Source organism: Kosakonia sp. S57, from assembly GCF_016516575.1.
Classification (GTDB): Bacteria; Pseudomonadota; Gammaproteobacteria; order Enterobacterales; family Enterobacteriaceae; genus Kosakonia; species Kosakonia cowanii.
Map to the genome: position 1 here is coordinate 1 of NZ_JACVUL010000011.1, position 113,424 is coordinate 113,424.

The 113,424-nt window shown below is 55.6% G+C and carries 111 protein-coding genes, 1 tRNA gene, 1 other RNA gene and 4 pseudogenes (1 of these 117 only partly in view); 65 read left to right on the top strand and 52 right to left on the bottom strand.

Going from position 1 to position 113,424, the window contains the following annotated elements:
• Positions 1–248 precede the first annotated feature (248 nt).
• The 7 genes from IAE48_RS12240 (at position 249) to IAE48_RS12270 (ending at position 6,054) form a co-directional block, all read left to right on the top strand.
• Positions 249–325: transfer RNA gene (locus IAE48_RS12240), tRNA-Arg, on the top strand.
• Positions 326–646: 321 nt separating this feature from the next.
• On the top strand, positions 647–1,213 hold the full coding sequence (yqaB, locus tag IAE48_RS12245; protein ID WP_200134653.1) for a fructose-1-phosphate/6-phosphogluconate phosphatase: 567 nt from the start codon (positions 647–649) through the stop codon (positions 1,211–1,213).
• Positions 1,210–1,638 carry a YqaA family protein gene (locus tag IAE48_RS12250; protein WP_200134553.1) on the top strand — a complete coding sequence of 143 codons (429 nt, stop codon included), beginning with the start codon at positions 1,210–1,212 and terminating at the stop codon, positions 1,636–1,638. The genes yqaB and IAE48_RS12250 overlap by 4 nt, the downstream gene beginning before the upstream one ends.
• An 80-nt stretch (positions 1,639–1,718) precedes the next feature.
• On the top strand, positions 1,719–3,263 hold the full coding sequence (gene gshA, locus IAE48_RS12255; RefSeq protein ID WP_128482274.1) for a glutamate--cysteine ligase: 1,545 nt from the start codon (positions 1,719–1,721) through the stop codon (positions 3,261–3,263).
• A gap of 154 nt (positions 3,264–3,417) precedes the next feature.
• On the top strand, positions 3,418–3,933 hold the full coding sequence (luxS, locus tag IAE48_RS12260; RefSeq protein WP_023480587.1) for an S-ribosylhomocysteine lyase: 516 nt from the start codon (positions 3,418–3,420) through the stop codon (positions 3,931–3,933).
• A 277-nt stretch (positions 3,934–4,210) separates the two neighbouring features.
• The gene (locus IAE48_RS12265) at positions 4,211–4,582 is read left to right on the top strand and encodes a hypothetical protein (RefSeq protein WP_232045228.1); all 372 of its coding nucleotides are present in this window, start codon (positions 4,211–4,213) and stop codon (positions 4,580–4,582) included.
• Entirely contained in the window at positions 4,579–6,054 is a 1,476-nt protein-coding gene (locus IAE48_RS12270; RefSeq protein ID WP_200134554.1) for an FKBP-type peptidyl-prolyl cis-trans isomerase N-terminal domain-containing protein, read from the top strand. Before IAE48_RS12265 ends, IAE48_RS12270 begins: the two co-directional genes overlap by 4 nt.
• Before the next feature lie 36 nt (positions 6,055–6,090).
• Here IAE48_RS12270 and emrB read toward each other — a convergent pair whose 3' ends face one another.
• The 7 genes from emrB to proV form a co-directional block, all read right to left on the bottom strand.
• A complete protein-coding gene (emrB, locus tag IAE48_RS12275) occupies positions 6,091–7,623 on the bottom strand; it encodes a multidrug efflux MFS transporter permease subunit EmrB (protein WP_023480531.1) in 1,533 nt (510 codons plus the stop codon).
• Positions 7,624–7,638: 15 nt separating this feature from the next.
• Positions 7,639–8,811 (bottom strand): multidrug efflux MFS transporter periplasmic adaptor subunit EmrA, encoded by a 1,173-nt coding sequence (gene emrA / locus IAE48_RS12280; RefSeq protein ID WP_124967457.1) that lies wholly within the window; start codon positions 8,809–8,811, stop codon positions 7,639–7,641.
• Between the two features lie 117 nt (positions 8,812–8,928).
• The gene (gene mprA, locus IAE48_RS12285) at positions 8,929–9,459 is read right to left on the bottom strand and encodes a transcriptional repressor MprA (protein ID WP_023480518.1); all 531 of its coding nucleotides are present in this window, start codon (positions 9,457–9,459) and stop codon (positions 8,929–8,931) included.
• A 450-nt stretch (positions 9,460–9,909) separates the two neighbouring features.
• Positions 9,910–11,094 carry an MFS transporter gene (locus tag IAE48_RS12290; RefSeq protein WP_200134555.1) on the bottom strand — a complete coding sequence of 395 codons (1,185 nt, stop codon included), beginning with the start codon at positions 11,092–11,094 and terminating at the stop codon, positions 9,910–9,912.
• 153 nt (positions 11,095–11,247) lie between these two features.
• Positions 11,248–12,243 (bottom strand): glycine betaine/L-proline ABC transporter substrate-binding protein ProX, encoded by a 996-nt coding sequence (proX, locus tag IAE48_RS12295; RefSeq protein ID WP_200134556.1) that lies wholly within the window; start codon positions 12,241–12,243, stop codon positions 11,248–11,250.
• Positions 12,244–12,303: 60 nt separating this feature from the next.
• Positions 12,304–13,368: a glycine betaine/L-proline ABC transporter permease ProW gene (gene proW, locus IAE48_RS12300; protein ID WP_054803936.1), complete on the bottom strand. Its 1,065-nt coding sequence runs from the start codon at positions 13,366–13,368 to the stop codon at positions 12,304–12,306.
• On the bottom strand, positions 13,361–14,563 hold the full coding sequence (gene proV, locus IAE48_RS12305; protein WP_200134557.1) for a glycine betaine/L-proline ABC transporter ATP-binding protein ProV: 1,203 nt from the start codon (positions 14,561–14,563) through the stop codon (positions 13,361–13,363). The genes proW and proV overlap by 8 nt, the downstream gene beginning before the upstream one ends.
• A gap of 125 nt (positions 14,564–14,688) precedes the next feature.
• On the opposite strand from proV, the gene IAE48_RS12310 reads away from it, so the two are divergent.
• Positions 14,689–14,865, top strand: a complete 177-nt coding sequence (locus IAE48_RS12310; protein WP_200134558.1) for a hypothetical protein — start codon at positions 14,689–14,691, stop codon at positions 14,863–14,865.
• Between the two features lie 61 nt (positions 14,866–14,926).
• Here the strand turns inward: IAE48_RS12310 and nrdF are convergent, their stop codons facing one another.
• From nrdF to IAE48_RS12335, 5 genes are all read right to left on the bottom strand, one after another.
• Positions 14,927–15,889, bottom strand: a complete 963-nt coding sequence (gene nrdF, locus IAE48_RS12315) for a class 1b ribonucleoside-diphosphate reductase subunit beta (RefSeq protein WP_233631576.1) — start codon at positions 15,887–15,889, stop codon at positions 14,927–14,929.
• Positions 15,890–15,899: 10 nt separating this feature from the next.
• Positions 15,900–18,044, bottom strand: a complete 2,145-nt coding sequence (nrdE, locus tag IAE48_RS12320) for a class 1b ribonucleoside-diphosphate reductase subunit alpha (RefSeq protein WP_200134560.1) — start codon at positions 18,042–18,044, stop codon at positions 15,900–15,902.
• Complete coding sequence (nrdI, locus tag IAE48_RS12325; RefSeq protein ID WP_094421780.1) at positions 18,017–18,427, bottom strand: class Ib ribonucleoside-diphosphate reductase assembly flavoprotein NrdI; 411 nt, start codon at positions 18,425–18,427, stop codon at positions 18,017–18,019. The genes nrdE and nrdI overlap by 28 nt, the downstream gene beginning before the upstream one ends.
• Positions 18,424–18,654: a glutaredoxin-like protein NrdH gene (gene nrdH / locus IAE48_RS12330; RefSeq protein ID WP_042712550.1), complete on the bottom strand. Its 231-nt coding sequence runs from the start codon at positions 18,652–18,654 to the stop codon at positions 18,424–18,426. Before nrdH ends, nrdI begins: the two co-directional genes overlap by 4 nt.
• Positions 18,655–18,919: 265 nt before the next feature.
• On the bottom strand, positions 18,920–19,246 hold the full coding sequence (locus IAE48_RS12335; protein ID WP_200134561.1) for a DUF883 domain-containing protein: 327 nt from the start codon (positions 19,244–19,246) through the stop codon (positions 18,920–18,922).
• 161 nt (positions 19,247–19,407) lie between these two features.
• Between IAE48_RS12335 and IAE48_RS12340 the strand changes: the two genes are divergently transcribed.
• Positions 19,408–19,752, top strand: a complete 345-nt coding sequence (locus IAE48_RS12340) for a DUF2002 family protein (protein WP_042712548.1) — start codon at positions 19,408–19,410, stop codon at positions 19,750–19,752.
• Positions 19,753–19,765: 13 nt separating this feature from the next.
• On the opposite strand, the gene alaE is transcribed toward IAE48_RS12340, so the two are convergent.
• Together alaE and IAE48_RS12350 are read right to left on the bottom strand one after the other, a co-directional pair.
• A complete protein-coding gene (gene alaE, locus IAE48_RS12345; protein WP_054803941.1) occupies positions 19,766–20,215 on the bottom strand; it encodes an L-alanine exporter AlaE in 450 nt (149 codons plus the stop codon).
• A gap of 419 nt (positions 20,216–20,634) precedes the next feature.
• Positions 20,635–20,814 (bottom strand): hypothetical protein, encoded by a 180-nt coding sequence (locus tag IAE48_RS12350; RefSeq protein WP_200134562.1) that lies wholly within the window; start codon positions 20,812–20,814, stop codon positions 20,635–20,637.
• A gap of 179 nt (positions 20,815–20,993) precedes the next feature.
• Between IAE48_RS12350 and IAE48_RS12355 the strand changes: the two genes are divergently transcribed.
• Positions 20,994–21,152, top strand: a complete 159-nt coding sequence (locus IAE48_RS12355) for a YqaE/Pmp3 family membrane protein (protein WP_023480545.1) — start codon at positions 20,994–20,996, stop codon at positions 21,150–21,152.
• 120 nt (positions 21,153–21,272) lie between these two features.
• Positions 21,273–22,139, top strand: coding sequence for a hypothetical protein (locus tag IAE48_RS12360; RefSeq protein WP_200134563.1), 867 nt, complete (start codon positions 21,273–21,275; stop codon positions 22,137–22,139).
• On the opposite strand, the gene IAE48_RS12365 is transcribed toward IAE48_RS12360, so the two are convergent.
• Complete coding sequence (locus IAE48_RS12365) at positions 22,136–22,738, bottom strand: short chain dehydrogenase (RefSeq protein ID WP_200134564.1); 603 nt, start codon at positions 22,736–22,738, stop codon at positions 22,136–22,138. The two genes, IAE48_RS12360 and IAE48_RS12365, sit on opposite strands and share 4 nt — an antisense overlap.
• A 100-nt stretch (positions 22,739–22,838) precedes the next feature.
• Between IAE48_RS12365 and IAE48_RS12370 the strand changes: the two genes are divergently transcribed.
• Complete coding sequence (locus IAE48_RS12370) at positions 22,839–23,735, top strand: LysR family transcriptional regulator (protein ID WP_200134565.1); 897 nt, start codon at positions 22,839–22,841, stop codon at positions 23,733–23,735.
• A gap of 32 nt (positions 23,736–23,767) precedes the next feature.
• On the opposite strand, the gene IAE48_RS12375 is transcribed toward IAE48_RS12370, so the two are convergent.
• The 9 genes from IAE48_RS12375 to IAE48_RS12415 form a co-directional block, all read right to left on the bottom strand.
• Complete coding sequence (locus IAE48_RS12375) at positions 23,768–25,432, bottom strand: methyl-accepting chemotaxis protein (RefSeq protein WP_200134566.1); 1,665 nt, start codon at positions 25,430–25,432, stop codon at positions 23,768–23,770.
• A 113-nt stretch (positions 25,433–25,545) separates the two neighbouring features.
• On the bottom strand, positions 25,546–26,970 hold the full coding sequence (locus tag IAE48_RS12380) for a DNA cytosine methyltransferase (protein ID WP_233631569.1): 1,425 nt from the start codon (positions 26,968–26,970) through the stop codon (positions 25,546–25,548).
• Positions 26,971–27,036: 66 nt separating this feature from the next.
• Positions 27,037–27,561: a rhodanese family protein gene (locus tag IAE48_RS12385; protein ID WP_200134567.1), complete on the bottom strand. Its 525-nt coding sequence runs from the start codon at positions 27,559–27,561 to the stop codon at positions 27,037–27,039.
• Between the two features lie 2 nt (positions 27,562–27,563).
• The gene (locus tag IAE48_RS12390) at positions 27,564–27,875 is read right to left on the bottom strand and encodes a helix-turn-helix transcriptional regulator (RefSeq protein WP_094421765.1); all 312 of its coding nucleotides are present in this window, start codon (positions 27,873–27,875) and stop codon (positions 27,564–27,566) included.
• Between the two features lie 140 nt (positions 27,876–28,015).
• A complete protein-coding gene (locus IAE48_RS12395; RefSeq protein ID WP_023480517.1) occupies positions 28,016–29,023 on the bottom strand; it encodes a LacI family DNA-binding transcriptional regulator in 1,008 nt (335 codons plus the stop codon).
• 29 nt (positions 29,024–29,052) lie between these two features.
• Positions 29,053–30,462, bottom strand: coding sequence for a sucrose-6-phosphate hydrolase (locus tag IAE48_RS12400; protein ID WP_200134568.1), 1,410 nt, complete (start codon positions 30,460–30,462; stop codon positions 29,053–29,055).
• On the bottom strand, positions 30,462–31,832 hold the full coding sequence (locus IAE48_RS12405) for a sucrose-specific PTS transporter subunit IIBC (protein ID WP_200134569.1): 1,371 nt from the start codon (positions 31,830–31,832) through the stop codon (positions 30,462–30,464). The genes IAE48_RS12400 and IAE48_RS12405 overlap by 1 nt, the downstream gene beginning before the upstream one ends.
• 64 nt (positions 31,833–31,896) lie before the next feature.
• Positions 31,897–33,414: a carbohydrate porin gene (locus tag IAE48_RS12410; protein ID WP_139965879.1), complete on the bottom strand. Its 1,518-nt coding sequence runs from the start codon at positions 33,412–33,414 to the stop codon at positions 31,897–31,899.
• A gap of 164 nt (positions 33,415–33,578) precedes the next feature.
• Positions 33,579–34,505 carry an aminoimidazole riboside kinase gene (locus IAE48_RS12415; protein WP_200134570.1) on the bottom strand — a complete coding sequence of 309 codons (927 nt, stop codon included), beginning with the start codon at positions 34,503–34,505 and terminating at the stop codon, positions 33,579–33,581.
• A gap of 208 nt (positions 34,506–34,713) precedes the next feature.
• On the opposite strand from IAE48_RS12415, the gene IAE48_RS12420 reads away from it, so the two are divergent.
• The 5 genes from IAE48_RS12420 (at position 34,714) to IAE48_RS12440 (ending at position 39,762) form a co-directional block, all read left to right on the top strand.
• Positions 34,714–35,103, top strand: coding sequence for a DUF3592 domain-containing protein (locus IAE48_RS12420; RefSeq protein WP_200134571.1), 390 nt, complete (start codon positions 34,714–34,716; stop codon positions 35,101–35,103).
• Positions 35,104–35,144: 41 nt separating this feature from the next.
• On the top strand, positions 35,145–35,534 hold the full coding sequence (locus tag IAE48_RS12425; RefSeq protein ID WP_200134572.1) for a DUF3592 domain-containing protein: 390 nt from the start codon (positions 35,145–35,147) through the stop codon (positions 35,532–35,534).
• A gap of 231 nt (positions 35,535–35,765) precedes the next feature.
• Positions 35,766–36,854, top strand: coding sequence for an ABC transporter substrate-binding protein (locus tag IAE48_RS12430; protein ID WP_200134573.1), 1,089 nt, complete (start codon positions 35,766–35,768; stop codon positions 36,852–36,854).
• Between the two features lie 75 nt (positions 36,855–36,929).
• Positions 36,930–38,699 (top strand): iron ABC transporter permease, encoded by a 1,770-nt coding sequence (locus IAE48_RS12435; RefSeq protein WP_054803948.1) that lies wholly within the window; start codon positions 36,930–36,932, stop codon positions 38,697–38,699.
• Positions 38,692–39,762, top strand: a complete 1,071-nt coding sequence (locus IAE48_RS12440; RefSeq protein ID WP_200134574.1) for an ABC transporter ATP-binding protein — start codon at positions 38,692–38,694, stop codon at positions 39,760–39,762. Before IAE48_RS12435 ends, IAE48_RS12440 begins: the two co-directional genes overlap by 8 nt.
• Before the next feature lie 3 nt (positions 39,763–39,765).
• Here IAE48_RS12440 and IAE48_RS12445 read toward each other — a convergent pair whose 3' ends face one another.
• The 4 genes from IAE48_RS12445 to IAE48_RS12460 are packed head-to-tail and all read right to left on the bottom strand — an operon-like array spanning position 39,766 to position 42,745.
• Complete coding sequence (locus IAE48_RS12445) at positions 39,766–40,398, bottom strand: NrsF family protein (protein WP_200134575.1); 633 nt, start codon at positions 40,396–40,398, stop codon at positions 39,766–39,768.
• Complete coding sequence (locus IAE48_RS12450) at positions 40,385–40,936, bottom strand: sigma-70 family RNA polymerase sigma factor (protein ID WP_200134655.1); 552 nt, start codon at positions 40,934–40,936, stop codon at positions 40,385–40,387. The genes IAE48_RS12445 and IAE48_RS12450 overlap by 14 nt, the downstream gene beginning before the upstream one ends.
• 8 nt (positions 40,937–40,944) lie before the next feature.
• Positions 40,945–42,165: a protein-disulfide reductase DsbD gene (locus IAE48_RS12455; RefSeq protein WP_200134576.1), complete on the bottom strand. Its 1,221-nt coding sequence runs from the start codon at positions 42,163–42,165 to the stop codon at positions 40,945–40,947.
• A gap of 28 nt (positions 42,166–42,193) precedes the next feature.
• Entirely contained in the window at positions 42,194–42,745 is a 552-nt protein-coding gene (locus IAE48_RS12460; protein WP_042712503.1) for a peroxiredoxin, read from the bottom strand.
• A 216-nt stretch (positions 42,746–42,961) separates the two neighbouring features.
• On the opposite strand from IAE48_RS12460, the gene IAE48_RS24115 reads away from it, so the two are divergent.
• The 4 genes from IAE48_RS24115 to IAE48_RS12475 all read left to right on the top strand — a co-directional run bounded on the left by IAE48_RS24115 (position 42,962) and on the right by IAE48_RS12475 (position 45,897).
• Positions 42,962–43,144, top strand: coding sequence for an SgrR family transcriptional regulator (locus IAE48_RS24115; protein WP_233631571.1), 183 nt, complete (start codon positions 42,962–42,964; stop codon positions 43,142–43,144).
• Between the two features lie 45 nt (positions 43,145–43,189).
• Entirely contained in the window at positions 43,190–44,401 is a 1,212-nt protein-coding gene (locus IAE48_RS12465; protein WP_233631572.1) for an ABC transporter substrate-binding protein, read from the top strand.
• Between the two features lie 582 nt (positions 44,402–44,983).
• On the top strand, positions 44,984–45,565 hold the full coding sequence (locus IAE48_RS12470) for a glycoside hydrolase family 19 protein (RefSeq protein ID WP_200134577.1): 582 nt from the start codon (positions 44,984–44,986) through the stop codon (positions 45,563–45,565).
• Positions 45,562–45,897 (top strand): hypothetical protein, encoded by a 336-nt coding sequence (locus IAE48_RS12475; RefSeq protein WP_200134578.1) that lies wholly within the window; start codon positions 45,562–45,564, stop codon positions 45,895–45,897. The genes IAE48_RS12470 and IAE48_RS12475 overlap by 4 nt, the downstream gene beginning before the upstream one ends.
• A 560-nt stretch (positions 45,898–46,457) precedes the next feature.
• Here the strand turns inward: IAE48_RS12475 and IAE48_RS12480 are convergent.
• The 5 genes from IAE48_RS12480 to IAE48_RS12500 are packed head-to-tail and all read right to left on the bottom strand — an operon-like array spanning position 46,458 to position 50,170.
• Positions 46,458–48,791 carry a primase-helicase zinc-binding domain-containing protein gene (locus IAE48_RS12480; RefSeq protein ID WP_200134579.1) on the bottom strand — a complete coding sequence of 778 codons (2,334 nt, stop codon included), beginning with the start codon at positions 48,789–48,791 and terminating at the stop codon, positions 46,458–46,460.
• An 11-nt stretch (positions 48,792–48,802) separates the two neighbouring features.
• Entirely contained in the window at positions 48,803–49,123 is a 321-nt protein-coding gene (locus IAE48_RS12485; RefSeq protein ID WP_105685342.1) for a DUF5375 domain-containing protein, read from the bottom strand.
• Entirely contained in the window at positions 49,120–49,353 is a 234-nt protein-coding gene (locus IAE48_RS12490; RefSeq protein WP_187799805.1) for a hypothetical protein, read from the bottom strand. The genes IAE48_RS12485 and IAE48_RS12490 overlap by 4 nt, the downstream gene beginning before the upstream one ends.
• Positions 49,350–49,907: a host cell division inhibitor Icd-like protein gene (locus tag IAE48_RS12495; RefSeq protein WP_200134580.1), complete on the bottom strand. Its 558-nt coding sequence runs from the start codon at positions 49,905–49,907 to the stop codon at positions 49,350–49,352. The genes IAE48_RS12490 and IAE48_RS12495 overlap by 4 nt, the downstream gene beginning before the upstream one ends.
• A complete protein-coding gene (locus IAE48_RS12500; protein ID WP_200134581.1) occupies positions 49,904–50,170 on the bottom strand; it encodes an AlpA family transcriptional regulator in 267 nt (88 codons plus the stop codon). Before IAE48_RS12500 ends, IAE48_RS12495 begins: the two co-directional genes overlap by 4 nt.
• 548 nt (positions 50,171–50,718) lie before the next feature.
• On the opposite strand from IAE48_RS12500, the gene IAE48_RS12505 reads away from it, so the two are divergent.
• Genes IAE48_RS12505 through IAE48_RS12515 form a run of 3 tightly spaced genes read left to right on the top strand, consistent with a single transcriptional unit; the run spans position 50,719 to position 52,133 of the window.
• On the top strand, positions 50,719–51,516 hold the full coding sequence (locus IAE48_RS12505; RefSeq protein WP_200134582.1) for a capsid protein: 798 nt from the start codon (positions 50,719–50,721) through the stop codon (positions 51,514–51,516).
• Between the two features lie 3 nt (positions 51,517–51,519).
• Positions 51,520–51,726, top strand: coding sequence for an ogr/Delta-like zinc finger family protein (locus IAE48_RS12510; protein ID WP_200134583.1), 207 nt, complete (start codon positions 51,520–51,522; stop codon positions 51,724–51,726).
• Positions 51,723–52,133: a phage polarity suppression protein gene (locus tag IAE48_RS12515; protein WP_200134584.1), complete on the top strand. Its 411-nt coding sequence runs from the start codon at positions 51,723–51,725 to the stop codon at positions 52,131–52,133. Before IAE48_RS12510 ends, IAE48_RS12515 begins: the two co-directional genes overlap by 4 nt.
• A gap of 591 nt (positions 52,134–52,724) precedes the next feature.
• On the opposite strand, the gene IAE48_RS12520 is transcribed toward IAE48_RS12515, so the two are convergent.
• The 14 genes and pseudogenes from IAE48_RS12520 to IAE48_RS12585 all read right to left on the bottom strand — a co-directional run bounded on the left by IAE48_RS12520 (position 52,725) and on the right by IAE48_RS12585 (position 61,787).
• Positions 52,725–53,381, bottom strand: a complete 657-nt coding sequence (locus IAE48_RS12520; protein WP_233631573.1) for a hypothetical protein — start codon at positions 53,379–53,381, stop codon at positions 52,725–52,727.
• 4 nt (positions 53,382–53,385) lie between these two features.
• Positions 53,386–54,498, bottom strand: a complete 1,113-nt coding sequence (locus IAE48_RS12525) for a hypothetical protein (RefSeq protein ID WP_233631574.1) — start codon at positions 54,496–54,498, stop codon at positions 53,386–53,388.
• A gap of 55 nt (positions 54,499–54,553) precedes the next feature.
• The gene (locus IAE48_RS12530; RefSeq protein ID WP_200134585.1) at positions 54,554–55,765 is read right to left on the bottom strand and encodes an integrase domain-containing protein; all 1,212 of its coding nucleotides are present in this window, start codon (positions 55,763–55,765) and stop codon (positions 54,554–54,556) included.
• Between the two features lie 289 nt (positions 55,766–56,054).
• Positions 56,055–57,233, bottom strand: a complete 1,179-nt coding sequence (locus IAE48_RS12535) for a site-specific integrase (RefSeq protein WP_200134586.1) — start codon at positions 57,231–57,233, stop codon at positions 56,055–56,057.
• Positions 57,194–57,400: an excisionase gene (locus IAE48_RS12540; protein WP_139566938.1), complete on the bottom strand. Its 207-nt coding sequence runs from the start codon at positions 57,398–57,400 to the stop codon at positions 57,194–57,196. Before IAE48_RS12540 ends, IAE48_RS12535 begins: the two co-directional genes overlap by 40 nt.
• A 26-nt stretch (positions 57,401–57,426) precedes the next feature.
• Positions 57,427–57,696, bottom strand: a complete 270-nt coding sequence (locus IAE48_RS12545) for a hypothetical protein (protein WP_139569262.1) — start codon at positions 57,694–57,696, stop codon at positions 57,427–57,429.
• Positions 57,696–57,932 carry a hypothetical protein gene (locus tag IAE48_RS12550; protein ID WP_200134587.1) on the bottom strand — a complete coding sequence of 79 codons (237 nt, stop codon included), beginning with the start codon at positions 57,930–57,932 and terminating at the stop codon, positions 57,696–57,698. The genes IAE48_RS12545 and IAE48_RS12550 overlap by 1 nt, the downstream gene beginning before the upstream one ends.
• A gap of 16 nt (positions 57,933–57,948) precedes the next feature.
• Positions 57,949–58,242: pseudogene (locus IAE48_RS12555) on the bottom strand (dATP/dGTP pyrophosphohydrolase domain-containing protein); the annotation flags it as partial.
• Positions 58,243–58,518: pseudogene (locus IAE48_RS12560) on the bottom strand (hypothetical protein); the annotation flags it as partial.
• A gap of 242 nt (positions 58,519–58,760) precedes the next feature.
• Positions 58,761–59,072, bottom strand: coding sequence for a hypothetical protein (locus tag IAE48_RS12565; RefSeq protein ID WP_200134588.1), 312 nt, complete (start codon positions 59,070–59,072; stop codon positions 58,761–58,763).
• The gene (locus tag IAE48_RS12570) at positions 59,062–59,283 is read right to left on the bottom strand and encodes a TraR/DksA family transcriptional regulator (RefSeq protein WP_200134589.1); all 222 of its coding nucleotides are present in this window, start codon (positions 59,281–59,283) and stop codon (positions 59,062–59,064) included. Before IAE48_RS12570 ends, IAE48_RS12565 begins: the two co-directional genes overlap by 11 nt.
• Complete coding sequence (locus IAE48_RS12575) at positions 59,280–59,762, bottom strand: class I SAM-dependent methyltransferase (RefSeq protein WP_200134590.1); 483 nt, start codon at positions 59,760–59,762, stop codon at positions 59,280–59,282. Before IAE48_RS12575 ends, IAE48_RS12570 begins: the two co-directional genes overlap by 4 nt.
• On the bottom strand, positions 59,759–60,541 hold the full coding sequence (locus IAE48_RS12580) for a hypothetical protein (protein ID WP_200134661.1): 783 nt from the start codon (positions 60,539–60,541) through the stop codon (positions 59,759–59,761). The genes IAE48_RS12575 and IAE48_RS12580 overlap by 4 nt, the downstream gene beginning before the upstream one ends.
• 586 nt (positions 60,542–61,127) lie before the next feature.
• Positions 61,128–61,787, bottom strand: coding sequence for a LexA family transcriptional regulator (locus IAE48_RS12585; protein ID WP_200134591.1), 660 nt, complete (start codon positions 61,785–61,787; stop codon positions 61,128–61,130).
• Between the two features lie 91 nt (positions 61,788–61,878).
• On the opposite strand from IAE48_RS12585, the gene IAE48_RS12590 reads away from it, so the two are divergent.
• The 9 genes and pseudogenes from IAE48_RS12590 to IAE48_RS12630 all read left to right on the top strand — a co-directional run bounded on the left by IAE48_RS12590 (position 61,879) and on the right by IAE48_RS12630 (position 68,343).
• Positions 61,879–62,076: a Cro/CI family transcriptional regulator gene (locus IAE48_RS12590; RefSeq protein WP_200134592.1), complete on the top strand. Its 198-nt coding sequence runs from the start codon at positions 61,879–61,881 to the stop codon at positions 62,074–62,076.
• A 25-nt stretch (positions 62,077–62,101) separates the two neighbouring features.
• Positions 62,102–62,563, top strand: a complete 462-nt coding sequence (locus tag IAE48_RS12595) for a YmfL family putative regulatory protein (protein WP_200134593.1) — start codon at positions 62,102–62,104, stop codon at positions 62,561–62,563.
• Positions 62,564–62,804: 241 nt separating this feature from the next.
• The gene (locus IAE48_RS12600; protein WP_200134594.1) at positions 62,805–62,984 is read left to right on the top strand and encodes a DUF4222 domain-containing protein; all 180 of its coding nucleotides are present in this window, start codon (positions 62,805–62,807) and stop codon (positions 62,982–62,984) included.
• Positions 62,974–63,834 carry a conserved phage C-terminal domain-containing protein gene (locus IAE48_RS12605; RefSeq protein WP_200134595.1) on the top strand — a complete coding sequence of 287 codons (861 nt, stop codon included), beginning with the start codon at positions 62,974–62,976 and terminating at the stop codon, positions 63,832–63,834. The genes IAE48_RS12600 and IAE48_RS12605 overlap by 11 nt, the downstream gene beginning before the upstream one ends.
• The gene (locus IAE48_RS12610; protein ID WP_200134596.1) at positions 63,831–66,248 is read left to right on the top strand and encodes a Dam family site-specific DNA-(adenine-N6)-methyltransferase; all 2,418 of its coding nucleotides are present in this window, start codon (positions 63,831–63,833) and stop codon (positions 66,246–66,248) included. Before IAE48_RS12605 ends, IAE48_RS12610 begins: the two co-directional genes overlap by 4 nt.
• 9 nt (positions 66,249–66,257) lie before the next feature.
• Positions 66,258–66,584, top strand: coding sequence for a LexA family transcriptional regulator (locus IAE48_RS12615; RefSeq protein ID WP_200134597.1), 327 nt, complete (start codon positions 66,258–66,260; stop codon positions 66,582–66,584).
• On the top strand, positions 66,581–66,973 hold the full coding sequence (locus IAE48_RS12620; RefSeq protein ID WP_200134598.1) for a RusA family crossover junction endodeoxyribonuclease: 393 nt from the start codon (positions 66,581–66,583) through the stop codon (positions 66,971–66,973). The genes IAE48_RS12615 and IAE48_RS12620 overlap by 4 nt, the downstream gene beginning before the upstream one ends.
• A pseudogene (locus IAE48_RS12625) lies at positions 66,970–67,961 on the top strand (DUF968 domain-containing protein). The gene IAE48_RS12620 and the pseudogene IAE48_RS12625 overlap by 4 nt, the downstream one beginning before the upstream one ends.
• A 16-nt stretch (positions 67,962–67,977) precedes the next feature.
• Positions 67,978–68,343, top strand: a complete 366-nt coding sequence (locus IAE48_RS12630; protein WP_200134599.1) for an antiterminator Q family protein — start codon at positions 67,978–67,980, stop codon at positions 68,341–68,343.
• Between the two features lie 34 nt (positions 68,344–68,377).
• Here IAE48_RS12630 and IAE48_RS12635 read toward each other — a convergent pair whose 3' ends face one another.
• On the bottom strand, positions 68,378–69,709 hold the full coding sequence (locus IAE48_RS12635; RefSeq protein ID WP_200134600.1) for a P-loop NTPase fold protein: 1,332 nt from the start codon (positions 69,707–69,709) through the stop codon (positions 68,378–68,380).
• A gap of 234 nt (positions 69,710–69,943) precedes the next feature.
• Here IAE48_RS12635 and IAE48_RS12640 point away from each other — a divergent pair, with 234 nt between their 5' ends.
• From IAE48_RS12640 to IAE48_RS12770, 27 genes and pseudogenes are all read left to right on the top strand, one after another.
• Positions 69,944–70,183 (top strand): phage holin, encoded by a 240-nt coding sequence (locus IAE48_RS12640; RefSeq protein WP_200134601.1) that lies wholly within the window; start codon positions 69,944–69,946, stop codon positions 70,181–70,183.
• Positions 70,183–70,686 carry a lysozyme gene (locus tag IAE48_RS12645; RefSeq protein WP_200134602.1) on the top strand — a complete coding sequence of 168 codons (504 nt, stop codon included), beginning with the start codon at positions 70,183–70,185 and terminating at the stop codon, positions 70,684–70,686. The genes IAE48_RS12640 and IAE48_RS12645 overlap by 1 nt, the downstream gene beginning before the upstream one ends.
• Positions 70,676–71,137, top strand: a complete 462-nt coding sequence (locus tag IAE48_RS12650) for a lysis protein (protein ID WP_255564474.1) — start codon at positions 70,676–70,678, stop codon at positions 71,135–71,137. Before IAE48_RS12645 ends, IAE48_RS12650 begins: the two co-directional genes overlap by 11 nt.
• Positions 71,138–71,222: 85 nt before the next feature.
• Positions 71,223–71,918: a hypothetical protein gene (locus tag IAE48_RS12655; protein ID WP_200134603.1), complete on the top strand. Its 696-nt coding sequence runs from the start codon at positions 71,223–71,225 to the stop codon at positions 71,916–71,918.
• A gap of 95 nt (positions 71,919–72,013) precedes the next feature.
• The gene (locus tag IAE48_RS12660) at positions 72,014–73,474 is read left to right on the top strand and encodes a glycosyltransferase family 2 protein (RefSeq protein ID WP_200134604.1); all 1,461 of its coding nucleotides are present in this window, start codon (positions 72,014–72,016) and stop codon (positions 73,472–73,474) included.
• Positions 73,459–74,046, top strand: coding sequence for a hypothetical protein (locus IAE48_RS12665; protein WP_200134605.1), 588 nt, complete (start codon positions 73,459–73,461; stop codon positions 74,044–74,046). Before IAE48_RS12660 ends, IAE48_RS12665 begins: the two co-directional genes overlap by 16 nt.
• On the top strand, positions 74,046–74,396 hold the full coding sequence (locus IAE48_RS12670; protein ID WP_200134606.1) for an HNH endonuclease: 351 nt from the start codon (positions 74,046–74,048) through the stop codon (positions 74,394–74,396). The genes IAE48_RS12665 and IAE48_RS12670 overlap by 1 nt, the downstream gene beginning before the upstream one ends.
• 165 nt (positions 74,397–74,561) lie before the next feature.
• Positions 74,562–75,032 (top strand): phage terminase small subunit P27 family, encoded by a 471-nt coding sequence (locus IAE48_RS12675; RefSeq protein ID WP_200134607.1) that lies wholly within the window; start codon positions 74,562–74,564, stop codon positions 75,030–75,032.
• Positions 75,029–76,759 carry a terminase large subunit gene (locus IAE48_RS12680; RefSeq protein WP_200134608.1) on the top strand — a complete coding sequence of 577 codons (1,731 nt, stop codon included), beginning with the start codon at positions 75,029–75,031 and terminating at the stop codon, positions 76,757–76,759. The genes IAE48_RS12675 and IAE48_RS12680 overlap by 4 nt, the downstream gene beginning before the upstream one ends.
• Positions 76,759–78,063, top strand: coding sequence for a phage portal protein (locus IAE48_RS12685; RefSeq protein WP_200134609.1), 1,305 nt, complete (start codon positions 76,759–76,761; stop codon positions 78,061–78,063). The genes IAE48_RS12680 and IAE48_RS12685 overlap by 1 nt, the downstream gene beginning before the upstream one ends.
• Before the next feature lie 8 nt (positions 78,064–78,071).
• Positions 78,072–78,923, top strand: a complete 852-nt coding sequence (locus IAE48_RS12690) for a head maturation protease, ClpP-related (RefSeq protein ID WP_094421133.1) — start codon at positions 78,072–78,074, stop codon at positions 78,921–78,923.
• A gap of 9 nt (positions 78,924–78,932) precedes the next feature.
• On the top strand, positions 78,933–80,141 hold the full coding sequence (locus IAE48_RS12695) for a phage major capsid protein (protein ID WP_200134610.1): 1,209 nt from the start codon (positions 78,933–78,935) through the stop codon (positions 80,139–80,141).
• A gap of 42 nt (positions 80,142–80,183) precedes the next feature.
• Entirely contained in the window at positions 80,184–80,516 is a 333-nt protein-coding gene (locus tag IAE48_RS12700; protein ID WP_200134611.1) for a head-tail connector protein, read from the top strand.
• Between the two features lie 8 nt (positions 80,517–80,524).
• On the top strand, positions 80,525–80,863 hold the full coding sequence (locus tag IAE48_RS12705; protein ID WP_200134612.1) for a phage head closure protein: 339 nt from the start codon (positions 80,525–80,527) through the stop codon (positions 80,861–80,863).
• Positions 80,860–81,306: an HK97-gp10 family putative phage morphogenesis protein gene (locus IAE48_RS12710; protein WP_200134613.1), complete on the top strand. Its 447-nt coding sequence runs from the start codon at positions 80,860–80,862 to the stop codon at positions 81,304–81,306. The genes IAE48_RS12705 and IAE48_RS12710 overlap by 4 nt, the downstream gene beginning before the upstream one ends.
• Positions 81,303–81,650, top strand: coding sequence for a DUF3168 domain-containing protein (locus IAE48_RS12715; RefSeq protein ID WP_200134614.1), 348 nt, complete (start codon positions 81,303–81,305; stop codon positions 81,648–81,650). The genes IAE48_RS12710 and IAE48_RS12715 overlap by 4 nt, the downstream gene beginning before the upstream one ends.
• 60 nt (positions 81,651–81,710) lie before the next feature.
• A pseudogene (locus tag IAE48_RS12720) lies at positions 81,711–82,130 on the top strand (hypothetical protein); the annotation flags it as partial.
• A 32-nt stretch (positions 82,131–82,162) separates the two neighbouring features.
• Positions 82,163–82,552, top strand: coding sequence for a phage tail assembly chaperone (locus tag IAE48_RS12725; protein ID WP_200134616.1), 390 nt, complete (start codon positions 82,163–82,165; stop codon positions 82,550–82,552).
• Positions 82,552–82,827, top strand: a complete 276-nt coding sequence (locus IAE48_RS12730; protein WP_200134617.1) for a DUF4035 domain-containing protein — start codon at positions 82,552–82,554, stop codon at positions 82,825–82,827. Before IAE48_RS12725 ends, IAE48_RS12730 begins: the two co-directional genes overlap by 1 nt.
• 53 nt (positions 82,828–82,880) lie before the next feature.
• Entirely contained in the window at positions 82,881–83,222 is a 342-nt protein-coding gene (locus IAE48_RS12735; RefSeq protein ID WP_200134618.1) for a hypothetical protein, read from the top strand.
• A 39-nt stretch (positions 83,223–83,261) separates the two neighbouring features.
• Positions 83,262–86,753: a phage tail tape measure protein gene (locus tag IAE48_RS12740; protein WP_200134619.1), complete on the top strand. Its 3,492-nt coding sequence runs from the start codon at positions 83,262–83,264 to the stop codon at positions 86,751–86,753.
• 1 nt (position 86,754) lies between these two features.
• A complete protein-coding gene (locus IAE48_RS12745; RefSeq protein WP_200134620.1) occupies positions 86,755–87,093 on the top strand; it encodes a phage tail protein in 339 nt (112 codons plus the stop codon).
• A complete protein-coding gene (locus IAE48_RS12750) occupies positions 87,090–87,848 on the top strand; it encodes a phage minor tail protein L (protein WP_200134621.1) in 759 nt (252 codons plus the stop codon). Before IAE48_RS12745 ends, IAE48_RS12750 begins: the two co-directional genes overlap by 4 nt.
• A 1-nt stretch (position 87,849) precedes the next feature.
• A complete protein-coding gene (locus IAE48_RS12755; protein WP_200134622.1) occupies positions 87,850–88,560 on the top strand; it encodes a C40 family peptidase in 711 nt (236 codons plus the stop codon).
• Complete coding sequence (locus tag IAE48_RS12760) at positions 88,560–89,159, top strand: tail assembly protein (protein WP_200134623.1); 600 nt, start codon at positions 88,560–88,562, stop codon at positions 89,157–89,159. Before IAE48_RS12755 ends, IAE48_RS12760 begins: the two co-directional genes overlap by 1 nt.
• 55 nt (positions 89,160–89,214) lie before the next feature.
• Positions 89,215–92,976 (top strand): phage tail protein, encoded by a 3,762-nt coding sequence (locus IAE48_RS12765; protein ID WP_200134624.1) that lies wholly within the window; start codon positions 89,215–89,217, stop codon positions 92,974–92,976.
• Positions 92,976–93,929: a hypothetical protein gene (locus IAE48_RS12770; RefSeq protein WP_200134625.1), complete on the top strand. Its 954-nt coding sequence runs from the start codon at positions 92,976–92,978 to the stop codon at positions 93,927–93,929. Before IAE48_RS12765 ends, IAE48_RS12770 begins: the two co-directional genes overlap by 1 nt.
• A 5-nt stretch (positions 93,930–93,934) precedes the next feature.
• On the opposite strand, the gene IAE48_RS12775 is transcribed toward IAE48_RS12770, so the two are convergent.
• A complete protein-coding gene (locus tag IAE48_RS12775) occupies positions 93,935–94,186 on the bottom strand; it encodes a hypothetical protein (protein WP_200133725.1) in 252 nt (83 codons plus the stop codon).
• 151 nt (positions 94,187–94,337) lie between these two features.
• On the opposite strand from IAE48_RS12775, the gene IAE48_RS12780 reads away from it, so the two are divergent.
• From IAE48_RS12780 to umuC, 3 genes are all read left to right on the top strand, one after another.
• Positions 94,338–95,753, top strand: coding sequence for a phage tail protein (locus IAE48_RS12780; RefSeq protein WP_200134626.1), 1,416 nt, complete (start codon positions 94,338–94,340; stop codon positions 95,751–95,753).
• A gap of 203 nt (positions 95,754–95,956) precedes the next feature.
• Positions 95,957–96,241 (top strand): hypothetical protein, encoded by a 285-nt coding sequence (locus IAE48_RS12785; RefSeq protein WP_200134662.1) that lies wholly within the window; start codon positions 95,957–95,959, stop codon positions 96,239–96,241.
• A 1-nt stretch (position 96,242) separates the two neighbouring features.
• A complete protein-coding gene (umuC, locus tag IAE48_RS12790) occupies positions 96,243–97,508 on the top strand; it encodes a translesion error-prone DNA polymerase V subunit UmuC (protein ID WP_200134627.1) in 1,266 nt (421 codons plus the stop codon).
• A gap of 197 nt (positions 97,509–97,705) precedes the next feature.
• Here umuC and IAE48_RS24245 read toward each other — a convergent pair whose 3' ends face one another.
• The 3 genes from IAE48_RS24245 to ssrA form a co-directional block, all read right to left on the bottom strand.
• On the bottom strand, positions 97,706–97,828 hold the full coding sequence (locus IAE48_RS24245; RefSeq protein ID WP_255564471.1) for a hypothetical protein: 123 nt from the start codon (positions 97,826–97,828) through the stop codon (positions 97,706–97,708).
• 26 nt (positions 97,829–97,854) lie between these two features.
• A complete protein-coding gene (locus tag IAE48_RS12795) occupies positions 97,855–98,232 on the bottom strand; it encodes a hypothetical protein (RefSeq protein WP_200134628.1) in 378 nt (125 codons plus the stop codon).
• 664 nt (positions 98,233–98,896) lie between these two features.
• Positions 98,897–99,259, bottom strand: a transfer-messenger RNA (tmRNA) gene (gene ssrA, locus IAE48_RS12800).
• A gap of 573 nt (positions 99,260–99,832) precedes the next feature.
• On the opposite strand from ssrA, the gene IAE48_RS12805 reads away from it, so the two are divergent.
• Together IAE48_RS12805 and IAE48_RS12810 are read left to right on the top strand one after the other, a co-directional pair.
• Positions 99,833–112,036, top strand: coding sequence for an Ig-like domain-containing protein (locus IAE48_RS12805; protein WP_200134629.1), 12,204 nt, complete (start codon positions 99,833–99,835; stop codon positions 112,034–112,036).
• Positions 112,037–112,137: 101 nt separating this feature from the next.
• Positions 112,138–113,424: the 5' portion of a TolC family outer membrane protein gene (locus IAE48_RS12810; protein ID WP_233631582.1), read on the top strand. It continues 21 nt past the right edge of the window; only the first 1,287 of its 1,308 coding nucleotides appear in the window; it begins with the start codon at positions 112,138–112,140; the stop codon falls past the right edge of the window.

The following is a 113,424-nucleotide window of genomic DNA, read 5'->3' on the forward strand; positions in this document are numbered from 1 at the left end:
CTCGGCTACGAACCGAGCGGTCGGAGGTTCGAATCCTCCCGGATGCACCATATTCTGCGAAATACCAGTAAGTCTGTTTTCTCAGGGGTAGCGGGTCTAACCGCAAGCACCAGGGAAGATAGCGTTGCTTCAGCAACGACCCGAAGGGCGAGGCGAAGCCGAGTCATCCTCCCGGATGCACCATCTTGCTCAGTGTGATTGTGATAAACAGGGCACTGAATCTGCGTTGTAAATAAAGTTTTCCCGATGCATCCGTAGCTCAGCTGGATAGAGTACTCGGCTACGAACCGAGCGGTCGGAGGTTCGAATCCTCCCGGATGCACCATTCTCTGCGAGATAACAGCCAGTCTGTTTGCTCAGGGGTAGCGGGCCTAACCGCGAGTAACAGGGAGGATAGCGTTGCTTCAGCAACGACCCGAAGGGCGAGGCGAAGCCGAGTCATCCTCCCGGATGCACCATCTTTTACGAACTCATCAATAAACTCCTCTCTTATTCTTTCTGCTTAAAGCATCATCCTCAAAACTCCCACACTTTCGACGAAATTCTGCCCAAAATCATATTCCCTGAAGCTAATCTCGCGCTGGATGCGACAAAAAGCCTTGTTTACGTTAAAGTAAATGTTAGTTATCCGGTTTGTGAGAACATGATGTACGCACGTTACGCTGGTTTGATTTTTGATATGGATGGCACCATCCTGGATACTGAACCAACCCACCGCAAAGCCTGGTACGAGGTGCTGGCGCGTTACGGCATGCATTTTGACGAACAGGCAATGATAGCGCTGAACGGTTCGCCAACCTGGCGTCTCGCCGAGGTCATTATCGAAGCAAACCAGGCCGATCTTGATCCCCACTTACTTGCCCAAGAGAAAAACGCAGCCGTGAAAGCGATGCTGCTCGATTGCGTGCGCCCGTTACCGCTTATCGACGTGGTAAAAGCGTGGCACGGGCGTCGCCCGATGTCGGTTGGCACCGGAAGTGAAAGCGCCGTTGCTGAAGCGCTGCTGGCGCATCTCGGTCTGCGACACTATTTTGATGCGGTAATTGCCGCCGATCACGTTCAGCACCATAAACCCGCACCGGATACCTTTTTACTCTGCGCAAAACGTATGGGCGTGCAGCCGTCGCAGTGCGTGGTATTTGAAGATGCCGACTTCGGCCTGCAGGCGGCGCGTGCGGCCGGTATGGACGCTGTGGATGTCCGCATATTGTGAGCGATGCGCTACCGCTTCTTTCACTGTTCGCCAGCAGTTTTCTCAGTGCCACGATTTTACCGGGCAACTCAGAGGTGGTGTTGGTCGCTATGCTGTTGGCGAAAGTCAGCCAGCCCTGGTGGCTTGTTGTAATAGCAACAATGGGTAATAGCCTTGGAGGGCTGACTAACGTTATTCTTGGGCGCTTCTTCCCGCAGCGTAAAGCATCGCGCTGGCAGGAGAGGGCGACCGGCTGGCTCAAACGTTACGGCGCCGCGGCGCTGTTATTGAGCTGGATGCCTGTTATAGGCGATCTGCTGTGCATACTTGCGGGATGGCTACGCCTTTCGTGGGGGCCAGTGCTCTTTTTTTTATGCCTTGGCAAAGCGTTGCGCTATGTGGCTCTCGCCCTCGTAACGCTTCAGGGTATGACGTGGTGGCACTAATTGGATTGCGTGAGTGACCTTTCATCGTCAACCATTACAATTATGCTTAATAAAACGATTATTACAGGCGGGAGGTCAATTTGATCCCGGACGTATCACAGGCGTTGTCCTGGCTGGAAAAACATCCTCAGGCGCTCAAAGGCATCCAACGTGGCCTTGAGCGCGAAACCCTGCGCGTTAACGCGGATGGGTCTTTGGCGACAACCGGTCACGCGGCAGCGCTTGGCTCTGCATTAACTCATAAATGGATTACGACGGATTTTGCCGAAGCGCTGCTGGAGTTTATCACCCCGGTTGAGGGTGATATTGACCGCATGCTCACTATCATGCGCGACATCCATCGCTATACCGCCCGCCAGATTGGCGATGAGCGTCTCTGGCCGCTGAGCATGCCCTGCTACATCAAAGAGGGGCAGGAAATTGAGCTGGCGCAGTACGGCACCTCAAATATTGGTCGCCTGAAAACCCTCTACCGCGAAGGGCTGAAAAATCGCTATGGCGCGCTGATGCAAACCATCTCCGGCGTGCACTATAACTTCTCGCTGCCGATGGCGTTCTGGCAGGCGAAAAGCGGCAGCACCGATAAAGAAGCGGTCTCGGAGGGCTATTTCCGCCTGATCCGCAACTACTATCGCTTCGGCTGGGTCATCCCTTATCTTTTCGGTGCCTCACCGGCTATTTGCTCCTCCTTCCTGCAAGGTAAAGAGACGTCGCTGCCCTTCGAGAAGATGCACAACGGCATGCTCTATCTGCCTTATGCCACGTCGCTGCGCTTAAGCGATTTGGGCTACACCAATAAGTCGCAGAACAGCCTCAATATTACCTTCAATAATCTTCATGATTACGTGGTCGCGCTGAAGCGCGCGATCAAAACGCCGTCGGAAGAGTACGCGAAGATCGGTTTGCAGAAAGAGGGCAAGTATCTGCAAATCAACACCAACATTCTGCAGATCGAAAATGAGCTCTACGCACCGATTCGCCCGAAACGCGTGACCCGTAGCGGCGAAACGCCGTCGGATGCGCTGCTGCGCGGCGGCATTGAATATATCGAAGTGCGCTCGCTGGATATCAACCCGTTCACCGCGATTGGTGTTGATGAGCAGCAGGTGCGTTTCCTCGATCTCTTTATGGTCTGGTGTGTGCTGGCCGATGCGCCGGAGATGAGCAGCGATGAACTGCTCTGTACGCGTACTAACTGGAACCGCGTGATCCTCGAAGGCCGTAAGCCGGGCCTGACGCTCGGTATAGGCTGTGAAACCGCGCAATACCCGCTCGCCGATGTCGGACGCGATCTGTTTAACGATCTGAAACGGGTAGCGCAAACGCTGGATGGCGTGTACGGTGGCAATGAGTATGAAGCGGTATGCGATCAGCTGGTCGCCAGCTTTGACGATCCTGAGCTGACCTTCTCGGCGCGTATTCTGCGTTCGATGATTGATGAAGGCATGGGCGGAACAGGTAAAGCGCTGAGCGAGCAGTACCGTTCGCAGCTGCGCGAAGAGCCGCTGGAAATTCTGCATGAAGAGGATTTTATTGCGGAATGCCACGCTTCACTGGCGCGCCAGGCGGAGATTGAAGCCGGGGATAACGAATCGTTTGAAGCGCTGCTTGCGCGTCACGCCTAGCAGAAAAGAAAAAGGCCACATCGCTGTGGCCAAAATTTCATCTCTCGAAGAACAGGGATGATGATAACAAATGCGCGTCTTTCATATATTCAGACTCGCCCGCGAATAAAGAGTTCAGTTTATTTTAAAAAAAATCACTGTCGGAGGTGACTAAATGCCGTTACTGGATAGCTTCACTGTCGATCACACCCGTATGGAAGCGCCTGCAGTCCGTGTTGCTAAAACAATGAACACGCCGCACGGCGACGCCATCACCGTATTCGACCTGCGTTTTTGCATTCCTAATCAAGAAGTTATGCCGGAGAAAGGGATCCACACGCTGGAGCACCTTTTCGCTGGCTTTATGCGCAACCACCTCAACGGTGATGGCGTAGAAATTATCGATATTTCGCCGATGGGTTGCCGCACCGGCTTCTACATGAGCCTGATCGGTACGCCGGATGAGCAGCGTGTCGCTGATGCCTGGAAAGCGGCGATGGCAGATGTGCTGAAAGTGAAAGAGCAGAATCAGATCCCTGAGCTGAACGTTTACCAGTGCGGCACATACCAGATGCACTCGCTGGAAGAGGCGCAGGAGATCGCGCGTCACATTCTCGATCGCGATGTGCGCGTCAACAGCAATGATGACCTGGCTCTGCCGAAAGAGAAGTTGCAGGAACTGCATATCTAGTTTGCTATGCCGCTTTCTGGTTAACAGGAAGCGGCACTATTATATGCCCTCATATTTATAAGAAATTTTTTATACATTATTTCTATTTGATTCTCTTAATTATTACCCGCGCTTAATATATAAGTAATATCCTTGCTGCCGCCACGCCTTCTTATTGTTATTTCAATCTTGCCATGATAGTTTGCACCGCACGTCGCTATTAGGCGAACGTGTTACCTTCTGTATTTATTTTCTGCATCTATTTCAGTGAAAAGAATGCCTGAATAACGAGGATATTATGCGGCGCTCACCCATCTCTTACGTATGTCTCTCTTTTTGTCTCTCACTTACATTAACCGGCTGCGTTAAATCAAAAGCACCTGCTCTGGTGCAGGACGCGCCGCAGAAGCAGGAGACACAGCAGTGCTACGAACTGCTTACCGCTCTGCAGGGTCTCGACAAAACGGCATTTGAAACCTATAAGCAGCAGTTCACCACCCTTAATCAAAGCTATGAAGTCTACAAAAAAAATCAGCCGATTATTGATAACAACTCGGCGGAAATAATGAAGACGGAAATTGATAACAAAATTGAAGTTGTTTGCTCGCGCGTACGCAGCGCGGTATTCGTGAATATGTCCCGGCGCGCAAATGCACTGAAACAGTTATGAGAAAATTATTATATTCATCAGCTGTATTGCTATCAGCTATTTCATCCTCCGGGGTTCGAGCCGATCCGGCTGCATTACTTGAGCAGTTAAATAAAGAGAAGATTATCGCCGTTACTCCTCACTCTCCGTTTATTAACGATCGACTTTCGGCACAGCCGAACGCGACGCCTGCACCACCGGTTGAGGTGCAGAGTAAGGTGAAAGAGAGTGAGGCGAAGCGTGCGGAAGTCGCGCAGCTAAAGCGTAAGCTTACGTTAGCGCAACGCCAGATCGCCGCGCTGAAGAAAAAGCAGCGCGCCACAGCGGTTGTACTGCCCGCTAAGCAGGACGCAGTGGCAAAAGAGAGTGCCTCGTTAAAACAGCAGTTGCAGACGCATATTCAGCAACTTGCCGAAACGAAGCAGAAGCTTGCCGATGAGAGCGACGCGCTAAAACATCTGCGTGATGAGAAAAGCCAGCTTGAACAGCAGCTCAAGGCCAGCCAGCAGCAGCTGGCGCAGACGAGCCAGAAGCACGCCGATGACACGCAAGCCCTACAGGCGTTTCGCACGGCGAATAGCGATCTGCAGCAGCAGGTGAAAACCCATCAGCAGCAGCTGGAGGCGCTGGAAAAGCAGGGCCAGCAGCACACCGCCGCGCCATCGCAAAGCGCGGAGCAGGTGAAGCAACTCATCCAGGCCAAAGAGGAGATAAGCAGCAAGCTTGATCTCGCCACGAAGCAGGTCAGCGATCAGGCCGCGCGTATCGCCACGCTGGAGGCGCAGCTTAAGCAGCGCACAGAGGAGAGCGCGCAGGCTGAGCAGAAGAGTGCTGCGCTGTTAGCGCCGCAAAAAGCGCAGAGCCACTATCTGCTGACAGAGAACAGATCGCCCGCCGCCAGAATGAACTACGCCTGGGGCGCCTGGTTTGCGGCGAAAGCGCAGCAGGAGAGCGTCACGCTGACCCACTCCGGGCAAAAATATCTGCCAGAGGCGTTTTTGCAGGGCTTTCAGGATAAGTTCGCCGGCAGCCTGCAGATGAAGAGTGACGATATCGAAAAGGTGCTGCAAAGCCTGAATAAAAAGATGGGCGATGCGCAGAAAAACGAGCTGGCGCAGAACCGGAAACAGGCACAAAACGTGCTGGCCGAGGCGGCAAAGCTGAAAGGCGCTGAGCGCACTGCCAATGGCATCATCTATCTGGTGGAGAAGAAAGGGCAGGGCGTTGCGCTGCTGTCTGGCGATGTGATCCGCTTTCGGGTTGATGAGAAGCTGAGTTCCGGCAAGGTGCTGTCGCGCGGTGCGGTACACAGCGGGCGAATTAGCGAGCTGCCGCCGCTGATGCGCGCAGGGATTGAAAAAGTGGTGGTCGGAGGGCGGATTCGAATCTATACCCCCGCCGAGCTGGCATACGGCGAGCAGGGGATCCCGGGCATGGTGCCACCGGGCGTGGCGTCAATCATGACGCTTGAGATCCTCGGTATCGTGAAATAAAAAAACGCCTCCCTGCGGAGGCGTTTTTATTTGGCGTTAATGCGCGCCGCCGCTGCTGCCTGCACCAAACGGAGGTTTGGCAAACCAGACCAGGCCAAGCAGTATCAGGAAGACCCCCGCCGAGACCCAGAAAATTTCGTTCGCCGAAATGATCAGCCCCTGGTTGGTGATCTGCTGGGCAATCCAGCCTGATGACTGCTGCTGCGACATCCCCATTCCCTGCAGCTGGTTATACATCTCCTGCGCGTTCGGGTTGTAGGGGTTAACGGACTCCGTCAGTTGCGCATGGTGCATCGATTCCCGGTTGGTCCACAGCGTCGTGGTGATGGATGTGCCGATCGAGCCTGCCAGCGTTCGCGTAAAGTTCGACAAACTCGAGGCCGCGGCCAGCCGCTCCGGCGGCAAGCCGGAGAGAGTAATGGTCGTCAGTGGCATAAAGAAGCAGGCCACGGCAAAGCCCTGAATAAACTGCGGCCACGCTGACGCGCCAAAATCCATTCCCGGCTCAAATGTATAGGCGCGCCAGTAGAAGCACACCGCATACATAATAAAGCTGAAGGTTACCAGCCTGCGCATATCCAGCTTATGCGCAAAGCGGCCAATAATCGGCGACAGCAGTACCGGGATCACGCCAACCGGCGCAGACGCCAGCCCGGCCCAGGTTGCGGTATAGCCATACACCTCCTGCAACAGCTGCGGCAGCAAAACAATTGCGCCGAAGTAGAGCATATAGGCAAGGCTGATACATAAGCAGCCGATGGTAAAGTTCCGCGACTTAAACAGCGAGAGATCGACAATCGGGTTATCGTCGGTGAGCTCCCACACCACGAGGAAACTCAGGGAGATCACCGCGACAATCGTCAGCACAATAATCTCGGTCGAGTTGAACCAGTCCAGCTCTTTCCCCTGGTCGAGCATCACCTGCAGACTACCGATACCCACCACCAGCAATGCGAGGCCTACGCCATCAATACGCCGCTGCTCGGTACGCGTCTCACGTCCGCGCAGGCTTTGCAGGGTAAGCAGCACCACCAGCGCGCCAATCGGCACGTTGATAAAGAAGATCCAGCCCCAGTGGTAGTTATCGCTGATATAGCCGCCGAGGATCGGCCCGCAAATCGGCGCGACGATCACCGTCATTGACCAGAGCGCCAGCGCGATAGAGCGCTTCGCCGGCGGGTAGTTGCTCAGCAACAGGCTCTGCGAAAGCGGGATCAGCGGCCCGGCAACAATCCCCTGGATAACGCGGAAGAAGATCAGCATCCCAAGGCTGTTGGAGACGCCGCACGCCCAGGAGGCGATGGCAAACGCCACCGTCGACCAGAGAAAGAGCCGCACTTCGCCGAAGCGTTTTGCCAGCCAGCCGGTAATCGGAATTGAGATGGCGTTCGCCACCCCGAAGGAGGTGATCACCCAGGTCCCCTGGCTCAGCGAGGAGCCAAGGTTACCGGCGATCGTCGGGATAGCCACGTTGGCGATGGTGGAATCCAGCACCTGCATGAAGGTCGCGAGTGAAAGTGCAATGGTCATAATGACCAGCTGCGCGCCCTCCAGCGGTTTCTGTTGCATGGCACTCATATAAGATTACCCGGCGTTGGCTTTCACGATGTTATTGATAAGCGTGTTGACCGGCTCAAGATTGATCTCCCGCGCGTTACTCTCATACGCTGGCGTGGTGCGTGCCTGCTTCGCCAGCACGGCGCCATCGCGCGCGGAGGTATCGACTTTCACCGTCGTTGACAGGCCAATACGCAGCGGGTGATCTGCCAGCTGTTGGGCATCAAGCTCGACACGCACCGGCAGTCGCTGAACCACTTTGATCCAGTTCCCGGTCGCGTTCTGCGCGGGCAGCAGTGAGAAGGCGCTGCCGGTACCCATATCGAGACCGACCACTTTGCCTTTGTACTCCACCTCATCGCCATAAAAATCGCTGATGATGGTCGCGGTCTGACCAATGCGCATATGCGCAAGCTGCGTCTCTTTAAAGTTGGCATCCACCCAGAGGTTGGTCGCCGGAACCACCGCCATCAACGGAGTGGTGACAGAAATCTGCGCGCCAGGCTGCACCGCGCGGCGGGAGACATAGCCGGTGAGCGGGCTGACAATTTTGGTGCGCTGCAAAGCCAGCCAGCTATTACGGACTTCTGTTGCTGCCTGCTTCACCGCGGGCTGCTCTTCGAGCGGCGTATCCAGCACGATCGCCTGGTTGGCGTTATATTGCTGAACGGCGACATCCAGTGCGGCCTGCGCGCTGGCAACCGCATCACGGGCGTGCTGCAACTCTTCGCGGCCAATCAGATTCGCACTACCGAGCGGCACGCGGCGGTTAAGATCGCTCTGCGCCTGGGCAAGGGCGGTCTTTTTCAGCTCAACGCTCGCCTGCAGTTGTTTGCTGTTGATGATGGACTGGCGGGTCTGGCGTACGCTGGTTGCCAGCTGGGTCTGCGCTTTTTCAAACGCCTGGCGGGCATCGGTCTCATCAAGCGTGACCAGCACATCGCCTTTCTGCACAAAATCGGTGTTGTCGGCCCAGACTTTCGTCACGCTGCCGGAGACCTGCGACATGATCTGTACCTGGTTCCCCGCCACATAGGCGTCGTCCGTCTCTTCAAAATGACGCAGGACTAAAAACCAATAAATTCCGTATGCCACGGCAATAACAACAAAGAGCAAGGTCAGTAACAGCAGCAATCCCTTACGTTTGCCGCGCTTTTTGACCGGTTGCTGCGGGGTCTGGCTCTCCGCATTTGCGCTCATGATTCTCTCCACGATCTTATTTTTAGTTATGTCGGCGTGTACCGACCTTTCGTCAGAAAGGCCAGCTTAGCTGGCCCTTCACATTGCTCATCCTGGAAACTAAAGCTGTTTATCGCGTTAGCGCAGCGCCTCGAGGACCACGTCCTCTTCATCCATCTGGTCGAGACGCGACAGAAGCTTACGGGTGATCTGCTCGAGCTGATCTTTCTCAGCGTTGGTCAGGGTTGACCAGAGTTGATGCAGGCAGTTGTGCTGCGGTGGCAGAACCTGACGCAGGAACTCGTGTCCTTTGTCGGTCAGTTGCAGATGCAGACAGCGGCGATCGTTATCGCTTTCGCGGCGTTCGATCCAGCCGCGCTTCTCCAGCTCATCGGCGATACGAGTAGCGTTGGTGCGGGACGATCCCAGCGCGCTGCTCAGCTCCGACGGCTGAATGCTGTGATTTTCCTGCGACTCCAGGGTAATCAGCGCCATAAACAATGTCTCGTTAATGCCCTGCGCTTTCAGCATCTTATTGCGGTTTTCCAGCAGCTTGCCCTGCATGTGCATACAGAGGCGGGTCAATAAAATCTCCTGAAACGGGAAATCTTCATAGCGGCTGGCGCGAAACTTAAGCATTTGTTCAATGGGCGTAAACGAACTATCCATTTGGGTATAACCTCATTAATTGCAGTCGATATAGTAACGACGGTGACAAATAAAGTAAATGTATTATTTGTGCTAATAAATTTGCTCTATCTATGCATGTGGCAGAAATTTCCAGGCGACACCGGACAGCAGTGCGCTCACTAGCGTGAAGAAGACAGGGCGGTGACGATGCCAGAGGTGGCGACCGGCGAAGCGGGCGTATAAAACGAAGGAAAATGCCACGGCGGGGTGGCTAACAATAGAGGACAGGCGGTTTGTGATGCCTTCCGTGTGCGATGCCACCTTTTCAGGCCCGGCGGTGTAATTCAATGAACGATCCATATCCATAAAGTTTGTTATATATCACCCACGTTAATATAACCGGGATAAACAAGTCCTATAACCTTAGCAGAGTGACGGACGTGTTAACACCCCGGTTTGGCACCGAATTGCCTAAACGTGAGCGGTTGCTTAGCTCTGCGCCTCCGTATGGCGATATCCTCGCCACCACACCAGCACGTTAAGCAAGGCGAGGATAGCGCCCGCAGCGCAGACGCCAGCCCAACCCGCATGCTGCCACGCCGTGGCCGAAATCAACGACCCTGCGGCACCGCCGATAAAGTAGCTGGTCATATAGCCAGCTGTGAGCCGGTTACGCGCCTCCGGGTTCACGCGATAGATAATCGTCTGGTTGGTGATATGCACCGCCTGTACCGTGAGATCGAGCACGATAATGCCGATAATCAGCGCGAAGACGGAACTGTGACCAAACCAGGTTGCCACCCAGGAGAGCAGAAGCAGCACCAGACCACCTGTGGTGGTGAGGTTGCCTTTGCCGCGATCCGCAAGCCCGCCCGCCTGACGTGCACCTAATGCACCGGCGGCGCCCACCAGGCCAAACAGGCCGATCATCGCATCAGAGAAGTGAAACGGCGGCGCGGCGAGCAGAAAGGCCATTGAAGTCCACAAGACGCTGAAGTTGGCAAAGCTCAGGCAGCCAAGCAGCGCGCGGGTGCGCAGCAGTTTATTGCTGGCGAAGAGGGTGAAGACGGAGCCGAGCAGCTGCGGGTAGTTAAGGTGCGTTTCCGACTTGAGTTTCGGCAGGCCGCGCCAGAGCGCCAGCGCCATCAGCACCATTAATATGCTGGCAACCCAGTAAACGGTGCGCCAGCCGCCGAGGCTTGCCAGCAGCCCGGCGACGGTGCGCGCAAGCAGGATCCCCAGCAGCAGGCCGCTCATAATCGTGCCGACCACTCGCCCACGGCTCTCTGGCGTCGCAAGCGTCGCGGCCAGCGGCACCAGAAGTTGCGCCACCACTGAGAAGAGGCCGGTAAGTGCGGTACCCAGAATCATCAAACCGAGCGATGGGCTACTGGCGGTAATCAGCATCCCGCCCGCTGAGAGTAGCGTCATCACCACAATTAATGTGCGCCGCTCAAACATATCGCCAAGCGGCACCAACAGCAGCAGCCCGGCGGCATAGCCAAGCTGCGCGGCGGTGACGATAAATCCGGCCTGGCTTGCGGTGATCGAAAAGGCGTTAGCGATGGTATCCAGCAGCGGCTGCGGGTAGTAATTGCTGGCAACGGCGAGTCCGGTTGCCATCGACATCAGCGCAATCAGCGCCGGGCTAAGTCCGTGGTGAGTTTTTGTCATAGGTATCAACTATCAATGAGGTTCTTTGTCAGAAATCCATCATAGACAATTGCCCGGCGGCGTGTGTTGTTATCTGTGCACCCGGGCTGGATAAACGAACGCGCCACCGGGCGAGAACCCGATGGCGCGTGAGAAGGTCAAAGAGTCAGTGCGTTACTTCTGTGCGGCGAGCGCCTCTTTCACCCAGCCATCAAACTGCTGCTGATGGGCTTTGATCCAGCCATCAACGTGGCCCTGCACATCCGCTTCGGAGGCTTTACCGGCGTGCATCATCGCATTCTGGGCATTGATATCCGCCAGCGGCAGTTTCATAACGGCAAACAGCTTCGCCGCCGCCGGGTTTTTCTCCGCCCAGGCTTTATTGGCAACAATGTGCATGGTGTTCACCGGGAAACCGTAGTTCATGCCGTTCGGCAGTTTGGTATCGATATTTTTCTGCTCGCCCGGCAGGGAGGAGAACGGCACCTGCAACCAGACCACATCTTTACCCGGCTTCAGCACATCGCTCACCCAGTACGGGGTCCAGGTGTAGTAGAGGATCGGTTTCCCCTCTTTAAAGCGGGTGATGGTGTCCGCCATCATCGCCGAGTAGTTACCGTGGTTAACCGTGACGGTGTTCTCCAGGCCATAGGCTTTGTGCTGGTGGTTAATCACCGTTTCACAGCCCCAGCCCGGCGAGCAGCCCATCATATCGGCTTTGCCGTCACCGTTGCCGTCGAACAGTTTGGCGATTTTCGGATCTTTTAACTGCTCAATATTGGTGATGTGGTACTTATCGGCGGTTTTCTTGTCGATCAGGTAGCCCTGCGCCGCGCCGGTCACATAGGTGCCTTCGCGGTAGAACTTCTTATTGCCCCCGGCGGCGGCATACATATCATCATGCAGCGGCTGCCAGTTGACGGCGGTAAAGGTGACATCGCCTGCTGCCATCGAGGTGTAACCGACGTTGTAATCTACTTCATCCGGTTTTTCGACCGTATAGCCGAGCTTTTCAAGGCCGCGGCTGACCAGCAGCGTCTGGAACGCCTCTTCGGCGATGGTGCTCTGAAACGGTTTAACGGTAATGCCTTTGCCCGGCAGATCGGCGGCAAAAGCGCTGGTGGAGAGAAGGGTGGTAAACGCTGTGGCAAAAAGTACGCTATGTCGCATCGTTATTCCTTATTTTTCAGGTGTGATGTTGTTGCCCGGCCGGTGCGCCGGGCAGCAAAATTATTTGGCGAAGGGGCGGGTCAGCAGGCCTAGCGGGCCGGTCTGATACCAGCGGCGGTTACCGCGGCTGCGCGAGTCACGACCCACGGCCTGAGTCAGGCGGTCAAGAATGATTGCGAGGATCACAATCCCGACGCCGCCGACGCTGGCAAGGCCCATATCAAGGCGACCAATACCGCGCAGCACCATCTGCCCCAACCCGCCAACGGCGATCATCGAGGCGATCACCACCATCGACAGCGCCAGCATCAGGGTCTGGTTGATGCCCGCCATAATGGTTGGCATTGCTAGCGGGAGCTGAACTTTGAACAGCATCTGGCGCGGGCTGGCACCAAAGGATCGTGAGGCTTCAATCAGATCCGCCGGCACCTGGTTGATGCCAAGGATCGTCAGGCGCACTACCGGCGGCAGGGCGAAGATAATCGTCACCACCACGCCCGGCACGTTCCCGATACCAAACAGCATCACAATCGGCACCAGGTAGACAAACGCCGGAGTGGTCTGCATCGCATCCAGCAGCGGGCGAACGATCTTCGCCGCCCGCGGGCTGCGCGCCAGCCAGATCCCCATCGGCAAGCCGATCACCACGCAGAACAGTAGTGCGGTGAGCACCAGAGCCAGGGTAATCATCGCCTGTGACCAGGCACCAATCGCGCCGATGGCAATCAGTGATACCAGCGTTGCAACGCCCATCCCGGCGCTGCTCATCTGCCAGGCGATCAGCGAGAAGAGAATAATCGCCACCGGCGACGGCATGCCGAGCAGCAGTTGCTGAAAGCCGCTAAGAATGTAATCCACCGGCACGCGAATGCCCTGGAAGAGCGGGCGGAAGTGGAGCACCACCCAGTCGATCGCCTGCGTTACCCAGCTGTCGAGCGGGATCAGCGTTTTATGGAATGGATCCATAATGTTGAAGTGTTCCGGCGCGGGTGCCGGGGCGCTGTTAAGCCAGTCAGCGCTGCCGCTATCGGCAGGTGCTGCTGCGCCGCCGCCCCACGCATCAGCCGACTGTGCGGCGCTGTCCGTTGCCGGTGCGCTCTGCCACGGATTGTTTTGATCAGCCATTGTTTGCCCCCTCGCGATCTAAAGCCTGCAGCAGCATTCGTTTCGAAATGATGCCCACGTACTGTTGCTCTTCCCCCACCACCGGCACCGCGCAGGGCGCCTGTCCGACGTGGGAGAGCAGTTCGCTGAGCGGCGTGTCTGCCTCCACCGCAAGCGGGGAGTCAATCAACGCCGCATCGAGCCCTTGCGCGGCGGCCAGCGCCGCTTTCAGGGAGTCGATGGAGACAATGCCGACAAACTTATTGCCGCGCTCAATGACATAGCCATATTCGCGGTCCTCATCCTGCAACATTTTCAGCGCCGAGCGCGGGCCGAAACCGGGCGTTTTACGAATCAGACCCACGGGCGTACGGCGCGCAATATCCTTCGCGCTGAACACCTGGCTAATATCAACGCCGCGGAAGAAGGTGCGCACATAATCATTGGCCGGATTATTCAAAATCTCATCCGGCGTGCCGACCTGCACCACTTCGCCGTTTTGCATAATCGCAATCCGGTCGCCAATGCGCATCGCTTCATCAAGATCGTGGGAAATAAAGACAACGGTGCGCTGATGTTTCGCCTGCAGCTTGACCAGCTCATCCTGCATCTCGGTACGAATTAAGGGATCGAGCGCGGAGAAGGCCTCATCCATTAATAAGATATCGGGATTGATGGCTAATGCGCGGGCTAATCCGACGCGCTGGCGCATACCGCCGGAGAGTTCATCCGGGTAGCCGTGGGCGTAATTTTCCAGCCCCACCTGGCGCAGCGCATCGAGCGCTTTTTCCTGGCGCTCCTGCGCGGGCATGCCGGCTAACTCCATACCAAATGCGGTATTATCCAGCACCGTCATATGGGGCATTAGGGCGAATGACTGGAAGACCATTGCAATCTTTTTTCTGCGCACCTCGCGTAGCTCGGCATCGGATATTTTGGCAATATCGACGCCGTCTATCAGCACCTGTCCGCGGGTGGGTTCAATCAGGCGATTGAGAAGGCGTACCATAGTGGATTTACCCGAGCCGGATAACCCCATGATGACGAATATCTCGCCTTCTTCAATGGCCAGACTGGCGTCTTTCACGCCAAGCGACAGACCCGTTTTTTCCAGTATTTCTTCTTTCGAAAGTCCTTTTTCTATATATTTGAAAGCTCTCTGCGGATGCTCGCCAAATACTTTATAGAGATTCTTAACTTCTAATTTAATTGCCATGCAATAATAGAGTTCCTGTTATTTATTATTTCGATACGCTACCCAATGAATATATTTGACTGGTCATACCCTACCACACTCTTCATCTGAGACAACCCTTCTGTGCCGCGCTTTACAGAATTTCCATGCACTCAAATGGCATTATTTCCCATGATATAAGGGCTGGCGCGGGTAATCATTTTTTTGAATTGGACAGAAAAATGAGCCTGAATGGAGATGATTTTGCGGAATATGAACAAACCATGACAGCGCAGACCGTCATAGTTATTTTGCTAAGAATCAGCTTAAATGCGGCGGAATAAATAGTAGTGAATTAAAAAACGAGGGGATATTCTCCTCCCGCAGCGCGAGAGGAGAGAATATTTAAAAGTTCCAGTCTTCGTCTTCCGTTTCGACGGCTTTACCCATCACATACGACGAGCCGGAGCCGGAGAAAAAGTCGTGATTTTCGTCGGCGTTGGGCGACAGCGCCGACAATATCGCCGGATTGACGTCCGCCATCTCCGGCGGGAAGAGCGCCTCATACCCGAGGTTCATCAGCGCCTTGTTCGCGTTGTAGCAGAGAAACGCTTTCACCTCTTCGGCCCAGCCGCTGTCGGCATAGAGATCGTCAGTGTAAGCAAGCTCGTTATCGTATAGCTCCATCAGCAGATCGAGGGCGAAAGCTTTCAGCGACTCGCGCTCGGCCTCGCTCACTTTCTCTAACCCTTTCTGATACTTATAACCGATGTAGTAACCGTGCACCGCTTCATCGCGAATGATGAGACGAATCAGGTCGGCGGTGTTGGTCAGCTTGCCGCGGCTTGACCAGTACATCGGCAGCCAGAAGCCGGAGTAGAAGAGAAACGACTCCAGAAAGACGCTGGCGATCTTCTTTTTCAGTGGATCGTCAGCGCGATAGTGGCCCAGCACGATCTGCGCTTTGCGTTGCAGGGCGTGGTTCTCTTCGCTCCAGGCGTAAGCAACATCAACATCCCGCGTCTGGCAGAGCGTCGAGAAGATAGAGCTGTAGGAGCGGGCATGCACCGCCTCCATAAAGCTGATGTTGGAGAGCACCGCCTCTTCGTGCGGCGTGGCGGCATCCGGCATCAGCGCCGGTGCACCAACGGTGTTCTGAATGGTGTCGAGCAGCGTCAGCCCGGTAAAGACGCGGATCGTCAGCTGCTGCTCGGCCGGGCTTAAGCTCTGCCAGGCCGGAATATCGTTCGACAGCGGTACTTTTTCCGGCAGCCAGAAGTTACTGGTGAGCCGGTTCCACACTTCGAGATCTTTATCATCCTGGATTTTGTTCCAGTTCACCGCGCTGACGCGGGAGAGTGGGTTCATCATGCTTTCCTCATAGCGCACAGGAGACGCAGCCCTGGATTTCGGTGCCTTCCAGCGCAAGCTGGCGCAGGCGGATGTAGTAGAGCGTCTTAATGCCCTTTTTCCACGCGTAAATTTGCGCCCGGTTGATGTCGCGCGTGGTGGCGGTGTCTTTGAAAAAGAGCGTCAGTGACAGACCCTGATCGACATGGCGCGTCGCTTCGGCGTAGGTATCAATGATCTTCTCTGGCCCAATCTCGTAGGCATCTTCATACAGGGCCAGGTTCTCATTGGTCATAAACGGGGCAGGGTAGTAAACGCGCCCGGTTTTGCCCTCTTTGCGGATCTCAATCTTCGACACAATCGGGTGAATACTCGATGTCGCATGGTTGATATAGGAGATCGACCCGGTCGGCGGCACCGCCTGCAAATTCTGGTTATAGATGCCGTAACGCATCACCTCTTCACGCAGCTGTTGCCACATCTCGCGCGTCGGGATGGTGATATTGGCGCGGGCAAACAGCGTGCGCACTTTATCGGTTTTCGGCTGCCAGTCGCCTTCAAGATAGCGGTCAAAGTACTCACCGCTGGCGTAGCGAGAGGCGGGGAAACCGGCAAAGGTCTGGCCGCGCTCGCGGGCGATCATCATCGAGGTATGCAGCGCATGCCAGGTGATGGTGTAGAAGTAGAAATTGGTGAAATCGAGCCCTTCCGGGCTGCCGTAGGCAATGCCTTCGCGTGCCAGATAGCCGTGCAGGTTCATCTGCCCCAGCCCAATCGCATGGGAGGCGGCATTTCCCGCTTCCACCGACGGCACCGAGCGGATATGGCTCATATCGGAGACGGCGGTTAAACCGCGGATCGCCGTCTCAACGGTGCGGCCGAAATCGGGCGAATCCATGGTGTGGGCGATATTCAGCGAGCCGAGATTACAGGAGATATCGTGCCCGGTGTCGGCGTAATCGAGGTTGTCATCAAAGGTTGAGGCGCTGTTAACCTGCAAAATCTCCGAGCAGAGGTTGCTCATATTGATGCGCCCGGCAATCGGGTTGGCGCGGTTAACCGTATCTTCAAACATGATGTAGGGATAACCGGACTCAAACTGGATCTCTGCCAGCGTCTGGAAGAAGTCGCGCGCGTTGATCCAGCTTTTGCGCACCCGCTCGTCGGCAACCAGCTGGTGGTAGTTTTCGCTGATCGCCATATCGCCAAACGGCTTGCCATACAGACGTTCCACATCGTAGGGGGAGAAGAGCGCCATCTGCGCGTTCTCTTTCGCCAGCTGGAAGGTGATATCCGGGATCACCACGCCCAGCGACAGGGTTTTGATGCGGATCTTCTCATCGGCGTTTTCGCGCTTGGTATCAAGAAAACGCAGAATATCGGGATGATGGGCATGGAGATAGACTGCACCTGCGCCCTGGCGTGCGCCCAACTGATTGGCATAGGAGAAGGCATCTTCCAGCATCTTCATCACCGGGATCACACCGGAAGACTGGTTTTCAATGCGCTTGATCGGTGCACCTGCTTCGCGCAGATTCGAGAGCAAAAAGGCCACGCCGCCGCCGCGCTTGGAGAGTTGCAGGGCGGAGTTCACCGCGCGACCAATCGACTCCATATTGTCTTCAATACGCAGCAGGAAACAGGAGACCAGTTCGCCGCGCTGCTTTTTACCGCAGTTAAGGAAGGTCGGCGTCGCGGGCTGAAAGCGGGCAGAGAGGATCTCCTCCACCAACTCCTGTGCCAGCGCGGTGTCGCCCTGCGCCAGCGTTAAGGCCACCATGCAGGCGCGATCTTCAAAATCTTCCAGATAGCGTTTGCCATCAAAGGTTTTCAGCGTGTAGCTGGTGTAGAACTTCCAGGCGCCAAGGAAGGTCTGGAAGCGGAAACCGCGCGCTTTCGCTTTCGCCAGCAGATCGATGACAAACGCCCGCTCATAGCGCGCGAGCACGCTCTCATCGTAATAATTTTCTGCCACCAGCCAGTTAAGGCGCTCATCCTGGCTCGCAAAGTGAACGCTGTTGGGGCGAACGTGGTGCGCCATAAACGCCTCCACCGCCTGGTGGTCTTTTTCAAACTGAATGCGGCCATTGCGATCGTAAAGATTGAGCATGGCATTCAGTGCATGGAAATCGGGCGTGCTCTGCATCACGCGCGCTGCGGTTGTCGTTGCCAAAATTCGCTTACTCCTGTTCGCACGTTGATGATGTCCTGCGCAGTACCCATCAATTCAAACCGATAGAGATAGGGCACCGCGCATTTTTGCGCGATCACATCGCCCGCGCGGCAAAACGCATCGCCAAAGCTGCGATTGCCGGCGGCGATCACGCCGCGAATCAACGCCCGATTATGCGGATCGTTCAAAAAGCGGATCACCTGGCGCGGCACAGCACCGGCCGTACCGCCGCCGCCATAGCTGGGAACCACCAAAATATAGGGTTCGTCTACCTGAATACGCTCACGCTCGTTAAGCGGAATGCGCACCGCCGGCAGCCCCAGACGCGTAATAAAGCGATGGGTGTTTTCCGAGCTGCTGGAGAAGTAGACGAGCGTGCTCATGCGGCTGCGCTGAGACGATTAATCATATCCGGGCGGAAACCGGACCACTTTGTCTCGCCTGCAACCACCACCGGCAGCTGGCGAAAACCCATCGCGCGCAGCTGGTCTGCGGCATCCGGCACATGATCAATGTTCACCATCTCAAACTCAAAACCGCGGCTCTCCATCGCCCGTTTGGTGGCGTGGCACTGAACACAATCATCCCGAGTGTAAATAGTAATGCGCATGATTCGTATTTCCGTTAAAAGTAATAGAGCGGCGCGATAAGTCGCGTCAGTTAGTGTATGGAGTACAAGAAGAGATACTAGATGTAGTTATGAATTTTATCAACCATACAATATATGGGAAAAAGACACAGGCCGTGCCCAGGAGAATGACTGAATGGGTAAGGGCGAAATGTCGCCGCGTATTGTAAAGCGGGGCGGAAAAAGGACAAAGAAAAACCCCTGCCATCCGGCAGGATGGGCAGAGGTTTCAGATTATTTGTATAAATTAACGACGGAAGCTGAGCAGCGCGCCGACAAAAATACCAACGGCAGCAGCAGCACCGACGCTGCACCACGGACGGTCTTTCACAAAGCTATCGGCACAGCCGACGGCGTCACGTGCCGCTTGTTGCACACGGTTGCGACCATGCATACGGGCGCGAGTCTCTTTCAGCAGCGCCTGCGCTTTACGGCGTGCAGATTCGCCTTCCTCTTTCGCGTCGCTGCTCCAGGATTTAAGCAAATCTTCCAGGCTATCAGCTAACTGGTTGACATCGTTATTGATATCATCAACACCTTCATCTACTTCACGGCGTGTGGGTCTGTTTAACATAGTAGCCTCCCTTTTTTTGGTGTGCTTTTAAGCGTAGACCATAATTTTACAGGCCAAACGGCAAACGCCCATTTACGCGCAGTTTGTGGAATTTTCTGAGTCACTGACCATGCTCAGTACTGTAAGGTTGCGAAGCAGTTGAGAGATGATGAGGAAAATCTATGTATTTACGACCCGATGAAGTGGCGCGCGTGCTGGAGAATGTCGGCTTTACGATGGATGTGGCGACCAACAAAGCGTACGGTTATCGCCGTGGCGAAAACTATGTATATGTTAACCGTGAAGCGCGTATGGGCCGCACGGCGCTGATTATCCATCCCACCCTGAAAGAGCGCAGTTCATCGCTGGCCGATCCCGCATCGGACATTAAGTTGTGCGATCACTACCACAATTTCCCGCTCTATCTGGGCGGTCATGAACAGGACCATTACGGCATTCCGCATGGTTTCAGTTCGCGTATGGCGCTCGAGCGCTTCCTGAACGGCCTGTTCGGCGAACAGCACTAACCCAGAGCTGCCATCAGGCTTTCGCCTGGTGGTAATGACTCACCCGGAAGAGACGGCGGCAGTAATCGAGGAAGTAGCCGTACACCGCACCCATCAACATCGATATCACGATATTTGAACTGACTGCCGCCATAATCTGCTGCCAGTCTGCCCCTACCGACCACAAAATCGTTACATACACCGGCGACTGAAAAGTGACATACGCCAGCACATCCGCCAGATTTTTCATCCAGCCTGCGGGGCTTATGCGGCGTGCATAGCGCATAAAGAGATCGCGATAGAAGCCGTAAGGCCAGGCAATAATGATGTTAACCGGGATCGCCACCAGACGAGAGGAAAGGGACTGCTCAAAGCTCATTCCGGAGAGGAATATTTCAATCACCATGTTCACTACTGAACAGTAGACCACCATCGCGAAAGTGTCCGCAGCGGCGTGGCGCAGGCGAGACTGCGAAGAGAACATGATGAAGCTCCTTGAAAAATGATGGCGCAATGAAGAGGTGTAGCGTTTTAAAACGGACTTATTTACGCGCATAGCGTATCTGTCTGATTTGAAACTCTCAACTAGCGATTAATTTTTATTTTTGACCGCCGCCTGGATAAAGTGCTCTGCATCTGCTGCAATCTTCCGCATTGCCCTATTATTGTTGGGTTGGTGTTGGAAGTGATTTATTTTCAGTAAGTTACATTATTTCACGGCAGGGCGTAGCGGTCAGCGTAGCGCGCTATGCTTTGGCGAAGAGTGAAAAGCGTTGAGGCAGTATGTTTTATGCTAGTAAGGCGTTTTTAGCAGCATATGATGCGGTCTGGAGGGGTTGGGGTTTTACGCGTCAGAAGTGGGTATGTATGCCGTTACGCGGCGGGCGAGCCCACCGCAATAACTCAGCAGACACCAAAGTCGCCCTCTTCTTTGTACAGCTCGACGTCATTGGCTTTAAGCGTCAGCTTTTCCGCCTGTTCGTCGTGAGTGGGCACCGCAATAATCTGGTCATCATGCACTTCGAGCACTTTGAGTTTCGGGCCGCCAATGCGCGGTTGAACGATATCGCCTACAGCAAACATACGTCTCTCCTTTGTAACGAGGTTGTAAGAGTAAACATAGACTGAACAGTGAGAGTGGTACAGCGTAAAAGAGGGTAAACCTCTTGATGGCTGATTGGCACTGTGGGATGTAGCGGCTACGCTTAAACAGATTGTGTAAATTATCAATCACCTGGAATTTACTTTGCACAGGAGGCTTTATGGGCTTTTGGCGTATTGTCATTACGATTCTTCTTCCGCCGCTGGGCGTGCTGCTCGGGAAAGGCTTAGGCCTGGCGTTTCTTCTTAACATTCTGCTCACGCTGCTGGGTTACATCCCGGGCCTGATCCACGCCTTCTGGGTGCAGTCCCGCGACTGATCCTTCCGGGGCGGTTCTCCGCCCCACGCCGTTCAAGTGCACATTTTTTCTCCAAAACCTTAAAGAGAATGGTGATGACGTCGATAAATATCACGTTAGCAATCACTTTAAGGAAGCGAAATGAGCATTCAGGAAGTCAGTGCCTCTGCGGCAGCGCAGTCGCAGTATGAGGTGCGTGCGTCAAAAACGATAACGTTTGGTGGCAAAGAGATTGTCACCGAGAGTTCGATCTCTGTCTCCATCTCTGCAGAAGCGCTGGCGCGCGGCGCAGAGAGCCAGCCAAAACCCACCAAAGAGCAGAGCGAAAAGGTCGCCCGCGAGATGGCCGTTGTGCGTAATAACGATATGGCCTCTTATGCACGCGGGCCGAGCCTTGCCAGCGCCTTCTATGGCGACCCGGCCACGGCCAACGACGCGGTAAGCTTTATCGACTTTTTCCAGCACTCCACCATCAATGCTGATGATATGGCTACGGCGCTACACCAGGCGTTGACCTCGCCGCAAGGCAGCGGTGATGAGACCACCCTCGGGATGGACGTGGCGATGACCCAGGCGAAACTCAATTATGTGGTGGATAAGTTTGTCTCGGCGGATTACCAGCAGCAGGCGCGCGATTTCGTCGCCGGGTTTGTGGCTAAAAAAGGCGAGCAGGCGGATCAGACCAACCGCGCGGCGCTGACCCAGTCGGCGGAGCTGGCGCAAGGCATGGGCGACACCGCTCAGGCGAAACAGAGCCAGCAGGCGATCGAACAGCTTGATGCCGGAACCCACTCCTCACAGACGGACCGCAAGGCGATGCTGGCGATCACCGCCAGCGCTGACGACAGTAACAGCTGGTTTGCGCAGATGAATCAGCGGGTGGAAAACAGCGGTTCGCTGCCGTTTGTCACTGCGCTTGAGAAAAACCACATCGGCGCGTTACAGCAGCAGTGGACGCAGTTCACCACCCTGTTGAAACCGGCGGGCGACGAGAGCCAGCGCGCTTAATACCCGACGGTAAAGGTGCGGCCTGTCTGCACGCCGTGAACACTGCGTCGATAGGCCAGTGCAGCGCGCGCGGCAGGCACACTTTCAAACCCCGGGAAGAAGGCGCCATATTTTTCAACGGATTCGCGGAGCACCGTCGGGCTGACGACGTTAATGCGTAAGCCGCGCGGTAACTCGCACGCCGCGGCACGCACAAACCCCTCCAGTGCCGCATTGACCGCGGTAGCATTCACCCCCTGCGCAATGGGTTCACTGCCGATAATGCCGCTGGTCAACGTGATCGAGCCGCCATCATTGAGATAGTGCTGACCTATAAGCGACAGCCGAACCTGCCCCAGTAGTTTGTCGTTAAGGCCGGAAGCAAAATCCTCTGCGCGCATCGCCGTTAGCGGGCCGAAAAAGAGTGAGCCGGTGGTGGCGATAATCGCGTCAACGCGTCCGGTCTGCGCAAACAGCGCCTCGACACTCTCATCACGCGTTAAATCGACCTGTAGATCGCCATGCGTTAACCCGACGCTTATCACCTCGTTATCCTGACCCAGCTCGGTCACCACTGCGCGGCCAAGGGTGCCGGTAGCACCGATTACGATAATCTTCATTTCAACTCTCCTTCGGTGTGCGGAGTGGTCATTTTTTCGCTAATCATTGATAAGATAAATGCTCTGAATGTTTATTCATTCCTAACTAATGGTTTGCACTATGGATAAGCTGCGCAGTATGGCGGTGTTTATCGCCGTGGCAGAGGCGGGGTCCTTTACTCAGGCCGCCGCCAGGCTGGAGATCTCGGCGGTAATGGTCGGGAAATACATTGCTCAACTCGAAAATAGCCTCGCGACACGCCTGCTGGCGCGCAACACCCGACGCCAGAGCCTGACGGATGCCGGTCGTGTCTTCTATGAGGAGGCGCGGCGGGTGCTGGAGCAGGTGCATATTGCCGAAACCTTGGTCGAGCGGCTACGCGCGGCACCTGCCGGTACGCTGCGCGTCAGCGCCTCAACCACTTTTGGCGGCTGCGTTATCGCACCCATCACCGCCACCTTTCTCACGGCGTGGCCGCAGGTGCGGGTCGATCTCGATTTGAGTAATCGCAGCGTTGATCTGCTGGAGGAGGGGTTCGATCTGGCGATCCGTATCGGCGCGGTGAACAGTGAGGATGTGGTGGTAAAACCGCTCTGCCTCTACCGGATGGTGATCTGCGCCGCGCCTGCCTATCTAGCGCGTTATGGCGAGCCATCCTCACCCGAGGCGCTGCGCGATCATCGCTGTCTGTCGAACGGAGTGTGGAACCGGCGCAATGAGTGGAAACTGCCGGGCGAAGCGGGAGAGATGAGCTGGCAGCGCGATCCGGTGCTGCGCTGTAATGACGGGCAGGGGTTGCGAATGGCGGCTATTGCCGGAGCGGGGCTGCTGTTGCAGCCTGAAATCCTGGTACGCGAGGAGCTGGCAAACGGCACGCTGGTGCGCATCATGCAGCCCTTCACGCCCAGGCCGCGGCCGGTGAACCTGGTCTATCGCCAGGACAGCCGACCGCTTCCAAAACTGACGCGGTATATCGAACACTTACACCACGAGATCACGCAGTGGGTGGCAGCGTAACCCGCGCGACAGCTTCATCGCGCGGGTGTCTGTCAGAAGGTTTCCCAGTTGCCGTCACCGCTGCCAGTGCTGGCGGTAGCCACCGGGCGCAGCGGCGCGACGCTCGGTTTACCTGGTCTGGCGTTAAGCAGTGCGCTGTGCCCGTTGACGCGAAACACGGCAACGGCCTGACGCAGCTGCTCGGCCTGCTCTTCAAGTGCCGCGGACGCAGCGGCGGACTCCTGCACCAGCGAGGCGTTCTGCTGGGTGACGCTATCCATCTGCGACACGGCCAGGCTCACCTGCTCAATACCTTTACTCTGCTCATCGGATGCCGAAGCGATCTCGCCCATAATATCCGTCACGCGGGTAACGGCATTGACGATCTCTTTCATGGTATCGCCCGCTTCCGCCACCAGCGTGGTGCCGGAGTTGACGCGGTTTACGGAGTTTTCAATCAGCGTTTTGATCTCTTTTGCCGCCTGCGCGCTGCGGCTTGCCAGCGTGCGCACTTCGCCTGCGACCACAGCAAAGCCACGGCCCTGTTCGCCCGCGCGCGCCGCTTCCACGGCGGCGTTCAGCGCCAGGATATTGGTCTGGAAGGCAATCCCGTCAATCACGCTGGTAATATGGGCGATCTGCTGGGAACTGTCGGAGATCTCGCTCATCGTGCGCACCACATTGCTCACCACCTGGCCGCCGCGTGCAGCGGTGTCAGACGCGGTTTTTGCCAGCTGCGACGCCTGGCGGGCGTTATCGGTGTTCTGTTTCACCGTTGCGGTCAGCTGCTCCATGCTGGCAGCGGTCTCTTCCAGCGACGCCGCCTGCTGCTCGGTGCGTGAAGAGAGATCGTTATTGCCGGTTGAGATTTCGCTGGCGCCGGTATAGATCGAATCTGAACTGTTGCGCACCGCGCTGACGGTTTTCACCAGCGAAGATTGCATCTCATGCAGACCGCCCGCCAGTTGGCTCATTTCATTACGTCCTTGCGCCGCAATGGACTGTGTCAAATCGCCACCGGCAATGGCGCGAATATGGTTCATCACGCTGTGCAACGGGCGCAGCAGCAGATGCTGCAGGCCGAGCCAGATCATTACCATCACCGCAATTACCACCAGCAGAATCACCCCCAGCGTCCACTGCATGCTGGTAAAGCTGTGCTGGTTTTGCTGTGCGGCAGCCTGCAAGAAGGTGTTGTTTTCGGTACGCCATTTGGCGTAGCTGGCATCCATATCATCCTGCGCCTGCTGCGCATCCAGGTTGCCATAGGCTTCATAATTGTTGGCGCGCAGGAAGGCGATCGACTGCTGCAACACATCGTGCATCTTAGTGATCTTTTGCGCGACGTCGTCCGCCAGTACGCTATCCTGCCCGGCGACGCGCGGTGTGCTTTTATAGTTATTGAAATAGGTTTCAGATTTCTGTAGGGAATCGGTTGCGGTGTTGAGCAGCTTTTCGATACTGGCGAGGGAAGCCGGATCGCGCTGGTTTTTCAGAAAGCGGATCGCCACGCGGGTGACGGTGACGCGGGTTTTGATCAGCGTATTTACGCTGTCGCCAAGGTTTTCTTGCTGCGCATTCAGCACGCCGGTGTTCTGGAAATTCACCCGGTCGTTATTGACCGCCGAGTAAAAAAGACCCCCGGTGACCAGTTGAAGAAGGCAAAATACCGAAAGGGCGATAATAATGCCGGTGATAACACGTATGTTTTTGAGCATGGCCATAGTCCGTAAGAGAGTCGGGATTGCTCAAGAATTATCGACCTGGCCTGCCTTAACTTTACGATCGCTTATCAAACACTTCACTCAGGCCGAGTGAAGTGTATTCTGCGTCACAGATTGCTCTTCTCTTTGCGTCGTTTTACCGCCAGATCGATGCGCGGTGCCAGCAGTTTTGCCACCGCGGCAAAGACCGGCACCACCACCGAATTGCCGAACTGGCGGTACGCCTGGGTGTCGGAAACCGGGATGCGAAACGGCTTCTCGCCCACTCTCTCAAAGCCCATCAGGCGGGCGCACTCGCGCGGCGTCAGGCGACGCGGACGGCGAGCCTGGTTCTCAGCATGGGTAAAGTCCGCTTCGCCCAGCGCTTTATCCCAGCCGCGATCGATAAGAATTTCCGAACCATCTTTGTGATAGCGCGCCGACAGGGTGCGTGCGACGCTGCCCGCATTCGTTGGGTCGACCAGCCCGAAGCCGAAACCGTTGCCTTTGGCGGCGTGCTTCTTCGCATAGCGATAGAGGTAATCCCACAGCTTGGGCGAGAGCACATATTTGCTGTCGACGGTCGGCTCCAGCAGTTCGCCAAAGGTCGGGCGCTGCTGCGGATAGAGGCGGTCAATATCGCGCAGCGTAAAGCCGTCGGCGAGATCGAGGTCGCGGCGAAAACCAACCAGCACAATGCGCTCGCGGTGCTGCGGCAGAAAGTGTTTGCCGTCGATAATCTTCGGATCGTTCTTGCCCGAGGCTTCCGCGTCGGCGACGTCGTAACCCAGCTCATCAAGCGTATTCATGATTACGCTGAAGGTTTTGCCTTTGTCGTGACTCTTGAGGTTTTTGACGTTCTCCAGCACGAAAATCGCCGGGCGGCGGGCTTTGATAATCCGCGCGACGTCGAAAAAGAGCGTCCCCTGCGCTTCACACTCAAAGCCGTGCGCCCGCCCGAGGGCATTCTTCTTGCTGACGCCCGCAAGGCTAAAGGGCTGGCAGGGGAAACCGGCTAATAAGACGTCATGTTCGGGAATATGCTGCGCAATGTGGGCGTAAGCCTGCGCTTCAGAGATAGCGGGATTGCCGCTCAGCGTCACTTCGCGGATATCCTGATTAAAGGTGTGCGTGGCGCTGTCGTTATACCAGTTGGCTTTATAGGTGCGCACCGCGTTTTTGTTCCACTCGCTGGTAAAGACGCACTGCCCGCCAATCGCTTCAAAGCCGCTGCGGATGCCGCCGATACCGGCAAAGAGATCGATAAAGCGAAAACGGTAATGGGGATGGTGCGCGGGCGGGGAGGGCAGCAGCTCACGCAGCAGCTTCTCTTCGGTGGCGGTAAGGGTTTTCGCCGCGCCTTTGCCGTTAACCCAGCGGTTGAGCGCTTCGCGGCTCCACTCCGATTTGCCCGCTTTCTTTAACTGCTCCGCCACATACTTTTGACCATAGATGTCGAGTAGCTGGTTGAGCAGGGCACGATCCCGTGCCTGTTGCTGCAAAGCCTCTGCCTGCGCCAGCTCTTCCTGCGCGAGTGAATCAAATTCCGCCATGGCGTCTCCTTGGGTGTAGGCCGGGAAATATATCACTCATTTGACCCGGAGGAGAAATGCCGCACATCAGGATCGGTTCCACGGCATCTTCGCCAGCAGCAATGCCATGCCGCACCAGCCGCTTAATCCGGCGAACAATAAGCCTGCGCCGACAAAGCCCGAGAGCAGAAAGAAGGCCGGATTGAGCAGATAGCCGAGCGCCACGCCAAGTAGCACCAGGCTGCCCGCAACGATCTGCACCTGCTGCATCAGCGGGCGCGGCTGCGCTTTATCCTGCACCGTCGGCAAGCCTGCGCGCTTCCAGTTCGCCAGCCCACCCTCAAGCAACAGCACCTGCGCAGGCGCGGCGGCCTGCATTAACGCCTCAACGTTTTTCTGGGTACGCATCCCGGACTGGCAGTGGAAAATCACCGTTTGCGCGGGTTTTTCACTGCTCAATCGTTTACCGGCCAGCAGATCCTCCAACGGCAGGGAGAGGGCATCGGGCAGATGTTCACGACGAAACTCATCCGGCTGGCGAATATCAATCAACGGCACGTCCTGCTGCTGTTGTATCCGCGCATCGTGCGGGGAAATGGATGTGTAGGACATATTCAGACCTCCGTGCAGTAGATGCCCTTAAGTGTGTTGACGATATGGTTCACGGCGGGATCTTTGATGAAGTAGGTGATGCGCTGCGCCTGGCGCACGCTCTCAATCAGCCCCTCATCTTTCATGCGCGTCAGGTGCTGCGAGGTGGCCGACGGGCTAAGGCCGGTCAACGCCGAGAGTTCGCCCGCATGGGTGCCGGGTGCATCGCAGAGCATGCACAAAATCAGCAACCGGCGCGGGTGGCTCATCGCTTTCAGCAGCGCAGCGGCCTGCTCTGCCTGGTTCTGTAACTGGGTAATATTCGATGGTGGCATTTGTATTTTAGATTTTTCTAAATTTAGTAAAACCTAAAATACAAATGGGAAAGAAGCAAGCGCAACGTGCGCCCGCTGAGTTTATTCGGTAAGCAAATTCTTATCTGGCTGGCGCGGTCATATCGCGCCAGAGGGATGCGTTAAGGATGACGCCAGCGCAGCGTGGCGGGAAGAATGCGCTGCGGCGTGGTCGGCTCGTTACCGTCCACCAGTTGCGTGATGATCTCGAAGCAGTCCTGCGCCAGGCGCGGGATATTCTGCTCGACGGTATCGATGGGCAGCGAGAGCGAATCATAGAGATAGTGATCGTCGAAGCTGGCGATATGGATATCGCTCTCCAGCAGGTGATGCTGGCTCATATAGCGCAGCACCCCTTCCAGCAGCCCGCAGGCGGCGGTAAACAGCGCTTTCGGCGGGCGGCCAAGGCGCGCGCAGAGGGCGGCGAACATCTCATAACCACTGCTCGGGTGATAGTTGCCGTGAATGATCCACTCCGGGCGCGGGGTGACGCCTGCGCGCTCAAGCCCCTGCATAAAGCCTGCAAGACGATCTTTGGTCGGGGATAAGCGCGGCTGGCCGCCAAGAAAATAGATCTCGTCCGGGTTGGCGCGCGCCAGACGCTCGACCAGCTCGGCGGTGGGTGTCAGTGAATCGGTGATCACCAGCGGCAGCTGGGTGTCGCTGATATGGCGGTCAAACAACACCACCGGCAGCTGCTCGCTCAGTTTTACGTAGTCGGCGTCGTTTAACATGCTGGAGGCGACAATCAGGCCATCGACCTGGCGCGACACCAGGTTATTGACCACCACTGTCTCCTGGCTGGCGTTTTCATCGGTGCAGGAGATAAGCAGTTGCAGGCCCGCTTCGCGACAGAGGTTTTCCAGTTCGTGAGAGAAGACGGCGAAACCATAGTTGATGATCTCTGGCACCACCAGCCCCAGCGTATGGCTGCGGTTTTCGCGCAGCAAGCGCGCGTAAATACTCGGCTGATAGTGGTGCTGCTGGGCAATCGCCTGCACGCGCTCGCGCGTCTCCTGGGCGACGCGCAGCTCTTTGCCGCGGCCGTTAAGCACCAGGCTGGCGGTGGCTTTTGACACCCCCGCCAGCGCGGCAATATCACTGATGGTAACGCGTTTAGGTTTTCTCACGGTTTTGCATCGCTTAAGGAAACAAGCGCTTATTCTACCATGCAAGCACGTAACGACCAGTAGCGCGCCCGCACTTCTGCATCACCCGCAAACGTTAAGCGCGCAGGCTGCTGCGGGAAGTAGCGGCTGCTCATCACCCCTTCGCCATCATTGATAAAGATCTCGACGCTGGAGTGGTCGCAGAGGATCTGCAACTTGTGCGCCGCGCCTTGCCAGTAGCGGTAGTGCCACTCGCCGCTCTCAAAGCTTCTGCGCGCGAGGCGCAGTTCACTCTGGCTCCACTCAAGGATCAGCGTGTCGGCGAAATTCAACGTGAGATCGCCTGCGCTCTCGACAATCAGCTCCAGCGACGCGGCATCCAGCGCCGATAGCGCGTCGGCCTGACCGTTGAAGATTTGCTCTTCGCCGCGTAACGCCTGAAGCTCAACAACCGGCTGTTGATAAAGCTTACCGTTGCGCGAGGTTAATTGGCGCAGGCAGGTCATCTGGTGGATCCAGCCGTTGGCGACGGTAGGCTGGCGCATCTCTTCCCCGTCCGGCACGCCCATCCAGCCAACCAGTAAACGGCGGCCATCTTCGCTCTGCGTGGTTTGCGGCGCGTAGAACTCAAACCCGGCGTCAAGCTCGTGAAACTCGCCGTGGCGGAACTGCGCGTTGTCGTAATCCAGCTCGCCGCTGAGATAAGCGCTCGCGTGGGTGTTGAGCCAGCGTTTCTCATCACGCGTGATCCCCTGCGGGCAGCAGATAAGATAGGTACTATCGCCGAGCGCGAAGAGATCCGGGCACTCCCACATATAGCCCGCGTCGCCCAGGCCGTTGAGGCCGCTGCCGGCGATCTCACCGAGGTTCTGCCAGTTCCACAAGTTTTCCGAGCGCAGCAACAGCACTTTGCCCTGCAAGGTGAGATCCTGCGCGCCGAGGACCATGTACCAGAAGTCGCCGTGTCGCCACACTTTCGGGTCGCGCACGTGTCCGGTGTAGCCGTTTGGCAGCGGGATCGCCGGGCCGAGCTTATCGAAGCCGCCGTCACGGTTCTGCACCGCCAGACACTGCCAGGCGGTGCGCGTGCCGTCGTCAAACTTGACGTTACCGGTGTAGCAGAGCGTCAGCACGCCGTCGTTATCCACGGCGCTACCGGAGTAGCAGCCGCTGCGGTCATACTCTTCGTCCGGCATCAGCGCAATCGGCTCATGCTGCCAGTGGAGTAAATCCGCTGAGCTCCAGTGCCCCCAGCATTTATGGTTGTGCTGGCAGCTCAGCGCGTTCCATTGATAAAAAAGATGGTAACGCCCGCCCAGCTGGATAAATCCATTGGGATCGTTGAGCAGCCCGGTGACCGGCGCCAGGTGCCAGTTCGGGTAGAAGGGGTCGCTCAGCGCTTTCGGCTGGCCTTTCATCACCGCCTGTAAAATGGCGGGCAGCAGAGAGTCAGATGCCATTATTCCGCGTCCGTTTTGTATTTCAGCAAGAAGGAGAGAATGAAGGCGACGCTAAAGGCGATAGCCATACCGATAATATAGTTAAGCAGCGAGCTGGCCTGCACAATCGCCAGACCCGGCAGCCCGGTGAGGCCCACCGCCGTCATATAGACATGCATCGACACCACCCACGCGCCGCCGACCGCACCGCCAATTAACCCGGCGATAAACGGCTTCATAAAGCGCAGGTTGATACCAAAGATCGCCGCTTCGGTAATGCCGAGCATCGCCGAGAAGGCGGACGGCAGAGTAATCGCTTTGATCTTTGCGTCCTTGGTTTTAAACCACACCGCCAGGCAGGCACCGCCCTGCGCAAAGTTAGCCATCGCCCAGATCGGCAGCAGGAAGTTAACGCCAATCGACGGGTTGCCGAGCAGCCCGGCCTCAATGGCGTGGAAGCTGTGGTGCACGCCGGTAATCACAATCACCGAGTAGAGCCCACCAAACAGCAGACCCGCCAGCCAGCCCGCGTGGGCAATCAGCGTGCTGAGCACAAACGAGATGCCGTCGCCCAGCGCGCGACCCGCCGGGCCGATAATCAGCATGGCGATAAAGCCGGAGATAATCACCGTCAGGAACGGGGTGAGAATCAGATCCAGCGCGTCCGGGATCACCCGGCGAAGCTGTTTTTCCAGCATGCTCATAAACCACACTGCCAGCAGTACCGGGAAGACTGTTCCCTGGTAGCCAATCATCGCCACTTCGATGCCGAAGAAGTTCATGGTGTGGAAGCCCGCCGCCACGCCCCAGGCGTTGGTCAGCGCCGGATGGGTGAGGATGCCGCCAAGCGTTGCGCCAAGATAGGGGTTGCCGCCAAACTCGCGCGCGGCGGTAAAGCCAATCAGGATCGGCAGAATGATAAACGCCGCCGAGCTGAACATGTCGAGCATGATATAGAGCGCGTTATCCGGGTTGACCCAGCCGTAGGTTTTCACCATCCCCAGCAGGCCCATCAGCAGGCCGGAAGCAACAATCGCCGGAATGATCGGCACGAAAATGTTCGACAGCAAACGGGCGATGCGCTGGAACGGGTTCAGGTTGCGCGCAGCGATATCCGCCGCTTCCGATTTGCTCGACTCGCTGATCCCCGCCTCGGTAATAAACGCGGCGTAGACTTTGTTCACCACCCCGGTGCCGAAGATGACTTGTAACTGCCCGGCGTTACGAAAACAGCCTTTCACACCGTCGACTTTGCCTATCGCGGCGGTGTCTGCTTTCGCGTCGTCCACCAGCACCAGGCGCAGGCGCGTCGCACAGTGCGCGGCGCTGGCGATATTCTCTTTGCCGCCGAGCAAGGGGAGCAGCGAGCGGGAAATTTGTGCAAAATCCATAACAACCTCTGTCTTGTTTTTAGGCTTTCAAGCTACGCAAACGGCCCCCGCAGGGGCCGCGCTATCAGAACCAGGTTTCCATCTGTACGCCGAAGTTCCACTCGCCGCCGGCCTTGAAGCCAGCGCTGCCGAAGGCGTCGTCACCGGCGTAGTTATCCAGCCGGTGATCCCAGTCCATCCAGGTGGCAAACAGGCGGATTTCCGGGCGTTTCAGGAACTCGCCGACATCGCCCGCTTTCAGCGTTGGCGCAACGGTCAGTTTGTAGAAGCTGCCGCTCACGTTATTGCGGCTGTTGTACCCTTCCGGGCGCAGATCCATGTACTGATACGTCCCTTCATACTGCATTTCAAAGTTTTCCGTCAGCCCCTGAATCAGGCGCACGTTGGCGGTCGCCCACTGGTAGCTGTCGCCTTTGACGTAACGATCTTTACTGCTCTGCGCCAGCACCGCCGGGGCAATGTGCCAGCCGCCGCCGAGCGGCGTAATGCCGTAGCTCGCCAGGCGCCAGGTGTCGGCCTGCGACAGCAGCGCGCCGTCGGAGCCGATGGCCTTCACTTCCGCACCGAGGCCGTGACCGTAAAGCAGCGCGGTTTTTGCTGAACCTTCACGCAGGCCGTAGAAGCTGTCGTTGTGCAGGCCGAGCAGGGCGTGAACACCGTTGTCCGCCGCGTCGCTCTTCACTTTATTGCCTTCCAGATCGAGGCGGTCGTCATTATCCTTCGCGCGCATGCCGCTGACCATCAGCTGCACCGGGCCGTAGTAGTTGTTCAGGGAGAGGATGTAGTTCTGTGCGGTATTTTCGCTGTTTTCGATATCGCCAAAGGTGCGGCCATAGAGGGAGAGGTTACTGCGCGCCTCGTCGCTCCACTTCATGTCGTATACCCCGGCGCCGGTCCCGGCAAGGAACACCACATCGGAGTCGATCCAGTGGATATCAAAGTTATCGCGGTCGAAGCGTTTCCCCGCCCAGACGGTGGAGTCTTTGAACGCGCCGGTAAAGCTCGGCAGATGGCCGATCTCCGTAAAGGCCTGGCGCAGGTTGAGATCGCTGCTGGAGGCGGTCCAGTCGTTATAGGTGCGCTGGCCGTCGGCAAGCATCACTTTAAAGCGGGTGGTCGCGCCATTGGCAAGGGTCTGTTTATGTTCGAGGTTCATCTCGACATAGGTATCCGGTTCGTTACCCAGACGACCCACATGGCCGCCGGTCTCACCGGCTGGCGTCACGGTCGGGCCGCCCTGAGTTTTGCTCGCCGAATCGCTCATCAGCAGGCCGGAGCGGGCATAGCCGTGGAACTCAAAGCCGCCTTCATCGCTGGCTTTCTGCTCCAGTTTGGCGGTGCGCTGCTCAACCTGCGTGGTGGTGGTGTCGGTTTTTTGCTGTGCGGCCGCTAACTGCTGGGCCTGTTTTTCCGCAGCCTGCGCGCGGCTTTCGGCGGCATTAGCGCGCTGTTCGGCGGCCTGTAAACGCTGCTCCAGCGCGGCAAGACGGGCTTCAATGCTGCTCATGCTCGGGTCGGCGGCCTGTGCCGCTCCCGCGCTGAGAATAAGACCAAGGGTTATGGCGAGCGTGCTTTTTTTCATCATTTTGCATCCCTAAGGAAGAGCCATCATCACAGAGTTATTTTTGCTAAACCGGTTTAGGTGTCGAATCATAATCGCGCATAATTTCAGGACGCAATGAAATTAGCTAAACCGGTTTAGTGAATGTGAGACGGCTCGCAAAACGAGACGTAAGCCCGCAGGTGTCAGGCGAGTTGCTCCTCAAGCTGGTGGCGCCAGGGCAGGGCGGTCATGGCGCCTTTAGCGGTGGTTGCCAGTGCGCCACAGATCTGCGCGCTCGCCAGCCGCGCGGCTAACTGCGGTTCGCTATCGGGCAGGCCGTGCTGCGCCAGCCCCCACAGCAGACCGGCGACAAAGGCGTCGCCCGCACCGGTGGTGTCCACGCTTATCACCGGCAGCGTCGGGTAGTGGTAGCACTTGCCGTTCAGGCAGGCTTTCACCCCGGCTTTGCCCTGGGTGACCAGCAGCAGGGTGATGCCATACCGCGCTGCCAGCTCAGGCAGGCTCACCTCCTCAGCAGGCGCGTCGGCGATAAATGCCAGCTCCTCTTCCGAGAGTTTCACCACATCTGCCAGCACCAGCCCGCGCTCAATGCAGTGGCGAAGCTGGGCGCTGTCGGCCCACAAATCGTGGCGAATATTGGGGTCGAAGCTGACAAACCCGCCCGCGCCGCGCACCCGCTCCATGGCGCTGAAGGTGGTGGAGCGCGAAGGCTCAGCCGCCAGCGCAATCGAGCAGCAGTGCAGCCATTCGCCGCGGGCAAACGGCGGCAGATCCGTTTCAGCCAGGAACAGGTCGGCGCTCGGACGCACCATAAAGGTAAAGGAGCGCTCACCCTCTTCATCGAGCGCCACCACCACGGTTGAAGTGCGGTGCTGCGCATCGGCACGCATAAAAGCGGTGTCGACCTGCTCTTTCGCCAGCGTCTGGCGCATAAAGTGGCCGAAGGGATCGTCGCCAACGCGACCGATAAAACCGCTATTCCCCTGTAAGCGCGCAATGCCGACCGCGACGTTGGCCGGCGCGCCGCCGGGGCACTGCATCAGGCAGGCTTCGCCCTGCGGCAATAGATCCACCACGGCGTCACCCAGACACCAGACTCGAGCTGACATGATTTTCTCCCGATAATGAGTACCGCTAAACATTAACTAAACCGGTTTAGCTGTTCAACACTGTTGGTGGGTTTATTGCGTGATCAAACCACGATTAGTGAGAAAACGAATTTGATTGGATTAGGGCTGAGAACGTTTATGCTTAACATCCATTCGTTTTGCCAGAATTGCACGACTTTAATAGGTTCTGTCTAAAAGGAAGGTTTTTATGGAATTTAAATGGATATACCTGATCTTTCTTTTCAGCTTTCTGTTTCTGGTATGGGTGCTTAAAGATATTTATGCCTCTTTTGGCTCGTACATACGACAGATGCTTGTTGAAGCAAAAGTCTGGAAAACGGGTATTGCCGTTAATGCTGATATCATCGCGCGCAGCCGGACAGGGTTATTTGACGCTAACATTCCCGTTTACAGGCTGACGTTCAAATTCAAAACCCTTGAAGGTGTCGAAGTTGAGTCGACTTTGCGGCGTTCACTCGATGCCGAAGGCGTTATGCGTTATGCCCCTGGCAACGGCGCGACGCTGAAATATGATCCTAAAAACCCAAAGCGCATTGCGATGGATGATAATGACAAGCCCCTGATTTTAGGTGATTAACAGACGCTAACATCCCTCGAGATAAAAGTTGAGAAAAGAATATGTCGTTTGAATGGATCTACCTGGCCTACCTTTTTTTCTTTTTGGTTGCGGTGGGCATGCTGCGCTTAGCCTGGACGATGATAATGCCCGGCATTCGGCAGTTCAGAATGGAGTCTGCGGTGCGCAAAACAGGTATTGGCGTGAATGCGGATATCATCCATCGTCGCAAAACCGATCTCATTGATGGCGAAATGCCGGTTTATCAGCTGACTTTCGCATTCAAAACACGCGAAGGCGTTGACGTTCAGGCGAGTCTTGAGAGGCCTTTAGATATGGATGGTTTTATGCGATACGCGCCTGGAAACGGCGTAGCGCTGAAATATGATCCCCAAAATCCGCAGCGCATAGCGCTCTACCCGAACGATCGCCCCCTTATCCTCGGCGATTAATTTGTTAAAAAGCGTAAACAACTCTTACCTCTTTTCCCCGCCATTTTTCATCCTGAGCAAAACGCCGTTCTGAATAAAATGCCGCTAACTCTCGGTAAAATAACGGCGTAATTGGCTTAAATCCCTTCAATGTCACAAAACCCGCAAAAAAGACCCTGGCGCGTTGCATCGGGTGGCTAAGGCGCTATATGTTAAATTTGTGTTTACAAAATGATAAATAGGGGTTTGTTCATGGAGATGAAAAAAAGCGTACTGGCGGGCGTAGTAGCGGCGCTCTTTTCCTCTGCCGCTCTCGCAGCTGTCCCTGCGGGCTACCCGGCGGATTATCAGAAAATCGTCGATGCCGGCACCAAAGAGGGCAAAGTGGTGGTCTACTCAACGACCGACACCAAAGCCGCTGGCCCGCTGATCAAAGGGTTTGAAGCGCAATATCCCGGTATCAAAGTTGAATATAACGATATGAACAGCACCGAGCTGTATAACCGTTATCTTAGCGAGCAGGCCTCCGGCGGTGGCAGCGGCGACGTGGTCTGGAGTTCGTCGATGGACACCGCGCTGAAGCTGGCAACCGAGTACGCCGATGAGTACGCCTCCCCCGAACAGAGCAAACTGCCGAAATGGGCGGTCTGGAAAAACAAAGCCTACGGCACCACCTACGAGCCGGTGGTCTTTATCTACAACAAACGCCTGATCCCGCAGGGCGATGTCCCGGATTCCCACACTGCGCTGGCGAAACTGATTGCCAGCCAGACCGATAAGTTCAAGAGCAAAGTGACCACCTACGATATCGAAAAATCGGGGCTCGGCTTTATGCTCGCCGTTGAAGACAGCAAGCACGACAAAGAGTATTTCACCTATCTTGCAGATATCGCTAAAGGCGGCCTGACGGTGCAATCCTCCACCGGCACCATGATGGAGCGCGTCTCCTCCGGTGAAAACCTGGTCGGCTACAACATCCTCGGATCCTATGCCGAAGCGCGTGCGAAAGCCGATAAATCCTTAGGCGTCTCCTACCCGAAAGATTACGTGCTGGTGCTGTCGCGCGTCTCCTTTATCAGTGCCGAAGCGGAGCACAGTAACGCGGCGAAGTTGTGGTTTGACTATGTGCTGTCGGAAAAAGGGCAGAGCATTCTCGCAAGCCAGGCGGATATCCCCTCCCTGCGTAACGATATTGAAGGCAGCAATGATATCGACGGCATGACCAAACTACTCGGCGATGCGCTGAAACCGATCCCGGTTGATGAGTCGCTGCTTGAGTATCTGGAGCCGAAAAAGCGTCTCGAATTTATTAAACAGTGGCGCACCGCCGCCGGGAAATAGAGGCGTTGCCGGTTGTGTGCGGCGCTGTCCGCGCACAACCCTTTCACTCTCATCTTCTGACCACAGGGATTTTCTATGAATATCGTGCGCAGAAAATGGCAAGGGTTACCGCGCGGCGTAACGGTCCTGATTACCGCCCTGGTGATCTACGTTCCGTTATTATTTATCGTCGTACAGAGTTTTCTTTCAGCGCCTTTCTTCTCCCGCAGTAAGGAGCTGAGCCTCGAATCCTTCGCCTTTATCTTCACCGACCCCGATTTTTACCTCGCCTTAAAGTCCGGCTTTATTCTCGCCTTTGGGCTGGTGTTTATTGCCATTCCGCTCGGCGGCATTCTCGCCTTCTTGATGGTGCGTACTGACCTGCCGGGACGGCGCTTTATTGAGCCACTGATCCTGGTGCCCATTTTCGTCTCGCCGATGGTGCTTGGCTTTGGCTATGTCGTCTCTGCCGGGCCGGTGGGCTTCTTGTCGCAGTGGGCGCAACAGCTGTTGGGGTTTGTGCCGTGGAACATCTACTCGATGTTCAGCATCGTGGTGATCGCCGGGCTGACGCACGTGCCGCATGCCTATCTCTATATCTCGTCGGCGCTGCGCAGCGTTGGCTCAGATGTCGAGGAGGCCGCGCGCACGGTGGGTGCCTCGCCTTTACAGGTGATGACCTCCGTCAGCCTGCCGATGGTACGTCCGTCGATCCTTTACGCCTGCGTACTGCTCTTTTTCCTCGGGCTGGAGGTGTTCGGCCTGATGCTGGTGCTCGGCGATCCCGAAGGCAACATGGTGCTGGCGACCTATCTCTATAAGTTGACCAACAAGCTCGGCACGCCCTCTTATCACCTGATGGCCGCCGTGGCGGTGGTGCTGATCTGCATCACCATTCCGCTGGTGATGCTGCAACGCCGCTTAATGCGCACCGCGAACCGCTTTGTCACCATGAAAGGCAAAGCGTCGCAGGCGCGCGCGCTGCCGCTGGGCAAATGGCGCTGGGTGGCAGGTGCGGTGGTGGTGGCGTGGCTGACGGTGACGATTGGTGTGCCGCTGCTGGGCGTGGTGCTGCGCGCCTTTATCTCCCACTGGGGGGTTGGCGTTCCGCTGTGGGATAACGTCTCGCTGGAGACCTTCCGCAATATCTGGCAGCAGCCGAACTTGCTGCGGGCGATCGTCAACTCGATGGCGATTGGCGTCTTCGGCGGCGCGCTGGCGGTGATCTGCTATCTGTTTGTCGGCATCGCGATGCACCGCAAGCAGGATAACGTCACCCGTTTCCTCGACTACAGCGTGCTGGTGCCGCGCGCGGTGCCGGGTCTGCTCGCCGGTCTCGCTTTTTTGTGGGTCTTCCTCTTCTTACCGATGTGGCTCGATCAATCCCTGAAAAACGGCTGGCTGTCGGGCTTGCCGGTCTCTGAGTGGCTGCGTGACAACCTGATTGTCTGGCTGCGCTCGCTGCGCAACACCATCTTCAGCGTCTGGCTGGCCTACACCGTAGTGTGGATGGCTTATGGCCTGCGCCTTATCTCCTCGACGTTGCTGCAAGTCGGCCCGGAGCTGGAAGAGGCGGCGCGCAGCACCGGCGCGACTCCGGGGCAGGTGACCCGCCATGTGACGGTGCCGCTGTCACGCTATGGCCTGATCGGCTCCTGGCTGCTGATGTTTTTGATCTTTGAGCGCGAATACTCCACCGGGGTGTATCTGCTCTCGCCCGGCACGGAAACCATCGGCTCGATGCTGGTGTCGCTGTGGGCGGCAGGCGCTATCGATATTGTCGCGGCCCTCTCGTTTATCAATATTTTGCTGGTGGTCATCGGTCTTGGTGTGGCCCTGCGTTTTGGAGTGAAATTACATGATTGAGCTAACGGTAGAGAACTTACACCTGACCTACGGCGACAACCCGGTGTTAAAGGGCGTGTCGATGGATCTCAAACGTGGCGAAGTGGTCTCGCTGCTTGGCCCCTCCGGCAGCGGGAAAACCACGCTTTTGCGCGCCGTTGCCGGGCTGGAGAAGCCCACCCAGGGGCGCATCACCATTGGCAAAAATGTGGTTTACGATGGCACACCGCGCAGCGAAGTGCCGGCGGAGGAGCGTAACCTCGGGCTGGTGTTCCAGTCCTACGCACTGTGGCCGCACAAAACCGTGTTTGAGAATGTCGCCTACCCGCTGAAGCTGCGCAAAATCGCCACTCATGAGATTAGCCAGCGGGTGCAGAGTGTGCTCGATCAGCTCGGGCTTGGCGCGCTCGGCCAGCGCCACCCTCACCAGCTGTCGGGCGGCCAGCAGCAGCGCGTCGCCATTGGCCGCGCGCTGGTCTATAACCCGCCGGTGATCCTGCTCGATGAACCGCTCTCTAACCTCGATGCCAAGCTGCGCGAAGAGGCGCGTGTCTTCCTGCGCGAGTTGATCGTCAAGCTCGGGCTGTCGGCGCTGATGGTGACTCACGATCAGAATGAGGCGATGGCGATTTCCGACCGCATTTTGCTGCTCAACAATGGGGTAATTGAGCAGCAGGGCACGCCGCAGGAGATGTACAGCAAGCCTTCAACACTCTTTACCGCCGAGTTTATGGGCAGCAACAACCGCCTGCATGGCAAGGTGACGGAAGTCTCCAACGGCCGGGCGCGTATCGAAGGGGCGCAGTGGGCGCTGTGGGGTGTTGCCGGGCCGGGCGTTAGCGTAGGGCAGGAGGCGACGGCGGTGATCCGCGTGGAGAGCCTGCGGCTAACCGAGACGCCGCAGGATAACTCGCTGGATCTGCCGATGCTCACCAGCATGTACCTTGGCGACCGCTGGGAGTATCTCTTCCGCACGCCGGTTGATGACTATGTGGTGCGCGTCTACGGCACCCAGTCACGCACGGCGCAAAACTACCGCGTGGTGCTGCCTGCCGATCAGCTGTGGATCTTCCCGAAAAAGTGACCGCTACGGCAGCGAAACCCAGCGGTAACCGAGCACCACGGTGAGCAGCACAATGGTGCTCACCGCAGCGATATGCATCAGCAGATCCGCCGCGCTGATGTGCGTAGGGTGGCAGAGCGAGAGCAGGGTCAGCGCCATACAGGCGACCCCTGCACCCGCGGCGCCAAGGCTGCGGGCGGGAAAGAGCGTGCGGGTGCGGCGCAGGTAGCCGACCACGATTGCCGCCATCGGCACGCTCACCGCCAGCATAAAGAGGTAGCAGTTTGGCCCCTCGACCATGCCGCTCGCCGGAACGCGATGCAGATGCAGGTTCAAAAACGTTGTCACCAGCCAGAGGCTGACCAGCGGCGCAAACCAGCCCCAGCCAAGCGGGCGCTGCCCGGCAATACTGAGCAGAAAGGCGTTGCGGATCGCCAGCGTGCCGGTGGCAAAGGTGAGCAGCAGTTGCAGCATCGCCCACGCAGCGCCTGCGTGCGACCAGTCGGTCTCTGTTCTGTTTAACAGCAGGCTGACTATCACCCCGCATGGCAATGCCACGGCAAGCCAGCTTGCCACCCGCCAGCCGCTGCGCCAGGGCCGTTTTACCGGCTCTGCCGAACGACCAAGTTTCTCAATTAACCACTCATGATCGGCCATGAAGGGCTCCTAACCGACGAAGATTATTCAGGGCGCGATGCAGTAGCGATTTGACGGCGGAGACCGTCAGGTTGTGCCGCGTCGCGGTTTCAGCAAGGCTCATTTCGCGCAGGTGAAAATGCTCAATCACCTGGCGCTGGCGTACGGGTAACTGGGCGAGCAGCGCCGCCAGCTCCTCTTCATGCAGAGTTGGGTGAGCGTCTGCGACCGGCTCCGGCAGCAGTTCGTCTGCCACTTCCCGCTGTTGATGGCGGCCGCGTTTTCGCAACGCATCCACCGTGCGGGCATGGGCGATTGCCATCAGCCACGGTAAAAAGGGCGCAGCGGGATCATAGGTGTGGCGAACCCGGTGCAGGGTCAGCAGCACATCCTGAATCACATCCTCGACCAGCTCGTCATCGGCTACCTGCTTACGCGCAAGCGTGCGGATAACCGGCACCAGCGCTTTAAGCAGCCGGGTGTAGGCCTGGCTGTCGCCAGCCTGCGCCCTGGCCATCAGATGCGGCCACTCTTCCCGCGCTGCCTCCGCTTTTTCCATCATCCGCCTTAGGTTTTTTTGCCGCTCGCTGCGTTCAGGGCATTGACCACAATTGTGGGTGTTAACACCTGCGGCAGGATGGTCGGCGCGCCGCCATCCGCCGGGTAGACGACATAGAGCGGCAGGCTGCCCTGGCCTAGCTCGTTGAGCGCGTCATCAATATCGGCATTAAATTTCGTCGAGTCCGCCACCATGTAGAGGGTGCCGCTTTTCGCCAGCGCCGTTTTGACCGCCTCGGTTGAGAGCGAGGTCTTCTCATTCACCTGGCAGGTGATGCACCAGGAGGCGGTGAAGTTGACGAAAATCGCTTTCCCGTGGCCGCGATTCTCCGCCACTTTTTGTGGCGACCAACTGGTCTCCGCTACCTGCGACGAGGCCAGTGCCGCGCCGCTGTTCACCACCGAGGGCAGCGGGGCAAGGGCGGCGATAATCAGCAGTGCGGTGGCGGCGAACAACCCTTTATGGCCGCGCCCGGCGAAGCGACGCTGCTGCGCCATGCCATAGAGCCAGGCGGCGAAGCTCACCACCACCGAGGCGGCAATGATCGCCGCCAGCGCCGTGGTGCCCGCCTGCTGCGCCAGCACCCACACCAGCCAGCCGAAGGCACCAAACATCGGAAAGGCCAGCCCGTGTTTCAGGGTGTTCATCCACGCGCCGGGTCGCGGCAGCCATTTGCCGAGAGCGGGGAAGAGCGAAATCAGGCTAAACGGTGCGGCAAAGCCGAGCGCGAGGGCGAAGAAGATCGCCAGCGCGACGGTGGGGGGCTGCACCAGTGCATAGCCAATGGCCCCCGCCATAAACGGTGCGGCGCAGGGGGTAGCAACAATAATAGAGAGCGCGCCGGTCAGCGCCGCGCGGATAAACGCCCCGCGTTCGACGTGGATCTCCCCGGCCCGCTGCACGGAGAGGCCCACTTCAAACACGCCGAGCAGGTTAAGCGCTGCCGCCAGCACAATCAGCGCCAGCGCGGCGATAACCAGCGGTGATTGCAGCTGAAAGCCCCAGCCAACGGCGCTGCCGCCAGCGCGTAGCGCAAGCAGGATCCCGGCGAGGATCAGCATGGTCGCCACCGTACCGAGCAAAAAACCCAGCCCTTCGCGGCGCGTCTGCGCTGGATCCCCGGTATGACGCAGGAGGCCCAGCGCTTTCAGCGAGATAATCGGAAACACGCAGGGCATAAAGTTGAGAATAATGCCGCCTGCGAAGGCGGCGAGCATGGCGGTTAACATAGTGATTCTCTGCCGGAAAAAGGGTTAGTTACGAATGGGATTTCGCATACTGTTTCACCGCGTCCATCGTTTTCTGGATATGCGTTTCCGGGTTTCTGTCAGTGTAGCTCAGCAGGATCTTGCCGTCCGGCGCGATAACGTAAGAGGTACGATCGGAGAGGGTTTTGCCCTTCATCTCCATCAGCGTGTCGTACTGCGCCGCCACTTTTGCGCCCGGATCGGCGGCAACGGTAAATTTATCGCGGCACTCCTCTTTCGAGAAGGCATCCACCTGATCGGTATTACCGGCGGTAACGCCAATCACCGTCGCGCCGAGCTTTTTAAAATCGTCCGTCGCTTCGGCAAAGGCGTGGGCTTCAATGGTGCACCCTTTACTGAATGCCGCCGGGAAGAAGTAGAGCACCACCGGCCCTTTTTGCAGCGCTTGCTTGAGTGAGAACGTGAGCGGTTTTCCCGCCAGCGCGCCCTGTAACTGAAAATCAGGTGCCTGCGAACCGGTGGGCAGCGCCGCCTGGGCGCTGGCAACATTCAGCAGGGCTGCGGCAGAGAGGCTCAAAAAGAGTTTTTTCATCGGGGTCATCATGCGCTCCAGGTCAACGTTAAGTGTGCGTTCATCTACAGTTCGCTGGCGCAGAGGAAAAGGTTTCGCGGACAGCGAAAAAAAAGTGAAAAATCTCATAGCGCGCCGCCGAAGGCGGGCGGAATCATAAGATTTATCTAATATGCTATATTCACTACTGCACTCTCCATCGTATCGAATCCCCTTGCGTCATCTGTTTATCATGGTGAATAACCAATGGTTTATTACTCCGCTATTGAGAAGGGTAGCCTGCTGCGCCGTTATAACCGGCTGCTGGCGAAATACAGTACGCACCGACATGAGTTATCCCTGGCGCACATCGCCGACACCTTAGCCTGCACGGCGCGCTATGCGCGCTCCCTGCTGCAAGAGATGCAGGAGGAGGGGTGGCTCATCTAGCGCTCCAGACCGGGGCGGGGCGCACTCGGCGTGTTGCAGTGCCAGATGAGCGTGGCAGCGCTGGAGAATATGCTTGGCAGCAATACCCCTGCGGCAGAGGCGAAAAGCGTGCCGGAAAATCACGGAACCTGTTACTCCCGCGACGGCTTTCACTATCACATCTCCTTCTATCGCCCGCTACAGGCGCCCGTGCCCTCTATTCATACCGATCGCGCCGGGCGGCATATTCTACAAATGGTGCATGCCGGGCTGACGCGCCATCTGCCGGAGCAGGCCGAGCCGGTTCCCTGTCTCGCCCACACCATTCGGGTCAGTGACGATGGGCTGAGCTGGCACTTTATGCTGCGTCGCGGGCTGGTGTGGCACAACGGCGAGGCGTTAGATCCTGCGCAGTTGCAGACCACGCTTCAGCGTTACGCGGGCGGGCCTGGCTTACCCCACGTGACGGATGTGATTGTGCAGGATTATGTGTTGATCATGCACCTCAGCCAACCGGATGCGATGCTGCTCTATCGGCTGGCAAGCCCGGTCTATGCGCTGGCGCACCCGGAAAACGGCGTGGTCGGCCTCGGGCCTTTTCAGCTTGGCAGCCATTCCGATGCGCAGATGACCCTCACCCGTGCGCCCGGCTGGCATGGTGAAATGCCGCAGGCGAGCGAGATTGTCTACAACACGCCGCTGGCCGCCACCCCCTCGCCAGCGCTGGTACGCCTCGATACCCCGCGCTCACATTTATCCCCCGAGCCGATGATCGTCCGCGAAAGCAGCGATGCGTTTTACTATGTCACCTTTAATCAACGGCGCGGCCGCCTGAGCCTCGCCCAGCAGGCGGTGATCCGCCAGATTGCGCAGTCGCTCGCCCGCGCGATGATGGAGCGGGAAGAGACGCTGGCACCGCTGCCGGAGTGGTTACTGCCGCCAACAGAGCCCGTGGCCCAGGCGCTGCTGCCCGCCACGCTCAATATCACCTACTTTCGATCTACCGAGATGAAAAAGTTGGTGGACGAGCTGATCAAAAGCCTGCGCTACCGCGGCTGTACGGTTAACACCAACCCGATCAGCGTTTCGCACTGGTTACTGCCCAACCAGCGCTGGGAAGAGGAGGATCTCTGTCTCGGCTTTCTGCGCTTTGACCAGCATGAAACCTTCAGCCTGGAGGAGCGCTATCGCCATAGCGAGATGTGGACCTGGTTCTGGGGGCATGCCCAGTGGCTGCGCTGGCGGAGTCTGAATAATTCATGTAATTCATTGAATTAATTTGTTTTTAGCGAGTTCAACTTTCCTTGGTATACCTAAGCGTATACCAATCGCTTAGCTTAAGGCTCCTCTCAGAAACATTTTTCCAGCTCAACGGAAAGCTTCATTAATTCACCCTAAATGTGTTTAAGCCGCTTTTTTAACAGCAACCGTGCAGGAATGACGCGCTCGCCAATTTTAAGCTTTTTGCTCACATACTCAGTGACGACCTGTTTGATTTCTTCTTCTAATCAACCGTTCATAACCTGCGTTAGGCTGTAGAGCAGGTTGGCTTGCGACGTAGGAGCAACCTCCTCATCTAAAATCACTAAGATCTCTTCCCAGTTCAGGCCAGACTCTTTAGGTACATGAGCCATCCATTTGTAATCATAGCCCTAAAGTTCGAGCCCTGCGAAAAGCTCCGATAATGCGTCCAAGACAGGGATTCGGCTTGATTAAGCATTTCCTGAAAACTGCATTCAAGTAATCCCGATTTTGGGTGGTAAGAATTATCCTGGATTGAAAACGAAAGCAAAAATGGCTGCCAAATGTTTAAGCTCGTTAGTTAAAATGGCTATGGGAGATAAAATAAGGAATAGGCAAATGGTTGATATTACAGCAGACATGCTTTGGAATATAGCCAGGCATTACAGACATAAAGAAACCTTGCTAAATTCACAATATTACAATGTTCATGCCATAGTACCGCATTTAAATCAATGGTTTACCGTCTATGCGATCAATACCGAATTAAGAGCCGCTCATTTTCTTGCCCAGGCTTGTGTTGAAACTGCGAACTTTTCTAGCTTTACTGAGGTTCCAAGAGATGGTGGCAGAGAATATGATGCAGGAACCCGGATTGGACGTAATTTGGGTAATACAGAAGTAGGTGATGGCCCTAAATTCATCGGTCGTGGATTATTACATCTGACAGGTAGAGATAATTATACTAACTTCGGAAGCGAGTTTGATAAGGATTACATAACCGATCCCACGATGGTCGCGAGAAATCCATATGTTGCAGTTAAAGCTGCTCGTTATTACTGGGATCTCAGACATGTTAATACTGCAGCAGATAGGGATGACATAAATAAAGTCACACTCCTTGTTAATGGTGGCTATAATGGCCTTGAAGAAAGAAAAATGGCATTGATAAGAGCAAAGAGAGAGCTTGGAATAATATGAAGATATCAACCGGCATTATGATGTTATTACTTTTTTCGATGAGTTGCTCATCCTTTGCTGCCACGAAAAAATCTGAATTAACTTGTAAAACTCAGGCAATCACTGAATCAAAAAAATTGTTGGCTTTTTATAGAGACAATGATGATAGGGCCGAGGTTGATAAAGATGTAACTGCATTAGCAAAAATGCAAAATCCTGAAAATAAATCTCAGTACTACGATGTATTGCAGACTTGGGGTTATATATATAAAGGTAAGTATCGTATGAGATTTATCTTCCTCAATGATTGTACTCTCATGGGGGAAGAGATTTTAGAGTATGCTAATCCTTAGTAACATTTTGAGGTTCATTATTTATTCGGAGCGGTATTCTTGCCGCTCCTGATTTCAAATATATATCAGACTTTCGTATAAATTCCGCTCTAGCCATACTATAGGTCAATAGTATTGATACCCCCGCATCAGCAAGTACTAACCTCTTAAATCAGATTTACGGCTCTACTCGATAAGAACGTCATTTCACCTCACGGCAAGTTATTGGCCAACAGGGGGGGGTAAAGTTTTTTTCGGTTTAACTGTTCACACTGTTCACCTTGTGTTTTTTGCTATATTTATCATACGGATAGGTGATGAAGAGTTGGTGAAGAGTGAACACTCGACTCTTCACCCGTGCGCGGACTTACGTATTGAGGCAAAGGAATGCAGCATACGGATGTGGAGTGAGGGGGGTAAAAAGTTTTTTTTGGTTTTATTGTTCACACTGTTCACCCTTCTATTTTACCCTTTACTTTCAGTGGGTTGAGTGGTGAACGGAAGGTGAAGGGTGAACAGTGCACTGTTCACCACCGGGGATGTCAGATAAAAAAAGACCGGCGGCTGCCGGTCTGGTGAGGTTATGTCGCTGCGGGCTCGTCGCACTTCGGCAGCCAGTCGCTGTTACTGTCTTCCCGGAGGGTGAGATTGGTCTGCGTCCCGTGTTTTGTGTGCCGCTTTTCGTAGCTTATGCCGTACTCTTTCAGCATCATCGGCAGCCCTGTTCCGAACATTTTCAGGCTCAGCACATGCTTAAACCCGTTTGCCTCCATATACACGAGGTAGGCATGATAGAGATAGCTGCGGGGCTGGCGCGGAACGATGTTGGCATTGCCCATGAACATCCCGTTAGTCTGCGGCAGCGCCTCCAGATAACCGCAGAAATCAAAGGCCGGGTCAGCGTCGCGCTTGATGCTCAGCGCCTCGTCAGAGTTCTGCTGCGACTGGAGCAGAGCGCGGGCGCTCATCGGGTCGCTGAACCGCTGCATAAGCTGGCGCACAATGACCGCCAGCTCGCGGGCGATTTTGTCCTTCAGGTGCGGGTCGCGCTCCGCCGGGGCTATCTGCTCCGGGAAGTGGATAATCACCCGGCGACGGGAAACGCCCCCGCTGCGGTCGGTGAAGCGCATCGGGTTGTTGTTCACGGCCAGAATCACCGCCGGAATATGCGTGGAATACGCATCCCGGTATTTCGGGTCAACCGACACGGCATCGCCCCCGGTGATGGCCTTGAGTCCTGCCCCGTCCCCGCTCCATTTCTCCTGGTCAGGCAGGCGGATGAGTGAGAAGCCTGTCAGTGCCGCACGTTCACGCGGGGATTCCAGCGTCTCGATGGTCGCCGAGGTGGCGTTATCCTCTCCTGCGAGCATGGTCGCAATCTCGGCCAGAATACTCTTGCCGCTCCCGCCTGGTCCCGTCACCTCGAGGAAGAGCTGCCAGTCATAGCGGTTCGCCAGCACCATAAACAGGGCGGCCAGTATCACATCGCGTTTGTCAGCACTGCCCCCGGCAGCACGGTCGAGCCACTGCCAGAAATGCGGGGCATGGGATGCCAGCGTTTCGCCCGCCACCGGCGGGGTGAAATCCACGTCACACAGCGTACGCAGCCAGTACGATTTGCTGTGCGGGCTGAACGTGCCGGTTTTCGTGTCCAGCACCCCGTTACGGAAACCAATCAGACGGCGCGCCGGTGCGTTCTGCTGCGGGATAATCAGTTTCAGGGTCTCCACCACCGAGGCGATACGCCCCGACGAGAACGGGGCGCGCAGGCGCTGAAACAGCCCGGCCACGTCGCGGGCAAAGTCTGAGGGTGGTATCACCTTCCAGATACCGTTTTCATACCGGGACAGGAGCTGGCCGTTCGCATCCACCGCCAGCGCCTCGCCGTAATGCTCCTGCACCCGCAGGGCTTTATCGCTGGAGCTCATGGCGGTAAATTCCGCCTCGCTCATGGTGTCGAACGGACTTGCAACCGGCGGGCGGATGGCGTCGTAAATGGCTTTTCCTGTGGCCTCCTCGCCTTTCTGACTGAGCGCATCATTCCAGTCCCCGAACACCGGCGGCAGGGCAACCACGCCGTTGCAGGCATCTGCGGCCGCTGCGGCTTTTGTCTGACCGTCACCGCTCAGGTCACGGTCAGCCGCAAGGATAATCTCACAGGCCGGGTGCTTACTGCGGGCAAGGCTCGCCAGGGAAAGGAGGTTCACGGACGAGAGCGCCACCATCACGGTTTCGCCGGTCAGGTGGTGCACGGTCAGCGCCGTGGCATACCCCTCTGCTATCCACAGGCGTTTTCCGGTCTGTTTCTGACCGTCAATGATATGGCATGCGCCTTTCACCGCCCCGCCTTTCAGGGTGCGCTTTTCCCCGTCAGCGTTAATGAGCTGGACGTTAACCAGCGCCCCGGTGTCGTCATGCAGCGGGACAACCACATCCCCGGCGCGGTAGCTCACGCCCCCGGTTTTGTGCGTGGCACTGAGGGTCAGGCACTCGCGGTCAGCCAGCCCCTTGCGGGTCAGGTAAGCGTTGCCGGTGGCCGGGCGGGCAGATGCCATGAGCTCAGCCGCCCGTGCTGCCGCCGCTTTTCGCGCGGCGTCCGTTCCGGCGTCTGCGGTCGCGGTGGCTGCCGGAACAACCGGCGGCAGGGTGCCGGTCACGGCATTCACCTTCCCGGCGGCCTCGGACGGGGTCACACCGAACACCTTTTCAACCAGTTTCAGCCCGTCACCCGCGCCGCACTGGTTACAGAACCACGTTCCGCGCCCCTCCTTGTCGTCAAAGCGGAAGCGGTCAGAGCCGCCACAGACGGGGCAGGCCTGATGCCGGTTTCTGATGACCGGCACGCCCAGCGCCGGGAGAATGCGCGGCCAGTGGCCACACGCCATGTTAACGGTGTCCGTTACGTTCATTTTCATTGGTGTGTTCCTCAGTGCAGGACAGGCACGCTGATATGGCGGGCGCAGAGTTCATCCATCACGGCCAGACCGAGAAAGGACAGCGACGGGGCGGCTTTCAGGGGACCGGCATCCATTAAATCTTCCAGCAGGGCGCAGGCAATCAGGCGGCCTTTCTCCTCGCCGTGCTGGCGCAGGTAGAAGCCCTCCAGCTCGGCGGCTATGGCCGACTCCAGCGCATCGAGGGTGAGGTGCGGGTAGCGGTGCTGACGGTGGCACACGGTCAGCCAGGCGCAGGCCACGGCGCGGCGGTAAAGCGCGGCGCGCAGGACAGGTGTTAACGGGGTTGTCATGCGCCGACCTCCTCGGTGAGCCAGCGCTGCATGCAGCGCTCCACCACGCCGTCGAGCTGGGTGGTCATGAGGTAAATCACGGAGGAGAGCTGCGCCTGGTGCGCCGTTTCCCGGCTGACCGTCACGCTGTCATTTAACAGCGTCATGGCATTCACGAACTGGCCGACGTTGCGCAGGTGCTCCAGGCACGCAAGCTCATCACGGGTGAGCGTCAGGGTCAGGTCTTTCACGCGCGCACCTCCGCCACCGGCAGACGCCCGGCAAAGGCGAGAATGTAATCCCGGACAAGGGAACGGCGTGCAGCGCGCTCGTCACCGGCAACGGTGCGGAGCATACAGATACGGGGTGTGCGGTCTGCGCGGCGAACGGCTGCGAAGACGTAGACAAACTGCGGGTGTGACAGGGTGAGGGTCGTGGCCATAGTGGCAGCCTCCTGTGAATAGCGGTTAATGCCACCACCGGAGTTCCTACGCTCATGGGTGGTGACCCGGACGGGGGTAGGAATACCGGTTTCACAGAATACCGGCCAGCCCGAGGGCTGCCCCGCCCGGACCACCATTATCTGTACGTAACCATGGTGTGTGCATAAACACCACAGCCCGATAAATGGGTGTGCCTGAGCCACGACATAAAAAAAGACGCATGGCGCGTCTGTTGTCGCCTGTGAATTACACGGGTTCCTACGCCCGGCTGCCGATTTTGCGGCAGCGGGAAAACTATACCTGGAAACAGCCGGAAGAAGCAAGCCAGGGAAAGGCAGTTTTTGCAGGGCGGACATCATCATGCGTCACAGCCCCGGTTACGGTCGGCGATACGGGCAGTCATCCAGGCGGTGATTTCGCTGTGCAGCCAGGCGACATTTTTGCCGCCCAGGGAGACCTGCTGCGGAAAGGCATTCCGGCTGATGAGATCGTAAACAGTGGAGCGCGACAGGCCGCAGAGGTGCATCACTTCGGGCAGGCGCAGAAAACGCTCCTGAGCGGGGGCAGTCCCCGGCATTAGCGGGGCGGCAGGGGCGGAAATCGGGGAAGAAAAAGCGGTGTGCATCGGGCTACCTCATAAAGTCCGTGTGGTGCCGGTCATGTCTTTCCGGCGTCAGGTAGCGCTCTATTTTGTGAATATTTTCTGCCGGAGCAACAGGTAATTATTCTGTCATTCTTAACTTAACAATTCGTTAACATGCAAATGGCAAACAGTGGCAAACGCTGACAATCTCTGACATTTCTTGATAACAGTCTGGCACATTGCTAATCAATTATGGTTATAGATAACCTTTTTTTTATCGCAATAAAGTATAGATGCGGTGAGTGTCCCCAAAAACAGCCGGTGAACAGTGGTGAACAGTGGGTGAACAGTCAGACCCTCAACTGTTCACCCCTTAACTTACTGTATTAGTTACTTTTTATATTTCTGGTGAACAGTGTGAAGAGTTAAATACAGAAAAACAAACAGGGAGAGGGGTTTTCCTGCGACCTCTTTCTGGCGAGCCGATTTTTTCAGCGGCTTTCTGTACCATCCCGGCCACAACAGCAACAGCTCGTGATGTTGTGCAGGCCACGGCAGAATGCCCTCACACTGAAAAGAGAGAGCCCGCCATGAAAACTGAAATTATCACCGCCCTGATGAAAACCGTTGCCGGCACCCGGCCTGCCCCTGACCGCGCCCTTATCGAGAATGCCGTTGCGGTCACCACTGAAAAGGCTGCGCAGAAGAATGCCGCCGCCGTGAGTGAAGCGCTCTCCCGCTTTACAGAGGCGAAAGCCGCCCACACCGGCAGCATGATGACGCTGAACGACATCAACGCAGCCATCACACGCAGCGAAAAGGAACGGCAGACTGCGCTTGAGGAAAGTGCGGAGGCTGACAAAAGCTGGCGTACCCGCCTGCGCAGCCTGGGCGGAGCCATGACACCGGAGCTGAAAGCCGAACACGGCCGCCGCATGGCCGGGCGCGAGCTGGCAGAGGAGTTCTCCGGCCTGATTGCCGAACTGGAAACAGACAAATCCCGTGCCATGCTTGAGGCATGTGCGACCGGCAGACAGTATGTCGATGAACATGCGACAGCGCTTACCGTCTGCGCACAGGCGGCCTGGTCAGAAGCGATGAACACCATCAGCCCGGCGCTGGTACGCGCTTACCGTCTGCGCCTGCGTGAGCTGGAGCTGAACGGTGAGCCACGTCCGGGTGACGTCCTGGCTGAGGAGCTGCAACAGCATGTTGCCTTACAGGCACAGTTCTACACCTTCGACATGGACAATGAGCCGGTTATCTCTCAGCTCGGCCTGCACCGCCCGCCGCTGACCGGCGTGGACATGGTGCTCTATAAAAGCCCGGTTAAGCGTAATCAGCTTGCCGCGGAGCTGGCCGCCCGGAAAAAGCAGGCGGAGAGCTGAGCCATGTTTCACTGCCCGTACTGCAAGCAACCCGCGCACACCCGTACCAGCCGGTATGTGTCGGACAACCTCAAGCAGCGCTATCACCAGTGCACCAGTCTTGAATGCTCGGCCACGTTCCGCACCTCCGAGACGCTCGACGGGGTGATACGTCAGCCGGCCATGCCGGAAAACGCCGTGGCGCTTTTAACCGCAGGAGAGAGACCATGACCAACACCCTGACGCTGGCCGCAGAGGCCTGCCTGCACCACCGTGCCGTGTGGCTGAGCCGCCGGGAAACACCTGGTGCCCCGGAGGAAACCCGGCAGGCCGCGAAAAATTACATTCGCGCCCATGAGACCGTCCAGGCACTCAGCATCAGCCACCGGCTTGATGGCTTTATGCATCAGCACGGCGCAGAGCTGGCCGCCATTCTTGCCCCGGAGCTGGTACATATCCGCAGCCTCCCGGCGCACCTGCAACACCGGGCGCTCGACCGGGCAACGCATCATCTGCGCGATGCGCTCGCCTCCTGGCTGGCCGCCGGTAACGGGATTAATCATGAAGGCTGCGCGGTACTGAATGCCGTCGGCATCAGGCCTGATAAAGCGTCGCGCACGGACAGCCAGCAGCCATAACTCCCCGAAAAATGCGCCCGGCCATCCCCTGCAGGGCGCACCTCCCCGCCGCTAAAAATAGCCGAAAAATCCATAAATAATTAAAAAAATACCCTGCATGCATATGCTGCATTTAACTGCATTTATTTCTGCTCCCGCCTCATGCCCGCCCGTGCCAGTCCCGGCGCGGCCTGAGCCCGGCCATGCACCTGCATTTAAAGCGGCACATGAAGCGGGCAGGCGAGGAGGGGAAAGCACTGCGCTCTGGGAGGGTTATTTATTATTATTTATTTTTCCTGGCATGGTGCTTAGTCGTTAAACTGCATGCGAATGGGTTATGAGGTGTTGGCGATCTGGAGCGGCGTGTTGTGCGTTTGAGGCCATCTGAGATTAGTGCGTGAAAAGTGCCAGGAGGTGATGGTCATTGATGGAGGAATCGTTTTCTGGTGTATATTTTTTGCATCTCTGAGGGCTGTATTCTCCGTTCCTTGGAGCGAACAACCCTGCGGCTGACTATTGGCTTTGATACACCTTTAATTGCGGAGGGGTTGTTCTTATCATGTGCTTTTTCGTGCGAACTCGAAATAAAGGTGGGGTGTTAGTTTGGTTTGCTTATTTAAATGTTTGAGATGTGATTTCAACATACGAAGAGGCAAACCATTCTATAGGTTTTTTGTTTTTTAAATTATTTCCATCAAAATTATCGTCTGGAGTTGATCTGAATGTAATATAGTACACACCTGGCTTATCTAACCCGACGATATAACTAAGGGTTTTTTCTGCTCCAATCAAAACATGAGTCTTAGGTAATGACTTGCTTTTGGATTTTGGGGCGTTTTCTTTATCTCTCAAAACAGTATAGAGATTAGGTGTAAAAGATTGAGACTGTTCAACCGTATCGCCATTTGCACTCACTTTATATACAGTTAAAGCTCCTTTAGATGTTTCGAAAGATAATGGGCGCTTACCGTTATTCTTTATGGTTACATTAATAACCATTCCTAATTGAGTTTTTAACGGGGTAACATTAATAGCAATGCTGCTAGAGTCAGTTCCCTTAATTTGCTCTTTTATTTGCTTTAATTCTTCGTTAGCCTTTTGCAATTGGAGTTCCGCATTGCTAGCCATCTGCAATGCGTTAAAGGTATACAAAGCCCATACGCCACCAATTATGATGGCTAGCGAAATGACTATATAATGGATGCCTGATAAAAAATTATTAGATTTATCATGGTTATCCCACCATTTTTTTATGAACCCCATCGCCATCCTCTTAAATACCTTCAAAGTCATCAGGTTCTACATCATCACCATCATCATCATAGCTTTCTTCCTGAGGATCTGCGGATTTATTTTTCTTATTTAGTTTCTGTTGAGGGACTTTTAATGCTAATCCGCTTTTTACTTCCTCAAAGTTTTCATCATATTTTACTTTATCAATTAACAATGATATTGATTCGTAATTGTTGTCGAAAAATAGTTTGTCATTGTCATCTGCGAAAGTTGGCTCGATGTCGAACATGATAAGAAATGAGCAGACAACTAACAGGCTTTTTATACGACTTCCAGATGTTTTTGCCCAAAGATCGCCAGGGGAAAGAAATACCTGCTGTGTCGTTACTGTAAATGTTCTACTTTTTCGTAGCTCTTTATATGTAGCTTCAAAAAGAGCTAGTAGTTCTTCATTATTGATATTAACGTTGTCATTGTTGACGATCGTTTGAGCAATAGCTTCAATTTTATTTATGATTATAGAATATTGTGCAATGTCAAGGTTGTTAATGCCTTCTGTTTGCTCAATACGTGAGGAAATATAAGCTTCATCATCTGAAATAAATGCAACAGATAACCAGTGGTTAAGTTCTTTCCAGTGCTCGTTTGCAGAGAACACAGTTTGATTAGCTCTAAAGCTATTATTTATGGCTAATGGGAGTTTGTCCCGGAACTGTGTTTTTCCCCATTCAACTTTTCGTCTGAGACTAAATTTAAGTAATTTTTTATCTGTTGTACCATCAACATTTAATAATGTTACATCTTCTATGTCTTTATAAGGATCAGATGTGATTTTACCAACAATTATTCTCTTCGCATCTAGGGTGATAATTATATCGCCGACTGACATTTCATTAATGAAACGTAGAACTTGACCAGCTTTATTAGATGCAGATGCTAGACTTTCCTTTTTTTCAAGCAAAACGTTTTTGTAATTGAGTACAAGTTTAATCACTTCATCTTTATTGCTTAGGATTTTATCGTTAAAATCCATAGCATCAATATGCCCAATAGCTGCTATAGAATTATGAACAAAGTGATCATAAAACATGCCACCATCGCCAGATCGAACAACCCAAAATTTTGAATCTTTAGGAATATCTTGAATGTACATTTCAAATCCTTGCTATGTGTCTCAAATGAAGAAAACTACCAAATTTGGGGATAGCTCACTTCCTTCCAAAAGATGAGTGCTGCGAAACGCATTGCTCTCCCCACCATTCCATCAACTCTTCACGCTGAGAGAGATAAACTGAACGGTTGTACGCACGTCGAACTTCGTTCTTATCAATATGAGCAAGTGCAGCTTCAATCACATCTGGGTTGAATCCAAATTCATTCATTGCCGTGCTAGCTATCGAACGCATCCCGTGGGCAACAAGTTTACCCCCATAACCTATACGCTTTAAAGCAGCATTCGCCGTTTGACTGTTCATAGGTTGCTTTGGGTCACATCTGCTGGGAAAAATGTATTCTCGGTGGCTACTAATTGACTTCATGATACACAAAACATCTAGTGCTTTAGATGAGAGGGGAACAATGTGTTCACGCTTCGCCTTCATCCGTTCGGCTGGAATAGTCCAGAGCTTTGCATCGAAATCGATCTCTGCCCAACGAGCACCGGAAGCCTCAGCAGGACGCACTAGAGTCAAGAGCTGCCATTCAATGAGACAGCGAGTCGTAACAGACAGATTTGACATGACCAAAGAACGCATCAGCTTTGGTAATTCTTCTGGCCTCAACGTCGGCATGTTTTGTTTTTTAGGCTTCTCAAAGGCCATTCCAACACCTGAAGCTGGATTGGCATCAATCAGACCAGTGTTTACAGCATAAATCATTATCTCGTTAATACGCTGTACAAGCCGACGCACTGTCTCAAGTGCTCCACGTGCTTTGATTGGCTCAAGGGCTTCAACTAGTATTCGAGCTTTGATTTGCTGGATTGGGATCTCCCCGATGGTAGGAAATACGTCTTTTTCCAGTGAGCGCCATATATCTTTAGCGTAATCAGGGGTAACGTTTTTACTTTTGAGCTTGAACCAGTTAGCAGCGACTGTCGAAAAAATACTTTCTAGAGCGATTTGCTGCTTTTCCTCAGCAACTTCAGCTTGAATTTGCGGGTCAATTCCATTAGCTAAAAAGGCAAGGTAATCCGCTCTTAACCCTCGGGCATCAGCAAGCGATAGGGCAGGGAAAGCACCAAGTCCCATCATTGTCCGTTGTTTTGTAGCTGGACGTTGATAGCGAAAGCGCCAGAGTTTCTTGCCACTAGTTTTTACTATCAGAAAAAGTCCATCACCATCATGCAACGTCAGATCCTTCTCTATCGCTTTAGCGCGCATAACTTCGGTGTTGGTTAGGGGGCGTGTTGTTCGTGCCACTGTGGCCGCTCCTTCAATAATTGGTATACGCTTTTAGGTATACATCCTACCGTATACCTAAATGTATACCAATAATCACCGGATTTAGCCGGATGTTCCCGGACTACGACAGATACAAAAAAGCCCGCAAGGCTTGTGCTATGCGGGCTTTCTGTACTTTACCGGACGTATCCGGATTATTATTTGGTGGAGCTGGCGGGAGTTGAACCCGTGTCCGAAATATTGCAATTAACTGAATGATAATGACTTTTTTTCTGCTAAATTTTCCACGGCTCCTTTACGGCTCCTTTCATGTCCCGCCGCCGACCAGCTTGGGTCTTTTTTCCGTGTTCCCGTCATACTCTTTCAGATACGATCCATAATGCCTGAAAAGCATTTCTGGCCCTTTATGCCCCATCTGACCAGCAAGCCAGAACAGGTTCGCTCCTTGGCTTATGTGACGTGTGGCGAAAGTGTGACGGGTCTGGTAAGGGTTGCGATATCGGATCCCCGCTTTGCGTAACGTCGGCACCCACGCTTTTTTTCTAATGGCGTCAGCGCTGGCCCATGGCTTACTCGTCTTGGGATCCTCAAAAATCGTTGCATCCTTCATGAAGGTAAAAGCTTTCTGTGCGGCAAGCACCGCCATGGCTATCTCATTCAGCTCAACTTTACGTGTACCCGCCTTCGTTTTTGTCCCCTTGATCACCCCTACAACACTCGCATTCTGAACATGTGCAGTCTTGCCGATAAAATCAATGTCGCGCCAGCGAAGTGCGCAGAGTTCCGAACTGCGTAAACCGGTCTGTATGGCGAACATGAACAGGTTTTCCCACTGCTTGTTACCTGCTGATGCAAGAAGTGCATCCACTTCTGCAGGCGATAGGGGATCGACTATGTAGTCACTATCTGTGGTCGATTTATCGCTTTGGTACCGCGAAGCTGTCACCAGCGATACAGGATTAATTTGCAGCACGCCATCTGTTACCGCCTCATCAAGAGCTGAGCGTAAAAAAGATAGCTGGTTCCTTATTGTTTTCAGTGTCGTAGTGCGGCTCTGGATCCACGCTTTCATTGCAGCAGGCGTAAGTTCGCTTGCAGGAAATGAATGAAGGTCACTTAACGCACTGCGGCATTTTCTATAACCGTTGATTGTTGAGGGTGATAATTTTCGTGTCTCGCATATTGAGAGATATTCATCAAGATACATTTTTACTGTTTTACCAGTAGCAGCGTTACCAAATATCTTCAGTCTGGATGAGCGAGGGAAATATTCTGCATAAATAAATGTCCCTCGCTCAATTTTATTATGTATTTCGCCGAGAGTTCTCTCGGCATATTTCAGGTTTTTGTTATTCACTTCCAGATTTGAAAGGGGCTCACGACATTTGACCCCCTTATAAGTGAAAGTGATATTAATCGTCTCGCCCTGGTTGTGTTTTCTTACGGTCACACCACGCGGGAGTTTTGGCGATTCTGTCTTGCCCATTTGGATACCTCATCCAGATCAATCCATCTTTCCTTAACGCCTTCAACCTTCAGCACCTGAACGCCTTCAAACCAAACGCCGCGCTGCACGCGTTTTGTGATGGCTTCAGGTGTCTCGCCGGTTACTTTGCAATAAGCTGAGATGGGTACACAGTCGAGGTTCAGCATAGATTCTCCACACCGGCTGCAACCGGTTATTTAAGTCTGTAGGCACATGACGAGCACCCGTGGCGGGCGCCGTCGTTACAGCTGATACAAATCTTCGGTTCGCTGGTGGCCGGAGCCACCTGCTTGATTATCCTGGCCGGTACCAGCACCGGCATCGGTACGCGCTGCCGGCGTGCCTCTTCCAGCAGGTTCGCCAGCTCCAGCACGCGCGCTTTACAGTCCATTGCTTCAGCGCGCCACCAGATCACATCTTCGCGCAGGCGGCGCTGGCGCCGCAGCTTCAGTTTGCTGGGCATTAGTCGTCCTCGTCCCAGTCTTCATCTTCCTCGCCATCCTCACATGGAAAATTTAGAAGGGGATTGCTAGCTGCCAGCATTTCACTGGCAGCGCCACGGCGTTGAAGCCTGCGCAGCGCCTCATATAGCTCGAAAGCTTCGGTGCGTTCTTCGCCGAGATCGAGAGAGCATGCGACGCGGTGAGCGGCAACAACGATCGCCTCTAACTGGTTACGGATATCCTGAATAGTTTCCACCTCAATCCCCCTGCTCAGGCGCTGCCTTGATATGCATTCGTGGTTCACCGTCTTTAGGCTCCGGCCACTTGCGCGCCTTATTCACTTCCAGCTTGTCAATCATGGCCTGCATGATCTGTTCGTCAGTGATGCCAGCGCGGCGCTGTGCGTCCCACAGCAGAAACTGCATATCAGCCCATTCTGATAGGTCGCCTGGCTCCGCTGCGGCTTCCAGAGCCTCTTTTGACAGATGCATCAGCGGCCCTATAGGTCCAACGTTCCCAAATGTCTCCTGTGACCATTTGGCATGGTCGACGCGTACCTGTTCGCGGTCAGGCAAAGCCATCGTCGCTGGCTTAGCAGCTTCAGTTTTCCATCCGTGGTACCACATAAACGCGCAGTAAGCCGCTACGTCGCGCGGGTCTCCCTTGGCGATATGCTGATGAAAATGCGCCTGGCACTGGCTGGGCCATCCGTCCTGTTTCCAGTCTGCGTCGTAGCCGTATTTCAACTGCGCTTTGTATAGCTTCTCTGCTAGAGCGGCGCAGAAGTCAGCGACAAGATTTTGCGTGTCCGGATGTAGTTCACCAGGCATCACCGGCGCTGGCGGTGCGGCGTAGAGCGGCCCAGGAACTACATCATGGCGTCGCCAGCGAATATCGCACTTTCTTTCTTTGTTAGGTGATGACCACGCTACGACATCTGCAACAGGCTCGCCGTCTATTCGCGCCAGAAGCATGCGGGCCATCGCTTCTGCCTCTTCAGCAGGCAACATCACGTTATGCCCAGTGCCAAACTTTTCGTGCCATGATGCGATTTTTTCCAGCCGTTCCCGGCTCAGTTGTGCTGTCATGATTTCAACCCCTCGAAAGTAACAGTGGCGTAAAACATGTCGCGCGGATCGTTGTAAAACTCGATCGCCTTTAAACGAAGAACACCGATCCGGTTTCCGGTCAAAGCGATGGTGAACGTGTCGCCTTTCTTGGGCTTCTTCTCATGAATGAGGCCTGCGCCGAAGAAGTGGCCGGTGATCTCCATTTTCCCCTTTGGCTTGAAACCGCGAACGAAATGCAAGGCATGACCCCAGTACTGCCGGGTGTAATCAAACTCTTTGCTTTCCGGCCTGATGCCGTTCAGCAGCGCGATTAATTTAGCGAGCATGTATGCCTCCCCGCAGCTCTTTCAACTGCTGGCAATCGACGCAGGTTTTGCAGCCCGGAACAGCAGCGCGGCGCGCTTCAGGAATGTCCACGCCACAGGCTTCGCATTGCTCTGCAGACACTGCGTTACGGTCGATGCGAATACGCTGTAAGGCATGCTCCATGGTGAGCTCTACCAGAGCGTTGGCCTGGTCGATGATTTCTGCTGTCATGCTTCACCGCCTTTCACAAATATCACCCAATGCGTTTTATCGGCTTTGCCTGTGCGCTGCCATATAGCTGGCTTTTGGTCAGTAAGCGCAAGAATCTGGCTCACCGGTATTTGTGTTTCGTTCCATTTGAAGATAAGCACTCCGTGTGGCCGCAACACGCGGAAGGCTTCTTTAAAGCCTGCGCGCAGATCGTCACGCCAGGTGCCTTTATTAAGCCGACCGTATTTCTTACCCATCCAGGCGTTTTCGCTGACATGATCGAGATGCGGCGGATCGAATACCACAACCGGGAAAGATGAATCAGCGAACGGTAGCGCGCGGAAGTCGGCTATCACATCAGGGTTAATGACCAGGCTTCGTCCGTCGCAAAGAGTGTGTTGTTCAGCGCGGATATCACTGAACACTGCGCGATCATCAGCCTTATCGAACCAGAACATGCGGCTGCCACAGCACATATCGAGGATTGAAAGTTCGCTCACGGCTGCACCTCCGATTTGCTGCGCAGCTGGGCGGCCACTTCATCGCACACATGGGTCAGGCTGCAAAGTTGGATTGCCGGATGCTGCCGCAGCACCTCCACCCCTTCTGCGCGCAGGGAGGAGAGGAATGCATCAGTGGCGGGGGTTTTGATGTCAGGAAGGAGCGTGTAATCACACCATTCTTCAATGTGCGAAGCTAAGTTGTCATCTTCTGTTGCAGGTCTTAGTCCTGTCATCGTTGCACGTTGCAAGATCACTCCCCATACGACGCTGCCAACTTCGTCTGACCAACCATCAGGCGCATTGTCTCGGTATTCAGCAATTGAATCTTCCGCGTAAGCAGCTGCCTTTTCAGCGGTATCATGCTCTTCATAGCATCCGCTTGAGTCGTAGCTGAAAAAGCCAATACCAGCTTTGAGCGCCGCATTCTCCGCAGCCAGCTGTTTCGCCTCGCTCCTGGATTCGCACAGCGCCACGAACTGAACATTGAGGCGGTCTGCCATAGCGGTCATTAACTTTGCTGCTGCTGGTGGCAGAGTAGGGGCTGTCGCTCTGGCGTCGGCGACCAGCTCTTTGGCATTCATTCGCATGTTGGTATCTCCTACGCGCTGCAACGCGCGATTTTTGGTTGCAAGAATCCCTCGCCAGCTGGCGATTAATAAAAATGGGTTCGCTTTAATAAACGCCCGGAACAGAGTAGGGCGCTTAATGAAGCGGGCGGCTGCAACCGCCCTGGTATCTCCACACAGATGTAAGCGCGCTCCGGAAGGAGTTTGCATTAACGACCAGACACTTGAGGGAGAGTGCCGGAGCGCGCTTGCATCTATGCGAAAAAAGTGCGGCACCCTCACGGGTAAGGATCCGGTGCCGCCAATGACTACACGTTGCATTTATTCTTTGTGGTGCCGGGTGCCTCCCGGTGATCGCATCCAGTTACGTGCGATCGGGTACCAAACCACCTGATAAAGACGTTGTTAACTGTCCCGCGCGCGCTGAGCCGCATTCACCACAACAAAAAGAGCACTAAATGATGCTTCTAACAGCTATCGGTTGGGCATCATCTCCGCACTGCGGATCGATGTGCTTATTCACAGATAGTGCTCTCATCGTTGTGTCCCGGTCTCTTCCCAGGCGTCACACCGTATCGCCGCGATGGTGAGTCGCCGTATGGCGCATGCCTGGCTTGCACATTCCGGCTACCCACAAGCCCAATGCAGTACTTCAAGGGAGGCTGTGGACCGCTTCGACGCATGTGCCATACGCCGTGAATTAAAGGTACCTTTAGTTACCTTTATCGTCAAGCGTCTATGTTCCAAAAGTTACATTGAGGGGTAAAAAAATAGCCATCGTATGATGGCTACAGGTTTAAAGGTTTTGGGTAATTTGGACAACCTTACCAACTATTCGGCAATTGCCATCTATCGGTATCGGTTTGAAAGCGGGGTTAAGGGGCATCAAATAGCTTTGAGGACTATCCCATACTAATTTTTTAACTGTCGCCTCTGATGAGCCGTCCAGCACCGCCACAACGATTTTTCCATAAAGATCATCCATCTGACCGTAATTTGGTTCGACAATAACGATAGAACCTTCAGGTATCGATGGTAGTCCGTTAGGGTTTGTCATTGACTCACCTCTGACAATCAGACCAAAAACTTCGCTGGAAACATCAGCAGTGGTTTGCGTCCATGAAATCACGTCAGATAGCCTCGCATCAGCATAAGTTTCGGTCCAATGACCAGCTTGAACGGCAGAAATAATCGGTACGGCTGTGGGTGCCTTAATGAAGGGGATCAGCTTGGTGTCATCAGCTGTGTCATCGCTCTTACCGTACAGCAGCCATTCAGGGCTGGTGGCGAGCGATAACGCAAGTTGGTGAAGATTTTCACCATCTGGTTTCGTCGATCCATTTTCCCATTTCGTAACCGAAACTCTGCTAACCCCAAGCCGTTTGGCTAAGGATTGCTGCGTGATTTCCAGTTGTAATCGTCGTGCCCGGATTCGGTCTTTCATTTCAGTTTTCATGTAACTAATGTTACCCATAAGAGAGGTAACTGTTGTTTGCTATTTGATGTACCTTTTGTTACCTTTAAGGCGTCATCATTTAGGAGGAATTATGCGTAAAACCGATGTTGTGAATCACTTTGGCGGTATCTCAAAAACAGCCACCGCTCTTGGCATTTCTCATCCTGCCGTGTGCCGCTGGGGCGATGTAATTCCAGAGAAACAGGCTTTCGTCATCGAGCGAATCACAAATGGTGTTTTGAAGTACGACGCGAAGATGTACCAGAAGCCTAACGAAACGGCCGCTTAACCGTAACTACCAAAGGAAAAACAAGATGGTAGAGCACACTTTAAAAACAGTTGTTAAGGCGATGTGTAAAGCCTATCCGGGTGGGCGCGAGGCGATGGCTGGTGCACTTGGCATGAGCGTCACGCAGTTCAACAACAACCTCTATGAGAAGAATGGTTGCCGCTTCTTCGAGGCGTCCGAGCTGGAAGCGATGGAAGACATCTCCAACACCTCTTGCCTGGCTGACTATTTTGCCCGGCGCCGCGGGTGCCTGCTGGTGGAACAGCCGAGCATGGAGGACCTCGATCGCGTTGACCTTTTCAGCCGTTCGATGAGAACAGCAGCTGCGCGCGGACATGTAGACCAGATCATTCAGCAGGCGCTGGAAGATGGGGTGATTGAGCAGGATGAAGCAGCAGAAATTATGGAATGTCACCGCCGCCACAAGGTTGCGCGTGAAGAAGAGATTGCCGCGATTATCGCGTTATTCAGCCGCAAAAAGAAGTGACGCCAGCGGGTTGCAGCCCCTGGCGTCGTGGCGTGTCGATCAAAGTGTGGAGATACCTACGCATGAACAGTTTAACAACACAGTACCGCAGGTCGCAACTTGTAGCGCTTCCTGTTACCGGCGGTAAAGGCCCGGTGCAGTTCGTGTATGGGGTAAGAGTACAGGGCGCTGTTGAGCCTGTCAGCTACCCGTTTGCTGAGTGGGTTGTAGGTGATTTTAACAGCCAGGCGGAGAAAGCCGAATGCGAGAAGTCGACAGGTGGTTCCGTGACAGAAGAGGCATCCCCGTCCGTGTCATACGGTGGGAGCCAGAATCGCGCCGCGTTATCTATCTGCGGTCTGACTACCCCCACGAATGCTTCAAACCACTCCATATCTTCAAGCGCGATTTCAGAGAAATAAAGGACGACCATGAGCACTAAATTACAAGGCTATGTCTGGGACGTTTGTGCCGCCGCTGGCATGAAGCTGACCAGCGTTGCCATCATGGCGCGCCTGGCCGACTACAGCAACGACGACGGGGTGTGCTGGCCTTCTATCGAGACCATCGCGCGCCAGCTTGGCGCGGGTGAAAGCACCGTACGCACGGCGATCGGCAAGCTTGAACAGGATGGCTGGCTTTCCCGTCAGCAGCGCCGCAAAGGCAACCGTAACGCGTCGAACGTCTATCAGCTCAACGTGCAAAAGCTACAGGCCGCTGCCTTTTCTCACCTGTCAGAATCTGACACCTCAAAATCTGACGGGTCAAATTCTGATGCCTCAAAATCTGACGCGTCGAAATCTGGCAAAAACGGCGGGTTTCACCCGTCAGAATCTGGGGGGGATCCGTCAGTAAATTCAACTACTGATCCATCAGATAATAAAAACCCTTCTTGTCAGGTTGCTGCGCAACCCGACCGTGAAATTGTTTTAACGGATCTCGCTATTGAGGTTCTGACTCATCTCAATCAGGTGAGCGGCTCCCGTTTTCAGAAATCACGCAGCTCGCTGGAGAACATCCGTGCCCGTCTGCGTGAAGGTTACAGCGTCAGCGATTTGAAACTCGTTATCGACCTGAAGCATGAACACTGGCACGAAAACGATAAGCAGTACCAGTACATGCGCCCGGAGACCCTGTTTCGCCCAAGCAAATTCGAAGGGTATCTGCAAAGCGCAACGCGCTGGGAGGCAAAGGGGCGTCCATCGCGTGACTCATGGGATAAAACGCGCGAGCGCGATATCAACATGATGAGCACACCAGATACCTCAATTCCGGCGGGGTTCCGCGGATGAGATACGGATCTGTATGCAGTGGCATCGAGGCCGCAACAGTGGCATGGGCACCGCTTGGCTGGAAAGCTGCGTGGTTCGCCGAGATTGAAAAATTCCCGTCAGCCGTGCTGGCCGCCCGATGGCCTGAAGTTTCCAACCTTGGCGATATGACCAAAATCGCCGCCGCGGTGCGCGCTGGTGAGGTCGAAGCGCCGGATGTTCTGGTTGGCGGTACGCCGTGCCAGGCGTTCAGCATTGCTGGTTTACGTAACGGCCTCGCCGACGCGCGCGGGCAATTAACCCTTTCCTATGTGGAGCTGGCAGATGCCATCGATGACAAGCGCCGCGAAGCCGGTGAAGAAGAAGCCATTATCGTCTGGGAAAACGTCCCCGGCGTGCTCAGCAGCAAAGACAACGCCTTCGGCTGCTTCCTTGCCGGTCTGGCTGGAGAAGATGAAGCAATCGAACCTGGTGACCGACCTGCAGCAGGAAAAAGTAACCAGTTCTGGCGCTGGAGCAAAAAAGCCGGTCATCACATTGCAGCATGGCCGCAGCGTGGTTGTGTTTATGGACCACAGCGCGCGCTGGCCTGGGTTGTCAGAGATGCCCAATACTTCGGAGTGGCCCAACGACGCAAGCGTGTGTTCGTTGTCGCAAGTGCTCGAACAGGGTTCGATCCCGCAGAAGTACTTTTTGAGTTCGACGGCGTGCGCCGGGATTCTGCGCCGCGCAGAGAATCGCAACCGGAAATTGCCGGTAATGTTGGAGAGTGCTTTAAAGTCGGTAGTCACTGGGACAACCCCGCCAACCCGCATCCAACCTTGAACCAGTCAAACAACATTGGTGGCATTGGCACCAGTAATCAGGAAATTTTCAGCCAGCGCGGATCGGGGCTTGTTTCTAATTCCTATGCGGATTTATCCCGTACTTTGCTGGGCAAAGAGAATGACAGCACAGCTGAAGACCTTGAGACATATGTTGTGCATGGCACTCAAGATCCAGACGTTAACCGCGAACTGGCGCACACGCTTGGTCGCAACAACGGACAGGAAAACGCATGCATCGCCTTCAGCTATAAGGATCATGGCGCTGATGCATCCTTTGATTTATCCCCGACCATGCGCGCCGGCAATCACGACACCAGCCACGCCAATAGCGGTCAGCCTCCTGCAATCGCTTATGCATTTAAAGCAGGACAAGGTTCCAAGGCTGGCGGGATTGGCTATGCCGAAGAGCAGGCACCAACCCTGACCAGTGCAAGCAGTGGTACAAACCTGGCGCCCGCAATCTGCATACAGCACGCATCTATTGGTCGGCATGATTCCGCTGGCCCGCAGGGTAAGGGTTTTCAGGAAGATGTTGCTTTTACCCAGGACTCTCGCTCATCTGCCGACGTCGTACAATTTGGCATGCAGGTGCGCCGTCTTACTCCAGTCGAATGCGAGCGCCTTCAGGGATTCCCTGACGATCACACCTTGATTGCGTGGCGTGGGAAAGGAGCAAGTGAATGTCCTGATGGCCCGCGCTATAAAGCGATCGGCAACTCTATGGCTGTACCGGTAATGCGCTGGATTGGTGAGCGTATAGCTGCTGGTCTGCCAGTTGAAAAAGCAGCGCCGCGCGCATGGCAGCGTCCATTCCTGAAATGGGCTGGCGGTAAATATTCGCTGATGCCTGAACTGGATAGCCTCATCCCGGCGGGCGCCCGGCTGGTTGAGCCGTTTGTCGGTGGTGGCTCGGTTTTTCTCAACTTAGCTAAGTACGAAAGATTCCTGCTGGCAGATGCCAATCCGGATCTGATTAACCTCTATCAGATGCTTGCCGTAGTGCCAGAGCAGGTAACGGTGCTGGCGCGCCAGCTGTTTGCCGAAATGAATGACGAGCCGGGTTACTTCGCCGTTCGCCAGGCATTCAACGCGCAGCAGATGACCGGACCGGAGCGCGCCGCCGCTTTCCTCTATCTGAACCGGCACTGCTTCAACGGCCTGATCCGCTATAACCGCGCCGGCGAGTTCAACGTTGGCTGGGGTAAAAAAGCCAACCCGTATTTCCCTGATAAAGAGCTGCTGGCTTTTGCAGCTGTGGCGCCCAGCTGCGTTTTCATGAACGCCGGTTATCGTCGCACACTGTCGCTGGCGGGTGAGGGCGATGTCGTTTACTGCGATCCGCCCTATGAGCCGCTGCCGGGCACGGCGGGGTTTACCAACTATGCCGCTGGCGGTTTCGCATGGGCTGACCAGGTGGCGCTGGCTGAATCCTGTGTTGCGGCGCATCAGCGCGGCGCGCGGGTGGTGATCAGCAACTCAACGGCGCCACGGATTATTGAGCTTTACGAGCAGCACTGCTTCACGCTGCATCACGTCAGCGCCCGTCGGTCCATTTCCAGCAAAGCCAGCACGCGGGAAAACGCTGCTGACATTGTGGCCATTCTCTGAGGAGGCAGTGTGAAAAAGAACCTTTTAACAGCCCGCCAGCAGCAAATATTGAGCCTGATCGTGGCTTTCTATAAAGAGCATGGGATCCCGCCGACGCAAAAGGAAGTGGCCGATCTGATGGGCGCAGCATCGCCGAACGCGGCAACTGAAGTGCTGCGATCCCTCGAGCGTAAAGGCGCTATAACCCTATTTCCGGGCGTGTGCCGTGGTATCTCCATCAACACCCCGGTCGCTGAAGATGAGGCAGTTTCGCTGCTGCGCTCGCTGGTGGCCGGTGAAGAACATGCGAGAGACCAGGCGATCTCGTTTTTGAAAATGCGCGGGGTTGCCTTATGAAGCTGATTCTGCCGTTTCCGCCGAGCGTGAACACCTACTGGCGTGCTCCGAATAAGGGGCCACTGAAGGGGCGTCATCTCATCAGCGCTGACGGGCGCAAATACCAGAGTGCTGCCTGTGCGGCCATCATCGAGCAGCTGCGCCGCCTGCCGAAGCCGTCGACCGAGCCAGCTGCAGTCGAGATCCTCCTATTCCCTCCGGACGCGCGCCGCCGGGACATCGACAACTACAACAAGGCTTTATTCGACGCGCTGACGCATGCCGGCGTGTGGGAGGACGACAGCCAGGTGAAAAAGATGCTGGTGGAGTGGGGGCCGATAGTGAAGGGCGGCAGCGTCGAGATTACGATCAGCATGTTCAAATCGACAACACTGGGAACTTTTAAATGAGGGCGCTGCTGAATCCGGTAGTAGTTAATGAGTTGGGTCTCGTTATGTTCAGGCCGGGCGCCAGCCTGCTGATGCATTTCCGCCGCGGGCGCATGCTGCTGGAAAATGAGCCGGAGCGCCTGGCGGGTATGCCCAACGGCGAACTGCCACCAGCAGAGCAGCCGCTGGTTGAAGATCCCGCACTCGCCGGTGTTTTTGAAAACGATGCGGTGCTGCGCCGCGCCGGCGGCATTGGCGGGCTTGAAAGCTGGCTGATGGAGAGGGGTGAATGCCAGTGGCCACACGAGTCCTGGCATGCCGAGAACATCACCACGATGCGCCACGCGCCCGGCGCGCTTCGCCTGTGCTGGCACTGCGACAACCTGCTGCGGGAGCAGACAACTGAGCAGCTGGCGCACATGGCGCGGGCGAACTGCGCGGCTTACATCCTCACTACTGCCCGCCGCGAGCTGGGTTTCGACGATTCGCATACGCTCACGTTGCCGGAGTTCTGCTGGTGGCTCGCGCGTAATGGCCTGGCCGATGCCCTGCCGGAAGATGCCGCCCGGCAGGTGCTGAGAATGCCGAAGCCGGTGATCCGTTCCGTCACCCGCGAAACAGAACTTGTGCCCGGCGAACGCCTTGGGCGCGAAATAGTGGAGGAGGTAGCTAAGCAGGTGCTAGCGCTGAATGTCGATCCCGAAACGCCGGAATCCTTCATGCTGCGCCCGAAGCGCCGCCGCTGGCAGAGTGAGAAGTACACCCGCTGGGTTAAAACGCAGCAGTGCATGTGCTGTGGCAACCCGGCAGACGACCCCCATCACCTGATAGGCCACGGGCAGGGTGGAATGGGCACCAAGGCGCACGACCTGTTTGTGTCCCGCTTTGCAGAGCGCATCACGACGCGTTGCACGCTGACACCGTGGCATTTGAAGAAAAGCACGGCAGCCAGTTGGTACTGCTGTTTCGTTTTATCGATCGCGCACTGGCTATCGGCGCGCTGGCGTAAATTGTGGAGATGAGTAATGCGTGATATTCAAAAGGTGTTAGAAATGTGGGGGGCTTGGGCAGCTAAAGATAGTGCAGGTGTGGACTATTCTCCTATCGCGGCAGGATTTAAGGGGTTGTTACCTGCATCAACCCAGTCTCGACTTTCATGTACAGATGACGATGCTTTAGTAATAGAAGGTTGTCTAGCCCGACTAAAACAGAAAAAACCATATGAGCATTCGCTATTAGTTGCACATTATCTTTATAGAATGTCTAAGCGCAGCATAGCTCGTGCAAAAAAGAAAGATGAAAAAATAATACGAACTGAAATGAAAATGGCTGAAGGTTTCATTGATGGCTGTCTAGCTATGCTTGGTGTGAATTTAAATATGGATGTGTGAAAGAAAAGAGCCCTTATTCAGGGCTCTGTATGTTTTAAAAGGATAGTGATAACTTGTCTAGTGCGTATTGAAATGTGGCTTTATAATTAAAATCATGAAAGCTTTCTTTAGTTATCCTCTCAGATAAGTCTTCTAGTCTAGATAAGGAGTCATCGCTTGGGTTGATGAATTTCGATATATTTAACTGATTGTCTTTGATTAATCCGTAAAAGATTACTATGTAATGTGGGGTTTTGTAATAATAATCCTTAGGTATCGTTATTTTATCAATGTGAAGGGTTTTTGCTATTTCTAATATTGCTTCATTGGTGTTGAGGTTTCTTAATTTTGATTTATCTCCAAAGCAATAAGTATAAACGGCGACAAATCTTGTGATATTAGATGCGTATATCTTCTGGTCGTTGATCTCATTTTCGCTAACTATTTGAAAAACCTCAAGGTATCTATGCAGGGTTTCTATTTCACGTAGCGATAATAATCTGATATCTAGTATTTCTTCTACTCTCTTACTTATTGCCATTCTTACTGGCTGTGTAAGCTCGCTTCCTTCTATTAGATTGTTCCAATGCGCATGCGATGTATGAAAAGAGTTGAATCCATCTGGTTTGAATGTTTCCGGTAGTCTTATGATGTATTTTATAAATTTATCTAAATAATTTTGAGAATCAACTGACGAGCCATATACATGATTAATTGCAGCTTTTAGTTGTGATAAATTTGCAACAAGCACAAATTTTACATTTGGTGCATCAAAGATATGTTTGACCTTTTCTAAAATTTCCACAGCATAAGTTGGTCGACATCTGTCTAGCTCGTCAATAACTAATATTATTTTTTTCTTTTTAGAAATCTCTCTAAGTTTACTATTTAGGGCTTTTATATTATTTTCAGATTCCATGTGCTCGGATATCAATCTTTCGATAGTCCCGTCAATAGCTGCATCGCTTGTCTCTTTTATTACTTGCTGAAATTCTTCTGCCAGAACGTCTGTGTTCTGACGTAGAACCCATCCCGCACCCGCTTTAAGAGCCGTTTTAACACCGAATTTTATTGCCGGGACTGCTTTTTTTATCAATTCATCTCTTTCCTCATCATCTGGAAGAGCATTAGCTATAGCCGCAGTAATACTCAATAGTGGATCCTCACAATGATCCTCCTTGAAGGCATCAATATATACTATAAGTCTCTTCTCCTCCTGCTTGGAAAGGTAATGGCATAACTTCAAGCTAAACTCTGTTTTTCCTGTACCCCAGTAGCCATCTATTACTACTGGCGAAATATCTACATTCGAACCCAGCAGCTTTTCGAGTCTTTCTGCGATAGTTTTTCTTTGATACTCATCTCTTGTGTCGAAGGTGGTTTCCATAGGCTTCCGAATCAAAAAGCAAGAAAGATTTAAAAAATACTCTCGCGGTCCGCAATAAATCAAGTAATGTGATAAGAGTTGTCACAACGACACGACGCTTATCACCTAAAACCTCGCAAATGCGGGGTTTTTTCATTTCTGACCTTGATATTTTCTCTAAGGTATGAATTTCCATAACCTATGGTCAGACTATTTCAGGCGCACAGCACCCCGACGTAATCGGAGGTGAGAGACATGTCAAATATGAGCAAATTAGCTTCTGGCGCTGCCTATGGCGCATCAGCAGGGACGGTGGCCAATGGAGTACTGACCAGGCTAAGCCCTGATGAATGGAGTGCCGTTGGCGTAATTGCCGGCATCGTTGTGGCGCTTCTGACATTTGGCATCAACTGGTATTACAAACGCAAAACCACCCTGGCGCAGATCGAGTCTTATCGGCGCTGGCCCAACCCATCAGCTTTTAAGGAGGAGTGATGCCTTTTTCTACTCCGCTTCGCAGAAAGTTGATCGGCGCTGCCGGTGCAGGCGCGCTTGCGATAGCAACTATCTTCATTGGCGGTAAAGATGGCGTCGAAGGCCGGAAGTACGAAGCTTACAAAGACGTAGCTGGCGTATGGACGGTTTGCGACGGTCACACTGGTACCGACATCATTCGGGGCAAGACCTATACCGACCGCGAATGCGATCGCCTGCTGTGGAAAGACCTGCAGCCGGCAAAGCGCACCGTCGACAACCTTGTGAAAGTGCCCCTGGGCGAGTACCAGCGCGCCGCGCTTTATAGCTTCGTGTTTAACGTCGGTTCGGATGCTTTTTCCAAATCAACGCTGCTGAGAAAACTGAACCGCGGGGATCAGGAAGGGGCATGCGAAGAAATGCGCCGCTGGGTTTACGCTGGTGGCATGAAATGGAAAGGATTGCAGAACCGGCGGGAGATGGAGCGCTCTTTGTGCCTGGCGGAAAGCAAAGATGATCTCTAACTGGAAAGCGGTCGCCGCTCTGCTCCTGCTCGCCTGCGTTCTGTCCCTCGCCTGGGCGATTAACCATTACCGCAATAACGCTATCGACTATAAGCGACAGCGTAACGAAGCTACCCACAACCTGAAGCTGGCTAACAACACAATCGCCGACATGAAGGTGCGCCAGCGTAACGTTGCTGCACTTGATGCCAAATACACGGGAGAACTGGCAGATGCTAAAGCCACTATCGATCAGCTTGAGCGCGATGTTGCTACTGGCAAGCGCCGGTTGCAGCTCAACGCCAGATGTCCAGCGAGCGGAGCGCCCGGCACCAGCAGCATGGGCGATGCTTCCAGCCCCCGACTTACTGACGCTGCTCAACGGGATTATTTTACCCTCAGAGAACGAATAGCCACAGTAACCAAACAGGTTGGCTATCTGCAGGAGTACATCAAAGAACAATGCAGATAAACGTTTAATGATTTTTAAGGCTAAATGCGAACCCATTTACGAGAGCTACTTTTGATGGGTATCATGTCAGAAATAAGGAGCTGACATGGCAGAAATCAAAGAAGTAGTATCAGATCTTTACAAGAACTTTTCGGAGCGAGTAAAGGGCCCATTTTATTTAGCATTCATTATTTCATGGGTAGGTTTTAACTGGATTCCTATCTCAATATTTATCTTTTCAAAAGAAGAGATAAATGTTGTTATTAGTCAGGTGTCTGCATATAAAGATATATGCCGTCAAGTTATTAATCCGCTTGCTTCAATGCTTTTTTTTGTTTTTGTCGTACCGTTGTTTAATGCTTTTTATGCCTACTATCACTCTTATGTTAGTTTTAAAAGAGACGCAGGAAAGGAATTAAAAGCAACTCTTATAGAAAGAAAGAAAGTTAAGATCGAAGCAAAAAATGCTAAGACGAAACAGGAGATTTCTGAACTAAACCTTAAAGCCGCTGAAAATTATAAGAAAAACCAGAAGTTAATATTAGAGACTGAAAACCTTAAAAATGAGGTTGGGCAATTAAGACAATACCAGTTAGAAACAAGAAGTGTGCAGTCAGAGCTGGATGCTTTGAAAGAGCAGAATGAGGAGCTTAAAAAAGTTTTAAATAAGTGGCTATTAGGGGAGGAACCTTATCATGGTAATCTGCCGTCGTATATGACTCGTAGCGAGCGCCTAAGTTCCTTAGCGAAAATACCTTTTAAAAATAATTCAAAAAATAATTTAGATAATGAAGTTGATTAGTAAATTTTTTCGAGATCGTTCAGCGTGAGTTTGTCATAAGTTGTTTTCTAGGACTCCCGCCCAATGCGACAGGCTCACATCTAAAAGGAAGCTTTATGCAGGTCACTATCGATGGTGTCCCGTACGCGCCTGTCTGCACTCCAGCCACCAGCCGTATCGGCATAGCCATCTCTACGCACAATCGCGCTGCTGTTCTAAGCAAGGCGCTGGAGCATCATCTCCACCATTTACCTGTCGGCGCGCTGGTGGTCGTCATTGATGATGGTTCACAGCCACCAGCGGCGGTGCCCACCAGCGTTAATCTGATTCGGCACGATAAATCGCTGGGCATTGTGGCATCGAAGAACGCCAGCCTTACTGCGCTGATGGATGCCGGGTGTGAGCATCTCTTCCTGTGGGACGACGACGCCTGGCCGATCGCTGATGGCTGGTGGCTGCCCTACATTGAATCACCCGAGCCACATCTGGCTTATCAGTTTCTCGATCTGGCTGGCGCGCGCAAGCTGAACGATATCGCGGTGCTGTATCGCGACAATCAGCATATCGCCTACACCGGCCAGCGCGGCGTGATGCTTTATTACCACCGTAGCGCCATAGAGCGTGTCGGCGGATTTGACCCTATTTACGGTCGCGGCATGTATGAGCACAGCGATCTCGCCCTGCGCATCCACAATGCCGGGATGACATGCTGGCCATTCGCTGATGTGGTCGGCTCTGAAAAGCTGATTCACTCACTCGATGAGCATGAGCTGGTGGAGCGCTCGGTACCACGTCCGGATCGGGAAGAGCAGGTAAAGCACAACGTCAAAATTCACAATGCGCGCCGCGATACCGGTTACACCGGCTACGCCCCGTATCGCCCACAACACAATGTAGTAATCACCACATTGCTGACCAGTGAGCCCGACCCGCAGCGCGGTACCAGAATGACTGCCTTACCTGACCTGCTGGCGAAGTGGGCTGATTCATTGCGCGGCTGCGGCCGGGTAGTGGTGGCTGATGAGCTGGCGAACGCACCGGCAGATGTTGAACTGTGTCGCGTCCCCGCCGTGAAGATGAACGTTTACTTCCGGCGCTGGCTCCATATCTGGCAGCACCTTCGCGATCACCCTGAGTATCATTTCGTCTGGTGCACTGACGGTACCGATGTCGAAATGCTCCGCGAGCCGTGGGCAGATATGGTGCCGGGCAAGGTGTATGTCGGCTCTGAACCAAAGACCTACGCCGATGCCTGGGCACGCCAGCACCACCCGGAGCGCATCTATCAGGACTTCCTCGATGAGCATCGCGACGATGTGATGCTGAATGCCGGATTGCTTGGCGGGCTGCGCGCTGACGTGATGGAGTTTGCGCACGGCATAGTGCGGCTGTATTACCTGCTGGAGTGCCACCGCTTCTGGAAGACAGAGAACGCACCTCCAGCGGTCGGCGATATGCTGGCGTTTGGCATTGTGGCTAAACGCTTTGGCGATCGCATCGTGACCGGGCCGCAGGTCCATAGCATTTTCAAGTCTGACGGCATTGGTAAGGAGTGCGCCTTTTGGAAGCACAAGTGAAATTCGTTGTGGTCGGACATCACGCCCGGCGAGAGCAGGCCGAAAGGCTGGCTGTCTCTCTTGGCGCTCACCTGCTGGTTGACGAGCACGACAGGGGTGCCAACTGGAATCATCGCCGCGCGATGGAGTGGGCAGCAGATCAATCCTGTCATGTTGTCGTGCTGGAAGATGACGCGATGCCGGTAGCTAGCTTTGAGGAAAAGGTTGCCCTCTGGCTTTCCCTCTTCCCTGAAGACATGCTGAGCTTTTATCTCGGTACCGGCCGACCGCCACAATATCAGATGCTGATTGCCGAGCGGCTGATAGTTGCCGACAAGGCGCGGACCGATTACATCACGTTACCAAAGCTCATTCACGGTGTGTGCTACAGCGTACCTCCCTCACATATCACCCGAGTGCTGGCGCGCTGGGACAGCGGCAAGCCTGCTGATTACGCCGTGGGTGATGCGTGGGGTGGGGCGGTCATCTATCCCTGCTGGTCGCTTGTCGATCACGCAGATGGTAAACCCGTTGAGCAGCACCCTGATGCGGTACCGCGCACAGAACGCCGACGCGCATGGAGGATTGCCTGATGCCAGCAGCAATACCGCGCGCATGCCGTAAGCGTGGATGCGCCGGAACAACCACCGACCGCTCAGGTTACTGCGAGCAGCACAGAAACGAAGGCTGGCAGCAGCACCAGCGCGGACAGAATCGCCACCAGCGTGGCTACGGCAGCAAGTGGGACGTGCTCAGGGCTGAGGTTCTGGCACGCGACAAACATCTGTGCCAGAACTGCAGGCGTAATGGACAGATTGCGGCGGCAAAGACTGTCGACCACATCATCGCTAAAGCAAAAGGCGGCACTGACGACCCTTCGAACCTCGAAGCGCTGTGCTGGCCCTGCCATAAGTCGAAAACAGGCAGGGAAAGGCTTAAATGATAATCATTATCAATAATTAGTTGCATTTGTAATTATTTCATTGTAAATGATAATTATTCTCATCCACGGGAGGGCGGGTCGAAAGTTTTGGGGCCTGAACCCTAAGTACCGCCGCCTCAGTCAGATTTTCACACCCGCGAAATATAAAATTTAACTGGAGCGTCTATGGCTGGAGCGACGGGCCGATCCGGACGCCGCGCCAAGCCGACCGCCCGGAAGTTGCTGGCCGGTAATCCGGGTAAGCGCGCCCTCAATAAAGAAGAGCCTTCCTTCACCCCCATCACCGGCGTTGACCCGCCGGAGTGGCTCAGCGAAGACGCTGCGACAATGTGGAAAATGGTCTCTAAGGAGCTGTGCGCGCAGGCGGTTTTATGCGCGACAGATTTACACAACCTCGAAATGTTTTGTGTGGCGTACGCCAACGCCCGCGCTGCGCAGAGTCACGTTGCTGACAACGGTATAACCGTTACCGGCGCAATGGGCGGTGTGATCAAAAACCCGGCGTTGACGGTACTAAATGAAGCCATGCGGCAGATGGCCTCCTTCGGCGGCATGCTCGGGCTGGATCCCAGCAGCAGGCAACGGCTGATGGGCGCAAACAAAAAACAGTCTGATAACCCATTCAAGAACCTATGACCCGTAAATCCTATCCGAACGTGAACGCCGCAAATCAGTATGCCCGCGACATCGTGCGGGGAAGGACTGTGGCCTGCAGGTATGTCGTTGATGCGTGCCAGCGCCATCTTGATGATCTGGCGAAAGAGAAAACAAAGAAATTCCGGTACCGATTTGACAAGGATCTTGCTGAAAAGGCAGCCAAGTTTATTCAGCTGCTCCCCCACACCAAAGGTGAATGGGCATTTAAACGGATGCCGATCACGCTGGAGCCATGGCAGCTTTTTATCGTGTGCTGTGCGTTCGGCTGGGTACAGAAGGGGACTAAGCTTCGCCGGTTCCGTGAAGTCTACACCGAGATCCCCCGTAAAAACGGCAAGTCGGCGATTTCCGCTGGTGTGGCGCTTTACTGCTTCACCTGTGACGACGAGTTTGGTGCTGAAGTCTATTCCGGTGCCACGACAGAAAAGCAGGCCTGGGAGGTTTTCCGCCCGGCCCGGCTGATGTGCAAACGCACGCCGGCGCTGTGTGATGCTTTTGGCGTCGAGGTAAACGCGTCGAACATGAACCGGCCGGAGGACGGCGCCCGTTTTGAACCCCTGATCGGCAATCCCGGTGACGGTTCGTCGCCAAGCTGCGCGGTAGTGGATGAATACCATGAGCATGATACCGATGCGCTCTATACCACGATGCTGACCGGTATGGGTGCGCGGCGCCAGCCCCTGATGTGGGCAATCACAACGGCGGGCTACAACATCGAGGGACCATGCTACGACAAGCGTCGGGAAGTGATCGAGATGCTTAACGGCACGGTACCGAACGAAGAGCTTTTCGGCGTGATCTACACCGTTGACGAAGGCGATGACTGGACCGACCCGGCGGTACTCCGCAAGGCAAATCCCAACATGGGGGTATCGGTGTACAGCGATTTCCTTCTCAGCCAGCAGAAAAGGGCGATGAACAACGCCCGTCAGGCCAACGTATTCAAGACAAAGCACCTGAATATATGGGTTTCAGCCCGGGCGGCTTTCTTCAACCTGGTCAGCTGGCGCAACTGTGAGGATGAAACGCTCTCGCTTGAGCAGTTTGAGGGGCAGCCCTGTTATCTGTCTTTTGACCTTGCGCGTAAGCTCGATATGAACAGCATGGTGAGGATTTTCACCCGCGATATTGACGGTAAACGGCATTACTACTGCGTGGCGCCACGCTTCTGGGTGCCATACGACACGGTTTACAGCACCGATACGGATCAGCAGCGTACCGCTGAGCGATTCCAGAAGTGGGTGAACAGCGATCACCTGCAGTTAACGGATGGCGCAGAGATCGACTACCGGGTGATCCTTGAGGAGGCGAAAGCAGTCAACCGCCAGAACCCGGTAGAAGAATCCGCAATAGACCCGCATGGCGCCACAAACCTTTCTCATCATCTGGCCGATGAGGGGCTTAGCCCGATAACGATCGTGCAGAACTACACCAACATGTCAGACCCCATGAAGGAGCTTGAGGCGGCGATAGAGGCCGGGCGCTTCCATCATGATGGTCATCCCATCCTCACCTGGTGTATTTCCAATGTCGTCGGTAAACACCTGCCTGGTAATGATGACGTTGTGCGCCCCATCAAGGAGCACAGCGAAAATAAAATAGACGGGGCAACTGCCCTGATTATGAATATCGGTCGCGCCATGCTGCCTGATACGCGGCAGGATCTGAGTGGCTTCTTCGATAACCCCATCATGGTAGGTTTCTGATGAATAAAAATAAGCAGCCGGGCAGGGTGAAAAGCGCTCTGCTCAACTGGCTGGGTGTGCCCATCAGCCTGACCACCGGAACATTCTGGGAGGAATGGTTTGGTACCAGCAGCAGCGGGCAGGTCGTCACTGCTGACAAAGCCATGCGGCTTTCAGCGGTATGGGCCTGCGTCAGACTGCTCAGCGAGTCTGTTTCTACCCTGCCGCTGAAGATTTACGAGCGGCAGGCAGACGGTTCCCGCAAGCCAGCAACTAACCATCCGGCCTATTCAGTGCTTTGCCGCCGCCCGAATGCGGAAATGACGCCATCGCGCTTCATGCTGATGGTGGTCGCCAGCATCTGCCTGCGCGGTAATGCGTTCGTCGAAAAAAAATACATCGGCCAGAAGCTGGTATCGCTGGTGCCTTTATTGCCGCAGAACATGGTGGTTAAGCGGCTCGACAGCGGTGCGCTGGAATACACCTATACCGAGAGCAAAACAAAGCGCGTCATTCCGGTAAAAAACATCATGCACATCCGGGGATTCGGACTCGACGGGGTTTGCGGGATGATGCCCATGATGACCGGTCGCGATGTGATCGGTGCGGCGCTGGCGGTGGAGCAGTCGGCCGCAAAAATCTTCGAAAATGGCATTCAGAGCTCGGGGTTTCTCACTTCCGATGCAGCGCTCAATGACGATCAGCGCGCGCGTCTGCGCAGTTATATGCAGGCGTTCACCAGCTCGAAGAATGCGGGCAAGATCATGGTGCTGGAGGGCGGCATGAAATATCAGGGTGTCACGATGAACCCTGAGGACGCGCAGATGCTGGAAAGCCGCTCATTCAGTATTGAAGAGATCTGCCGCTGGTTTCGCGTCCCGCCGTTCATGGTCGGCCATGCCGACAAACAGAGCAGCTGGGCATCCAGCGTCGAAGGCATGAACCTGCAGTTCCTGACCAACACGCTGCGCCCGCTGCTGGTGAATATTGAGCAGGAGATTTCACGCTGCCTCCTGGACAGTGATGATGAACTTTTCGCAGAATTCTCTGTAGAAGGCTTGTTGCGCGCCGACAGCGCGGGGCGTTCTGCCTACTACACCACAGCGCTGCAGAATGGCTGGATGTCCCGTAATGACGTGCGCCGGCTTGAGAACCTGCCACCGATTGAGGGCGGTGAGATTTACACTGTCCAGCTGAACCTGACGCCGCTTGATCAGCTGCGTGAGAACAACGTTGGGGCGCAGGCCAGCAATATCATGAAGCTTCACGCCTTCCTTTTCCCGGACATTCCACCGGAGCAGTCACCGCTTAAAAAAGCGGCTTAGGAGAACCAATGAAGAAGATGAGCACTCTTCCGGCGGCGCCGGAGGGGCGGATTTCTGCGTCCGGAAAACGCGATCTGCCTGCAGCCGCTATTGAACGCTGGGACGGCAGCATTCGCGCTGCGGCGCAGTCGGGTGAGAACACCATCACCATCTTCGATGTGATCGGAGAGGACTGGTGGGGTGACGGCGTGAGCGCTAACCGGATTGCAGCAGCGCTCCGCTCGCTTGGCGGCGAGGATGTGACAGTCCACATCAACTCGCCTGGCGGGGATATGTTCGAAGGTCTCGCCATTTATAACCTTTTCCGTGAATACCAGGGGAAAGTCACCGTGAAGGTGCTGGGCCTCGCCGCGTCAGCTGCATCCATCATCGCCATGGCGGGAGATGAGGTCCAGATAGGCCGCGGCGCGTTTCTTATGATCCACAACGCCTGGATCATGGCCGCCGGAAACCGGAATGATTTCCGGGAATACGCTGACTACCTGGAGCCGTTCGATAAGGCAATGGCCGACATCTATGCCGCGCGTTCCGGCATGCCAGTCGAAGAAATTCAGTCGCTGATGGACAAGGAGTCCTTTATCGGTGGCAGCGACTCAGTGACCAGAGGCCTGGCCGACGCGCTGCTCTCCTCCGATGAAATTACCAGCGATGAAGAAAGCCCTGCGGCGGCTATCCGCAAAATTGATGCTTTTCTGGCGAAGGGCGGCATGCCCCGATCTGAGCGCCGGAAGCACCTGAAAGCTTTGGGCAGCATGCCGGGCGCTGCTGCCGAAGAAAACGACAAGCCGGGCGCTGTCGATGAAGTAAGCCCTGAAGTACTTAACTCCCTCAAATCTGCGCTGGCATCGCTCGGCGAATAAGGAAAAAACATGTCTCAAGTAAACGAACTCCTGCAGAAGGTAACGGCCAAACTGGAGGAGGTGTCCTCTGATTTCAGCAAAAAGGCGGAAGCAGCGCTCGCTGAAGCCCGTAATTCAGGCACGCTGTCTGCTGAAACCAAAGAATCAGTAGATAAAATCTCGCTCGAGCACAATGTGCTCAACGAATCCCTGAAAACGCTGAAAGCATCAGTTGGCGAGCTGGAGCAGCACGTTGCCAGCATGCCGCTCAACGCGGCGAAAGAAGTCATTCAGTCGGTTGGCCAGCAGCTGGTTTCGGCGGAAGTGATGAAGGATATCCGCTCCAGCATGGAAGGCGGCAAGCGCCTGAGCGTGCCGGTGCAGGCGGCAATCACCACTGTTGACGTTCCGGGGCAAATTATCGCCCCAACGCGCCTGCCTGGCATCGATCAGACGCCTAAGCAGCGTCTTTTCATCCGCGATTTGATCGCACCCGGCCGCACCCAGTCGAACACCATCTACTACGTGAAGCAGACCGGCTTCACCAACAACGCCGCGGTTGTGCCGGAAAACACCACCAAGCCTTACAGCGATATCCAGTTCGCTGAAGAGACGACGCCGGTGCGTACCATCGCCCACATGTTCAAGGCATCCAAGCAGATCCTGGATGACTTTGCACAGCTGCAGTCAACGGTGGACGCCGAGATGCGTTACGGCCTCAAGTACGTCGAAGAGCAGGAGATTCTGTTCGGTGACGGTACCGGCGCGCACCTGAAGGGGATTATCCCGCAGGCGGTTTCGTTCAACCCGGCGTTTGCAGTGGAAAAACAGTCCGGTATCGATGTGCTCCGTCTGGCAATGCTACAGGCGCAGCTGGCGCGCTTCCCGGCGTCTGGCCACGTCCTGCACTTTACCGACTGGGCACGCATCGAGCTGACCAAAGACGAGCTGGGCCGCTATATCCTCGCGAATCCGGCGCAACTCACCACGCCGACACTGTGGGGCCTGCCGGTGGTTGCGACCGAAGCTGTTCAGTTCCTGGGTAAATTCCTGACCGGCGCATTCAACTCCGGCGCGCAGTTGTTCGATCGCGAAGATGCCAACGTTGTGATCTCTACCGAGAACGCCGACGACTTCGAAAAGAACATGATCTCCATTCGCTGCGAAGAGCGCGTGGCGCTGGCGGTATATCGTCCGGAAGCGTTCGTGTTCGGTGCGCTGACGGGTGCCGGCAGCTAAACACCACAGCGGCCTGCGGGCCGCTATTTCTGAGGCTAAACCATGGCGTTTCTTGAACCGTCCATAGTCCGGAGCCATTGCCGTATCGATGATGATTTTACAGGTGACGACAACCTGCTTGAAATCTACACCGGAGCGGCGACGCGCTACGTTGAAACCTGGACGCGGCGAAAGCTTTACAAAACCAATGATGAGCCGGGCTTTGCTGATGATGAAGATCGTCTGCTTCTCAATGACGATGTGCGCACGGCGATGCTGCTGCTTGTCGGGCACTGGTACGCCAACCGGGAGGCGGTGGTAAGCGGTAATGCGCCGGCAGAATTGCCGCTGGCTGTCGAAGCTTTGCTGCAGCCTTACCGTATTTATGGTGTGTAGGAGGCCAGATGCAGGCGGGAAGGCTTAATCAGCGCGTCCGGATAATGAACTTCACTTCCACCCGGACACCATCCGGGCAGCCACAGCAAACGTGGCATGACGGTAGTGAGATTTTTGCCGAGATAAAGGGGATCAGCGGTCGGGAGCTTATTTCCGCCGGCGCGGAGCTTGCGGAAGCCACTATCCGCGTCTGGGTGCGCTTTCGCAGTGACATTACTGCAGCGTCAAAGCTCAGGGTGCTGACCGGTCCGTATAAAGGGCAGTACCTCGACGTAACCGGCCCGCCGGTTGCTGATTCAAAAGGTACGCAGCTCGAAATTCTGTGTAAGCAGGGGGTAAAACCATGATCGGCACTAACCTTGATTTCTCCGGTCTGGCGGGGTTGTCCGAAGATCTCGCGACACTCAGCAAAGCGGAAAACCGGAAGGTGATGCGCGATGCCACGCGCGCCGGAGCGACAATCCTTAAAGATGAGGCGGTGAGCCGCGCGCCAGTGAAAAGCGGGAAACTGAAGAAAAATATCGTCGTCATCACTCAGCGTGAGCGCAACGGGGCGATTGCTTCCGGCGTTCATATCCGCGGTACCAACCCGCGCACCGGCGCCAGCGACAAGACGATGAAAGCCAGCGATCCGCGTAATGCGTTTTACTGGCGCTTTATCGAAATGGGTACCTCGACCATGCCGCCCGCGCCGTTCGTCCGTCCGGCCTATGATGCGCGCGAGGAGGATGCGGTAAACGCCGCGTTCGCCGAAGCCAATGCGGCGATCGACAGGGTGCTTTCAAAATGACCGAAGCCGACGTTTATGCGCTGATCGGCGCGCTGGCCGACGGGCAGGTTTATCCCGGCGTGGTGCCGCTTAACAGCCAGGGTGAACCGGCAGTTGCGCCTCCATGGATCACATTCACGCTGGTGGATCAGGTCTATGGCGATACGCTTTGTGGCCCCGCAGAGGAAGACACAGCCCTGCAGGTTGATGTTTATGCGTCCTCGGTGGATGAGGCCCGGGCGCTGCGAGAACAGGCGATCGCCGCGCTGACGCCGCTGGGATTCACCCGCATGAGCAAGACCGGGGGTTACGAGCCCGAAACAGGCCTGCGCCGTGCAACCGCAGAAGTCCATGTCCTTCAGTAAAACCTACCCAGTTAATCCCAATACCGCCGCGAGGCGGTTTTTTTATATCCGGAGACAGCTATGTCCGCACTTTACGAAAAATCGCAGTTAACGAAGATCCTGATTTCTTCGCTGCCGGCAACGAAAGATACGATGGCAAGTGCCGTCTATCTTGATCTGAGCTGCACGATCAAAGAGGTACAGTTCACTGGTGGCCAGAAACAGGATATCGACGTCACCACCCTGTGCTCGACCGAACAGGAGAACACCAACGGTTTGCCGGCTCCATCGGAGATTTCGCTGTCCGGTAACTTCTTCAAAAATGCGGCACAGGATGCACTGCGTGACGCATATGACAATGACACGACGTATGCCTTTCAGGTGATCTTTCCGTCCGGTAAAGGCTTCCGTTTCCTGTCTGAAGTGCGTCAGCACACCTGGTCATCCGGTACCAACGGCGTGGTCGCGGCCACCTTCTCCCTGCGCCTGAAAGGCAAACCTGAAAACATCGAACCCGGTTCGTAAGGAAAATCATGTCCATTAAAGAGCTTGCCCTTGCGAAACACTCCGGGTTTCGTCATAAAACCGTCACTGTGCCCGAATGGGGCGGCGTGAGTGTCGTTCTGCGCGAGCCTTCGGGCGAAGCCTGGCTGCGCTGGCAGGAGATCGCCGGTACTGACATCAAGGCTGAAGAGCTTTCGGTGTCGGAGCGCGCGAACCGTAACCTGCGCGCTGATGTCGCGCTTTTTCTCGATGTGCTCTGCGACGAGGACAAGCAACAGGTTTTTACCCCGGACGATGAAGCGGAAGTGCGTGCCATCTATGGCCCCGTGCATTCCCGTCTGCTTAAACAGGCGCTCGATCTGATCGCATCCGGGGATGATGCCCGGGAAAAGTCGCCACCCCCGGCGTTAAATTCCTGATGTCGCTTGCGCTCCGCATGGGGCGCACGCTTTCAGAACTCAGGCAGAATATGACGGCCAGTGAAATGCTGATGTGGATTGAATACGACAGGATAAGCCCTGTCGGCGATATCCGCGCGGATATTCAGGCAGCGCAGATCGTCTCTGCCGTATATGGCTCGCAGGGTGCAAAAGTGCCGTTAACTGATGCCATTCTGCAGTGGGGGGGAGAAGAGCAGCAAGATAAGGATCCGTTTGCCGGGCTTGAGGAGGCGCTTACAGAGGCAACTAAGTGACAAATTAACTTATTCTGTTTAGCATTAACTTACTTATTAGTAAGGGAATGAATATGAAGATCGCAATAGTTACTCTTTTGTCTCTTATTTATTTAACTGGATGCAAACCGTCTGAAAAAGATTATATCAACCTTGGGGAAGGTCTGGTTAAAAGTACTTTAAAGGATCCGGAAAGCGCAAAATTCGAATCTTTCTTCAAACAGTCCGGTGAAAGTGATGGATATGTTTGTGGATATGTAAATGCAAAAAACTCTTATGGTGGCTATACAGGAAAAAAACAATTTTATGTATATGTGGATGTTTTAGATGGAAAAATAAATTCTAATGGTCCTGTGAAAATCATTAATGAACAGGATCACCAAGAAAAAGAAAATTATAAGTTGTTCTGCCAATAAAAACCGCTCCGGCGGTTTTTTTACGTCCGGAGAATGGTAATGGCAACGCTTCGCGAACTTATTATAAAAATTTCTGCTGACTCCAGCTCATTCCAGAGTGAGATCACCCGCGCCTCTCGCATGGGCTCCGACTATTACAGAACAATGCAGGCGGGAGGCCGCCAGGCGGCGGCGGCGGCTAAAGAAAGTGAAAGGGCGTTATCTGATCTCACTAATGGTTTTGCCTCAGCAGGTAAAGCCGCAGCTGCGGCAACTGCGGCTTTTGCTACAGGGAAGCTGGTGCAGATTGCAGACGAATGGAACTCAGTGAATGCTCGTCTTCAACAGGCTTCTGCTTCGGCTGATGATTTTGCGACTTCACAACGTCAGCTTATGGAAATCAGTCAGCGCACGGGTACAGCGTTCTCTGATAATGCCAACCTCTTTGCCCGCGCAGCTGCATCGATGCGCGAATACGGATATAGCTCTGAAGAAGTGCTCAAAATCACTGAAGCCGTTTCAACCGGGCTCAAGCTTTCAGGTGCGAGCACACAGGAATCAAGTTCGGTTATTACGCAATTTAGCCAGGCACTTGCTCAGGGCGTATTGCGTGGCGAAGAGTTCAATGCGGTCAACGAATCCGGTGATCGGGTCATCCGTGCCCTTGCCACAGGCATGGGCGTAGCGCGCAAAGATCTTAAAAGTATGGCCGACCAGGGCAAGCTCACGATCGATAAAGTTGTGCCAGCACTAATGAGCCAGCTTGGGGCGTTACAGGGTGAGTTTGCAACGATGCCCCAAACTGTTTCAGGCTCATTGCAAAAAGTCACTAACTCATTCATGGGGTGGGTCGGAGGAGTTAACGCTGCAACGGGTGCCACGGATGCGCTGTCCGGTGGCCTTGATGGTGTAGCCCAGACACTGGACTCCTTTACTTCATCCGCCGTCAGCGGTGCTCTGAGTGATGTTGCCGACAATATGTCGGTTATCACTACCGTAGCAGGTGCGCTGGTGGGTGTTGGCCTGGCTAAGTATCTCAGCGGAATAGTTACCAGCGCCACGAGTGCGACAGGTGCTTTGATCTCTGCTGCGAAATCAGAAGTTGCCCTCGCTGTAGCCCAGGACAGGGCAGCCCAGTCAGCTGTGGCGGCTTCCAGAGCTGACGTCTATCGAGCACAGCAAGCCTTGCAGAGAGCAAAGGGCGCTGATATTCAGGCCGCGCAACAGGAAAAAATTGCAGCCGCAGAGGCAAAGGTAACAGCAGCACAGGCCAGGCTCACGACGGCTCTTGCCGGAGGCACAGCAACTGAGAAAGTCAGGGCCAGAGCAGCGCTTGAGCGTGCTCAGGCTGGTCTTGCAGCGGCTAAAAATGCGGACGTACAGGCAGTTGCTGAACGACGACTGGCACAGGCAGAGGCTGCGCGTGACAGGAACCTGGCCAACCGTGTCTCGACCCAAAGTAATTTAAACAGTGTCACCGCTGTCGGATCGCGGCTCATGAGTAGTGCTCTGGGGATTATCGGTGGCATTCCAGGGCTCGTGATGCTTGGCGCAGGGGCATGGTATGCGGCATATCAGAATCAGGAACAGGCTCGCCGTTCTGCTCAGGAATATGGCAGAACGATAGATGAGATAAGCAAAAAGACCAGGGAAATGTCTTTGCCGGAAGCTTCCGACAATAGTGAAAAAGCCAAAAAAGCTCTTGATGAACAGAACAGGCTTATCGATGAGCAAAAAAGCAAAATTGAAAGTCTGAAAGAGCAGATTGCCGGATCGCAGTATCTAATCAACAACCCCGGCCCGACTACGAAAGGTGGTTTCATGATCAACCACCTTACCTCTCTGAAGACTGTAACTGATGACCTGTCGACTGCAACTGAGCAGTTGTCGGTTGAACAGGAAAGACTTTCTCAGATGCAGGAGAAAGCAGCCTCCATTCAACAAACTCTCGAGGGGCTCCAGTACCGTCGGGTCTCGCTGATTAGAGAGGAAGCGGCTAATCAAAATTCTGCCTACCAGTCTCTGCTGATGATGAACGGGCAGCATGAAAAATTTAACCAGTTGCTCGGACTCGGCAATCAGTTACTGATGGCCCGTCAGGGGATGACCCTGGCACCCCTGCGAGTTCCTCAGGCTGAAGCCTCGCAAAAACAGACCGAGGCGCTCGAAAAAAGCCGACGCGAGCTGGCCCTGTCCCGCCTGAAAGGCGAGGCAAAAGAGCGCGCACGGCTTGGCTATGCTGCTGATGAACTCGGTCTGACGGCTGATCCGCAATTCCAGACCAACCGGCTTGAGTACATCAATAACGGGCTTGAAGAGTGGCGCAATAACGAGGCCAACAAAAAGCAGCCCAAAGGGCCAAAGACGGACGAAGAAAAGGCCGCTGATGCTTATAAAAGGATGATCAAGCAGCAGAAGGAGCAGATCGCCCTGCAGGGACAGAGCACCGAACTCGCCAGGGTAAAATACCAGGTGGTTGAGGGAGAGTTGTCCACCCTGGACAAGGCGCAGAAGGCTGAACTGATGCGCAACGCAGCCTTAATCGATCAGGTCAAACTGCGCGAGCAGCTGCGTAATTACGAGGCGAATCTCGCCGACAGCAACGCCAGCGCCCGGGCGGCCAATGATGCACAGCTCATCGGTTACGGTCAGGGCACCCGGTTCCGTGAGCGGATGCAGGAGCAGTTCAATATCCGCAAGGAGTTTGAGCAGAAGAATACCGATCTGCTCCGGCAGCGGCAGGCCGGGGATATTGACGAAACCTTCTACCAGCAGGGCCTGGCACTCAACAGACGCTATCTGGAAGAGCGGCTGCGCGACCAGGAGGGATATTACACCGCTTCCGATGCGCAGCGCGGTGACTGGTTAACAGGCATGTCAGAGGGCTATGCGAACTGGGTGGACGAGGCGACGGACTACGCCGGAATGGCTGCAGACGGGATGAAACAGGCGATGGGCGGGGCGGTGACCACCATTACCGACATGCTCAACGGCAATCTCGACAGCTGGAAAGACTGGGGCATGAACGTCCTGAAAATTATCGAGACCGTTCTCGTTAATATGATGGTCGCGAATGCCGCGAGTTCTCTCGGCTCACTCTTCAGCTTTGGTGCCTCATCCGCCGCAACGGCCAGCAGCGGGACGGCCATTCAGAGCGCCGCGTCAAATTTCACCTTCAATGCCGCCGGCGGCGTCTACGACTCACCGTCTCTCAGCGCCTACAGCAACGGCATTTATCAGACGCCCCAGTTGTTTGCCTTCGCGAAAGGGGCCGGGGTATTTGGCGAGGCGGGTCCGGAGGCGATTATGCCACTCACACGGGCACCTAATGGTGATCTTGCTGTGCGCGCAGTAGGGATGCCGCAGTTTTCCGGCGGCGGCCCGTCCGTGTCGTTCGGCGATATCAACATTCAGGGCGGGGCGCAGTCGACGGCAGGTCAGGGGGCTGCAGCATCTGCCGGCAGGCAACTCAAGGATGCAATCGTGACGGTGATTAATGAGCAGGCCAGCATGCCGGGCTCGCCATTGTGGCGGCTTTTGAAAGGAGCGTAATATGGCAATTGAGACCTTCTCCTGGTGCCCGAAGGTGGCCGCGCAGGCAGATACCAGCTTCCGCACCCGTAAGGCGCAGTTTGGCGATAACTATGCGCAGGTGGCCGGGGACGGTATCAACCCGGTCACACCCCAATGGAGCGTGAGTTTTACCGGCGATGAAGAGTATGTCCTGGCCATAAAGGCCTTTCTGACCCGGCACGCCGGCTGGAAGTCCTTCATCTGGAAGCCGCCCCTGGAGCCTGCGGGGCTATGGCGGTCTGAATCCCTCCAGATAGCCACCCACGGCGCAGATCTTTACACCCTCAGCACCACATTCATTCAGGCATACCATCCATGAGCATTTCATCTGATGTCCAGAAACTGGAGCCGGGCAGCCGTGTCCGCCTTATAGAGGTTGACGGCGAAGCGTTCGGCGCCGGCATTCTGCGGTTTCACAACGAAACCCTCCCTCACACAGAGGCCGAGATCATTGCTGCGGGCGGCGATGCGTCAAAGCTTCCGCCGAAGTCTGTCTGGTGGCAGGGGCTGGAGTACGGTGCGTGGCCCTTTGAACTGACCGGCCTGTCCGTCAGCAGCGACGGGCAGAGCGCCCGACCAACACTGACCGTGGCAAATATCAGCGGCACGATAGGCGCGCTCTGTCGCCGCTTTCAGGGGATGGCTAAGGCAAAAGTGATTATCCACGAGACCTTCGCTCATTATCTTGATGCCCGCAACTTCTCCGGCGGCAATCCTGCCGCTAACCCGAATGAGGAGCGCAAACAGGTCTATTACATCGACCGTAAATCCAGTTCGGATGATGAAACCGTGGAATTTGAACTGTCCAGCCCGGCAGATCTGCGGGGACAGCTCATCCCCACGCGTCAGATCCAGCCCATGTGCACCTGGTGCATGCGCGGCTGGTACAAAACCGGGAATGGCTGTACCTATGCCGGCCAGAATGGCTGGTTTGATAAGGACGGAAACCCGGTCGACGATCCTTCGAAAGATGTGTGCTCAGGCCTGCTGTCCACCGGGTGCAAGCCGCGGTTCGGCGCCAACAACGAGCTCGATTTTGGCGGGATGCCAGGCGCGTCACTTCTGAGGGGGTAATATGCGGGACAAGACAATCAGCGCGATTCTGGCGCATGCGGCGCAGACCTTCCCGGCTGAATGCTGCGGTGTGGTGATCCAGAAGGGGCGGGTGGAGAAGTATATCGCCTGCCGGAATCTGGCCGCCTCCCCGGAGGAGCAGTTTGAACTGTCGCCGGAGGATTACGCGGCAGCCGAAGAGCAGGGCACGGTGGTTGCCGTGGTGCACAGCCACCCCGGCGACGGTGCCACGACGCAGCCGAGCGAGCTCGACATGCTGATGTGCGACGCGACCGAAGTGCCGTGGGTGATCGCTTCATGGCCTGAAGGCGATATCCGCACCATCATGCCGCGCGGCGATCGCCCGCTGACAGGGCGTCAGTTTGTTCTCGGGCATGCTGACTGCTGGTCTCTTATCCGGGATTACTTCCGCACTGAACACGGTATCGCGCTGCCCGACTACAGCGTCGATCGCCACTGGTGGGAGGAGGGCGAAAACCTCTATATGGATAACTGGTACGCATGCGGTTTCAGGGAATTCGACGGCCCCTCCCGGCCGGGCGATATGGTCATTATGCAGGTGCAGGCCAGCGTGCCGAATCATGCCGGCGTCCTGCTGGAGGGAAACATGCTGCTGCACCACCTGTACGGGCAGCTCAGCCAGCGCATTCCGTATGGCGGCTATTACCGTGACCGGACCATTAAAGTTTTACGGTACAAGGACCTGATGTGATGGAAAAACGGACTGTTATCAAACTGAGCGGATCGATGGCGCAGCGCTTCGGGCGCACTCACCGCCGGGTACTGTCCTCTGCCAGCGAGGTTTTCAGGGCGTTGTCCAGCACGGTTGAAGGCTTTGAGGATTATCTCCGCGAGGCGCGCGCCAGGGGGCTCGATTTCGTCATCTTCCGCGATCGCCGCAACATCAGCCAGGAAGAGTTTTCGCTTCTCGGCCCCGGCGATGAGCTGCGCATCATTCCGGTGATCCGCGGCAGCAAGCGTGCCGGCATCTTCCAGGCGGTGCTCGGGGTTGCCCTGATTGCCGGGGGTATCGCCCTTGGCCCTGCCGGAGCCGGGCTTATCGGTAAAGGGGTCGCGCTGAATGTTGCGCTGGTCGGCGCATCGATGGCGCTGGGGGGCGTGGTTCAGCTGCTGTCGCCGCAGGTGGCGGGGATGAGGATGCGTCAGGATCCGGATAACAAGCCCTCCTATGCGTTCGGTGGCCCGGTCAACACCACCGCCAGCGGCAACCCGGTACCGCTTCTCTACGGCCAGCGTGAGATCGGGGGAGCCATCATTTCAGCCGGCATTTACGCGGAAGATCAGCAGTAAGCCGGTACGTGATTACTTAAAGCCGCCTGCGGGCGGTTTTTTTTATGGGCGCAATATGACCACGACAATTATCAAAGGGCGTAAGGGCGGTGGCACAAAGACCCGCACCCCGGTGGAAGCCCCGGACAGTATTCAGTCGATAGCCAGAGCGAAAATCCTCGTCGCGCTCGGCGAGGGGGAGTTCGCCGGCGGCCTGGACGGGCGCAGCATTTATCTTGGCGATGCGTCATCGTATACCCCGCTGCAGAATGCCGACGGCAGTTTTAACTTCAACAACGTAAAATATGAGTTCCGCTCCGGCACTCAGGACCAGAGCTATATTCAGGGCTTTCCGGGCGTTGAGAATGAGCTGCAGGTTGCCTACGAACTCAAGGCTGCCGTGCCGTATGTCCGCTCTGTCTCCAATACCCAGCTTTCAGCCCTGCGCATCCGCCTGGGCTGGCCCTCGCTGCTGAACCAGAAAGATAACGGCGATAAAGTGGGTACGCGCGTTGAGTATGCGATCGACCTGTCTGTGGATGGCGGCGCATATGTAACGGTGATCGACGGTGCTGTCGATGACAAGACCACCACCCTCTATGAGCGCAGTCACCGTATCGACCTGCCAAAAGCCACCACCGGCTGGCAGATTCGCGTGCGCCGGATAACGCCGGATTCAACGACGGTGAATGTTGTGGACAGTATGCGCGTTGAGGCGGTCACCGAGATCATCGATGCGAAGCTGCGTTACCCCAACACGGCGTTGCTCTACATTGAATTTGATGCGAAGCAGTTCCCGAACGGCATCCCGCAGGTCGTGTGCAATCCGAAGGGGCGTATTATTCGCGTGCCTGATACCTACGATCCGGAAACGCGAACCTACTCGGGCACCTGGGAAGGCGCGTTTAAATGGGCGTGGACCGATAACCCGGCGTGGATTTATTACGACATCGTGCTGAATGAGCGGTTCGGGCTTGGTCAGAGGATTGATGCGACCCAGATTGATAAATGGGAGTTGTACCGCATCGCGCAGTACTGCGATCAGCCGGTACCGGATGGCAAAGGTGGCAGCGGTATGGAGCCGCGCTTTCGCTGCAACGTCTACATTCAGGAGCGCAATGACGCCTGGACGGTGCTGCGCGACCTGGCCGGCATATTCCGTGGCATGACCTACTGGGGCGACAACAAGCTGTATGTGCTGGCTGATATGCCCCGCGATATCTGGCACATCTATAACCATGCCAGTGTGGTCGACGGTAAGTTTACCTTCGCCGATCCGAGCGAAACCACGCGCAACACCGCCGCGCTGGTCAACTGGTCCGATCCGGCGAATCACTACAAAGACACGCCCGAAGTGGTTTATGACAACGATCTGGCGATGCGCTTCGATTACAGCCAGCTCGAAATGACGGCCATCGGCTGCACCCGGCAGTCAGAGGCTAACCGGCGCGGGCGCTGGGCGCTGCTCACGAACGGTATCGGTGAGGTGGTGACGTTCAGCACGGGTATGGATGTTCCCCCTGTCGGCGAGGTGATCGGCGTGGCCGCGAACGAACTGGCAGGCAGGGTGATTGGCGGCAGGGTAAGCGCGGTGAGTGGTCGTAATATCACGCTTGACCGTGCCGCGGATGTCAGCGCCGGCAACCGGCTCTTTCTTAACCTGCCCTCAGGTGTGGCGCAGGCACGGACCGTGCAGGCGGTCAACGGCAATATCGTCACCGTCACCACTGCCTACAGTGAAACGCCTGAGGTGGAGTGCTGCTGGGGTGTGGATGCTGACGATCTGTTTATTGCGCTCTTCCGCGTAACCGGCACCCGTGACAATGACGACGGCACTTTCGAGGTGACCGGCGCGACGTACAGCCCGGATATTTATGCCGCGGTCGATACCGGCGCGCGGCTCGATGAAAGGCCGGTCAGCGTTATTCCGCCCGGCGTGCAGGCGCCACCGGAAAACATCGTCATCGACAGCTATTCGACGGTCAGCCAGAACATTGCGATCACCACCATGCGTGTTGCCTGGGATGCTGTTAAGGGTGCAATCGCCTACGAAGCCGAGTGGCGCCGCGACAGCGGCAACTGGGTGAGCGTGCCCCGCACCTCCTCTCTTGGTTTCGAGGTGCCGGGTATCTACGCCGGACGTTATCTGGTGCGGGTGCGGGCGGTGAACGCCAGCGATGTCTCGTCCATATGGGCGACCTCTGCCGAAGTGTCACTCACCGGGAAAGTGGGTAATCCGCCGAAACCGCTCGGCTTCACCGCCTCGGAAACGGTCGTGTTTGGCGTCGAGCTGAACTGGGGATTCCCGGCAAACACGGATGACACGCTGAAAACGGAGATCCAGTACAGCCTGACCGGAACCGACGAGGATGCCATGCTGCTGGCCGACGTGCCTTACCCGCTGCGCAAATATCAGCAGATGGGCCTGAAGGCCGGGCAGGTTTTCTGGTACCGCGCGCAGCTGGTGGACCGGACCGGTAACGAATCCGGTTATACCGGCTGGGTACGCGGGCAGTCCAGTACCGATGTGACAGACATTACAGAGGCGGTGCTCGCGCAGATCAAGGACACCGAACTGTTCAAAGACCTGATCGAGAACGCCGTGGAGAGCAGCCAGGCGGTCGCTGATCTGGCTGAGGCAGTGAAGCAGAACGCCGACGGCCTGGCTGCAGCTGCAGGCGCAAACCGCCAGACGGCAGAAGCCATTATCGGCAATGCTCTGGCGATTGCGGATGTGGTGGTGCGCCAGTCAGCCCAGCAGGGCGCTAACTCCGCAAAATTCGAGCAGCTGCGCGAGGTGATGGCTACTGAAACCGAAGCGCGCGTTACCGATGTGATCCGCCTGGAAGCAAAGACAGATCAGAATGCCGCTGGCATCACCGAAGTGCGCCAGGCGCTGGCAAACGAAACCGAGGCACGGGCGACAGCTGTCGATCAGCTTACCGCGCAGACGGAAGAGAACAAGGCCAGTGTCACAGAGCTGACGCAGACCGTGACGGATCTCGACTCCTCGACCGCCTCGCGCTTTGACGAGATATCGGCAGAAATAGCGGGCATTGATGGCAGCGATATCAGAGGGGGAATACAGAGCAACTCGATCGCGCTTATCACCAGCACGCTGGCGCAGGTCAGTCAGTCCACCCGAATGAGCGTGCAGTACGGCGCTAACGCCGCAGGTATCCAGCGCGCTGATAACGTGATGGCGGATGCCAGCCAGGCTGTTGCCGAGTCGCTCAGGGTGCTGGATGCCAGTGCGGGCGGCGGCACGGCAAATGTCACTGATTTTGCGAAAACGATGGCTGATTTTTCGCAGGTCTCCGCGACCAGACTCAACTCCCTGTCAGTGACGGTAAACGGTCAGCAGGCAGCAATCGTCCAGAATGCTCAGGTTTCGGCCGACATCAACAATAACCTGAATGCGATGTACAGCATCAAGGTGGGTGTGGATGCCAATGGCCGCCAGTATGCTGCAGGGATGGGGATCGGTGTGCAGAATTCGCCGGCGGGCATGCAGTCGCAGGTGCTCTTTCTGGCTGACCGGTTTGCCGTGATGTCGCAGGCAGGCGGAACGGTAAGCCTGCCGTTCGTGGTGCAGAACGGGCAGACCTTCATCAGCGAAGCCTTTATCAATTATGCGTCGATCACCCTCGCCAAAGTGGGATCGTGGTATTCCGCCAACTATGTGGCCGGGCAGACCGGGACCATCATGAAGGCGGACGGGACGTTTGAGGTCAACGGCGCGGTATCGGGCCAGGGAAGGATGCAGATAACGAACAACCGCATCATCTCTTTTGACGCACAAAACCGGCCGGCAGCTGTTATGGGGCAACGCTTATAATGCAGATGTTTATAGCAGGTACCAGCTTTGACGCCATCAACGCCATGGCGGCCAGTTATGTTCTGGATGTCATTACCATCACAGGTGCCGGGAGTAAGACCTACTCCCTTGCCGGGGTGGAACTGACGTATGCCATCGTGAATGACTTTATGGGAGGGCAGTTTACCGGGGCAACCTACAGCGTCAGTGTCAGCGGCCTGACGGTATCATGGAACGTCAATAACGCCGTCACCCTGATTGTGTACGGCAGCCCGGTGGCGGGCACACAGAGCGACTACTTTGGCTTTCAGCTCTTTCAGTACCTGAACGGGGTGAGGACGGTCAAACTGGCACCTAATTATGTCCCGTTTTGCCTGCGGGAAATCATCGATGTGCCTGCCGGCGCGCGAACGGTGCAGACGCAGGTTCCGGCGGGTAACCCGGTCATGTGTTTTCACCGGCACACCGGGGCGGCAATGGACATCAGCTGGTGGAAGCCCGCCACGGCCAACGGGTATCACGCGCTGCAGTTTCCCACGGACGGCAGCAATCAGACAGGGTGCCGGGTGTATGTGTTTTCGAATATTCTCGCGAATATTCCGGATTACGGTTTCTATCTTTACCGCGACGGGCAGATGGTCTGGCACAGCAACTGCCTTCCTCTTCAGGTTATTCCGCTGACGAACGGGGATATCACCCGCGACACGCCGCTGGCGGTATCGTCCAGCGTCACGGCGCACATCTTCGTGCCACAGGACCCTGCTTATCCGACGGGGTACAGCAACTTTATGTGTGCATCAGCGGGAAATGACGGGACCCGGTATAAGGTGCAGGTGGGAAAAGTATTCCAGAGCACCTTTATCAGCAGTCCCGACGAGGGCAGGCGAATGCGGGGGTGGGCATGTGGCGGTGTGGGGTATATCGAAACGCAGTTCTATGACCAGTACTACAAATATGCACTAGGCCTGGCCTGATGTTATCACTCCGTCAGCGGCAGCCTGTCGCAGGACGATGTATCCGTAAACGCACTCCGTTCAACCCACTGATAACCAAAGCTGCCGCCGGAGAGATATTCGGTGGTGCTGACCGGTTTTCTTATGCCGAATACCGGTACCGCCACCCGGCTTTTCATCACCACCGCCCCGTTATAGCACAGCGGCGGCGTGTTGCTTGCGCAGCCTGATGCCATTAACGAAACCAGCACAACCGCTGCAGCGTTAATCATTTTCATCTTTATTCCCTGAACAGTATGGATGTCAATCCATTCTATTGGCCGCCTGGTCAGGCGCTAAATAGATTAAACAGATCAATATTTCCTGATTGATCGACTTTATCGATCGTTTATACGCGCGCCGTATTCTGGCGCCATGCCCGGAGAAAACATGATTTACACAACTGGCTCTATCGCGGTCAGCGGCAATACGCTGACAGGCACCGGAACAAATTTCACCGCAGCAGGCTCTCTTATCCGTAACGGCTGCACGGTGCTGGCACTGACCAGCCCGGCGCAGGCGTTCCAGATCACCGCCATCGATGGCGCTACCAGTCTCACCGTAACCCCGGCTGCCAGCCCGGCCGTTCCGGAGGGTACTAAATTTGCCATTCTGCTGAGCGACAGCCTTTCTGTTGACGGTCTGGCACAGGATATCGCTGAAACTTTCACGATGTACCAGCGCTACATGGGTGGCTTTGCTGACGTGATGAACGGGGCCGGCGACGTGACAATCACCATCAACGGGCAGCCGGTCACCGTACCCGGCCAGAAAGCGCTGGCGAAGAAGGGCGCTAACAACGACATCACCTCGCTCAGCGGGATGACTACAGCGCTGAGTATTGAGCAGGGCGGTACCGGAGCAAAGACGAAAGCGGATGCACGCCTGTCTTTGTCAGCCGCCTCATCCGGGGCCAACTCAGATATCACCTCTCTTGGCGGGCTGACCACAGCGCTTAGTATCACGCAGGGCGGCACAGGGGCTAAAACGGCATCAGATGCCCGCGGCAGTCTCGGGCTTGGTAGCGCCTCAACGAAAAACACCGGAACAAATCCGGGTGAGGTGATGGAGGTCGGCGCTTTTTCACTCGGAACTGACCTTTCATCAGCGCCAACAAATTCAGGGCTTTACCCGGTTAACCGGTTTATCCAGATCCCCTCTGCGGGTGGTAATAACCCTGTACCCGGCACAGGAGGCGTAGGGCTCAACTTTGCCCTGAGCGCCAACTATGGTTTCCATCTTCTCGCATCCATTGGAGGAACAGCCAGGCTGTTTGGGCAAAGCGTTAACACTCAGGCCGGGTTTGGCGCGCGGGTGGAATTTTACAGCACAGGTAACACCACGAGAGCAACTGACGGGACAATTCGGGCTGCTTCGCCGATTGTACGTATTGTCAAAAGCAAAGAATACTGTACCCGGCCAGATATTGATGAGCTTGATTTTAAGTGGTGCGGTGCAGGGGTGGCTAACGCAGAAGCCGAAGGGGTGACAGTAGAAAGACCGTCTACCGGTGTTTATCTGCTTAAGGGTTCTGACGGTCTGGCTAAGTCTGGCTGGCAAATGTCACCGCCACGTGATCCGCAAGGTTCTGGCGATATGGGAATCGTTGAAGCAGAGCAGGGGGAGGACGGCTCGTTAATCATTCGACTCTATAAGCGCCGTTACGTGATGACCGACGACGGTGAAATCGAGGTAGCTAAAGGGGCGCCTATCGATGTTCCGCCTACCAGCTGGATCGATATCCGTCTCGATATGCCGGAAACCAGTATCTGGAATCAACGCAATGCAGGTTCGCAGGAGCAATAAAAAAGCCCCGGCGACGGGGCAGTTACATTCCGCGCCTGTCTGGTGCAGGCTACGGGGCTGTATTAATTTTAGACCAATAGCAGTTTAACTTAAGAAAAATTCCCGGCAGTTCAGGCCGTTGACAAATCTTCTTGCCGCTTCGCCTTGATAACGCTCTCGCTTATGAATACTGTATATTTAAACAGTAATTAAGCGAGGCTACTATGACACATCCTCTTTTTTCCATCAGCGGACTGAATCCGGCGGCGCAGTACATAGAAATCGGCTCGGACGTTCTGGCTGTGGAGCAGCGTTCAGAAGCCGACGCTGGCTGTATGCTGCTGATAGCTTTCATGGGCCGCCGGCAGGTCGCGCGGTTATGCGGAGCGGCATTGATCACGGAAGACGGGGAGGCGATTGAGGGCGACGCCCTGGATGACGTGGAAATGCTTGGCGTGGTTACCCACATCATTCGCCCCGCGGCATTCGACGATCACCCGGTGATGTAAGATGTTCGCCCTCGTCGATGCCAACTCATTTTATGCGTCGTGCGAACAGGCGTTCCGGCCAGAGCTGGACCTCGTGCCTGTTGTTGTAGCGTCGAACAATGACGGCTGCGTGATCGCCCGGTCAGCGCTTGCCAAAAAGCTGGGCATCAAAACCGGTGATCCCATTTTCAAGAATACCGATCTTTTCCGGCACCACGGCGTTGTCTGCTTCAGCTCAAATTATGAATTGTACGGGGATATGAGCCACCGGCTTATGTCGACGCTCGAGGAGATGTGCCCCAGGGTATTTGTTTACAGTATCGACGAGGCTTTCTGCGATCTGACCGGCGTGCGTAACTGTCGCGATCTGACGGACTTCGGGCGTGAGATTAAGCGGACGGTTTACCAGCGCACGTTGTTACATGTGGGCGTTGGCATCGCCCCTACAAAGACGCTGGCCAAACTGGCGAACCACGCCGCGAAGACATGGAAGGCAACTGGCGGCGTGGTGGATTTATCAAACGTTACCCGCCAGCGGAAGCTGATGGCACTGCTGCCCTGTAATGAGGTATGGGGAATCGGATCGCGGATCAGCAAGAAGCTGGCGACCATGGGAATAAAAACGGCGCTGCAGCTGGCAGATGCCGATATACGCTTCATCCGCAAACACTTCAGCGTGGTGATAGAGAGAACGGTGCGCGAGTTGCGCGGCGAATCTTGCCTGGCGTTCGACGAGTTTCAGCCGGCGAAGCAGGAGATCTGTTGCAGCCGGTCTTTTGGGCAGCGCGTCACCGACTATACGGAAATGCGGCAGGCGATTGTGAGTTATGCCACGCGCGCGGCAGAGAAGCTGCGCGGAGAACATCAGTTCTGTCGGTATGTATCTGCCTTCGTTAAAACCTCGCCTTTTGCGCTAGATGAACCCTATTACGGCAAGCATGCCGGAACAAAGCTGTTAACCCCAACGCAGGACACACGCGATATTGTGGCCGCTGCTGTGCGCTGCCTCGATGCGGTCTGGAAAGATGGTCACCGGTACCAGAAAGGCGGGATCCTTCTGGGAGACTTTTTTAGCCAGGGTGTGGCGCAGCTGAACCTCTTTGACGACTCCGCACCACGGGCAAACGCCGCGGCGCTGATGGATATCCTGGACTCAGTGAATGAACGGAACGGTCGGGGCACGCTGTTTTTTGCGGGGCAGGGGATTGAAAAGAAATGGCAGATGAAAAGGGAGATGCTGTCGCCCCGCTGGACTACCCGACTGACGGATGTGCCGCGGGTGTTTTAGCAGGTGAAATCGCTGCTGAAAGGAGGTGAATCAGGACAGGGGTTTTACCTTCGTTTACCTTCGACAAATTTCAGGTATAAAAAAACCAGCCGTAAGAGGCTGGTTTTTCTTAAGCAGTGTTGAAAAGCTCAACCCTGTATGAAGGTATACTAAACCATGGATAACAAAAACCCGGCTAGGAGCCGGGTTTTGCTGTATTAAGCTGCTTTACGATTCTGCTCTGCCAGCAGTGCGTCTTTGCGAGCCTGCATTTCTGCAACGATTTCATTTAGGCGGTTGGCAAGTTTAAGCATTTTGGTCATGCTTGTTTTTTTATCCATGAGATCCTCCGGTTGGGGGTGGTCGATCAGAAGATGTTGAGTCGGCTCAACATGGTAGAGCTCTGCGCACAAAGCTCCGGATTCTTCTGTCGGATATCATTAATTAACATTTCAGAAAGCAGCAAAGCTTGTTTCAAGTTAATGTCGTCATGCTGTTGGGCTTCAACCTGCAACTCAGCGATGATCTCTTCAAGTTCTTCCAAGGAGGGATCAACGATTTTGCTTAACATGTCCATACCATGTTCATCAAAGCTTCTGATAACAAATGCTATCAAGCTGATAACAGCAATTTTGACACTGTTAAGATCACTTTCTTCAGGAGTAGCACCTAACTCTTGTTTTCTGACGGCAACTAACTTCAAATAACTTTGATGCTTATCTGCATCAGGAACATTTTGGGTCATTAAGTATACTCCTTAAATTGTACCGATCAACACCATTTTCAAGTAGTGCTATCACGTATAATGAACAATGAGGCACTAATCGCTAAAATGTGGTTCTGACCAACAATTCCAAGAAGTACCGTCCAATCGAACTACTTTATACTCGTAACATCGGCAACTTGAACAGAAACTTTACGATGAAATTTTTGAATCTGTTTGAGCAAACTTGTATGAAGCAGTATAGCTACTTTGTATGAACTTCCATGTAGCATTTATCTCAATTTCACTCATATATAAAACCAATACTTCTTACCTATTTATGAAACTAAAGTTTAAGTAGTTATTTTTATAAAAATCTTAAAATTATCAACGATATAGTGTTTTTGGTGTGATTGCGGCGCATCCTTTGTAGGAAATTAAAAAAGTGCGGTTAGAGATTTGCGGTTGGGATGGTTAAGTGAGATTTGGAATGTATCTTGAGTTAAGAGGTAGAAGCGGCAATTTCTTAAAATTGTTAGCAGCATTAAAAAGCAGAAAAGCCCGCATTTGCGGGCTTTTTTGTCACTTGGGAGCCGCGGCTCCTTTGCGTATCCTTTTTTGTCCCTTTGGTGTCCGGTCACCGTCCGGGATAAGCGGCTAACTTACTGTTTTTTAAGACTCTGTCCTGCCACTGTCCATGTATATTTGGTGGAGCTGGCGGGAGTTGAACCCGCGTCCGAAATTCCTACATCCTCGGTACTACATGCTTAGTCCGTCTTTACATTCGCCGGCCAGCTGCGGAAGGACACGCCACTGACAGACTAGCCTGATTAGTTTTAGCACTTCAACCCCAGGCAGGGCATCCGCGCGATCTCTTTTGGGTTTGACCTCTCTTGATCCCCGTCCTAAGAGCGGAGGCTAGGGAGAGAGGGCTCTAAGCAGGTTATTAAGCTGCTAAAGCGTAGTTTTCGTCGTTTGCGACTATTTTTTTGCGGCTTTTTACGAGGCCAACCGCCCCTCGGCATGCACCTTGGGTTTCGCGAATCCCGTCGAATCCAGAATCAGCCCCAAAAGTGTGAAAAGAAGTATAGCAAACTTTCACCGTGACATGCCAGTCCATATCCGCAACGTTTTTACTTTCAACCATTTGCCTGTTTTATAACCAACTGCTTAAGCAGGATCGTTATATAGAAAAGCAATTATTTCAGACGTAAATAAATATGAAGAGAGACCAGGGATAATATTAATTAGCTTTTTCTAATATATTATACATTGTAAATCTCTTTACATTTGTCGCGTAATTAATTCACTTTCTATTAATCCATTTATGCACAAAAGTAAGCGGCGCTTAATTTCAGATATATCTATTAAAATATATTCTGTATCGAAGATAATTGTTATCAATTTGTGATTCAAAACGTTGCCTAAATACAGAAGCTTGTTTATATCTTTCTTAATGTAAAAATTTATTAAATGATGATGGATTAACATAATAAATGAAAAACAACGACTTAGGTATTTTTCATCTCGTATGTCCCACATCTGCTTCCTGTCAATCCTGGTGAACTGGTAAACCGTAATCCTGCGCAAAAACAGATGCTCGCAGGCGCTCTAATATTGCTTTCGCATCCGAGGTGAAAATATGGCCCCGCAAAATAGTCTTCCTGGTTCCGTCGATGTAATAAACCAAAAAACTGGCGATGTTGTTGCGCAATATGCGAAAGGCAGCGACAGGGTAGTAAATTTAACTGACACGAGTATTGTGCGCGTTAATGCGTCGCAGGAGTCAGTAAATTTCTTCGAGCGTGAAGGGAACGACCTGATCGTCCATATGAAAGATGGCTCCACGGTGCGTTACAACAGCTTCTTTACCGTGGATGGCGAGGGCCTGCACAGCGAAATGATTTTTGAAGGTGAGCTGGGCACACATCAGGCCGCCTTCCCGTATGCGGCAGCCGCGGGGCCAGCCGCTGCGGAAACCATCGTTCCGGCGTTCAGCGACGTGTCTCTGGGGTCGCTGGTGGGGGCGGGAGCCAGCGGCTTCTCGGCTCTGGCAGCGCTTGGCGGCCTGGCCGCCGTTGGTGGCATTGTCGGTGTGGCTGCTGCGGCAAATAACAGCGGCGGCGGCGGTAGCAATAACAACAATGGCGGCGGCGATAACGGCAATGGCGGTGGCGACAACGGTGGAGGTAATAACGGCGGTGGAGACAATGGCGGCGGTGAAACGCCTGTTACGCCCACCCTCAGGATTAACGCCATTGCCTCCGATAACATCATTAACCTCGCCGAATCTAACGAACCTCAGCTGCTGAGCGGCGTGACGGAAGCGGTGAATGCTGGCAGTACCGTTACCATCAGCGCCAACGGACAGACCTGGACCACCACAGTCCAGGAGGATGGCAGCTGGAACGTCTTACTCATGCCTGAAGATATCAGCGCCTTTGGGCAGGGCTTCCATGTTCTGAGATTTGCTCTGTTCTCGTTCTCGGGTGCCGTTGCCACGGCAGATTCACAAATCATGATCAGTACCACGCCGCCGGTGCTTGAGCTTACCCAGTTCACGCCAGGTGACATTCTCGATCAGGATCAGCACGTGGCGGATAAAATCGTCCGCGGCTATGTCGGTGCAGAGGATGCCGGCAGCACCATTTTTGTCACGCTCAACGATCGCACCTACACGGCGATTGCCAACGCTGAAGGGCAGTGGGAGCTGGTTATTCCCGCTGCGGATATGGCGCTGCTGGAAGACCGGCAGAGTTACACCCTGCTTTATCGCGCGGTCGATATTGCCGGTAACGTCTCCGAAGAGACGCGCGACTTCAGCACCAACTTCAACACCCCGGATATCACCATCAATCCGGTTGCCACCGATAACATTATCAACAGCGCCGAAATCCTCATCACGCAGGTGCTCTCTGGCCAGACCTACAACATCCCGCCGGGCCAGCTGGTGACCATTACTCTCAACGGCAAAACCTACTATGCCGAAGTGATGGGGGACGGCAGTTGGAAAACCTCGATACCGTCGGGCGATCTCGGTTTATTGCCGCAAGGCGATAGTGCACTGACCGTCAGCGTTAACGATGCAGATGGCAATGCGATCGTCAGGACAGTTCCGGTTAACGTCGATACCTCTTTGACCGGTGTCGCCATTGCCATCCTCTCTACCGATGACTATCTCAACGCCAGCGAAGCGGAAAACCCGCTTGAGGTGCGTGGCGTTACCACCGTCTTTGGTGAAGGCGTGACAATTTATGTCACCGTCAACGGTATCAACTACACGGTGACCAGCATTGATGCCTCCGGGCGCTGGAGCGTCACCATCCCGTCGGAAGATTTGCTGCGTCTTGAAGATGGGGCAAATGTTATCACCGCCACGGTGGTGCTGAATGACGAAAGCGCGCAGGACTCGCGCACGCTGAATGTGCAGGTTCACCGCTTGCCTGACCCGGTAATGGACGCGCCGTTTGGCGACGGTTATCTCAATGCGGCCGAGAAAGGGGTCGATCAGGTATTGAGCGGCAACACCGGCGTAACCAGCATCGGACAGCGCGTCACCGTGCAGGTGGCGGGCAAAACCTACCAGGCAACGGTCGATAACGACGGCACCTGGAAAGTGACCATTCCCGCTGGCGATCTGCAAACTATCCCGGATGGCCTGGTCACAGTGACAGTGAACGCCAGCGATGCGGCTGGGAATACGACGCCGCTCACCGAGACGGCGATTGTCGATACGCAATTCCCGGCGTTGAGCCTGCTGCCGCTGACCAACGACGGCAAACTGAACGGCGCAGAGCTGGGCCAGGATCAGATTTTAAGGGGCGTAAGTGGGGTCAGTGAGCAGGGGCAAACGGTAGAGGTGACGCTGAATGGCAAAACCTACACTACGGTCGTGGGCAGCGACGGTAACTGGCAGCTTTCGCTGCCTGCTGCAGATTTGAGTGCGCTGCAAACCGGTAGCTATCCGTTAAACGTCACGCTGACCGATGCCGCCGGCAACCGCACCACCGTTACGCAGCCAATCAGTGTCAAAACCAGCGGCGTGGAGATCGGCGTGCAGGCGCTGACGGACGGCAACTCTCTTGACGCGGCTGAAATCAAAGTCGACCAGATCCTGCGCGGCACCTCCAATGCGGAGGAGGGAAGTGTGATTACCGTGATCCTGAACGGCGTGCGCTATGAAGGCGTGACGGATGTTCAGGGTAACTGGCAGGTAACGCTCCCGGCCGTTGAACTGCAAAAGCTGGGCGATGGTGGGCAGACCCTGACCGTCAGCGTGACGGACGGTTTTGGGCAGAGCAGTACCATTGAGTCGGGATTCGGTGTCGACACCACCAGCGATGCGGTGGCGATCAATATTATCGCCAGCGATGACTACCTCAACGCCAGTGAAGCGGCTGATGGTTTAACCATCCGGGGTAACAGCGCAGGCCTGCCTGCGGGCACTATCGTTACCGTCACGCTGAACGGGGTGAACTATGCGGCGACGATCCAGACCGATGGTAGCTGGCAAACGACGGTCGATCCGGCGGCGTTGCAGGCACTGGCGGATGGTACCCAGACCGTAACGGCAACGGTCGCCACCAGCGGCGGCACGCTGCTTGATAGCCATGACTTCACGGTGGCGATCAATACGCTGCCGAACGTCACGGTCGATCCGGCATTTGGCGATAACGTGGTGAACATAGCGGAAGCGGCCCAGAACCAGACGCTGACCGGGAGCACCAATATTAGCGGCGCCGGTCAGACGGTGGTCGCAACGTTAAACGGTCAGCGCTTCAGCGGCGTGGTGAACCTCGACGGCAGCTGGTCCCTGACCCTGCCGCAGGGCGCGATGGATCTCCTCGCGGAAGGGCCGGGCAGCCTGACGGTGGTCGCCACCGATGTGGCGGGCAACAGTGCCAGCAGCATCGTCAACTTTACGGTCGATAAAACCCCGCCGAGCTTAAGCGTAACGCCGATTAATGGCACCGATGTGCTCAACGGCAGCAATATCGCCAATGGTGTAACGCTCTCCGGCACCACCTCTGGCGATGCGGCTTCGGTGGTTATCACCCTTAACGGTAAAAGCTACCCGGCAACCATCACCAATGGCAGCTGGAGCGTCAATCTTGATAACGCGGCGCTGGGCGGTCTGGCGAACGGTGCAAGCTCGTGGATCGTTACCGCCACTGATAATGCTGGTAACGTCACTACCGCGATCCGCACGGTCAGTGTCGATACCGTCGCACCTAACGTGGTGATGGATCCGGTTGCCCGCGACAACATTATTGATTTGGCGGAGCAGAACGCTGGCTTTAGCCTGACCGGACGCACGGTTCCGGCCGAGCCAGGTGCCACGGTCTCCGTCACGCTGAACGGGCAAACCCTGACCGGCGTGGTCGGTGGGGATGGTTTGTGGACAATCCCGGTCGCCCCTTCGGTCATCAACAACCTGACCAACGGCACGTACCCCATTTCAGTGACGGTGACGGACAGCGCGGGCAACCCATCACAGCCCGTCTCCAGCACCTTCACCGTCGATACCACCGCCAGTGCGATTGCCATTAACCCGGTCGATGGCGACAACCGTATCAGCGCGGCCGACATTGCCGATGGTCTGACCATCAGCGGCACGTCGGTGCGTATCCCGGAAGGGAATACCGTTACCGTGACCCTGAACGGCGTGCAGTATACCGCCACCGTAACGGCGGGCGGCTCCTGGCAGTTGACGGTACCGAATGCGGATGCCGCTGCGATTGCCGACGGCACCGTTACGCTGACGGTCACCGGGGTGGATGAGAACAACGCGGTTGTCTCTAACGAACTGCCGTTTACCCTGATCACCCATGTGCTGCCGCAGCCGGTGGTAAATGCGCCATTCGGCGATGGCGTGGTTAATGCCCAGGAAGCGGCCGCAGGCGGTAACCTGGCGGGTAACACCGGTGTGGTTGGCGCCGGTCAGAGCGTGACCATCACCCTTGATAACGGCACGCCGCTCACCGCCCAGGTGGATGCGAACGGCAACTGGACGCTGCCGTTAACGCCTGCACAACTCGGTGCTCTCTCCGAGGGGCCCCATACTGTGACGGTAACCGCGACCGATGCGGCAGGTAACACCGTCAGCAGCAGTGCGCCGATGACCGTCGATACGGTTTTACCGACCTTCGCTATCAATGACGTCACCGCCGATAACATTATTAACAGCGCTGAAGCCGCTGGCGCAGTCACCATTAGCGGCACCGGCGACTACGATGCGCAGTCGGCGCAAACCGTTATCGTGCTGGTCAACGGGCAGAACTATGACGCCATCATCCTGCCGGATGGCACCTGGAGCGTGGTACTCCCTGCCGGTGCGCTGGCAGGCGTGCCGGATGGTCCGGTCGCGGTGCGCGTCACCGTTACCGACGCCGCGGGTAACAGCAGCACGCAAACCGAAACCTTTACGCTCGACGCCTCTCCCGCTAACGCGCCACAGGTGCAGATCGATAAAGTCGCCGGGGATGATTTTGTTAACCGTGCGGAAGCGAACGGGCAGAGCGGGGTAACGATCTCCGGCTCTTCACAGAATGTCGAAGCAGGCCAGACGCTGACGGTAACCTTAAACGGCAAAAATTATACGGCGACGGTTAATGCCGAGGGGCGCTGGTCGGTAACGGTACCGCCGGCCGATCTGGCGCAGGTGCCGGATGGTCGTCAGGCCATCTCGGTTACGGTGAACGATGTGGCGGGCAACAGCACTATCTCCAGCCATAACGTCACTTTCGCCGCACAGCCCGCGTCGCAGCCGACCATCACCCTTAATCCGGTGGCGCAGGATGATGTGATTAACGCCCTCGAGCATGGTCAGCCGCTGAACATCAGTGGGTCATCAACGTCGCTGGCAGCAGGGACGGTGATCTCCGTTGTGTTTAACGATAAAACCTACACCGGCAGCGTGAACAGCAGCGGTAACTGGACCATTACCGTGCCGCAGGCCGATATGCAGGCGCTGGAAGAGACAACAAACGGTACGCCATATCCCATCTCGGCGTCGGCGGTCGATGCCGCGCTGAACCCGGCGAGCGCCAGCAGCAGTGTGACGGTCGATCTCAGTGCGCCGACGCTGGCGGTGGATGTTGCAGACTCGTTCCTTGGCGATGGCTACATCAGCATTGCCGAAGCGGCTGTCGATCAGGAGATTGGTGGCACCGGCACCCCTGGTGAGACGGTAACGCTTACCCTTAACGGCACTACGCTCTCGGCACTGGTCAATGAGCAGGGCGAGTGGAGCATGGTGATCCCGGCGGGGAGCTTGCAGGCATTGCCGCAGGGCACATCGCAAATCACCTTCGTCACCACCGATGCCGCAGGCAATAGCAACCCGCAGCCGGTCAACATCAATGTCAAAACCGTCGATGGCCCGACGATGACCCTTGACCCTATGTTCGGCAATAACATTGTCAGCATCAGTGAAGCTGCCAGCAACAGCACGCTCAGCGGGAGTGTGAGCGGTCTTGCCAACGGCACACAGGTTGTGGTGACCATCGATGGCGAAGAGTATACCGGTGAGGTCAACGATGGTGCCTGGTCGGTGGTGATCCCGAGCGGGTCGCTGGACACCAGCGGTCAATACACCGTGACGGTCACCGGGGTGGATGCGTTTGGTAACCCGGCGACGGTCAATGGCAATCTTGATGTGGTGCTGACACGGCCAACGGCCACGATCACCGAACCGCTGTTTGGTGATGACAATATTCTCGGCCAGGCGGAAGCTAACGCCGGTGTGCAACTGACGGGTTCCACTGGCCAGGCCGGTCCTGGGCAGTCAGTAAGCATCATCCTTGATAACGGTCAGCAGTTTACCGGCGCCGTTGATAATAACGGCAACTGGATCGTCTCCCTGACACCGGCGCAGCTGATTGCCATCACCGACGGGACGCACGATGTGCAGATCTCGGTCACCGATCGCGCGGGTAACACGGCGGTTTCTGACCCGGTAAGCGTTGAAATCCGCACCGATCCGCTGCCTGAGCCGCAATTAGCGCCGCTCTTTACCGACGGCATTCTCAGCGCCACCGAGGCCGCGGGCACACAAACCCTGAGCGGGCAGCTTAACCTCGATCCGTTGCGCGTTGCCTCGGTTACCGTCAGCATTAATAACGGCGCGCCGCTGGCGGCAACCATCAATGCGGATGGCACCTGGACTCTGAATGTCGACAGCGCCACGTTGCAGGCGCTGCCGGACGGCGTGCTGCCGGTCACTGTCACGGTCACCGATACGGCGGGTAACCAGGCGACCGGGCAGGGCAGCTTTGAAGCGATTATCAATGCGCTGCCGCAGGCCAACTATGTGACGCCGTTCGGTGATTTCACCATTAACAGCGCTGAAACCAAGAGCGATCAGCTGATCACCGGTAACACCGGGGTGCCTGGCACCGGGCAAACTGTGTCGGTAGTGCTGGGGACGAAAACCTACACGGGCACGGTCAATGAGAATGGCGACTGGACGGTGACGGTTCCGCAGGCAGATTTAGCGGCGCTGAGCGATAACGACTCGCTGCCGTTTAGTGTCACGGTATCCGATCGCGCGGGCAACACAGCCACCACCGATGCGCAGCAAACTCCGGACGTCACGGTGCACACTGCGCTGCCTGCACCGACAGTCACCGATCCGTTCGGCGATGGCATTGTCAATATTAGCGAAGCGGCAGGTGAGGTAACGCTGGCGGGTCTCACCGGTGCCACCGGGCCGAACCAGTATGTGACGGTGAAGATCGACGTCGATGGTGTGACCTATACCGCTAACGTCGATGCCAGCGGCAACTGGTCGGTGGTGCTCCCGGCCGGGACGCTGCAATCTCTCGCCCCGGGCGAGCATGAGATTTCAATCTATGCCGAAGATCAGTATGGCAACAGCAACACCAGCACCGTTGATTACCAGGTGGCGTTGACGCCGCCGTCGGTCACCATCACCGCGCCGGTCTTCGCTGATGGCTATGTCAGCGCAGCGGAAGCGGCTGCCGGGACAACGCTGAGCGGTACCTTCTCAACCTCTTACCCGGCTAACGCGCAGGTCAAAGTGACCATCGGCGATCGAACCTTTGATGCCACGGTGAACGGCACCCAGTGGACGTTGACGATGGATGCTGATGACTGGAGCACCATTACGGCGCGCGGTCAGCAAAGCGTCACCGTCAGCGTGACGGACGGCGCGCAAAACGTCGGAACAGCCAGCATCACCACCACGCTGCTGCTCGACCCGCCGACGGTAAGCGTAACTGCGCCGTTTGCTGGCGATAACCTGCTCGATTTTGCTGAAAGCCAGACCAGCCAGGCGATTGGCGGCACCTCAACCGGCTTAGCCACCGGCGATACGGTGCGTGTCACCTTTGCAGGTGGAAACGTCTTCGAGACCACCGTACAGGCGGACGGCAGCTGGGAGCTGGTGTTAACGCCAGGCGATCTTGCACAGCTTCAGGCCGGTGCCATTACCGTGGAAGGGATTGATAAAGCGGGCAACGTCGGTACGGCGTCTAACGGCGGCACACTGAGTATTAATCTCACGCCGCCAACCTACTCAGTGAATATGGATCTGGTCGCTGGCGACAACTATGTCAACGCCACCGAGTTCAGTAGCGGAACGCTGCGACTCTCCGGTCAGGCTTTTAATCTTAACGGCACCACGTTGACCATCCTGAATGGGCAAACGACGCTCGGCACGGCGACGGTCAACGCGGATGGCAGCTGGACGCTGGATGTGCCGCGCACTGCGCTGCCGGACGGTAACTACACCCTGACGGTGCAGAGCGATACGCAGGCCAGCGCCACAGCCTCGCAAACGGTGGTGGTTGATACCGTCGCGCCAACGCTGGCGATGACGCAATTCACCAGCGATGACGTGATCAACAGCAGTGAAAAAGCGGTGGCGCAGACCATCAGCGGCACCTCGGATGCCAACGGCAGCCAGGTCACCGTCACACTAAATGGCAAAACCTACACTGCGCTGGTGGCTAACGGCACATGGTCGGTCGACGTGCCGCCATCAGATATGGCGGCGCTGGAGGATGGCAGCTACACCATTACTGCGACTCTGAGTGATGCGGCTGGCAACGCGACGAACGCCACACAGGAGTTCACCGTTGATGCCTCTTCGCCGCTGCTGGAGGTGGATGCACTTGGCGTTCCGGCGGTGCTGAACAGTGTTAACGCCGTCTCCGGCGTGGTGCTGCAGGGGCAGGGCGAGCCGGGCAACAGCGTGACGATTCAGCTTGGGCCATTGAGCTGGACCGGCACGGTCGATCAGCAGGGTAACTGGAGCCACACCTTCCCGCAGCTCGATCTCACTACCCTGACCGACGGGCCGCAGGTGGTCACCATCTCCTCAACGGATGCGGCGGGCAACACCTCCAGCAACAACCTCTCCCTCAACGTTGCGCTGAACAAAGGCCTCGGTGTGGCTATCGACCAGGTGTTTAACGACGGGATCCTTAACGTTGCTGAGTCGCTGGTCACACAGCTGCTCACCGGTAAGGTGAGTGGCGATTATCGTGGTGCAAAAGTCTCCCTGACGGTAATTGGCACGGACTTCACCATTAACGATCTGGCAGTAGCGCCGGATGGCTCCTACAGCTTCTCGCTGCCGCCTTCTCTCTGGCAGGGGCTGATTACCGACACCCTGCAACTGCAAGTTAGTGTCGTCGATGCCAATGGCAATACCCGGTATGAAACGGTGGATGTCGGGCTGGCGCTGACCGACCTGCCGGTGGTTAACGATGTGGTGATCGCGGGCGATAACGTGATTAACCTTGTTGAAAGCACAGTGGCGCAGACCCTTTCCGGCACGGTGAGTAATGTCGCCAATGTCACAAGCGTGGTAGTGAACTTCGGCGGCCGGGCGATTAACGCCACCGTGGATGCGCTGGGTAACTGGAGCGCCGCGCTTCCCGCTGAACTGCTGAGCACACTGCCGGACGGTACGGCGACTGCCAACGTGACGGTAACCGATAAGTTTGGCAACGTTATCAAGAGCGATGCCAGCTTTAATGTCGTCAGCCATAACCTGCCGGCTATCTCTCTCGATCCGCTGTTTGGCGATGGCGTGCTGAGCATTCCTGAACTCGCCAGCGGCCTGCTGAGCGGTACGGCGACTAACCTTGCCGGGCGCGAGCTGACCATCAAGATTGGCGATGCCACCGCCTTCACCACCAATGTCGATAATAGCGGGCGCTGGTCGGTGAACCTGCCGGATGCGGTGAAAGCCGCGCTGCAAGGGCTGGGCAGCGGTACGCAAACCGTCACCATTACCGCTACCGATCAGTATGGTAACCAGGCGTCGCAGAGTGCGGGGCTGAAGGTCGACCTGGTAGCGCCGGTACTCAACAATGTGACGCTGTTTGGTGATGGGTTGCTGAACGTGGCTGATTCGCTGGTCAACCAGACCATTAGCGGTGTCGCCAGCAGTGCGCCGATTGGCAGTACCGTGCAGGTGGCGATTGGCGCGAAAGTGTTTAATGGCGTCGTGAATGCCGACGGCACCTTCGCTATTGCCCTGACGCCGACGGATCTTGCCGGGCTGGCGGATGGCACCTTTACGCCTTCTATTACGCTGCTCACGCCGGACGGTAACAGTTCAACCACGGCCGGTAGCCAGGTGATTATTGGCGTGAAAAATGTGCCGACGGTGGCGATTACCTCACTGTTTGGCAACGATGGTTTCCTTAACCAGAGCGAAGCGCTGGCGGCGCAGACTATCTCCGGTACTGTTACCGGGCTGACCTCCGGGCAGGTGACGGTGAATGTTGGCGGCACGGCGTATCAGGTGCCTGTCACCGACGGGCGCTGGTCGCTGGCACTCTCTGCCGGTGCGCTGGCTTCAATCGCCGATGGCACCCTGAGCGTGACGGCAACGGTAACCGATGCGGTGGGTAACACCGCGACCGGCAGCCAGCTGGTGAACGCCATTGTGCAGGCGGTGCCTTCGATCGGTATCAACACACTGTTTGGCAACGGGACGCTGGATCTTAACGATCTGCTCTCCAACCCGATCCTCTCCGGCACCAGCAGCAACCTGGCGGCGGGTACCCAGATCACCGTGAAGGTCGGTCTGCTCTCCTACACCACCACCGTCGGTGCCAACGGCCAGTGGCAGCTGGCGATCCCGGCGGTGTCGCTGCAAAACCTGCAGGATGGCAACAATGCGCTGCAGGTCTCTGCCAGCGCGACGGATGCGGCGGGCAATATCGCCAATGTGGTGCAGAGCGCCAGCGTGGCGATCCAGGCCCTGCCGACGGTGGCGATCACCTCGCTGTTTGGTGATGGCGCCCTGAGCCTTGCGGATATCACCACCGCGCAGGTGATTTCCGGCACCAGCCAGAACGCTGTCGGTTCTCAGCTGACGGTCACGGTTGGCGGTAAAAACTACCTCACCACTGTGGCATCGAACGGCAGCTGGAGCGTGACGGTACCGAAAGTCGATCTCAGTGCACTGGCTGACGGCACCCAGGCGGTGAGCGTCGCGGTGACCAACGCCGCCGGTAAAGTGGCGAACATTACCAGCCCGCTGGATGTCATCACCCATAATCTGCCGACGATTTCTCTCTCTTCGCTCTTCGGTAACGATGGCTATCTGAACATCAGTGAAGCGGCGAACGGTCAGGTCATCGGCGGCAAAATTGGCGGGGTGGTCAGCGGCTCGAAAGTGGTAGTGACCGTTGGCGGCACGGCAATCAACGCCACCGTCGATGCGAACGGCAACTGGACGGCGACGGTGAATAAAACCCTGTTGCAGGGGCTGAGCAGCGGCGCGGCGAAAGTGGGCATTTCGGTGACTGACCGGGTGGGCAACACCACCGCCACGGAAGCCGATGTGCAGGTGAAACTGACCCAGCCGACGCTCAGCACTAACCCGATTACCAACCTGACCAGTATCCTCGGCAACGTCCTGCTAGGGTTGGTAGGGTCGGCAAAACTGACGATCAGCGGTGCGTCAACTAATCTCAATCAAGGGGCGATTGTTCACGTTAATTTACTCAACCTCGCCATGGCGACGGCGATTGTTGGCGCGGACGGCAAGTGGTCGACGCAGCTTGATGTTGGCCTCGATCTGGCGAAAATCCTCTCGCTCAATACGGTGGTGAACCTCTACACCGCGGATATGGCGGGTAACCTGGCCTATCTCAACGTCGGCCTTAACGGCAGCAACCCGACCACCACACCACCGGCGGGCACCAGCGCGTCGCTGATGGCAGAAGCCAACAGCTTCTCACTGCTGGCGGCGAGTGCGAGCGAAGAGTCGGACTCCACCAGCAGTGACAGCCTGAATGCGCAGCATACGGCCACGGTGGAGACGGCGCGTCAGCCAGAGACGGAGACGGCGGCTGCCGCCACGGCAAGTGACGAGAGCTACACCATTGGCGGGCTGAGTATCGATCTTGCCGATGGCACCAGTGAAAGCGGCGAAAGTGTGGAGGGGAGCAGCGGCAACGACATCATTCACCTCTCTTCGCTCGGCTTTGTGCAGATCGACGGCGGCGCGGGGACGGATACGCTGGTGCTTGACGGTGCCAACCTGCTGCTAAACCTGATCGAACTGGGGAGCAAAGTCAGCAATATCGAGATAATTGATCTCGGTAAATCGGGCAGCAACAGCGTCACGCTGGATGTCAACGAAGCGCTGAGCATCACCGATAAACCGGAAGATGATCTGCTGATCAAAGGCAGCATCGGGGATGAGATCAACCTCAAGCATGGCGCCAGCGATACCTGGGCTATCAGCGGGCAGCGCGATGTGGATGGCATTCAGTTCGACGTTTATCACAACAGTACGCAGGCCAATACCCTCAGCGATGTGCTGATCCAGCATGGCCTGCACGTCAATATGGTCTGACGTTCTGCCGCCTCAGGGATGAGGCGCATTAAGGAAGAGGTCATTACGGGCACATCAGGGGTGGATGAATGAAAAGAGCGGTAGGGTTGTTGTTATTGGTTATGCCCGTTACGAGTTTATTAGCAGCACCCGGCGAAGAGCAGGATTTTCGCTGGCAGAGGGCGCCGAGCGAACAGCGCGCGGCGCAGCTGACGATCAAAGACGCGATTTTGCGCGCCTTTGCCCGTAATCCAAAAATTGCCCAGGCGGCCGCACAGATCCGCGTGGGCAAAGCCAATTTAACCGAAGCGGAGAGCGCCTGGTTCCCGCAGCTCTCTTTGCAGGGCAATCTTGGGCGCTCGCACCGTACCGACTCGTCGGGGTCATTAAATAACAACGGTTCCGGCGGCGTCACCTTACGCCAGTTGCTCTACGATTTTGGCAAAACCGGCGGCAGCATCGATGAGCAGCACAATCTCTCTGATGCCTGGCGCTACGATCTCTACAGCACGCTCAATGAGGTAGGGATGCAGACCCTGCAAGCCTATTTGCAGGTCAAGCGCTACCAGGCGCTGGCTGACGCGGCACGCAACAATATCCACTCGCTGGAGAGCGTGCTGGAGATGGCGACGCTGCGCTCCGAAGCAGGATTAAGCTCGGCTTCCGATGGCCTGCAGGCGCAGTCTCGCATCGCCGGGATGAACGCTACGTTGGCGCAATATGAGGCGCAGATGCGCTCCGCCCAGGCGGCGCTCAGCGTGCTGACCGGCGTGGTTGCCGATAACCTGCCCGACCTGCCTGAAGATCTCCTCAAACAAAATATCACCCTCGATGCGCTGCCCTATGAGCGCAACAACAGCGTGCGCAGCGCACAGGCGAAACAGCAGGCGGCCGAGCAGCGTATTCGCCAGGCGCAGGCGCAGCACTGGCCGACGCTCTCAGTGCAGGCGGGGCGCACGCGTTATCAAAACGATCAAAGCAGTTACTGGGATGACCAGGTACAACTGGTGGTTGATGCCCCGCTCTATCAGGGCGGGGCGGTGAGCGCCCGCGTCGATGCCGCGCAGGGCGATCGCGCCAATGCGCAGGCGGCGGTGGAGGCCAGCAAGCTGGATGTTAACCAGCGGGCGGCCACGGCGTGGGCCGATTTGACCGGCGCGCAGCTGCGCCAGCAGGCGGGCGAGGCGCAGGCCAACAGCGCCGGGCGGGCGCGCGGCGTCTACCGCGATGAGTACCGGCTGAGCAAGCGCAGCCTGAACGACCTGCTCAGTATTGAACAGGATGTCTTCCAGGCAGATACCGCGTCGATTACCGCGCGCTATGACGCCTGGGATGCCGCCGTGCGCTATGCCGCCGCGGCAGACAACCTGCTCGATATGCTGGGGGTTGAACGTAGTCGTACCGTGGGC

Coding starts and splice junctions, on each gene's coding strand:
- alaE (WP_054803941.1), bottom strand. CDS start 20,215: ATGTTCTCTTCGCAGTCTCGCCTGCGCCACGCCGCTGCGGACACTTTC.
- IAE48_RS12510 (WP_200134583.1), top strand. CDS start 51,520: ATGTTTCACTGCCCGTACTGCAAGCAACCCGCGCACACCCGTACCAGC.
- yqaB (WP_200134653.1), top strand. CDS start 647: ATGTACGCACGTTACGCTGGTTTGATTTTTGATATGGATGGCACCATC.
- IAE48_RS12440 (WP_200134574.1), top strand. CDS start 38,692: ATGATTGAGCTAACGGTAGAGAACTTACACCTGACCTACGGCGACAAC.
- IAE48_RS12600 (WP_200134594.1), top strand. CDS start 62,805: ATGCGAGAAGTCGACAGGTGGTTCCGTGACAGAAGAGGCATCCCCGTC.
- IAE48_RS12660 (WP_200134604.1), top strand. CDS start 72,014: ATGCAGGTCACTATCGATGGTGTCCCGTACGCGCCTGTCTGCACTCCA.
- IAE48_RS12650 (WP_255564474.1), top strand. CDS start 70,676: ATGATCTCTAACTGGAAAGCGGTCGCCGCTCTGCTCCTGCTCGCCTGC.
- IAE48_RS12570 (WP_200134589.1), bottom strand. CDS start 59,283: ATGACAGCAGAAATCATCGACCAGGCCAACGCTCTGGTAGAGCTCACC.
- IAE48_RS12500 (WP_200134581.1), bottom strand. CDS start 50,170: ATGCACACCGCTTTTTCTTCCCCGATTTCCGCCCCTGCCGCCCCGCTA.
- IAE48_RS12535 (WP_200134586.1), bottom strand. CDS start 57,233: ATGGGCAAGACAGAATCGCCAAAACTCCCGCGTGGTGTGACCGTAAGA.
- IAE48_RS12765 (WP_200134624.1), top strand. CDS start 89,215: ATGACCACGACAATTATCAAAGGGCGTAAGGGCGGTGGCACAAAGACC.
- IAE48_RS12710 (WP_200134613.1), top strand. CDS start 80,860: ATGATCGGCACTAACCTTGATTTCTCCGGTCTGGCGGGGTTGTCCGAA.
- IAE48_RS12740 (WP_200134619.1), top strand. CDS start 83,262: ATGGCAACGCTTCGCGAACTTATTATAAAAATTTCTGCTGACTCCAGC.
- IAE48_RS12610 (WP_200134596.1), top strand. CDS start 63,831: ATGAGATACGGATCTGTATGCAGTGGCATCGAGGCCGCAACAGTGGCA.
- IAE48_RS12770 (WP_200134625.1), top strand. CDS start 92,976: ATGCAGATGTTTATAGCAGGTACCAGCTTTGACGCCATCAACGCCATG.
- IAE48_RS12655 (WP_200134603.1), top strand. CDS start 71,223: ATGGCAGAAATCAAAGAAGTAGTATCAGATCTTTACAAGAACTTTTCG.
- IAE48_RS12270 (WP_200134554.1), top strand. CDS start 4,579: ATGAGAAAATTATTATATTCATCAGCTGTATTGCTATCAGCTATTTCA.
- IAE48_RS12425 (WP_200134572.1), top strand. CDS start 35,145: ATGTCGTTTGAATGGATCTACCTGGCCTACCTTTTTTTCTTTTTGGTT.
- IAE48_RS12420 (WP_200134571.1), top strand. CDS start 34,714: ATGGAATTTAAATGGATATACCTGATCTTTCTTTTCAGCTTTCTGTTT.
- IAE48_RS12805 (WP_200134629.1), top strand. CDS start 99,833: ATGGCCCCGCAAAATAGTCTTCCTGGTTCCGTCGATGTAATAAACCAA.
- IAE48_RS12290 (WP_200134555.1), bottom strand. CDS start 11,094: ATGACAAAAACTCACCACGGACTTAGCCCGGCGCTGATTGCGCTGATG.
- proW (WP_054803936.1), bottom strand. CDS start 13,368: ATGGCTGATCAAAACAATCCGTGGCAGAGCGCACCGGCAACGGACAGC.
- IAE48_RS12415 (WP_200134570.1), bottom strand. CDS start 34,505: ATGTCAGCTCGAGTCTGGTGTCTGGGTGACGCCGTGGTGGATCTATTG.
- IAE48_RS12605 (WP_200134595.1), top strand. CDS start 62,974: ATGAGCACTAAATTACAAGGCTATGTCTGGGACGTTTGTGCCGCCGCT.
- IAE48_RS12540 (WP_139566938.1), bottom strand. CDS start 57,400: ATGCTGAACCTCGACTGTGTACCCATCTCAGCTTATTGCAAAGTAACC.
- IAE48_RS24115 (WP_233631571.1), top strand. CDS start 42,962: ATGGTTTATTACTCCGCTATTGAGAAGGGTAGCCTGCTGCGCCGTTAT.
- IAE48_RS12520 (WP_233631573.1), bottom strand. CDS start 53,381: ATGGCGATGGGGTTCATAAAAAAATGGTGGGATAACCATGATAAATCT.
- IAE48_RS12505 (WP_200134582.1), top strand. CDS start 50,719: ATGAAAACTGAAATTATCACCGCCCTGATGAAAACCGTTGCCGGCACC.
- IAE48_RS12525 (WP_233631574.1), bottom strand. CDS start 54,498: ATGTACATTCAAGATATTCCTAAAGATTCAAAATTTTGGGTTGTTCGA.
- IAE48_RS12640 (WP_200134601.1), top strand. CDS start 69,944: ATGTCAAATATGAGCAAATTAGCTTCTGGCGCTGCCTATGGCGCATCA.
- IAE48_RS12340 (WP_042712548.1), top strand. CDS start 19,408: ATGTATTTACGACCCGATGAAGTGGCGCGCGTGCTGGAGAATGTCGGC.
- nrdH (WP_042712550.1), bottom strand. CDS start 18,654: ATGCGCATTACTATTTACACTCGGGATGATTGTGTTCAGTGCCACGCC.
- IAE48_RS12450 (WP_200134655.1), bottom strand. CDS start 40,936: ATGGAAAAAGCGGAGGCAGCGCGGGAAGAGTGGCCGCATCTGATGGCC.
- IAE48_RS12590 (WP_200134592.1), top strand. CDS start 61,879: ATGCGTAAAACCGATGTTGTGAATCACTTTGGCGGTATCTCAAAAACA.
- IAE48_RS12680 (WP_200134608.1), top strand. CDS start 75,029: ATGACCCGTAAATCCTATCCGAACGTGAACGCCGCAAATCAGTATGCC.
- mprA (WP_023480518.1), bottom strand. CDS start 9,459: ATGGATAGTTCGTTTACGCCCATTGAACAAATGCTTAAGTTTCGCGCC.
- IAE48_RS12795 (WP_200134628.1), bottom strand. CDS start 98,232: ATGACCCAAAATGTTCCTGATGCAGATAAGCATCAAAGTTATTTGAAG.
- IAE48_RS12335 (WP_200134561.1), bottom strand. CDS start 19,246: ATGTTAAACAGACCCACACGCCGTGAAGTAGATGAAGGTGTTGATGAT.
- IAE48_RS12390 (WP_094421765.1), bottom strand. CDS start 27,875: ATGCCACCATCGAATATTACCCAGTTACAGAACCAGGCAGAGCAGGCC.
- nrdI (WP_094421780.1), bottom strand. CDS start 18,427: ATGAGCACGCTCGTCTACTTCTCCAGCAGCTCGGAAAACACCCATCGC.
- IAE48_RS12355 (WP_023480545.1), top strand. CDS start 20,994: ATGGGCTTTTGGCGTATTGTCATTACGATTCTTCTTCCGCCGCTGGGC.
- emrA (WP_124967457.1), bottom strand. CDS start 8,811: ATGAGCGCAAATGCGGAGAGCCAGACCCCGCAGCAACCGGTCAAAAAG.
- IAE48_RS12460 (WP_042712503.1), bottom strand. CDS start 42,745: ATGACCCCGATGAAAAAACTCTTTTTGAGCCTCTCTGCCGCAGCCCTG.
- IAE48_RS12715 (WP_200134614.1), top strand. CDS start 81,303: ATGACCGAAGCCGACGTTTATGCGCTGATCGGCGCGCTGGCCGACGGG.
- IAE48_RS12695 (WP_200134610.1), top strand. CDS start 78,933: ATGTCTCAAGTAAACGAACTCCTGCAGAAGGTAACGGCCAAACTGGAG.
- proV (WP_200134557.1), bottom strand. CDS start 14,563: ATGGCAATTAAATTAGAAGTTAAGAATCTCTATAAAGTATTTGGCGAG.
- IAE48_RS24245 (WP_255564471.1), bottom strand. CDS start 97,828: ATGGATAAAAAAACAAGCATGACCAAAATGCTTAAACTTGCCAACCGC.
- IAE48_RS12735 (WP_200134618.1), top strand. CDS start 82,881: ATGAAGATCGCAATAGTTACTCTTTTGTCTCTTATTTATTTAACTGGA.
- IAE48_RS12310 (WP_200134558.1), top strand. CDS start 14,689: ATGCACTCAAATGGCATTATTTCCCATGATATAAGGGCTGGCGCGGGT.
- IAE48_RS12405 (WP_200134569.1), bottom strand. CDS start 31,832: ATGGATTTTGCACAAATTTCCCGCTCGCTGCTCCCCTTGCTCGGCGGC.
- IAE48_RS12725 (WP_200134616.1), top strand. CDS start 82,163: ATGTCCATTAAAGAGCTTGCCCTTGCGAAACACTCCGGGTTTCGTCAT.
- IAE48_RS12785 (WP_200134662.1), top strand. CDS start 95,957: ATGACACATCCTCTTTTTTCCATCAGCGGACTGAATCCGGCGGCGCAG.
- IAE48_RS12430 (WP_200134573.1), top strand. CDS start 35,766: ATGGAGATGAAAAAAAGCGTACTGGCGGGCGTAGTAGCGGCGCTCTTT.
- nrdF (WP_233631576.1), bottom strand. CDS start 15,889: ATGAACCCACTCTCCCGCGTCAGCGCGGTGAACTGGAACAAAATCCAG.
- IAE48_RS12700 (WP_200134611.1), top strand. CDS start 80,184: ATGGCGTTTCTTGAACCGTCCATAGTCCGGAGCCATTGCCGTATCGAT.
- IAE48_RS12350 (WP_200134562.1), bottom strand. CDS start 20,814: ATGTTTGCTGTAGGCGATATCGTTCAACCGCGCATTGGCGGCCCGAAA.
- IAE48_RS12690 (WP_094421133.1), top strand. CDS start 78,072: ATGAAGAAGATGAGCACTCTTCCGGCGGCGCCGGAGGGGCGGATTTCT.
- IAE48_RS12495 (WP_200134580.1), bottom strand. CDS start 49,907: ATGATGATGTCCGCCCTGCAAAAACTGCCTTTCCCTGGCTTGCTTCTT.
- IAE48_RS12485 (WP_105685342.1), bottom strand. CDS start 49,123: ATGACAACCCCGTTAACACCTGTCCTGCGCGCCGCGCTTTACCGCCGC.
- IAE48_RS12685 (WP_200134609.1), top strand. CDS start 76,759: ATGAATAAAAATAAGCAGCCGGGCAGGGTGAAAAGCGCTCTGCTCAAC.
- IAE48_RS12515 (WP_200134584.1), top strand. CDS start 51,723: ATGACCAACACCCTGACGCTGGCCGCAGAGGCCTGCCTGCACCACCGT.
- IAE48_RS12595 (WP_200134593.1), top strand. CDS start 62,102: ATGGTAGAGCACACTTTAAAAACAGTTGTTAAGGCGATGTGTAAAGCC.
- luxS (WP_023480587.1), top strand. CDS start 3,418: ATGCCGTTACTGGATAGCTTCACTGTCGATCACACCCGTATGGAAGCG.
- IAE48_RS12670 (WP_200134606.1), top strand. CDS start 74,046: ATGCCAGCAGCAATACCGCGCGCATGCCGTAAGCGTGGATGCGCCGGA.
- umuC (WP_200134627.1), top strand. CDS start 96,243: ATGTTCGCCCTCGTCGATGCCAACTCATTTTATGCGTCGTGCGAACAG.
- IAE48_RS12455 (WP_200134576.1), bottom strand. CDS start 42,165: ATGTTAACCGCCATGCTCGCCGCCTTCGCAGGCGGCATTATTCTCAAC.
- IAE48_RS12675 (WP_200134607.1), top strand. CDS start 74,562: ATGGCTGGAGCGACGGGCCGATCCGGACGCCGCGCCAAGCCGACCGCC.
- IAE48_RS12435 (WP_054803948.1), top strand. CDS start 36,930: ATGAATATCGTGCGCAGAAAATGGCAAGGGTTACCGCGCGGCGTAACG.
- IAE48_RS12580 (WP_200134661.1), bottom strand. CDS start 60,541: ATGCAAACTCCTTCCGGAGCGCGCTTACATCTGTGTGGAGATACCAGG.
- IAE48_RS12475 (WP_200134578.1), top strand. CDS start 45,562: ATGAAGATATCAACCGGCATTATGATGTTATTACTTTTTTCGATGAGT.
- IAE48_RS12545 (WP_139569262.1), bottom strand. CDS start 57,696: ATGCCCAGCAAACTGAAGCTGCGGCGCCAGCGCCGCCTGCGCGAAGAT.
- IAE48_RS12365 (WP_200134564.1), bottom strand. CDS start 22,738: ATGAAGATTATCGTAATCGGTGCTACCGGCACCCTTGGCCGCGCAGTG.
- IAE48_RS12385 (WP_200134567.1), bottom strand. CDS start 27,561: ATGTCCTACACATCCATTTCCCCGCACGATGCGCGGATACAACAGCAG.
- IAE48_RS12370 (WP_200134565.1), top strand. CDS start 22,839: ATGGATAAGCTGCGCAGTATGGCGGTGTTTATCGCCGTGGCAGAGGCG.
- IAE48_RS12480 (WP_200134579.1), bottom strand. CDS start 48,791: ATGAAAATGAACGTAACGGACACCGTTAACATGGCGTGTGGCCACTGG.
- IAE48_RS12470 (WP_200134577.1), top strand. CDS start 44,984: ATGGTTGATATTACAGCAGACATGCTTTGGAATATAGCCAGGCATTAC.
- IAE48_RS12380 (WP_233631569.1), bottom strand. CDS start 26,970: ATGGCGGAATTTGATTCACTCGCGCAGGAAGAGCTGGCGCAGGCAGAG.
- emrB (WP_023480531.1), bottom strand. CDS start 7,623: ATGCAACAGAAACCGCTGGAGGGCGCGCAGCTGGTCATTATGACCATT.
- IAE48_RS12565 (WP_200134588.1), bottom strand. CDS start 59,072: ATGCTCGCTAAATTAATCGCGCTGCTGAACGGCATCAGGCCGGAAAGC.
- IAE48_RS12445 (WP_200134575.1), bottom strand. CDS start 40,398: ATGGCCGATCATGAGTGGTTAATTGAGAAACTTGGTCGTTCGGCAGAG.
- IAE48_RS12755 (WP_200134622.1), top strand. CDS start 87,850: ATGCGGGACAAGACAATCAGCGCGATTCTGGCGCATGCGGCGCAGACC.
- IAE48_RS12265 (WP_232045228.1), top strand. CDS start 4,211: ATGCGGCGCTCACCCATCTCTTACGTATGTCTCTCTTTTTGTCTCTCA.
- IAE48_RS12620 (WP_200134598.1), top strand. CDS start 66,581: ATGAAGCTGATTCTGCCGTTTCCGCCGAGCGTGAACACCTACTGGCGT.
- IAE48_RS12645 (WP_200134602.1), top strand. CDS start 70,183: ATGCCTTTTTCTACTCCGCTTCGCAGAAAGTTGATCGGCGCTGCCGGT.
- IAE48_RS12730 (WP_200134617.1), top strand. CDS start 82,552: ATGTCGCTTGCGCTCCGCATGGGGCGCACGCTTTCAGAACTCAGGCAG.
- IAE48_RS12375 (WP_200134566.1), bottom strand. CDS start 25,432: ATGCTCAAAAACATACGTGTTATCACCGGCATTATTATCGCCCTTTCG.
- IAE48_RS12775 (WP_200133725.1), bottom strand. CDS start 94,186: ATGAAAATGATTAACGCTGCAGCGGTTGTGCTGGTTTCGTTAATGGCA.
- IAE48_RS12360 (WP_200134563.1), top strand. CDS start 21,273: ATGAGCATTCAGGAAGTCAGTGCCTCTGCGGCAGCGCAGTCGCAGTAT.
- IAE48_RS12465 (WP_233631572.1), top strand. CDS start 43,190: ATGAGCGTGGCAGCGCTGGAGAATATGCTTGGCAGCAATACCCCTGCG.
- IAE48_RS12760 (WP_200134623.1), top strand. CDS start 88,560: ATGGAAAAACGGACTGTTATCAAACTGAGCGGATCGATGGCGCAGCGC.
- IAE48_RS12410 (WP_139965879.1), bottom strand. CDS start 33,414: ATGAAAAAAAGCACGCTCGCCATAACCCTTGGTCTTATTCTCAGCGCG.
- IAE48_RS12780 (WP_200134626.1), top strand. CDS start 94,338: ATGATTTACACAACTGGCTCTATCGCGGTCAGCGGCAATACGCTGACA.
- IAE48_RS12705 (WP_200134612.1), top strand. CDS start 80,525: ATGCAGGCGGGAAGGCTTAATCAGCGCGTCCGGATAATGAACTTCACT.
- IAE48_RS12750 (WP_200134621.1), top strand. CDS start 87,090: ATGAGCATTTCATCTGATGTCCAGAAACTGGAGCCGGGCAGCCGTGTC.
- IAE48_RS12635 (WP_200134600.1), bottom strand. CDS start 69,709: ATGGAAACCACCTTCGACACAAGAGATGAGTATCAAAGAAAAACTATC.
- proX (WP_200134556.1), bottom strand. CDS start 12,243: ATGCGACATAGCGTACTTTTTGCCACAGCGTTTACCACCCTTCTCTCC.
- IAE48_RS12585 (WP_200134591.1), bottom strand. CDS start 61,787: ATGAAAACTGAAATGAAAGACCGAATCCGGGCACGACGATTACAACTG.
- IAE48_RS12745 (WP_200134620.1), top strand. CDS start 86,755: ATGGCAATTGAGACCTTCTCCTGGTGCCCGAAGGTGGCCGCGCAGGCA.
- IAE48_RS12630 (WP_200134599.1), top strand. CDS start 67,978: ATGCGTGATATTCAAAAGGTGTTAGAAATGTGGGGGGCTTGGGCAGCT.
- IAE48_RS12400 (WP_200134568.1), bottom strand. CDS start 30,462: ATGGCATCTGACTCTCTGCTGCCCGCCATTTTACAGGCGGTGATGAAA.